Annotated in this window: 109 protein-coding genes, 1 tRNA gene, 1 pseudogene and 1 riboswitch (2 of these 112 running past the window's edge); of the genes and pseudogenes, 60 read left to right on the forward strand and 51 right to left on the reverse strand. The window is 63.9% G+C overall.

Features of this window, described 5'->3' with window-relative positions:
• Both LB577_RS09690 and LB577_RS09695 read left to right on the forward strand, forming a co-directional pair.
• On the forward strand, positions 1-649 hold the 3' portion of the coding sequence (locus LB577_RS09690) for an alpha/beta hydrolase (RefSeq protein WP_224686539.1). The gene continues 158 nt to the left of window position 1, outside the view; the window shows 649 of its 807 coding nt (coding positions 159-807); the start codon falls outside the window, past its left edge; the stop codon is at positions 647-649.
• Between the two features lie 120 nt (positions 650-769).
• Positions 770-2323, forward strand: a complete 1554-nt coding sequence (locus LB577_RS09695) for an acetolactate synthase large subunit (protein WP_224686540.1) — start codon at positions 770-772, stop codon at positions 2321-2323.
• 23 nt (positions 2324-2346) lie between these two features.
• On the opposite strand, the gene LB577_RS09700 is transcribed toward LB577_RS09695, so the two are convergent.
• On the reverse strand, positions 2347-2649 hold the full coding sequence (locus tag LB577_RS09700; protein WP_224686541.1) for a BolA family protein: 303 nt from the start codon (positions 2647-2649) through the stop codon (positions 2347-2349).
• Between the two features lie 181 nt (positions 2650-2830).
• Between LB577_RS09700 and LB577_RS09705 the strand changes: the two genes are divergently transcribed.
• The 4 genes from LB577_RS09705 (at position 2831) to LB577_RS09720 (ending at position 7505) form a co-directional block, all read left to right on the forward strand.
• Positions 2831-3460 (forward strand): J domain-containing protein, encoded by a 630-nt coding sequence (locus LB577_RS09705; protein WP_032927598.1) that lies wholly within the window; start codon positions 2831-2833, stop codon positions 3458-3460.
• A gap of 123 nt (positions 3461-3583) precedes the next feature.
• Positions 3584-4570, forward strand: a complete 987-nt coding sequence (cobS, locus tag LB577_RS09710) for a cobaltochelatase subunit CobS (protein WP_023763848.1) — start codon at positions 3584-3586, stop codon at positions 4568-4570.
• Between the two features lie 11 nt (positions 4571-4581).
• Entirely contained in the window at positions 4582-6480 is a 1899-nt protein-coding gene (gene cobT, locus LB577_RS09715; RefSeq protein ID WP_224686542.1) for a cobaltochelatase subunit CobT, read from the forward strand.
• Entirely contained in the window at positions 6477-7505 is a 1029-nt protein-coding gene (locus LB577_RS09720; protein WP_224686543.1) for an esterase-like activity of phytase family protein, read from the forward strand. The genes cobT and LB577_RS09720 overlap by 4 nt, the downstream gene beginning before the upstream one ends.
• 152 nt (positions 7506-7657) lie before the next feature.
• On the opposite strand, the gene LB577_RS09725 is transcribed toward LB577_RS09720, so the two are convergent.
• From LB577_RS09725 to rpmB, 3 genes are all read right to left on the reverse strand, one after another.
• Positions 7658-8338 (reverse strand): spermidine synthase, encoded by a 681-nt coding sequence (locus LB577_RS09725; protein WP_224686544.1) that lies wholly within the window; start codon positions 8336-8338, stop codon positions 7658-7660.
• A 59-nt stretch (positions 8339-8397) separates the two neighbouring features.
• Positions 8398-9078, reverse strand: a complete 681-nt coding sequence (locus LB577_RS09730) for a queuosine precursor transporter (protein ID WP_224686545.1) — start codon at positions 9076-9078, stop codon at positions 8398-8400.
• A 190-nt stretch (positions 9079-9268) separates the two neighbouring features.
• The gene (rpmB, locus tag LB577_RS09735; RefSeq protein WP_010911765.1) at positions 9269-9565 is read right to left on the reverse strand and encodes a 50S ribosomal protein L28; all 297 of its coding nucleotides are present in this window, start codon (positions 9563-9565) and stop codon (positions 9269-9271) included.
• A 259-nt stretch (positions 9566-9824) separates the two neighbouring features.
• On the opposite strand from rpmB, the gene LB577_RS09740 reads away from it, so the two are divergent.
• Genes LB577_RS09740 through LB577_RS09750 form a run of 3 tightly spaced genes read left to right on the forward strand, consistent with a single transcriptional unit; the run spans position 9825 to position 12268 of the window.
• Positions 9825-10613: a DUF3108 domain-containing protein gene (locus LB577_RS09740; RefSeq protein WP_224686546.1), complete on the forward strand. Its 789-nt coding sequence runs from the start codon at positions 9825-9827 to the stop codon at positions 10611-10613.
• A gap of 48 nt (positions 10614-10661) precedes the next feature.
• Positions 10662-11597 (forward strand): DMT family transporter, encoded by a 936-nt coding sequence (locus LB577_RS09745; RefSeq protein ID WP_224686547.1) that lies wholly within the window; start codon positions 10662-10664, stop codon positions 11595-11597.
• Entirely contained in the window at positions 11594-12268 is a 675-nt protein-coding gene (locus LB577_RS09750; RefSeq protein ID WP_224686548.1) for a lysoplasmalogenase, read from the forward strand. The genes LB577_RS09745 and LB577_RS09750 overlap by 4 nt, the downstream gene beginning before the upstream one ends.
• A 633-nt stretch (positions 12269-12901) precedes the next feature.
• Here LB577_RS09750 and LB577_RS09755 read toward each other — a convergent pair.
• The 3 genes from LB577_RS09755 to gloB all read right to left on the reverse strand — a co-directional run bounded on the left by LB577_RS09755 (position 12902) and on the right by gloB (position 15139).
• Entirely contained in the window at positions 12902-13822 is a 921-nt protein-coding gene (locus LB577_RS09755; RefSeq protein WP_224686549.1) for a hypothetical protein, read from the reverse strand.
• Positions 13823-13926: 104 nt separating this feature from the next.
• A complete protein-coding gene (locus tag LB577_RS09760; RefSeq protein WP_224686550.1) occupies positions 13927-14358 on the reverse strand; it encodes a cupin domain-containing protein in 432 nt (143 codons plus the stop codon).
• Positions 14359-14371: 13 nt separating this feature from the next.
• Positions 14372-15139 (reverse strand): hydroxyacylglutathione hydrolase, encoded by a 768-nt coding sequence (gene gloB, locus LB577_RS09765; protein WP_224686551.1) that lies wholly within the window; start codon positions 15137-15139, stop codon positions 14372-14374.
• Between the two features lie 186 nt (positions 15140-15325).
• Between gloB and LB577_RS09770 the strand changes: the two genes are divergently transcribed.
• The 3 genes from LB577_RS09770 (at position 15326) to LB577_RS09780 (ending at position 18952) form a co-directional block, all read left to right on the forward strand.
• Positions 15326-16105 (forward strand): class I SAM-dependent methyltransferase, encoded by a 780-nt coding sequence (locus tag LB577_RS09770; RefSeq protein WP_224686636.1) that lies wholly within the window; start codon positions 15326-15328, stop codon positions 16103-16105.
• A gap of 137 nt (positions 16106-16242) precedes the next feature.
• Positions 16243-18063 carry an ABC transporter ATP-binding protein/permease gene (locus LB577_RS09775; protein WP_224686552.1) on the forward strand — a complete coding sequence of 607 codons (1821 nt, stop codon included), beginning with the start codon at positions 16243-16245 and terminating at the stop codon, positions 18061-18063.
• An 85-nt stretch (positions 18064-18148) separates the two neighbouring features.
• Positions 18149-18952, forward strand: coding sequence for a DUF1194 domain-containing protein (locus LB577_RS09780; RefSeq protein WP_224686637.1), 804 nt, complete (start codon positions 18149-18151; stop codon positions 18950-18952).
• Between the two features lie 29 nt (positions 18953-18981).
• Here LB577_RS09780 and LB577_RS09785 read toward each other — a convergent pair whose 3' ends face one another.
• On the reverse strand, positions 18982-19896 hold the full coding sequence (locus LB577_RS09785) for a glycosyltransferase family 2 protein (RefSeq protein WP_224686553.1): 915 nt from the start codon (positions 19894-19896) through the stop codon (positions 18982-18984).
• Positions 19897-20323: 427 nt separating this feature from the next.
• On the opposite strand from LB577_RS09785, the gene LB577_RS09790 reads away from it, so the two are divergent.
• Positions 20324-20644, forward strand: coding sequence for a DUF1330 domain-containing protein (locus LB577_RS09790; protein ID WP_224686554.1), 321 nt, complete (start codon positions 20324-20326; stop codon positions 20642-20644).
• 12 nt (positions 20645-20656) lie between these two features.
• Here LB577_RS09790 and metW read toward each other — a convergent pair whose 3' ends face one another.
• Both metW and metX read right to left on the reverse strand, forming a co-directional pair.
• A complete protein-coding gene (gene metW / locus LB577_RS09795; RefSeq protein WP_084018396.1) occupies positions 20657-21271 on the reverse strand; it encodes a methionine biosynthesis protein MetW in 615 nt (204 codons plus the stop codon).
• A gap of 115 nt (positions 21272-21386) precedes the next feature.
• Positions 21387-22556 (reverse strand): homoserine O-acetyltransferase MetX, encoded by a 1170-nt coding sequence (gene metX / locus LB577_RS09800; RefSeq protein ID WP_224686555.1) that lies wholly within the window; start codon positions 22554-22556, stop codon positions 21387-21389.
• A 120-nt stretch (positions 22557-22676) separates the two neighbouring features.
• Positions 22677-22754: riboswitch (SAM riboswitch) on the reverse strand.
• Positions 22755-22928: 174 nt separating this feature from the next.
• Here metX and hisC point away from each other — a divergent pair.
• Both hisC and LB577_RS09810 read left to right on the forward strand, forming a co-directional pair.
• A complete protein-coding gene (gene hisC / locus LB577_RS09805; protein ID WP_224686556.1) occupies positions 22929-24038 on the forward strand; it encodes a histidinol-phosphate transaminase in 1110 nt (369 codons plus the stop codon).
• Positions 24039-24077: 39 nt separating this feature from the next.
• Positions 24078-25013: a prephenate/arogenate dehydrogenase family protein gene (locus tag LB577_RS09810; protein ID WP_224686557.1), complete on the forward strand. Its 936-nt coding sequence runs from the start codon at positions 24078-24080 to the stop codon at positions 25011-25013.
• Here LB577_RS09810 and LB577_RS09815 read toward each other — a convergent pair.
• Together LB577_RS09815 and LB577_RS09820 are read right to left on the reverse strand one after the other, a co-directional pair.
• Positions 25010-25939 (reverse strand): sugar kinase, encoded by a 930-nt coding sequence (locus LB577_RS09815; RefSeq protein WP_224686558.1) that lies wholly within the window; start codon positions 25937-25939, stop codon positions 25010-25012. The genes LB577_RS09810 and LB577_RS09815 overlap by 4 nt on opposite strands.
• A gap of 10 nt (positions 25940-25949) precedes the next feature.
• Positions 25950-26948 (reverse strand): DUF2125 domain-containing protein, encoded by a 999-nt coding sequence (locus LB577_RS09820; protein ID WP_224686559.1) that lies wholly within the window; start codon positions 26946-26948, stop codon positions 25950-25952.
• Between the two features lie 155 nt (positions 26949-27103).
• On the opposite strand from LB577_RS09820, the gene LB577_RS09825 reads away from it, so the two are divergent.
• The 3 genes from LB577_RS09825 to LB577_RS09835 all read left to right on the forward strand — a co-directional run bounded on the left by LB577_RS09825 (position 27104) and on the right by LB577_RS09835 (position 29407).
• Entirely contained in the window at positions 27104-27625 is a 522-nt protein-coding gene (locus LB577_RS09825) for a gamma-glutamylcyclotransferase (protein ID WP_224686560.1), read from the forward strand.
• A gap of 117 nt (positions 27626-27742) precedes the next feature.
• A complete protein-coding gene (locus LB577_RS09830) occupies positions 27743-28690 on the forward strand; it encodes an aldo/keto reductase (RefSeq protein WP_224686561.1) in 948 nt (315 codons plus the stop codon).
• A 90-nt stretch (positions 28691-28780) separates the two neighbouring features.
• Positions 28781-29407, forward strand: coding sequence for a LysE family translocator (locus LB577_RS09835; RefSeq protein WP_224686562.1), 627 nt, complete (start codon positions 28781-28783; stop codon positions 29405-29407).
• A gap of 19 nt (positions 29408-29426) precedes the next feature.
• Here the strand turns inward: LB577_RS09835 and LB577_RS09840 are convergent, their stop codons facing one another.
• Both LB577_RS09840 and LB577_RS09845 read right to left on the reverse strand, forming a co-directional pair.
• Entirely contained in the window at positions 29427-30215 is a 789-nt protein-coding gene (locus LB577_RS09840) for a lysophospholipid acyltransferase family protein (RefSeq protein WP_224686563.1), read from the reverse strand.
• A gap of 77 nt (positions 30216-30292) precedes the next feature.
• Positions 30293-31198: a LysR family transcriptional regulator gene (locus LB577_RS09845; RefSeq protein WP_224686564.1), complete on the reverse strand. Its 906-nt coding sequence runs from the start codon at positions 31196-31198 to the stop codon at positions 30293-30295.
• A gap of 99 nt (positions 31199-31297) precedes the next feature.
• Here LB577_RS09845 and LB577_RS09850 point away from each other — a divergent pair, with 99 nt between their 5' ends.
• From LB577_RS09850 to LB577_RS09860, 3 genes are read left to right on the forward strand one after another with little or no spacing between them, the layout of a single operon-like run.
• Positions 31298-31849 (forward strand): carboxymuconolactone decarboxylase family protein, encoded by a 552-nt coding sequence (locus LB577_RS09850; protein WP_224686565.1) that lies wholly within the window; start codon positions 31298-31300, stop codon positions 31847-31849.
• 58 nt (positions 31850-31907) lie between these two features.
• Complete coding sequence (locus LB577_RS09855; RefSeq protein WP_023763874.1) at positions 31908-32378, forward strand: DUF1348 family protein; 471 nt, start codon at positions 31908-31910, stop codon at positions 32376-32378.
• A 45-nt stretch (positions 32379-32423) separates the two neighbouring features.
• On the forward strand, positions 32424-33056 hold the full coding sequence (locus LB577_RS09860; RefSeq protein ID WP_023763875.1) for a pyridoxamine 5'-phosphate oxidase family protein: 633 nt from the start codon (positions 32424-32426) through the stop codon (positions 33054-33056).
• Positions 33057-33063: 7 nt separating this feature from the next.
• On the opposite strand, the gene LB577_RS09865 is transcribed toward LB577_RS09860, so the two are convergent.
• From LB577_RS09865 to ftsE, 3 genes are all read right to left on the reverse strand, one after another.
• On the reverse strand, positions 33064-33789 hold the full coding sequence (locus tag LB577_RS09865; protein WP_023763876.1) for a YdcF family protein: 726 nt from the start codon (positions 33787-33789) through the stop codon (positions 33064-33066).
• Between the two features lie 121 nt (positions 33790-33910).
• Positions 33911-34927 carry a cell division protein FtsX gene (locus LB577_RS09870; protein ID WP_224686566.1) on the reverse strand — a complete coding sequence of 339 codons (1017 nt, stop codon included), beginning with the start codon at positions 34925-34927 and terminating at the stop codon, positions 33911-33913.
• On the reverse strand, positions 34920-35579 hold the full coding sequence (gene ftsE / locus LB577_RS09875) for a cell division ATP-binding protein FtsE (RefSeq protein WP_010911739.1): 660 nt from the start codon (positions 35577-35579) through the stop codon (positions 34920-34922). Before ftsE ends, LB577_RS09870 begins: the two co-directional genes overlap by 8 nt.
• Before the next feature lie 192 nt (positions 35580-35771).
• Between ftsE and LB577_RS09880 the strand changes: the two genes are divergently transcribed.
• The 3 genes from LB577_RS09880 to LB577_RS09890 all read left to right on the forward strand — a co-directional run bounded on the left by LB577_RS09880 (position 35772) and on the right by LB577_RS09890 (position 37466).
• Positions 35772-36410, forward strand: a complete 639-nt coding sequence (locus tag LB577_RS09880) for a hypothetical protein (RefSeq protein WP_224686567.1) — start codon at positions 35772-35774, stop codon at positions 36408-36410.
• 23 nt (positions 36411-36433) lie between these two features.
• A complete protein-coding gene (gene hpt / locus LB577_RS09885; protein ID WP_023776768.1) occupies positions 36434-36976 on the forward strand; it encodes a hypoxanthine phosphoribosyltransferase in 543 nt (180 codons plus the stop codon).
• Between the two features lie 118 nt (positions 36977-37094).
• On the forward strand, positions 37095-37466 hold the full coding sequence (locus LB577_RS09890; RefSeq protein ID WP_023763880.1) for a response regulator: 372 nt from the start codon (positions 37095-37097) through the stop codon (positions 37464-37466).
• Here LB577_RS09890 and LB577_RS09895 read toward each other — a convergent pair whose 3' ends face one another.
• Complete coding sequence (locus tag LB577_RS09895; RefSeq protein ID WP_224686568.1) at positions 37467-38414, reverse strand: DMT family transporter; 948 nt, start codon at positions 38412-38414, stop codon at positions 37467-37469.
• A gap of 222 nt (positions 38415-38636) precedes the next feature.
• On the opposite strand from LB577_RS09895, the gene LB577_RS09900 reads away from it, so the two are divergent.
• Positions 38637-39515 carry a LysR family transcriptional regulator gene (locus tag LB577_RS09900; RefSeq protein WP_224686569.1) on the forward strand — a complete coding sequence of 293 codons (879 nt, stop codon included), beginning with the start codon at positions 38637-38639 and terminating at the stop codon, positions 39513-39515.
• Positions 39516-39538: 23 nt separating this feature from the next.
• Here the strand turns inward: LB577_RS09900 and LB577_RS09905 are convergent, their stop codons facing one another.
• Positions 39539-42142: a TIGR02302 family protein gene (locus LB577_RS09905; RefSeq protein ID WP_224686570.1), complete on the reverse strand. Its 2604-nt coding sequence runs from the start codon at positions 42140-42142 to the stop codon at positions 39539-39541.
• Between the two features lie 116 nt (positions 42143-42258).
• Positions 42259-43200 (reverse strand): threonine/serine dehydratase, encoded by a 942-nt coding sequence (locus LB577_RS09910; protein WP_224686571.1) that lies wholly within the window; start codon positions 43198-43200, stop codon positions 42259-42261.
• A gap of 50 nt (positions 43201-43250) precedes the next feature.
• On the opposite strand from LB577_RS09910, the gene LB577_RS09915 reads away from it, so the two are divergent.
• Complete coding sequence (locus LB577_RS09915) at positions 43251-43553, forward strand: ArsR/SmtB family transcription factor (protein ID WP_224686572.1); 303 nt, start codon at positions 43251-43253, stop codon at positions 43551-43553.
• 121 nt (positions 43554-43674) lie between these two features.
• Here the strand turns inward: LB577_RS09915 and lysA are convergent, their stop codons facing one another.
• The 3 genes from lysA to argH form a co-directional block, all read right to left on the reverse strand.
• Positions 43675-44943, reverse strand: coding sequence for a diaminopimelate decarboxylase (gene lysA, locus LB577_RS09920; protein ID WP_224686573.1), 1269 nt, complete (start codon positions 44941-44943; stop codon positions 43675-43677).
• A 70-nt stretch (positions 44944-45013) separates the two neighbouring features.
• On the reverse strand, positions 45014-45220 hold the full coding sequence (locus LB577_RS09925) for a hypothetical protein (RefSeq protein ID WP_013892818.1): 207 nt from the start codon (positions 45218-45220) through the stop codon (positions 45014-45016).
• Positions 45221-45360: 140 nt separating this feature from the next.
• Positions 45361-46761: an argininosuccinate lyase gene (gene argH / locus LB577_RS09930; RefSeq protein WP_224686574.1), complete on the reverse strand. Its 1401-nt coding sequence runs from the start codon at positions 46759-46761 to the stop codon at positions 45361-45363.
• A 37-nt stretch (positions 46762-46798) separates the two neighbouring features.
• Here argH and tlpA point away from each other — a divergent pair, with 37 nt between their 5' ends.
• Entirely contained in the window at positions 46799-47479 is a 681-nt protein-coding gene (tlpA, locus tag LB577_RS09935) for a thiol:disulfide interchange protein TlpA (protein WP_224686575.1), read from the forward strand.
• A 31-nt stretch (positions 47480-47510) separates the two neighbouring features.
• Here the strand turns inward: tlpA and LB577_RS09940 are convergent, their stop codons facing one another.
• Positions 47511-49961: an EAL domain-containing protein gene (locus tag LB577_RS09940; RefSeq protein WP_224686576.1), complete on the reverse strand. Its 2451-nt coding sequence runs from the start codon at positions 49959-49961 to the stop codon at positions 47511-47513.
• Positions 49962-50460: 499 nt separating this feature from the next.
• Here LB577_RS09940 and LB577_RS09945 point away from each other — a divergent pair, with 499 nt between their 5' ends.
• The 5 genes from LB577_RS09945 to LB577_RS09965 all read left to right on the forward strand — a co-directional run bounded on the left by LB577_RS09945 (position 50461) and on the right by LB577_RS09965 (position 55767).
• Positions 50461-51813 (forward strand): extracellular solute-binding protein, encoded by a 1353-nt coding sequence (locus LB577_RS09945; RefSeq protein ID WP_224686577.1) that lies wholly within the window; start codon positions 50461-50463, stop codon positions 51811-51813.
• 141 nt (positions 51814-51954) lie between these two features.
• A complete protein-coding gene (locus LB577_RS09950; RefSeq protein WP_224686578.1) occupies positions 51955-52839 on the forward strand; it encodes a carbohydrate ABC transporter permease in 885 nt (294 codons plus the stop codon).
• A 7-nt stretch (positions 52840-52846) separates the two neighbouring features.
• On the forward strand, positions 52847-53761 hold the full coding sequence (locus LB577_RS09955; protein ID WP_224686579.1) for an ABC transporter permease subunit: 915 nt from the start codon (positions 52847-52849) through the stop codon (positions 53759-53761).
• 10 nt (positions 53762-53771) lie between these two features.
• Positions 53772-54872, forward strand: coding sequence for a sn-glycerol-3-phosphate import ATP-binding protein UgpC (locus tag LB577_RS09960; RefSeq protein ID WP_224686580.1), 1101 nt, complete (start codon positions 53772-53774; stop codon positions 54870-54872).
• Positions 54873-54936: 64 nt separating this feature from the next.
• Positions 54937-55767 carry a phosphodiesterase gene (locus LB577_RS09965; RefSeq protein WP_224686581.1) on the forward strand — a complete coding sequence of 277 codons (831 nt, stop codon included), beginning with the start codon at positions 54937-54939 and terminating at the stop codon, positions 55765-55767.
• A gap of 29 nt (positions 55768-55796) precedes the next feature.
• Here the strand turns inward: LB577_RS09965 and LB577_RS09970 are convergent, their stop codons facing one another.
• The 3 genes from LB577_RS09970 to LB577_RS09980 all read right to left on the reverse strand — a co-directional run bounded on the left by LB577_RS09970 (position 55797) and on the right by LB577_RS09980 (position 59633).
• Positions 55797-56879, reverse strand: a complete 1083-nt coding sequence (locus LB577_RS09970; protein ID WP_023763897.1) for an ABC transporter ATP-binding protein — start codon at positions 56877-56879, stop codon at positions 55797-55799.
• Positions 56876-58456 carry an ABC transporter permease gene (locus LB577_RS09975; RefSeq protein WP_224686582.1) on the reverse strand — a complete coding sequence of 527 codons (1581 nt, stop codon included), beginning with the start codon at positions 58454-58456 and terminating at the stop codon, positions 56876-56878. Before LB577_RS09975 ends, LB577_RS09970 begins: the two co-directional genes overlap by 4 nt.
• A gap of 172 nt (positions 58457-58628) precedes the next feature.
• Positions 58629-59633 carry an iron ABC transporter substrate-binding protein gene (locus LB577_RS09980; protein ID WP_224686638.1) on the reverse strand — a complete coding sequence of 335 codons (1005 nt, stop codon included), beginning with the start codon at positions 59631-59633 and terminating at the stop codon, positions 58629-58631.
• Positions 59634-59934: 301 nt separating this feature from the next.
• On the opposite strand from LB577_RS09980, the gene LB577_RS09985 reads away from it, so the two are divergent.
• The 3 genes from LB577_RS09985 to LB577_RS09995 all read left to right on the forward strand — a co-directional run bounded on the left by LB577_RS09985 (position 59935) and on the right by LB577_RS09995 (position 63271).
• Positions 59935-60486, forward strand: a complete 552-nt coding sequence (locus LB577_RS09985) for a sigma-70 family RNA polymerase sigma factor (protein ID WP_013892831.1) — start codon at positions 59935-59937, stop codon at positions 60484-60486.
• Between the two features lies 1 nt (position 60487).
• Complete coding sequence (locus tag LB577_RS09990) at positions 60488-61126, forward strand: NrsF family protein (protein ID WP_224686583.1); 639 nt, start codon at positions 60488-60490, stop codon at positions 61124-61126.
• Positions 61127-61288: 162 nt separating this feature from the next.
• Complete coding sequence (locus LB577_RS09995; protein ID WP_224686584.1) at positions 61289-63271, forward strand: PAS domain S-box protein; 1983 nt, start codon at positions 61289-61291, stop codon at positions 63269-63271.
• 35 nt (positions 63272-63306) lie between these two features.
• Here the strand turns inward: LB577_RS09995 and LB577_RS10000 are convergent, their stop codons facing one another.
• The 7 genes from LB577_RS10000 to LB577_RS10030 all read right to left on the reverse strand — a co-directional run bounded on the left by LB577_RS10000 (position 63307) and on the right by LB577_RS10030 (position 68844).
• Positions 63307-64185: a 3-hydroxybutyryl-CoA dehydrogenase gene (locus tag LB577_RS10000; RefSeq protein WP_224686585.1), complete on the reverse strand. Its 879-nt coding sequence runs from the start codon at positions 64183-64185 to the stop codon at positions 63307-63309.
• 210 nt (positions 64186-64395) lie between these two features.
• Positions 64396-65325 carry an electron transfer flavoprotein subunit alpha/FixB family protein gene (locus LB577_RS10005; protein ID WP_224686586.1) on the reverse strand — a complete coding sequence of 310 codons (930 nt, stop codon included), beginning with the start codon at positions 65323-65325 and terminating at the stop codon, positions 64396-64398.
• Positions 65326-65345: 20 nt separating this feature from the next.
• Positions 65346-66095 (reverse strand): electron transfer flavoprotein subunit beta/FixA family protein, encoded by a 750-nt coding sequence (locus LB577_RS10010; RefSeq protein ID WP_224686587.1) that lies wholly within the window; start codon positions 66093-66095, stop codon positions 65346-65348.
• 234 nt (positions 66096-66329) lie between these two features.
• A complete protein-coding gene (locus LB577_RS10015; RefSeq protein ID WP_224686588.1) occupies positions 66330-67130 on the reverse strand; it encodes a rhomboid family intramembrane serine protease in 801 nt (266 codons plus the stop codon).
• Between the two features lie 33 nt (positions 67131-67163).
• The gene (locus LB577_RS10020; protein WP_013892838.1) at positions 67164-67745 is read right to left on the reverse strand and encodes a cob(I)yrinic acid a,c-diamide adenosyltransferase; all 582 of its coding nucleotides are present in this window, start codon (positions 67743-67745) and stop codon (positions 67164-67166) included.
• Between the two features lie 18 nt (positions 67746-67763).
• Positions 67764-67955, reverse strand: coding sequence for a twin transmembrane helix small protein (locus LB577_RS10025; RefSeq protein WP_013892839.1), 192 nt, complete (start codon positions 67953-67955; stop codon positions 67764-67766).
• Positions 67956-67977: 22 nt separating this feature from the next.
• Positions 67978-68844, reverse strand: coding sequence for an SDR family oxidoreductase (locus LB577_RS10030; RefSeq protein WP_224686589.1), 867 nt, complete (start codon positions 68842-68844; stop codon positions 67978-67980).
• 58 nt (positions 68845-68902) lie between these two features.
• On the opposite strand from LB577_RS10030, the gene LB577_RS10035 reads away from it, so the two are divergent.
• Entirely contained in the window at positions 68903-69754 is an 852-nt protein-coding gene (locus tag LB577_RS10035; protein WP_224686590.1) for a YihY/virulence factor BrkB family protein, read from the forward strand.
• Positions 69755-69832: 78 nt separating this feature from the next.
• Here the strand turns inward: LB577_RS10035 and LB577_RS10040 are convergent, their stop codons facing one another.
• Positions 69833-70729: a DMT family transporter gene (locus LB577_RS10040; protein ID WP_224686591.1), complete on the reverse strand. Its 897-nt coding sequence runs from the start codon at positions 70727-70729 to the stop codon at positions 69833-69835.
• Between the two features lie 140 nt (positions 70730-70869).
• Entirely contained in the window at positions 70870-71745 is an 876-nt protein-coding gene (gene gluQRS / locus LB577_RS10045) for a tRNA glutamyl-Q(34) synthetase GluQRS (protein WP_224686592.1), read from the reverse strand.
• A 75-nt stretch (positions 71746-71820) separates the two neighbouring features.
• On the opposite strand from gluQRS, the gene LB577_RS10050 reads away from it, so the two are divergent.
• Entirely contained in the window at positions 71821-72462 is a 642-nt protein-coding gene (locus tag LB577_RS10050; protein ID WP_224686593.1) for a DNA-3-methyladenine glycosylase family protein, read from the forward strand.
• Positions 72463-72590: 128 nt separating this feature from the next.
• Entirely contained in the window at positions 72591-73148 is a 558-nt protein-coding gene (locus tag LB577_RS10055; protein ID WP_224686594.1) for an HNH endonuclease, read from the forward strand.
• A gap of 302 nt (positions 73149-73450) precedes the next feature.
• Here LB577_RS10055 and LB577_RS10060 read toward each other — a convergent pair whose 3' ends face one another.
• Together LB577_RS10060 and LB577_RS10065 are read right to left on the reverse strand one after the other, a co-directional pair.
• The gene (locus tag LB577_RS10060) at positions 73451-73969 is read right to left on the reverse strand and encodes a disulfide bond formation protein B (RefSeq protein ID WP_013892846.1); all 519 of its coding nucleotides are present in this window, start codon (positions 73967-73969) and stop codon (positions 73451-73453) included.
• Positions 73970-74056: 87 nt separating this feature from the next.
• Positions 74057-74641, reverse strand: a complete 585-nt coding sequence (locus LB577_RS10065; protein WP_224686595.1) for a YqaA family protein — start codon at positions 74639-74641, stop codon at positions 74057-74059.
• 268 nt (positions 74642-74909) lie between these two features.
• Here LB577_RS10065 and LB577_RS10070 point away from each other — a divergent pair.
• Positions 74910-74994, forward strand: a tRNA-Leu gene (locus tag LB577_RS10070).
• Positions 74995-75097: 103 nt separating this feature from the next.
• On the opposite strand, the gene LB577_RS10075 is transcribed toward LB577_RS10070, so the two are convergent.
• From LB577_RS10075 to secA, 4 genes and pseudogenes are all read right to left on the reverse strand, one after another.
• A complete protein-coding gene (locus LB577_RS10075) occupies positions 75098-76378 on the reverse strand; it encodes a GNAT family N-acetyltransferase (RefSeq protein ID WP_224686596.1) in 1281 nt (426 codons plus the stop codon).
• On the reverse strand, positions 76378-77778 hold the full coding sequence (locus LB577_RS10080) for a lipopolysaccharide biosynthesis protein (protein ID WP_013892849.1): 1401 nt from the start codon (positions 77776-77778) through the stop codon (positions 76378-76380). The genes LB577_RS10075 and LB577_RS10080 overlap by 1 nt, the downstream gene beginning before the upstream one ends.
• Before the next feature lie 137 nt (positions 77779-77915).
• A pseudogene (locus LB577_RS10085) lies at positions 77916-78854 on the reverse strand (IS110 family transposase).
• Between the two features lie 369 nt (positions 78855-79223).
• Positions 79224-81956, reverse strand: coding sequence for a preprotein translocase subunit SecA (secA, locus tag LB577_RS10090; RefSeq protein ID WP_224686597.1), 2733 nt, complete (start codon positions 81954-81956; stop codon positions 79224-79226).
• Positions 81957-82218: 262 nt separating this feature from the next.
• On the opposite strand from secA, the gene LB577_RS10095 reads away from it, so the two are divergent.
• Complete coding sequence (locus LB577_RS10095; protein WP_224686598.1) at positions 82219-83148, forward strand: peptidylprolyl isomerase; 930 nt, start codon at positions 82219-82221, stop codon at positions 83146-83148.
• A gap of 70 nt (positions 83149-83218) precedes the next feature.
• Here LB577_RS10095 and LB577_RS10100 read toward each other — a convergent pair whose 3' ends face one another.
• The 3 genes from LB577_RS10100 to LB577_RS10110 all read right to left on the reverse strand — a co-directional run bounded on the left by LB577_RS10100 (position 83219) and on the right by LB577_RS10110 (position 85299).
• Positions 83219-83818, reverse strand: a complete 600-nt coding sequence (locus LB577_RS10100) for a TetR/AcrR family transcriptional regulator (RefSeq protein ID WP_224686599.1) — start codon at positions 83816-83818, stop codon at positions 83219-83221.
• Positions 83819-83939: 121 nt separating this feature from the next.
• Complete coding sequence (locus LB577_RS10105) at positions 83940-84923, reverse strand: caspase domain-containing protein (protein WP_224686600.1); 984 nt, start codon at positions 84921-84923, stop codon at positions 83940-83942.
• Between the two features lie 52 nt (positions 84924-84975).
• Positions 84976-85299, reverse strand: a complete 324-nt coding sequence (locus tag LB577_RS10110) for a caspase family protein (RefSeq protein WP_224686601.1) — start codon at positions 85297-85299, stop codon at positions 84976-84978.
• Between the two features lie 39 nt (positions 85300-85338).
• Between LB577_RS10110 and argJ the strand changes: the two genes are divergently transcribed.
• From argJ to LB577_RS10135, 5 genes are all read left to right on the forward strand, one after another.
• Positions 85339-86580, forward strand: a complete 1242-nt coding sequence (gene argJ / locus LB577_RS10115; protein WP_224686602.1) for a bifunctional glutamate N-acetyltransferase/amino-acid acetyltransferase ArgJ — start codon at positions 85339-85341, stop codon at positions 86578-86580.
• A 29-nt stretch (positions 86581-86609) separates the two neighbouring features.
• Entirely contained in the window at positions 86610-87362 is a 753-nt protein-coding gene (locus LB577_RS10120; protein WP_224686639.1) for a GNAT family N-acetyltransferase, read from the forward strand.
• A gap of 28 nt (positions 87363-87390) precedes the next feature.
• Positions 87391-87813: a (deoxy)nucleoside triphosphate pyrophosphohydrolase gene (locus tag LB577_RS10125; RefSeq protein WP_224686603.1), complete on the forward strand. Its 423-nt coding sequence runs from the start codon at positions 87391-87393 to the stop codon at positions 87811-87813.
• Between the two features lie 153 nt (positions 87814-87966).
• Positions 87967-88284, forward strand: a complete 318-nt coding sequence (locus tag LB577_RS10130; protein ID WP_224686604.1) for a hypothetical protein — start codon at positions 87967-87969, stop codon at positions 88282-88284.
• A 110-nt stretch (positions 88285-88394) separates the two neighbouring features.
• Positions 88395-88574, forward strand: coding sequence for a Flp family type IVb pilin (locus LB577_RS10135; RefSeq protein WP_023780278.1), 180 nt, complete (start codon positions 88395-88397; stop codon positions 88572-88574).
• Positions 88575-88649: 75 nt separating this feature from the next.
• Here LB577_RS10135 and LB577_RS10140 read toward each other — a convergent pair whose 3' ends face one another.
• Positions 88650-89522 carry a methyltransferase domain-containing protein gene (locus LB577_RS10140; protein WP_224686605.1) on the reverse strand — a complete coding sequence of 291 codons (873 nt, stop codon included), beginning with the start codon at positions 89520-89522 and terminating at the stop codon, positions 88650-88652.
• Between the two features lie 65 nt (positions 89523-89587).
• Here LB577_RS10140 and LB577_RS10145 point away from each other — a divergent pair, with 65 nt between their 5' ends.
• Genes LB577_RS10145 through LB577_RS10160 form a run of 4 tightly spaced genes read left to right on the forward strand, consistent with a single transcriptional unit; the run spans position 89588 to position 92002 of the window.
• Positions 89588-90388 carry a ComF family protein gene (locus tag LB577_RS10145; protein ID WP_224686606.1) on the forward strand — a complete coding sequence of 267 codons (801 nt, stop codon included), beginning with the start codon at positions 89588-89590 and terminating at the stop codon, positions 90386-90388.
• A gap of 45 nt (positions 90389-90433) precedes the next feature.
• Entirely contained in the window at positions 90434-90703 is a 270-nt protein-coding gene (grxC, locus tag LB577_RS10150) for a glutaredoxin 3 (protein ID WP_224686607.1), read from the forward strand.
• Positions 90704-90713: 10 nt separating this feature from the next.
• On the forward strand, positions 90714-91580 hold the full coding sequence (locus LB577_RS10155; RefSeq protein ID WP_023780275.1) for a carbon-nitrogen hydrolase family protein: 867 nt from the start codon (positions 90714-90716) through the stop codon (positions 91578-91580).
• Positions 91577-92002: a DUF1178 family protein gene (locus tag LB577_RS10160; RefSeq protein ID WP_023780274.1), complete on the forward strand. Its 426-nt coding sequence runs from the start codon at positions 91577-91579 to the stop codon at positions 92000-92002. Before LB577_RS10155 ends, LB577_RS10160 begins: the two co-directional genes overlap by 4 nt.
• Before the next feature lie 4 nt (positions 92003-92006).
• On the opposite strand, the gene LB577_RS10165 is transcribed toward LB577_RS10160, so the two are convergent.
• On the reverse strand, positions 92007-92492 hold the full coding sequence (locus LB577_RS10165; RefSeq protein ID WP_224686608.1) for a MarR family winged helix-turn-helix transcriptional regulator: 486 nt from the start codon (positions 92490-92492) through the stop codon (positions 92007-92009).
• 96 nt (positions 92493-92588) lie between these two features.
• On the opposite strand from LB577_RS10165, the gene LB577_RS10170 reads away from it, so the two are divergent.
• Positions 92589-93479 carry a DMT family transporter gene (locus tag LB577_RS10170; protein ID WP_224686609.1) on the forward strand — a complete coding sequence of 297 codons (891 nt, stop codon included), beginning with the start codon at positions 92589-92591 and terminating at the stop codon, positions 93477-93479.
• Between the two features lie 78 nt (positions 93480-93557).
• On the opposite strand, the gene ubiG is transcribed toward LB577_RS10170, so the two are convergent.
• Positions 93558-94307 (reverse strand): bifunctional 2-polyprenyl-6-hydroxyphenol methylase/3-demethylubiquinol 3-O-methyltransferase UbiG, encoded by a 750-nt coding sequence (gene ubiG, locus LB577_RS10175; RefSeq protein WP_224686610.1) that lies wholly within the window; start codon positions 94305-94307, stop codon positions 93558-93560.
• Positions 94308-94625: 318 nt separating this feature from the next.
• Here ubiG and LB577_RS10180 point away from each other — a divergent pair, with 318 nt between their 5' ends.
• Positions 94626-95195 carry a putative glycolipid-binding domain-containing protein gene (locus LB577_RS10180; protein WP_224686611.1) on the forward strand — a complete coding sequence of 190 codons (570 nt, stop codon included), beginning with the start codon at positions 94626-94628 and terminating at the stop codon, positions 95193-95195.
• A 29-nt stretch (positions 95196-95224) separates the two neighbouring features.
• Here the strand turns inward: LB577_RS10180 and LB577_RS10185 are convergent, their stop codons facing one another.
• Entirely contained in the window at positions 95225-97060 is a 1836-nt protein-coding gene (locus LB577_RS10185; RefSeq protein ID WP_411969233.1) for a CHASE3 domain-containing protein, read from the reverse strand.
• 247 nt (positions 97061-97307) lie between these two features.
• Here LB577_RS10185 and LB577_RS10190 point away from each other — a divergent pair, with 247 nt between their 5' ends.
• The 8 genes from LB577_RS10190 (at position 97308) to LB577_RS10225 (ending at position 109108) form a co-directional block, all read left to right on the forward strand.
• Positions 97308-98561 (forward strand): aspartate kinase, encoded by a 1254-nt coding sequence (locus LB577_RS10190; RefSeq protein WP_224686613.1) that lies wholly within the window; start codon positions 97308-97310, stop codon positions 98559-98561.
• An 81-nt stretch (positions 98562-98642) separates the two neighbouring features.
• The gene (gene ptsP / locus LB577_RS10195; protein ID WP_023763932.1) at positions 98643-100913 is read left to right on the forward strand and encodes a phosphoenolpyruvate--protein phosphotransferase; all 2271 of its coding nucleotides are present in this window, start codon (positions 98643-98645) and stop codon (positions 100911-100913) included.
• A gap of 10 nt (positions 100914-100923) precedes the next feature.
• Positions 100924-102003 (forward strand): peptide chain release factor 1, encoded by a 1080-nt coding sequence (prfA, locus tag LB577_RS10200; RefSeq protein WP_013892871.1) that lies wholly within the window; start codon positions 100924-100926, stop codon positions 102001-102003.
• Positions 101996-102874 (forward strand): peptide chain release factor N(5)-glutamine methyltransferase, encoded by an 879-nt coding sequence (prmC, locus tag LB577_RS10205; RefSeq protein ID WP_224686614.1) that lies wholly within the window; start codon positions 101996-101998, stop codon positions 102872-102874. The genes prfA and prmC overlap by 8 nt, the downstream gene beginning before the upstream one ends.
• Positions 102875-103176: 302 nt before the next feature.
• Positions 103177-104130 (forward strand): DUF4167 domain-containing protein, encoded by a 954-nt coding sequence (locus LB577_RS10210; protein ID WP_224686615.1) that lies wholly within the window; start codon positions 103177-103179, stop codon positions 104128-104130.
• A 220-nt stretch (positions 104131-104350) separates the two neighbouring features.
• A complete protein-coding gene (gene clpB / locus LB577_RS10215) occupies positions 104351-106957 on the forward strand; it encodes an ATP-dependent chaperone ClpB (protein ID WP_224686616.1) in 2607 nt (868 codons plus the stop codon).
• A 72-nt stretch (positions 106958-107029) separates the two neighbouring features.
• On the forward strand, positions 107030-107395 hold the full coding sequence (locus LB577_RS10220) for an MmcQ/YjbR family DNA-binding protein (protein WP_023780265.1): 366 nt from the start codon (positions 107030-107032) through the stop codon (positions 107393-107395).
• Between the two features lie 201 nt (positions 107396-107596).
• The gene (locus LB577_RS10225) at positions 107597-109108 is read left to right on the forward strand and encodes a L,D-transpeptidase family protein (RefSeq protein ID WP_224686617.1); all 1512 of its coding nucleotides are present in this window, start codon (positions 107597-107599) and stop codon (positions 109106-109108) included.
• Here the strand turns inward: LB577_RS10225 and LB577_RS10230 are convergent.
• Complete coding sequence (locus tag LB577_RS10230) at positions 109082-109714, reverse strand: TMEM175 family protein (protein WP_023763938.1); 633 nt, start codon at positions 109712-109714, stop codon at positions 109082-109084. The two genes, LB577_RS10225 and LB577_RS10230, sit on opposite strands and share 27 nt — an antisense overlap.
• A 153-nt stretch (positions 109715-109867) precedes the next feature.
• On the opposite strand from LB577_RS10230, the gene LB577_RS10235 reads away from it, so the two are divergent.
• Positions 109868-111445, forward strand: a complete 1578-nt coding sequence (locus tag LB577_RS10235; protein ID WP_224686618.1) for an MFS transporter — start codon at positions 109868-109870, stop codon at positions 111443-111445.
• An 11-nt stretch (positions 111446-111456) separates the two neighbouring features.
• Here the strand turns inward: LB577_RS10235 and LB577_RS10240 are convergent, their stop codons facing one another.
• Positions 111457-112631, reverse strand: the 3' portion of a protein-coding gene (locus tag LB577_RS10240; RefSeq protein WP_023780263.1) for a M23 family metallopeptidase. It continues 796 nt past the right edge of the window; only the last 1175 of its 1971 coding nucleotides appear in the window; its start codon lies off the right edge, out of view; it ends in the stop codon at positions 111457-111459.

Genomic DNA, 112631 nt, shown 5'->3' on the forward strand with positions numbered 1-112631 from the left:
GGTGGTGTTTTTCGTCCATGGCGGGGCCTGGCAGTTCGGCAAACGCAGCCAGGTAGGTGCAAAGCCGGCTTTCCTGCTCGCCAATGGGTTCTGTTTCGTTTCCATCGATTATCGCATGCTGCCGCAGGCGGATGTCGCCACCCAGGCCAGCGATGTCGAAAAGGCCTATGCCTATGTCAGGGCCAGCATTGCCGGGCATGGCGGCGATCCCAGGCGCATCGTCGGCATGGGGCATTCGGCCGGCTGCCATCTGATTGCGCTGACGGGAATGCGCGGCGGGCTGCCAGGCGTCGCCGGGCTGCTTCTCGACGATACCAGGGCCTATGATCTCGCCAGGCTTGAGAAAAATGGCGGCATGGTGCGGGCCTATGCCCGGGTGTTTTCCGATCCATCGCAATGGGCGGCACTGTCGCCGGCCAACTATGTCGAGGGCCGCAACCATCCGCCGACCTTCATCGCCTATTCTCGTGCCCAAGGTCGCGGCGAGGAGTCGAAAGCCTTTGCCGAGCGCTTGCGCGCCACCGGTACCAAGGTCACGCTGTTCGACGGCAGCGCCTATACGCATACGTCGATCAATCGCGATTTCGGCGAGAACGGCGACGCGCTGACTGTCGCCGCGCTGGCATTCCTGAAGTCGACGGTCGGCTGATCTCACCTTAACGAAGGGCAGGCGTCAGCTGCACTGGATCAGACCAAAAGCGACGGCGGGATATTGCCGTGCGGCCATCGGCGAGTGCTATTTGTGTTCGTGAATGGGGAGAAAAATTGCATGAATGGCGCCGATGTCCTGTGCGATGTGCTTTTGGCCAATGACGTGACGGTCTGTTTCGCCAATCCCGGCACATCCGAAATGCATTTCGTCGCCGCGCTTGACCGCAAACCGCGGATGCGTTGCGTGCTCGGCCTGTTCGAAGGCGTGGTGACCGGTGCCGCCGACGGCTATGCGCGCATGACCGACCGTCCTGCCGCGACTTTGCTGCACACTGGGCCCGGTCTGGCCAATGGGCTGGCCAACATGCACAATGCCCGGCGTGCGCTGAGCCCGATGATCAACATCGTCGGCGACCATGCCTCCTACCATTTGCCGCTTGATGCGCCGCTGACCAGCGACATCGAGGGCCTCGCGGCACCGATGTCCAATTGGGTCCGCCGCATCTCGGGACCAGCCGATGTACAACCCGCCACGGAGGCGGCGTTCCGCGCTTCGCTCACGCCGCCCGGCGTCACCACGCTGATCCTGCCGGCCGATGCCGCTTGGGGTGGTGCCAACCCGGCCGCGCCAGGCAAAGTTGTTCTCTCGCCACCACCACCCGTCGACAAGGACGCCGTGCGCGCGGTGGCGGCAGCGGTCCGGGCCAAACCGGGCCGCGTCGGCATGATCGTGCGCGGGCGCGCCGCGCGCGCCGATGCACTCGACATCGCCGGCCAGATATCCGCCGCAGGCGGTGTCCGTCTGTTCAGCGAGGTCCTGATCGCGCGGCTGCAGCGCGGACGCGGACGCGTGGCGCCGACCCGCATCCCCTATCCTGTCGATGCGGCGACGGCGCTGCTCAAGGACATCGACGTCCTGGTGCTGGTCGGCGGCAAGGAGCCGGTCGCGTTCTTCGCCTATCCGGGAAAACCCGGACGGCTGGTCCGCGAAGACTGTCAGGTGCTGACGCTCGCAGCCCATGGCCAGGATCTGCACGCGGCTCTGGAGGCGCTTCGCGAGGAACTCGGCATCAAGCCATCGCAGCAGACGATATCGGCGACGGCTTTCCCGGACGAAGCAACGCCGAACGGCGGACTGACGGACGATGCCATCGCGCTGTCGGTGGCGCGCAAGCTGCCCGACAATGCGATCGTCTGCGATGAAGCGGTCACCTCGGCGCGGCGTTTCTTCGCGCTGTCGGCCTTTGCCGCACCGCACGACTACATGATGGGCACAGGCGGGGCGATCGGCGGCGGCATTCCGATGGCGACCGGGGCGGCGATCGCCTGTCCCGACCGCAAGGTGATCAATCTGGAGGCCGATGGCAGCGGCATGTACACGGTGCAAGGGCTGTGGACGCAGGCCCGGGAAAATCTCGATGTGGTGACGATCGTCTTTTCCAACCGCACCTACGCCATCCTGCATGGCGAGATGAAGAATGTCGGCGTCGGGGCGATCGGCGAAAACGCCAGGCGCATGCTCGACCTCGACCATCCGTCGCTGGACTGGGTGTCGCTCGCCAGGGGCATGGGCGTGGAGGCCGCGCGCGCCGAGACCTGCGAACAGTTTGATGCGCTGCTGGATGGGGCCTTGTCGCGACGCGGGCCGTTCCTCATCGAAGCGGTGCTCTGAGCGCCCGTTACAGGGCTGCTGACCTACCAGCGCGTCTTTTCGCCGGGAGCCGCCGGTTCGATCGCCAGCGCGTGCACGCCGGCCCTCAACTCGTCGGCGAGCAGTTCGTTGACGGCGCGGTGGCGGTCGATGCGGTTCATGCCGGCAAAGGCGGACGAGACGACACGGACGCGAAAATGCGTCTCGCCGGTGCCGTCGTAGGTGCCGTGATGGTCGGAGCCGTGATGATGGTGGCCGGCATGGAGATGGCTTTCGTTGATGATCACCAGCCGCTCCGGCGAAAATGCCTTGTTGAGCTTGTCTTCCATGGTCGCCTGTATGGACATAGTCGTCTCCGTTCACCACATATGGCCGGCACGCCAGCGTGAAAACCGCAAACCGGTTCATACGGGGGTCGCTACCGCGCAACAAAATCCGCCATTCGCCTGCTTTATGCCGCGATTCAGCGGTTAGGGCGATGATCGCGAAAATGTCAATTCTTGTTTCGCATCTGCGAACGCCCCATAAATGGGTAAGATGAAGCCGTATCCCAAATATTTCGAGAAGATTCGCGTCCGCCCCGACAAGGACGCGGAGCTGAAGTCGCATTCGCCGATTTGCCAGTGGGACGGCTGCAAGGAGGCGGGCACTCATCGCGCGCCGGTCGGGCGCATGAAGGAGGGCGAGTATTTCCGCTTCTGCTTTGACCATGTGCGCGAGTACAACAAGGGCTTCAACTACTTCTCCGGCGTGCCGGACACCGAGGTGGCGCGCTTCCAGAAGGAAGCCATGACCGGCCACCGGCCGACCTGGAAGATGGGCGTCAACGGCGCCTCGACACGGTCGTCGCCCGACATGGCGCAGATGCGCTCCGGCCGCGCTGGCTATTACAACCGCATGCGCGACCCGTTCGACCTGTTCAAGGGGCCGAAGGATCCGCGCGAGGCGCGCGAGCGCAAGGCCAAGCCGCTTGAGGCCAAGGCGCTGGAAACGCTTGGCCTTGATACAAAGGCGACTGGCAAGGATATCAAGGCGCGCTATAAGGAACTGGTGAAGCGTCACCATCCGGATGCGAATGGCGGCGACAGAGGTTCGGAAGACCGGTTCCGCGATGTGCTGCAGGCCTATCGCGTGCTCAAACAGGCGGGCCTGTGCTGAGCGACCCTACGGTTTGTGTCGTTTTCCAACTTTCATAAGGGTGGAAAAGGCTTTAAGACCGCCCCCGAACAAAATCGATTGCCGGCGAAACGGGACGTTTCGCCCGTGGAGACGTTGAGAGATATGAACAAGGTCGATCGCGACATCGCCAACCTGCCCGACACGACGGTCTCGGTGAAGGACAAGTTCGGCTTCGACTCCAAGATGGTGGTGCCGGCCTATTCGGTAACCAGCGAACATGTGCCGGATATCGATCCGGACTATCTGTTCGACAAGGCGACCACTTTGGCTATCCTTGCCGGCTTCGCCTACAACCGCCGCGTCATGGTCTCGGGCTATCACGGCACCGGCAAGTCGACCCATATCGAACAGGTCGCCGCCCGGCTCAACTGGCCCTGCGTGCGCGTCAACCTCGACAGCCATGTCAGCCGTATCGACCTGGTCGGCAAGGACGCCATCGTCGTCAAGGACGGGTTGCAGATCACCGAATTCCGCGACGGCATCCTGCCATGGGCCTACCAGCACAATGTCGCGCTCTGCTTCGACGAATATGACGCCGGCCGTCCGGACGTGATGTTCGTCATCCAGCGCGTCCTGGAATCGTCGGGCCGCCTGACGCTGCTCGACCAGAGCCGGGTCATCCGTCCGCATCCGGCATTCCGGCTGTTTTCGACCGCCAACACCGTGGGTCTCGGCGACACCACCGGCCTCTATCACGGCACGCAGCAGATCAACCAGGCGCAGATGGACCGCTGGTCGATCGTCACCACGCTGAACTATCTGCCGCACGACAATGAAGTGAACATCGTGCTGGCCAAGGCCAAGCACTATCGCGACGGCAAGGGCAAGGACATCGTCAACAAGATGGTGCGCGTCGCCGACATGACGCGCTCTGCCTTCATCAACGGCGACCTGTCGACCGTGATGAGCCCGCGTACCGTCATCACCTGGGCCGAGAATGCCGAGATCTTCGGCAATATCGGCATGGCGTTCCGGCTGACCTTCCTCAACAAGTGCGACGAACTGGAGCGTTCGGTGGTGGCCGAGTTCTACCAGCGCGCCTTCGGCGAGGATCTGCCGGAGAGCGCCGCCAACGTGGTGCTGGGCTAAGCAGAGTCTCGATGGCGGGTCCGGGCGACAACACGCGCAACAAGTCGAAGACGGGTTCTGAAGCCGACAGCTTCAAGCGCGCCGTCACCGTCTGCATGCGCGCCATTGCCGGCGACAAGGAAATGGAAGTCGGCTTCGCCAAGGACAGGCCGGCGCTCGCCGGCAGCCGCGCGAGACTGCCCGAACTGCCGAAGAAGGCGTCGAAGACCGACATTGCGATTACCCGCGGCCTCGGCGATTCCATGGCGCTGAAGCGCGCCTGCCACGATCAGCGCATCCACACCAAGCTGGCGCCGGAGGGCAAGGCGGCCCGCGCCATCTATGACGCGGTCGAGCAGGCCCGCGTCGAGGCGATCGGCAGCCGCGCCATGCAAGGCGTCGCCGACAATATCGGCTCGATGCTGGAGGACAAATACGCCAAGGCCAACCTCATCGACGTCAAGGACAAGGCCGACGCACCGATCGAGGAAGCGCTGGCGCTGATGGTGCGCGAGAAGCTGACCGGCCGGTCGATCCCGAAGAGCGGCGAGCGGCTGGTCGAGCTCTGGCGCCCCTGGGTCGAGGAAAAGGCCAAAGCCGATCTCGACGGGCTTTCGGCCAAGCTCGACGACCAGCAGGCCTTCGCCCGGGTCGTGCGCGAGATGCTCGCCTCCATGGAGATGGCCGAGGAACTCGGCGACGACCAGGAGACGGAAGACTCCGAGGACAATGACGACAACCAGCCGCAAGGCGAGGAGCAGAGCGAGGAGGGCGGCGAAGAGGATTCCGGCTCCGAGCAGTCGCAGTCCGAGGATGCCGAGGCTTCGGCAGACGATGAGCAGTCGTCGGAGACGGAAGCGTCCGACGCCACCGCCGACGATCTCTCCGACGACGACGATGCCGATGCCGAGACGCCCGGCGAGGCGCGCCGCAACGACAATCCCTTCACCAACCTGCCGAAGGAAATCGACTACAAGGTCTTCACCACCGCTTTCGACGAGACGGTCGGCGCCGAGGAGCTTTGCGAAGAGGAAGAACTCGACCGGCTGCGCGCCTTCCTCGACAAGCAGCTTGCCAATCTGTCCGGCGTCGTCGGGCGGCTCGCCAACCGGCTGCAGCGCCGGCTGATGGCGCAGCAGAACCGGTCCTGGGATTTCGACCTGGAAGAGGGCTACCTCGACCCGGCCCGCCTGGTGCGCGTTGTCATCGACCCGATGCAGCCGCTGTCCTTCAAGCAGGAGCGCGACACCAAATTCCGCGACACGGTGGTGACGCTGGTGCTCGACAATTCCGGCTCGATGCGCGGCCGGCCGATCACGGTCGCCGCCACCTGCGCCGACATCCTGGCGCGCACGCTGGAACGCTGCGGCGTCTCGGTCGAGATCCTCGGCTTCACCACGCGGGCGTGGAAGGGCGGGCAGGCGCGCGAGAAGTGGCTGAAGGACGGCAAGCCGCCGAACCCCGGACGTCTCAACGATTTGCGCCACATCATCTACAAATCCGCCGACCATCCGTGGCGGCGGGCACGGCGCAATCTCGGCCTGATGATGCGCGAAGGCCTGCTCAAGGAAAACATCGACGGCGAGGCGCTGCTGTGGGCACACAACCGCCTGATCGCCCGGCCAGAGCAGCGCAAGATCCTGATGATGATCTCGGACGGCGCGCCGGTCGACGATTCGACGCTGTCGGTCAATCCGGGCAACTATCTGGAACGCCATCTGCGCGCCGTCATCGAACTGATCGAGACGCGCTCGCCGGTCGAACTCTTGGCCATCGGCATCGGCCATGACGTCACGCGCTATTATCGGCGCGCCGTCACCATCGTCGATGCCGAGGAACTGGCCGGCGCCATGACCGAGCAATTGGCCTCGCTGTTTGCCGAGGAAAGCGCGCGCGACACGCGGCGTGGCGGCATGCGGCGCGCCGGATGATCCTTTCGCGGGGCGGTTTTCGACGGACGCTTTTCGCTGCCATCGCCCTGTTCGCCGGCATCGATTCGGCGCCCGCCGGTCCGGCCCGCTCCAGCTCCGTCGAGCCGGTCGAGATCTCGGCCCGCCCGATCACCCGGTTTCATATCGGTCGCGCCGACAAGCAGTTCGGCCCGCTCGAATTCGTCGGCGGCCTGGAGATGACCTCGCCGACGCGCGATTTCGGTGCGTTGTCGGCCTTCCGCTTCGTGAAGGCGGGCGGCGATTTCATAGGGGTGGCCGACACGGGCTTCTGGTTCTTCGGCACGGTGGTTCGCGACGCCGACAAGCGGCCGTCCGGCATCCAGAATTTCCGCATGCAGCAGATGGTCGATGAAAACGGCCAGCCGATCGACGAGAAATGGATGGTCGACGCCGAAGGGCTCGACGTCAAGGACGGCATCGCCACGGTCGGCTTCGAACGCAACCATCGCATCGCCCAGTTCAAGATCGACCCGAGTGACATGAAGGCGCCGTTCAAGCAGCTGGATTTCCTCATACCAGCCTGGGAGTTGCGCCAGAATCGCGGTTTCGAGACCGTCACCCATGCCAATGCCAATGGCCAGCATGAGGGCGGGCTGGTGGTGGTGTCGGAGAAGAGCCTCGACAAATCAGGCAATATCTATGCCGCCATCATCGAAGGGCCGCACAAGGGCGTGTTCACCGTCAAGCGCAACGGTGATTTCGACATCACCGACGGTGCGTTCCTGCCGGATGGCGACCTGCTGCTCCTGGAGCGCAGCTTCTCGATGGCAGGCGGCCTCAAGATGCGGCTGCGGCGTATCTATGGCGAAAGCGTCGAAAAGGGCGCCATCGCCGACGGGCCGGTGCTGCTGGAAGCCGACATGGGCTACCAGATCGACAATATGGAAGGGCTCGACGTCTGGACCCGCGACGACGGCGCGCTGATGGTGTCGCTGATCTCCGACGACAACCACTCGATCCTGCAGCGCAACCTCTATCTGGAATTTATTCTCCACGAGGATTGACGTTGACGGTTTCAACGGCGGGTTCGATCTTCGGTGGAATTCGATTTGGTCGGGCGCCTTCCCCCACGTCGGGCGCCTTCCCCCACTCCGTCGAGCGAAGCTCGACTGAGTGGGGGTCGACTGTTCATCAACAGAGTTACGACGGCGTCCGATCAGGATCGCGAGCCGTTGGTGGCGATCCAGATGACGTGACGCGCGCCGCGCTTGCCGTTGGCGCGCGTGGCGACCTCTTCGACGACGAAGCCAGCCTGCTTCAGCCGCCGCGTGAAGCCGCTGTCCGGACCTTGCGACCACACCGCCAGCACGCCGCCAGGCTTCAGCGCCGTGCGTGCGGCCTTGAGGCCTGTCAGGCTGTAGAGCGCATCGTTGCGCTTGTGGACGATGCCTTCGGGGCCATTGTCGACATCGAGCAGGATGGCGTCCCAGCGGGAGGGCTCGGACCGTATCGGATCTCCGACATCGGTCTCCTGGACCGTGACCCGGGGATCGTCGAGACAGCCGCCAAACACTTCCGCCATCGGGCCACGTGCCCAGGCGACCACCGCCGGCACCAGTTCCGCGACGACGATACCGGCGTCACTGCCCAATTCGGCGAGAGCGGCGCGCAGGGTAAAACCCATGCCAAGCCCGCCAATGAGGACCCTCGGTTGGCGATGGCGGGCAATCTTCCGGCAGGAAAGCCTGGCCAGCGCTTCCTCGGAGCCGCTGAGGCGGCTGTTCATCAGCTCGTTGGTGCCGAGCATGATCGAGAATTCGGAACCGCGCCGCTTGAGGCGAAGCTCCTGCGCGCCATCCCCGGTCTTTGCCGAATCGAGCTGGACCCAGGGGATCATGGGCCTTGTCTGACCACGATCTTTTCGGAAAACCGGAGGCCACTTTTCGGGATCATGGTTTAAGCCGCGACCGCCGGCTGGCTCCAGCGGGCAGCGAGCAGCCGGTAGGGGATGAGTGCCACCACGGCAATGATCAGCTTCACCGAGAGGTCGCCCAGCGCCCAGGAAACCCAGCGCATCGCGTCGACATGGAAAACACCCAACAGCGGCGCCGTTTCGAGGGCAAAACCGTCATTGGGGCCAGCGAAGGCGAAAGCGGCGGAGAATGCGACGGTGAAGAAGACCATGGTGTCGAACACGGAGCCGACCAGCGTGCCGACGATCGGCGCCCGCCACCAGCTCTGCCGACGCAAACGGTTGAACACGGTGACGTCGAGCAATTGCGCGGAGAGGAATGCCGCCCCGGAAGCCGCCGCGATGCGCACCAGCCGGTCGGCGGCGGTCTCGAATTCGATCAGGCCATGACGGAACAGGAAGGGCGGAACGACGATCGAGCAGACCACCGCTGTCATGAAGCCGACAAAGACGATCCGACGCGCCACGGCGGGGCCATAGCGGCGGTTGGCGAGGTCGGTGACCAGGAAGGAGAAGGGGTAGGTGAAAGCGCCCCAGGTCAAAAGGTCGGCCAGCGACAGGCTGCCGATCTGGCCCTGCATCGGGAACTGCACGAGAATGTTCGATGCCACGACGACAAGCGCCATGGCGGCCACGAAGGGCAAATACCGCGAAAATGAAGTCATTTTTTTATCCTGGGTAATGGAACCAGCGGAGCATTATGCTCGCTCGTATTCGAGCATCGGATTGTCAAACCTTGCGGCTTCTATCCGATGCCCCAGAGGCCAAAAAGGGGTTGGCCAGAGACCAACAAGATGTTGACCGGAGACCAACAAGAGGTTGGTCAGGGCGGTTGTCCCCCGCCTTTAAACGATGTCAGGCAGCGACCTGCTCGGCCAGCTTCTTGGCGATCTGCTTCTTCAGCAGGCGCGCACGCTGCGACAGTTCCTTGACGTCGGCCTTGGCGAGGAAAGCATCGAGACCACCGCGATGTTCGACCGAACGCAGCGCGTTGGCCGAGATGCGCAGGCGCACGTTCTGGTTCAGCGCTTCCGAGATCAGCGTCACATTGACGAGGTTCGGCAGGAAGCGACGCTTGGTCTTGTTGTTGGCGTGGCTCACATTGTTGCCGGTCTGGACTGCCTTGGCAGTGAGTTCGCAGGTGCGGGACATGGTTCTAACCTTCAGTTCTCTCGGGACCTGCCAAACCTTTGTGCCCACGCCGGGTGGCGCGCGGTTCTGGTCAGGCGGCCTTATGGAAAAAGTTGGCGTTCCATAGTTGCATTTCACCGGGGCGTCAAGCTCCGGCTTCCCCACGGAAGCGCCCGGCATTTCATATTAAGGCCGGAATTCACCCTATAAGCGGTCTCATAGGGACATGCCAGACCGGAGTTGCCCGCCTCCGGCCGAAAATCAAGGATCCGATCCCGCCATGCCTCGTTCGTCTCGTGCATTTGTTGCCGTGCTTGCCATCGCCTTGCCCTCCGCCGCATCGGCGGCCTCGCCGCAGTCCTTCAAGGGCGAGTACACCGTGTCGTTCCTTGGTCTCTCGATCGCGAGATCAACCTTCGCGAGCCACTACGAGAATGGCGCCTACGCGATCGAAGGCAGCGTTTCGGCCGCTGGCCTGGCCAAACTGTTCGACGATACGCGCGGCACGATCTCGTCCAAGGGCACGATTTCGGGCCAGAAGATGGTGCCGGAGGCGTTCCGCGCCGACTACACTTCGGGCAAGAAGGCATCGGCGATCGACATTCGCTTCGCCAATGGCAACGTGACCTCGACGCAGGTCGTCCCGGCGCCTGGCAAGCGCGACCCGAAGGCCTGGGTGCCGATCGGCGCCGGCGACCTGGCGTCGGTGCTCGATCCGATGGCGGCGACCGTCATCCATGCCGAAAGTCTCGACCAGGTCTGCGGCCGCAAGGTCAAGTTCTACGATGGCGAGATGCGTGCCGACTTGACGCTGACCTACGATTCGAAAGGCACGATATCGGTGCCGGGCTACAAGGGCGACACCGTCACTTGCCGGATGGGCTTCGAGCCGGTGGCGGGCTATCGCAAGGGCCGCAAGGCACTCAATTATCTCAAGAACAAAAGCCGCATGATGGTGACGTTTGCGCCGCTCGGCCAAACCGGGGTATATGCGCCGATCCATGCCACGGTCGGCACGCAGATCGGCACCTTGACCATCAGCGCCGGACGTTTCGAAGCAGTGCAATAGACCAGGCCCGCCACTGGCGACAGAATGAGGCGCGCCACTGGAGACGGAATGGGGCGCGCAACACTGATCGGCTTTTCGGCGGTCGCCATGTGGGCGCTTTTGGCGTTGCTCACGGACTCGTCCGGAAAGGTGCCGCCGTTCCTGTTGTCGGCGATCACCTTCTCGATCGGCACTGGGGTTGGGCTTGTCGCGCGCCTTTTCATGCCGGCCTCGGATAAAAGCCAGAAAATACCACCACAGGTCTGGCTGATCGGCATTGCCGGCCTGTTCGGCTACCATTTCTTCTACTTCACCGCGCTGCGCAACGCGCCTGCCGTCGAGGCGAGCCTGATCGCCTATCTCTGGCCACTGCTGATCGTGCTCGGTTCGGCGCTGATGCCGGGCGAAAAACTGGCGTGGAACCATGTCGTCGGCGCGCTGCTTGGCCTTGCCGGTACGGTGCTGATCGTCACCAAGGGCGGCGGGCTGGCCTTCGACGCGCGCTACGCCTTCGGCTACGCCATGGCCGCCGTCTGCGCCTTCTTGTGGTCGTCCTATTCGCTGCTGTCGCGGCGCTTTCCTTCAGTGCCGACCTCGATCGTCACCTGGTTCTGCGCGGCAACGGCTGTGTTGTCGCTCGCCTGCCATCTGCTGCTGGAACAAACGGTGCTGCCTGACGGTGCCGGCCAGTGGCTCGCCGTGCTCGGGCTTGGCCTGATGCCGGTAGGCGCCGCCTTCTACGCCTGGGACATTGGCGTCAAGCGCGGCAACATCCAGGTGCTGGGCGCCGCGAGCTATGCGGCGCCGCTGCTGTCGACGCTGGTGCTGATCGCGGCCGGCGTCGCCGAACCGTCGCTGCGCATCCTGGCCGCTTGCATGCTCATCACCGGCGGGGCAGCACTGGCGGCAAAATCGCTGTTCCTGCGCAAGCCGGCAGCAGGCCAAAGCGAGGCCGGGGCATCCGAAACCGGAGCCCGCGCATCCGAAACCGGAGCCCGGGCATGACGATGCCGTTTGCCGGCGGCATCGACGCCAATGCCAATGCGACGCTGATCTTCTCGCTGGTGGCGGCGGTCATCTACGCTTTCACGCTCGGCATGCCGCTAAGCCTTGCCCGCTCGGCGGCAAAGACGCTCGCCGTGGCGATGCTCGCCGTGCTTTCGGTGTTGCAAGGCGGCCCGCTGTTGCTGGTGGCCGCCCTTGCGCTCAGCGCCGTCGGCGACGCCTTCCTGTCGCGCGACGGCGAGAAGGCGTTTCTGGGCGGGCTGGCGAGCTTTCTCATCGCCCACATCGTCTATGTCGCGTTGTTCCTGCGCAGTGGCGACGGATTGGGCGTTCTCGGCGCCGAATCCTGGCGCGGCGCGATCGCGCTGGCGATGGCGGTGTTCGTGATCATCACGTTTGCCGCGCTCTGGCGCCGGGTCGGCCCAGGCCTGCGCATTCCGATCGCTATCTATGTCGTGGCGATCCTGGCGATGGGCATGTCGGCGCTGACGACGAGCAGCGCCTGGGTAATCGGCGGCGCCGTGCTGTTCATGGCATCGGATGCTCTGCTCGCCACGGAAAAGTTCCTGGTCGCCGCGATCTCGCCGCATCGCGCCTGGATGCGCTTGGCGGTGTGGGTGCTGTATTACGCCGCCCAGCTCGCAATTACGCTGGGTTTCCTGCTGGGGTAGAGCTGAACCCAATCGCTCCAAACGAACGAGCTCAGCTGATTGCCGACCCCTACTTTGGTTCAGGCCACTCTGAACCCACGGTAGCTTCCGAACGCACGGACTCCAGAATGTGAACGATATTTTTTGCCTCGGCCTTACCGACGAGCCTGCGCTCGAATGGTGGCTCTGCTACGTCGTTCCCGTAAGAGAAAATTGTTATGCCTGTCTCTTTGGTTCTCAGGAGAGTCACGCAAGGTCGCTCCAAAACTGTAACTCTGTGTATTATTCCTGATTGAAGGAAGTAGCTATTTCCTCCGCTAGTTTCGAACATGCAAATAGAATCAAGAATTCCCTTACGACCTGTCGACGAAAGTACAGAGTTTCCATTCTTATAGCTGACGCGGAATTCGTGTTCGTTCCCATCTTGCCTCTCCACGAAGCTAAAGATTTCGCTGCGGATACGACCGGCGTACACGGTAGAATTGATATCGAACGAGTGCTGGTGGCGGTCATTTCCCGGCTTACTAGCGCTCCCGGCTGGCCATACATGAATTCGGCGTGCAACCCCATCCTGCTGTTTGTCGAGTAGGTAAAAGAAGCCTAATGGATGGATTCTGAACTCCTCTATTCTGGCAATGGCAGAGATGATGTCTCTCATTTGTACCTGTGCGGCCGTTTAGTGATCATTGTGGCAACTTCCTGCTGAAGATTGTCGACGTCATCTAGCTTGATGCCGAACGCGTTGAGGGTCTGCTTGTCGCAGGATTTTTCGACGAGACCCAATCCCTCGAACAAAGATTCGTCCCACTTCACCTCTGTCGATACTGCCATTTCGTTTCTTACCGTGGTGCGAAACATCTCGTGAAATTCTGACTTTGCCTCAAAAAACAAGGCAGACTTGCCCGGATCATCCTGTGTCAGAATTGCTCCGTTTTCGGACATATCCACCCGAAAGGCAGGCAAGAACTTAGAGTAGAAGACTCTAATTCGAATGTACTTGTTATTGGCGCTAATGATTGCACACGCCATACTGGTCGCCAGCACGTTGGCTAGAAGTGGATTGCCCTCAGGGTTTTCGCCGAGAGAGAGTAAGATTTCTCGGTAAGATTTTATCAGCCGTGCATCCATGGGATCTGGAAGGACAACGTCCACGTCCGTTATCAGTTTGTCTTTGCGCGCCTGCTCATCCAATTTCAAAAGAGGTGCTGACCTGAAGTACGACCCCGACCTCCCCCAAAATGCATAGTAACGAGTCCCAACGGGGAGTGCCTCAATTCGTTCTCGAATGTCCCGCGGTCGTGTAGCAATAACTTCTCGTGAGCCGGCATTAGGCCCAATAAAATGCATATATAGGACATAGAATCCAAGAATGATCAGGACAGAGGCCAAAATGTTGGTCGCAAGAGCGTCGATAACTTCTCTAAAGCCGCCCTCAGGGAGGTACGTCCGGACAAGTACGATTACAGCTATGCAGAGAGCTGCGAAGAAGACGAAACCCCAGAAAAAGCGTTTCCTCGCGTAAGGAGAAGCTAGATCGTCGAAAAAATCCACAGTTGTAATCTTTGAGGCCTTCATGCCGTGCCCTACGCAAACATTTGTGGAGAACCTACCGACATCTTAAAAGAACGCAATGCGCGTTGTGCTGGCCGATATCGAGCAAGCAGGGGCTAGTTGGATTCTTACCTGGCCGGTTTCGGCCGCCAGCCCGGCTCCGCCAGCTCAAAAGCTGCGAAATCGAACCCCGGTGCCACGGTACAGCCGACCAGCGTCCATTCGCCCAGGCTGCGTGCCGATTGCCAGCAGCCCGCCGGCACGACGATCTGCGGCCGCTCGCCCGCCGTGAGTTCGATGCCGAGCACCTGCTCGATGACGGCACTGCCTTCTTCCCACATCGACAAAGCCAGCGGTGCGCCGGCATGGAAATGCCAGACCTCTGCGGCGTCCTTGACCCGGTGCCATGCCGAGACCTGGTGCTGTTCCAGCAGGAAATAGATGGCGGTCGAATGGCCGCGCGCACCGCCGGCGGCGTCGCGAAAGGTCTCGGCGTACCAGCCGCCTTCCGGATGCGGTTTCAGGCCGAGCGTTGCGATGATTTCCGCGGAGCCGGTCATGCTGACGCGGCGCTCAGAAGTTGTCCTTGCGCTTGCGGATCTCGGCGAACACCTCGGCATCGCCGGCCTTTTCCATGCCGAGATGCTTGCGGATTGCCGGATCGTGCCAGCGCAGGAAGGGATTGGTCGACAGTTCCTCGCCGATCGTCGTCGGCAGCGTCGGCTTGTTGTCGGCCCGCAGCGCCTCGATCCTGGCGGCGCGCTCCTTCAGCGCCGAGTTGGTCGGATCGACGGTCAGCGCGAAACGGGCGTTGGCGAGCGTATATTCGTGGCCGCAATAGATGACCGTGGCGGCCGGAAGTGCCGCAAGCTTCGTCAGCGATTCATACATCACTGGCGGCTTGCACTCGAACAGCCGCCCGCAGCCGAGCGCGAACAGCGTGTCGGCGGTGAACGCAACCTTCGATGCCGGCAGGTGATAGGAGACATGGCCGGCGGTGTGGCCGGGGGTTGCGATCACCTCGATGCGCTCCTCGCCGAGATGCAGGACCGAGCCCTCTTCGACGGTTTCGTCGATGCCGGGGATCTTGGCCTTTTCCGCCTCCGGGCCGACGATGCGCAGCTTGAAGCGTTCCTTCAACGCCAGATTGGCCTCGACATGATCCATGTGGTGATGCGTGGTCAGGATCATCGTCGGCGTCCAGCCGGTGCGCTTGATCGCCGCCAGGATAGGCGCCTCCTCGGGCGCGTCGATGATCGCGGTCTGGCCGCTTTTGCGGTCATGCACCAGCACGCCGAAATTGTCGCTGCGGCACATGAACTGTTCGATTTCGACCGGCATTGCATCTCTCCATCTGTCGCCGCAGACATAGGGCGCCGGCGTGCGGATGTCATCCCGGAGATGACAAGTGTCACTCCCGGAGATGACGAGTGCCACTCCCGGAGATGGCAAGTGTCACTCCAGGGATATGGCGGCCGCCTCGGAGCCTTTGTTGAATCCGGCCGATATCACGGCTACATCCCTGACATGCATTCCGACATCGTCGATCTTCGCTCCTTCTATTCGACAACGCTCGGCCGGTTCGCCGAGCACTCGATCACCATGGCGCTGTCGTCGATATGGGCCACTGTCCCGAATGAGCGGCTGGTCGGCCTCGGCTACACATTGCCCTGGCTGGAGCGGTTCGGCTCCGATGCCGAGCGGGTCTTTGCCTTCATGCCGGCGACGCAGGGCGCCGTCGTCTGGCCGACGACAGGACCGACGGCGACGGCCCTGGTTTTCGACGAGGAACTGCCGCTGGTCGATTCCTGCATCGACCGCATGCTGCTCGTCCATTCGCTCGAACATGTCGAGAATCCGCGCGAAACGCTGAATGAGATCTGGCGGGTGTTGTCGCCCGCCGGGCGCGTCGTCATCGTCGTGCCGAACCGGCGCGGTGTCTGGGCGCGTTTCGAGCATACGCCGTTCGGCAATGGGCGACCGTTCTCGCGCGGGCAGCTCACGGAACTGCTGCGCGAGGCGAATTTCACGCCGGCGGCCTGGTCGGATGCGCTGTTCTTCCCGCCATCGCGGCGGCGCTTCATGATGCGCTTCCACAATGTGCTGGAGCGCGCCGGCCGGCGGCTGTGGCCGATCTTTTCCGGCGTCATCGTCGTCGAGGCGCAGAAACGGCTCTATCAAGGCGTGCCGGTGGCGCAGCGCGCGTCTCGCCGCGTCTTCGTGCCGGTGCTGTCGCCGCATGGCGCGACGCGGCTCGGCCGCCGGGCCGAGGGCACTGCATCGGCCCGCCAGGTGAAACCTTCGTGATCACGGCGGAAATTTGCATCGTGCGACATTTCCCAACCTATCTGTCGTCGTGAATTCGCAGCCAGATTGATATGCGAATGCCGCTTGTTGTCTTCATCCGGTTTCAGCATCGCTTCTGAACGTTAAGGACCTCCGATATGGCTGATCAACCGGAAAAGGGCGCCGCGGTCCAGCCCGTTGCCGTCGAAGCCAGCAGCCTGCGCGACCAGGTGGCGACTATCAGAAAGGCGCTGGTGGCGTCGCCGGTTCGCAAATGGTTGCTGTGGACGTCGGTCGGCATCATGGCCGTCATCATCGCGACGTCGATCGGCCAGGTCCTGCTCAACCGCTGGAACCAGCCCTTCTACGACGCGCTCGCGCGCCGCGACATGGCGGCCTTCGTGCATCAGCTCGTCGTCTTTGCGATGATCGCCGGCGGGCTTCTGGTGCTCAATATCGGCCAGACCTGGCTCAACCAGATGATCCGGCTGAAGTTGCGCGAGGCGCTGACGCTGGACCTGATCGACCAATGGATGCGGCCGGCGCGCGCCTTCAGGCTTGCCAATGCCGGTGCCATCGGCGTCAACCCCGACCAGCGCATGCAGCAGGATGCCGCGCATCTCTCGGACCTGTCGACCGATCTCGGCGTCGGTCTCTTACAGTCGCTCATCCTTTTGGTGTCCTTCGTCGGCGTGCTGTGGCAACTGTCGTCGGGCTTCGTCTTCCACGTTAACGGCTGGTCGCTGGCCATACCGGGCTACATGGTCTGGGCGGCTTTCCTCTATGCCGGCACGGCTTCCTGGCTGAGCTGGCTGGTCGGACGGCCGCTGATCCGCCTCAACAGCGACCGTTACACACGGGAGGCGGAGCTGCGCTCCTCGATGGTGCGCGTCAACGAGAATGTCGATGCCATCGCGCTTTACCACGGCGAAGCCGATGCCAGGCGACGGCTCGAACTCGACCTCGGTACGGTGCTGGGCGCCATGCGGCGCATCTATACCGCCCAGATCAACCTCTCCTGGGTGACCGACACCTATGGCTGGATCACGGTGGTGGCGCCGATCCTGGTTGCCTCGCCGGTCTATTTCTCGGGGGATATCAGCTTTGGCGGGCTGATGATGGCGGTCGGCGCCTTCAACCAGGTCCACTCTTCGTTGCGATGGTTCATCAACAATATCGGCAGCATCGCCGACTGGCGCGCCACGCTGATGCGCGTCGCCGACTTCCGCATCGCGCTCTATGAAACCGATGTGCTGCACGACACCGAAAAGCGTATCAGCTTCGATCAAAATACCAATGGCAGCCTGACGTTCGAGAAGCTCCAAGTGGCCTCGCCCGAAGGCTGCACCAAACTCTCCGACCAGCATGTCGAAATCCGCCCCGGCGAGCGCGTCATGATCACCGGCGAACCGGGGGCGGGCAAGACGCTGTTCTTCCGCGCCATTGCCGGGCTTTGGCCCTGGGGCAGCGGAAAGATCGGCCTGCCGGCTGGAGAAACCCTCATCTTCGTGCCGCGTGTCCCGTACTTGCCGGCCGGCACGTTGCGCGAGGTGCTCAACCACGCGAACGGGCATGCGCCGGCGAGTGATGCCGAGATTTCGGCTGTATTGGCCGAGGTCGGCCTTGAACGGCTGTCGGGGTCGCTCGACCGTGTCGGGCGCTGGGACCATGAGCTGGGCGATGACGAACAGCGCTTGCTGGGCGTCGCCAGGCTCGCCTTACGGCAGCCGAAATGGGTGATCATCGACGAAGCGATGGACGCGTTCGACGGCCCGTCGCTGCTGCGTGTGCTGGCAATGCTGGAAAAGCACCTGAAGGGAGCCGCAATCATCAACATCGGGCGCGGCCAGCACAACAACCAATTCTTTCCGCGCGGCCTGACGATCGTGAAGGATCCCGACGCGCCGGCGCTGAAGCCGGTCCGAGTCAGGGCCGGCGCGATCGAACCGCCGCCGGTAGCGGCTCGGCGCAAAAAATAGGCTGTTTCCCTGGTTGCGGGCGCAAAACCTTATTTTGCCGCGATCACAATGGAAGATTTCCCGGAGAAACAACCTGGCATTGGCCATGCTTGATGCGCTGCGCCTGCTTGCTTGCCTTGCCTGCGCCCAGGCAACTCCCGTCGGCTCGCCACCGGAGGCATTGGCCGTCGACGTCGAGCTGGTGCTGGCGGTCGACATCTCCTTGTCGATGGACGAGACGGAGTTCGCCCTGCAACGCGCCGGCTATGTCGAAGCGCTGCGGCACCCCGACTTCATCCAGGCTGTCCGTTCCGGCAATACAGGCCGTATCGCGATTGCCTATTTCGAATGGGCCGGCACGGTGCGCGATGACGCGGTCATCAGCTGGCAGGTCATCGACAGCGCCGAGAGCGCCAACCGCTTTGCCGACAAGGTCGCGGCGCGCCCGTTCCGGAGTTTTCGCGGCACCTCGATTTCGACCGCGCTTGCCTTCGGCGCCGGGCTGTTCGACAGGACGGATTTCGTCGGCGAACGCAGCGTCATCGACATATCGGGCGACGGTCCCAACAATATCGGGCCGCCGGTCACCGCCACGCGCGATGCGGCCATTGCCAAGGGCATAATCATCAACGGTCTGCCGATCCTGATCAAGCCGTCGCCGACCTTCAGCCATCTCGACCAGTATTATGCGCAGTGCGTGACCGGCGGGCCCGGTTCCTTCGTGCTGCCGATTTATGCGTCCGCGGAGTTCTCGACGGCGATCCGGCGCAAGCTGATCCTCGAAGTGAGCGGCATTCAGGACAAGGCCAAGGTCACCCCCATCGAGACGGATGCGCCGATCGACTGCCTGCAAGGCGAGCGGGACAGGCGGTCCCTGTCTGATCCATATTTCCCGGAACTCGACCGGTAAATCGTCGGCCGCGCCGGCGCTGCGGCAAACTAGTCGCGAACTTCATCGTAGAGATCGCGACGCCAACGCCGGCCATGGACGTAGCCATTGATCAGTTCCGGCAATGAATAGCCAAGCGCTTCCGACGAGCGGTTGGCCATGTAGCCTGCGAAGGCCTCAGGTATCCGGCCTTTGAGTAGATCGGCGATGATCTGCCGCGTGATCATGAATGGCGGGACGTGAGGGTAGCAGCGGGCGATATGCGGGTGTTTGCCCATCAGGTCCGCATAGGCTTCGACGTAACCCGCCCTGCGGCCAGAAATCGAATTCTGCGAACTGTGTTTCGTCCAGTCGATATCCCTGGACAATTGCGCGCCGAAGCGTCTTGCCAGGCGCAGCAACAATTCCCGATCCTGCATCCGGGTGATGTCGCTGTCGTAGCCGCCGATCGCCAGCAAGGCGTCGCGACGGGCCGTTATCGCGGAGCCGGCGACGAAGGCCGTCTGTGCCACCACCGCTCGCTCCAGCATTGACGGGGTCAGAAATGCAGTCCGGTTGACGCTGTTGGTGGCTCGGTTTCCCTTCATTGAAACGTATGAAGAGAGCAGCACCTGAAGCGCCGGATTGTCATCAAACCATTTCAAGGTTCGTTCGACCCGATGCGGCAAGTAGACGTCGTCCGAATCAAGGAAGGTCACCACCGGCGCCCGCGCCCGCTCGATGCCGGCATTCCTGGCGGCGTTGGCGCCCCGCCATTTCGCGCCGACATAGATCAGCCGCGGATCGCGAATACGGGCCAGCGCCGCCTCCGTACCGTCGGTGGAGCCGTCGTCGACGACGATATGCTCTAGCCTCGGCATGCTCTGGGAAAGCACGCTTTCGACGGCGCGCAACACCTTGCCGCGTCGGTTGTGGGTCGGCGTGATGACCGTGATGAGGGGAGAGCGTTCCGTTTTCGCGGTCATGGCGCGTCAGCCGCTTCCAGCGCAAATGTGCCCTTCCTGTCCGGTCTATCGATCTTCAGGATGGTCGAATGAATCGGACTTCCCCCTCCGTGCTCCTCGGTGGTGTTCGGCGTGAAGTTATAAAAAACAGCCACTCCTGTCACGCGTCGTGCAACGGTTCAATCCCGCGCGAGACGACGAATTGGTGCAGCGCGCGGTTCAAATGCGACACCGTCGCCCCCAGTCTTCCCGGGAATCAATCTTGCGAAGATGGCCAAACCCGAAGCGGAATTGCATGCATTCCTTTGCGTCAGACGTAATCGCATCGCCGCCGGAGCTTGGGCAGATTGTCCTAGAAACGGAGCATGAGCCGAAAACCGCTTCACACTTTTCGGCATCATGCTCTAGCGAGGCCGCTGATCGGCTTCGATCCGAAGGGAGCAAGATCATGACCGCCTACGCCGTTGCCCATATGCGCCAAGCTACAATGGGTCCGCAGATTGTCGAATATCTTCACAAGATCGATGCCACGCTGGAGCCCTTCGGCGGCCGGTTCCTGATCCATGGTGGCGATGTCGAGGTGATCGAGAACGACTGGCAAGGCCACCTCATCGTCATCGAATTCCCCGACAGGGAGCATGTGCGCGGTTGGTACAATTCGCCGGCCTATCAGGCGATCCTTGCCCTGCGGACCGACAATTCGCAATCCGACGTCGTCTTCGTCGATGGTGTCGAACATCCGCACAAGGCCATCGATGTCCTGGACTAGATGCGTGGTGCCTTATCGTTTCAGCAGGAACACTGCCTGCTGGCCGAAGAAGTTCCAAAACCACCAGGGCATCGACAGGGCGATCTTCTGACCGTTGGCGTCGAGCGCGGTTGCCTTTTCCACCGTAGCGCCAAGCTCCTCGCACAGATTGACGAAGTCGCGGATAGTGCAGAAGTGGATGTTGGGCGTGTCGTACCAGGAATAGGGCAGGTCCGAGGTCACCGGCATGCGACCCTTGACGAACAGCGACAGCCGCACCCGCCAGTGGCCGAAATTGGGGAAGGACACGATCGCCCGGTTGCCGATCCGGAGCAATTCGTCGAGCACCAGCTTCGGGTTGCGGGTGGCCTGCAAGGTCTGCGACAGGACGACGAAGTCAAAACCCTTGTCGGGATAGAATTCGAGATCCTTGTCGGCATCGCCCTGGATGACCGAGAGGCCGCGTGCCACGCATTCGTTGACGCCACGCTGCGACAACTCAAGACCGCGGCCGTCGACCTGCTTGGTGTCTTGCAGCAATTCGAGCAGCGAGCCGTCGCCCGAACCGACGTCGAGCACCCGCGATTGCGGCGGGATCAGGTTGGCGACGACCTCGAGGTCGACGCGCTGGTTGCCGTTGACGCTCATGATGTCGCCCCTTGCCTGGCGCATGATCCCGATCCGAAAAGTCTGCAACTTTTCGGGGTCATGCGCTGACGCCTGGCGCATGATCCTGATCCGAAAAGCCTGCAACTGTTCGGGGTCATGCGCTGAGCCCTCTCGCCCTTGCCGCCGAGCCGATGAAGCCGTTGATGGCGGCGAACAGTTCCGGTTCGTCGAGCAGGAAGGCGTCGTGGCCGCGATCGGTCTCGATCTCGACGAAGGATACCGAAGCGCCGGCGGCGTTGAGCGCATGCACGATCGAGCGGCTCTCCTCGGTCGGAAACAGCCAGTCGCTGGTGAAGGACACCAGGCAGAACCGGGTCTTGGTGCCGGCAAAGGCGTCCGCCAACCGGCCGCCATGGTCGGCGGCGAGGTCGAAATAGTCCATCGACCGCGTCATGTAGAGGTAGGAATTGGCATCGAAGCGGTCGACGAAGGTCATGCCCTGGTGGCGCAGATAGCTCTCGATCTGGAAGTCGGCGTCGAAGCCGAAGGTCAGCGCTTCGCGATCCTGCAGGTTGCGGCCGAATTTCCGGTGCAGGGCGGCTTCCGACAGATAAGTGATGTGGGCGGCCATGCGCGCCACCGCCAGGCCCTTTTCCGGGCGCTTGCCGTGCTCGAAATATTTGCCGCCATGCCAGTCCGGGTCGGCCATGACGGCTTGCCGGCCGACCTCGTGGAAGGCGATGTTCTGCGAGGAATGGCGCGCGCCAGTGGCGATCGGCAGCGCCGAGAAGACGCGCTCGGGATAGCTCGATGCCCATTCCAGCACCTGCATGCCGCCCATCGAGCCGCCGAGCACGCAGAACAGCTTCTCGATGCCGAAATGGTCGATCAGCATCTGCTGCGCGCGCACCATGTCGCGGATGGTGATGATCGGCAGGTCGAGCCCGTAGGGCTTGCCGGTGGCTGGGTTGGTCGATGCCGGGCCGGTCGAACCCAGGCAGCCGCCGATGACGTTGGAGCAGATGACGAAGAAACGGTTCGTGTCGATGATCCGGCCCGGGCCGATCAGAACCTCCCACCATCCAGGCTTGCCGGTCACCGGATTGGTGCTGGCGACATGCTGGTCGCCGGTCAGCGCATGGCAGACGAGGATGGCGTTGGAGCGAGCATCATTCAGCGTGCCATAGGTCTGGTAAGCGATCTGGAACGGCGACAGCAGCGTGCCGGCGTCGAGCTTGAGCGGCTTGTCGGACCCGAAACGCAACACCGGGCTCGACGGCGTGTCGAACTCGTTGTTAGTCTTTCCTGCGCGCAGAGCGGCCATCAATTCTCTCTTGTTGCACCGTGCTTTTCTCGGAAATCGCTGCCGATCTCCGCGTCGCCGATGCGTTCGTCCGGCCGGCAGCGGACAACAAAAAACCGGCATTGCCTTCGCAAAGCCGGTTACGTCACGCAAACGGCCCTTTAGCGAATTGTTTAACGTGGCTGCAAGCCGACCGGCCAAATCACCACGGAACTGTCGCTGTCCTTCTAGAACTCGCCTGGCTCGCCGTCAATGCCGGTCCACTGGGCCGGTCACTGGGCCGGGTGCTGGGCCGGCCGCTGGTCGCGCCGCCACCTCTCGACATTGCGGGCCATGGCTTGTATTTCCGCAGCGGCCTCCGGGTGGAGGCGGTTTCGACGGATTTTGCAAAAAATGAACCATACACCGGATCGGGCACGTCCAACGCCGCGCGCGGGCATCATGGACATAGATGCCTACGTGCCCGGCAAGAGCACGGCGCCGGCCGGGGTCGCCAAGGTCTACAAGCTGTCGTCGAACGAGAACCCGCTCGGTCCGTCGCCGAAGGCGATCGAGGCCGCGCGGGAGGTTGCGGGAAAGCTCGACGTCTACCCCGATGGCACGGCGAGGCGGCTGCGCGAGGCGATCGCCGAGGTGCATGGCCTCAACCCGCAGAACATCATCTGCTCCAACGGCTCCGACGAGATCCTTGGCCTGCTGGCGCAGACCTACCTCGCGCCGGGCGACGAGGCCGTGTTCACCGAACACGCCTTCATGGTCTACAAGATCTACATCCAGTCGGCAGGTGGCGCGCCGATCGCGGTCAAGGAGACCGACGAGCGCGCCGACATCGATGCGATACTGGCCGCAATTACGCCGCGCACGAAGATCGTGTTCCTCGCCAATCCGAACAATCCGACCGGCACCTATGTGCCGTTCCAGGAGGTGCGCCGGCTGCATGCCGGCCTGCCCCGCAACGTGCTTCTGGTGCTCGACGCGGCCTATGCCGAATATGTCCGGCGCAACGACTACGAGGCGGGCATCGAGCTGGTCGGCAGCACCGAGAACGTGGTGATGACGCGCACCTTCTCCAAGATCGGCCTCGGCGGGGCGCGGCTCGGCTGGATGTACGGGCCGATGCACATCGTCGATGCGATCAACCGCGTGCGCGGCCCTTTCAACGTCAATGCGACGGCGATCGAGGCCGGCATCGCGGCGATCCGAGACCGCGCCCATGTCGAGCGCAGCGTGGCGCATAACGAGACCTGGCTCGCCTGGCTGAGCCAGGAGATGACCGGACTTGGGCTGCGGGTGACGCCCAGCGTCGGCAATTTCATCCTCATCCATTTTCCCGACGACCAGAAGCATTCCGCGGCGGCGGCCGACGACTACCTGACGGCGCGCGGCTATATATTGCGGCGCGTTTCCGGCTACGGCTTTCCCAACGCGCTGCGTATGACGGTCGGCACCGAAGAGGCCAATCGCGGCGTTGTCGCCGCGCTCACGACATTCCTGAAAAGCTAGAACGCCTGAAAAGCTGGAACGCCCAGAGCTGGAAACAACATGACATCACCGATGTTTGAAAAGATCGCGCTGGTCGGCATCGGCCTGATCGGCTCGTCGCTGGCCCGCGTCATTCGCCGCGAGGGTCTTGCCAGCCATGTCGCCATCTCGACCCGCAGCGCCGCGACACTGGCGCGGGCGCAAGAGCTTGGGCTGGGCGATTCTTACACGACACAAGCCAACGAAGCGGTTCGCGACGCCGATCTGGTCATCGTCTCGGTACCCGTCGGCTCGTCGGGCGCGGTCGCCGAGGAAATCGCGCCGGCGCTGAAAAAGGGCGCGATTCTCACCGATGTCGGCTCGACCAAGGCCTCTGTCATCGCACAGATGCAGCCGCATGTGCCTGATGGCGTCCACTTCATTCCCGGCCACCCGCTGGCCGGCACCGAAAAATCGGGACCGGACGCCGGGTTTGCCGACCTGTTCGACAATCGCTGGTGCATCTTCACGCCGCTGCCGGACACTGATCCGGACGCAATGGAGAAGCTATCGGAATTCTGGCGCCGCTGCGGCGCCAACATCGACACCATGGACCCCCAGCATCACGATATGACGCTGGCCATCGTCTCGCATTTGCCGCACATCATCGCCTACAACATCGTTGGTACCGCCGACGATCTGGAATCGGTGACCAAGACGGAAGTGATCAAATATTCCGCTTCCGGTTTTCGCGACTTCACGCGCCTCGCCGCCTCCGACCCGACAATGTGGCGGGACGTCTGCCTGCACAACAAGGACGCCATCCTCGAAATGCTGGCGCGGTTCTCGGAAGATTTGGCGTTCCTGCAGCGGGCGATCCGCTGGGGCGACGGCGACAAGCTCTTCGACCTGTTCACCCGGACGCGCGCCGTGCGCCGGTCGATCATCGAGGCCGGCCAGGATATCGACGCGCCCGATTTCGGCCGCCAGGCCGTCGAGCATCCCGCAAAAAGCTAAGCCTGTTCAGGCCAGGCCGCGGCGACCATCGCCAGTGTCTCGGCCCGGTTTGGCGCGCCGAGCCTGCCGCCGAAGCGCAGGCATTTGAGCGCGGCGGCGGCGCTGGCAAAGCGCAAGGCCTGCTCGACCGGCATGGCTTCCGCCAGCCCGACGGCAAAGGCGCCGTGAAAGACATCGCCGGCGGCCAGCGTGTCGACCGCCTTTATTCTCGGCGCCTCGACATGGCGGATGCCTCTGCCCGCACGATCGGACCACCATGTTCCGGACGCGCCGGCGGTCACCGCGACAAAGGCATCGGTGCGGGAGGCAAGGTCGGCGCAAGCGGTCTCCAGATCCAGCGCCTGGCCGCATATGATGCGGACCGCCGGCTCGGAGGCGACGATGTGCGAGGCCAGCGGCAGCAACTGCTCCAGCACCGCCAGCGGCGCTGTATCGGCATCGAGGATGGCCGGACGGCCGGCGGCGCGGGCGGCCTTCAGGGCAAGTGCCGCCGCGCCCGGCCAGCGCACGTCTGCCAGCACGGCATCGAAGGCGGAGAGGTCGGCGACCGGCAGCGCTTCGGGGTCGGCCTGGGCCTTGCTGTCGTAGAACGGCACGATGATGCGCTCACCATGCGCGTCGACCAGGATCGAAGCCAGCGCCGAACGGGCGCCGCTGACGCGGCGGACATGGGTGCAATCGACGCCCTCCGCCTCGATCCCGGCAATCAGCTGATCGCCGACCGGATCATCGCCGGCGCTCGCCCATAGCGACACTTCCGCGCCGAGGCGATGCGCGGCACAGGCAGCGCTCGTGGCCATGCCGGAGGCGATCTGGACGCCGTCGGAGGCGATGAATTTTCCCTGATGCGCGGGGAGGGTGTCGACCCGAAGAATGGTATCGAGCGTCAGTGCGCCTACGCTCAGAAGCTTTGCCGGTCTGTCCATGCCGGAATGCTTAATTGACAGGCTTGAGCTTGCCCAGCGGAATGAAGCCGAGCGAGGCCTTGCCCTTAACGACCTTCAGCGGCATCGACGGTTCGCTGCCAAGCATGGCGAGTGCTGCAAAACCCTGTTCGATCGCGTTCTTCTGCTCGGGTATGGCGCCGGCCAGAATGGCTGCCACGGCCTTGGGATCCTTGATCCTGATCATCAGATCGGCATTGACCAGGCCTTCGGCATCGACCGACAGCGGCCCGGAAAGGGTGACGCGCGCTGTCCCCGACGACAAATCGAGGTTGCGGATCTCGACGCTCTGGCCGCGCAGGCTTTTTACCTGTGTGCCGACCAGCGCAACGCCGTTGTTCAGCGTGATGTCGCCGCTTGCATCGAGCGCCGGCAGCACTCGACCACCGATCGCGTCGGCGTCGATCTCGAGATCGCCAAAGCTGCCGGCATAGTCGAGATTCCCGCCATTCGGCTGCAATTGGCCCGATGCCTTGCCGGCGCTGAACAGTTCGACAGGGTCGGTGTCGTCGGCCGGATCGGTCTGGCCCGACAGGCCTTCGGCCTGCAGCGATATGCGGTGCGGCAGCGGATACCACAATTTGACATTGGCCTGCAGGTTGTCCCAGTCGATCCACAGCGGCATCATGCCCGGGACGGAAGTCCTGAGCGGACCGCGCAGACTGGCGACCGGCGACAAGGGCTGGACGATCTGGGCGACGGCATTGAAGCTGCCGGCAGACGCCGCAATGTTCTTGGCATCGTCCTCGTAGGCGAGATTGTCGCAGGAGACCGTGAAGTTCAGGGGATAGCCGCTGACCTGGAGATTGGCGCAACCGGCCTCGATGCCGCTCTTGTTGAGCGTGGCAACCGCCTTGTCGGCCTCGGTCCTGACCCTGTTGGCCAGATAGAACCAGCCGGCGCTGTAGATGGCGAACAGCACAACGATAAACGCCACAAGCCAGAACAGGCCGCGGCGGGATTTTGGTTGGCGTTCGTCACTTGACGTCATGCTTTGGCTCTCATTAACGCAATGGGTATCGTGGACGGACCTTCGATTCCGACAACACCAGGTAGATATTGACGAACAGGTAGACGGGGACGGACGGAAAAAACACCGGTTTCCGGTGCGGCATTGTCATTCTTTTTGCAATCAGGCGCGGCGATATGGGCGATTTTTGGGTGTTTGGCTATGGTTCGCTGATCTGGCGGCCCGGTTTCGCGCATGTCGAGACACGACGTGCCCGCCTGCACGGCTACCGGCGCTCGCTTTGTGTCTATTCTTTCGTGCATCGCGGCACGCGCCGGCGGCCCGGACTGGTGCTCGGCCTCGACCATGGCGGTTCCTGCGTCGGCCTGGCGTTCCGCGTCCCCGGCGAACTGCGCGACGAGGTCATTGCCTATCTGCGCGAGCGGGAGCTCGTCACCAGCGTCTATCTCGAGCGGACGCTGAAGGTTCGCCTCGATGGTGGCGGGACAGTCGGAGCGGTGGCCTACATCGTCGATCGCAAGCATGAGCAATATGCCGGCGCGCTCGACGCGGCGGATGCGGCAGCGGTGGTGCGGGGCGCGGCCGGCCAGTCCGGCGACAACGAGGATTATGTTCTCAGCACGCTGAAGCACCTGGAAGCACTCGGCATTCGCGATCACTGGCTGGAAGAGGTGGCGCGGGAGATAGCGCCTTTGTGAAGCGCTGGCTCTGCGGAAAAGGCGGCCAGGCCTTTGACCTCGAAGCCGCGAGACCTAGGTTAGGCTCCGAACCCAGCCAACGGGCGGCCTCCGCCCTGCCAATCACGGAGATCCGTCTTGCAGAAACGCCGTCTCGGTCGCACCGATCTTTCCATCGCGCCCCTGGTTCTGGGTGGCAATGTCTTCGGCTGGACCGCGGATGAGAAGACTTCGTTCGACCTGCTCGACCGCTTCGTCGGCGCTGGCCTGAACGCGGTCGATACGGCGGACGCCTATTCGCGCTGGGTGCCCGGCCACAAGGGCGGCGAATCGGAAACCATCATCGGCAAATGGATGAAAGACCGCGGCAATCGCGACAAGGTCGTCGTGGTGACCAAGGTCGGCTCCGACATGGGGCAGGGCCACAAGGACCTTTCCGCCGCCTATATCGAGAAGGCCGTCGATGCGTCGCTGAAGCGACTGCAGACCGAAGTCATCGACCTCTATCTGTCGCACTGGCCAGATCCGGCCACGCCCTATGAGGAAACGCTGGGCGCCTACGAAAAGCTGCTCGCCAAGGGCAAGGTCCGCCATGTCGGGTGCTCGAACCTCGACGCCGGCCAGTTGCGCGCCGCGCTCGACGTGGCGAGCCTGCGCAGCCTGCCGCGCTACGAGGTGCTGCAGCCGGAATACAATCTCTACGATCGCTCGTCCTTCGACGGCCCGCTGCACGATCTCTGCGTTGCCGAGGATATCGGCGTCATCACCTATTTCAGCCTGGCCAAGGGTTTCCTGAGCGGCAAATACCGCAGCGAGGAGGATCTTGGCCAAAGCGAGCGCGGCGAAGATGTCGGCAGCTATTTGAATGCGCGCGGCATGCGCATCCTTGCGGCACTCGACGCGGTGTCATCAAGGCATTCCGCCAAACAAGCTGAAGTGGCGCTTGCCTGGGTGATCGCGCGGCCCGGTGTCACCGCACCGATCGCCAGTGCGACCAAGCCTGACCAGATGGATAGCCTGATCAGGGCAGTATCGCTGAAACTGACGGCGGACGACATGGCCGAACTCGACAAAGCGAGCGGCTGACGCTTCCTGCAACCACCGGCGCACGAACGTCCAAGACGATCCGCATCGCCTGCCATACCGTCCTTCGCACGGGGCAGGATAGAGGATCAGATGGCCGGACCGCTTGTTTCGCAGCCGGAGCTTTGGCGCCAGCTGCTCGCGCTGGTGCTTGCCGCCACTGTCGTCATGGGCAGTCCAGGGCCGGCGACGATAAGCGTCACCGCCGTCGGCGCGGCCTTCGGCCTGCGCCAATCGCTGCGCTACACCTGCGGGATCGTGCTTGGCACCGTCGCCGTGCTGCTGGTCGTGGCGACCGGGGTCATGGCGGCGCTCACCTCGATGCCGAAGCTGGCACCGGCGCTGGCTGTCGCGTCCGCCGCCTATATCCTCTATCTTGCCTTCAGGATCGCCAGCGCTCCGCCGCTGGCGGCGCATGCCGCCGAGACGTCGCGCCCGACATGGCTGGCCGGGTTCCTCCTGGCGATAGCCAATCCAAAAGCCTATGTGGCGATCGCCGCCGTGTTCGCCGGCGCTGCTCCTAAGCAAGGCGCCGCCGAGCTTGGCCTACCTTTGAAGCTGACGGTCCTGGCGGCGATGATCGTTGTCATCCATGCCGTGTGGCTGCTCGCGGGTGCCGCGTTCGCGCGCTTTCTGCGCCGGCCGGTGGCATCCCGGATCATCAATCTGGTCTTTGCCGCGACGCTGGTGCTGACCACGGTTCTTGCTGTGTTCGGCTGACTTTTCTGGCAGCAAAGCCTCAGGCTTTCGCGCCGAGCTCCCGCAGGCGCTTGACCGCCGTTGGCGGCAAGGCCGGCGGATTCGGCGCTTGGGACGCTTCGACGAGGAGCTGGTCGCAGGCGGCTTCCGTGTCGCCGATCAGTCGCGCCATGAATTCGTCCTTGCCCAGGCCCGGCGGGATCGGTGGCAGGAAACGCGCCTTGATGGTGCCGGGATAGCGCAGGAACTTGCGGCGCGGCCAGTACAGGCCGGCGACATGGGCAACCGGCACCACCGGAACGCCAAGCTGCGCATAGATTTCGACGATGCCGTATTTGTAGGCCGGCTCGTCGCCCGGCGCGCGGCGCGTGCCTTCGGGATAGATGATCAGCTGGCGCGGGTTGCGCGCCAGTTCCTCCCTGGTCGCCGCGACAACCGCCTTCAGGGCCTTGGAACGGCTGCCGCGATCGACCGGGATCATGCGCATCTTCATGATGTACCAGCCGAAGAACGGGATCCAGGTTAGCTCGCGCTTGAGGATGTAGAGCGGATCCTGGAGGAATGGGAAGAAGGCGATCGCGTCCCAGAACGACTGGTGCTTGGGCGCCAGGATGAAGGAACCCTCGGGCAGGTTTTCCAGGCCGGTGATGTCGTTCTTCGTTCCGGCGATCTTGTCGTAGAGCCACATGCAGGTGCGCGACCAGAATTTCGGCACGAACCAGGCGCGGTGACGGGGCGACAGGAAATAGTAGGGGGTCCAGAGGATCATCTGGACGATCAGATTGACGTAGAAGACGAAATTGAACGCCAGCGATCTGACATAGAGCATGGGGGAGGTCCGGTGAGGAAGTGTGCGTTGGTTACACCAAGCAGGCGCAAAAAGGAAACGGTACAATACGGCTCATTCTACCAGGTCGCCTGCGCCAGACGTTCCCTGAGGCGCGGGCCGGCAAAGTCCAGGAAGGCGCGCAGTTTCACCGGCAGCCGGCCCTGGCCGGCGTGCACCAGGTTTACCGGCCACGGCTCAGGTTCGAAATCCTCGAGCACGGGCTGCAGTGCCCCTGAGCGTACAGCGGCGACGATCTGGTAGGAGAGCACGCGCGTCATCCCGATCCCGGCAGTCGCCGCATCGATCGCCGCCTCTGCGGTGTTGACCCGGAGCCTGGAACGGACAGGGACAGGAAAATCAGACTTGTCCGCCGCGAAGGTCCATGTGGCGAGCGAGCCTAGACCCTCGAAGGTGATGCAGCTATGGGTCTCAAGGTCTTTCGGCGTTTTCGGCGTTCCGTGCCCGGCCAGATATGCTGGACTTGCGCAGACGACATGCCGGATCGAACCGACCCTGGTCGCGACCATGCGCGAGTCCGGCAATCTGCCGATGCGGATGGCGAGGTCGATATGGTCCTCGGCCAATTGGACTATCCTGTCGCCGAGCGTCAGGCGGATATCCACCTGGGGGTAAGCGGCCAGGAACGCCGTGACGACCGGCAGTACATGGAGGCGGCCGAAAACGATCGGCGCGGTGACGATCAGTTCACCTGTCGGTGTGCTGTACTCGCCACCAGCGGTACGCTCGGCGTCTCCGACGTCTTCCAGGATACGACGGCAGGCGGCAAGATAGGCATGGCCAGCATCGGTCAGCGTCAGCCGCCGTGTCGACCGGTTCAACAAGCGTGTCTTGAGATGCCGTTCCAGCTCGGAGACCTTGCGGCTGACAGTCGCCAGAGGAGTGCCCAGACGACGCGCGGCAGCGGAAAGGCTGCCGGACTCCGCCGCTGCGACGAAAAGGGACATGGCTTCGAGGCGATCCATGGTTTTTCCCATAAATTGGAAGGATGGATTGCAATTATGGCACCTACATCCGCAAGATGGAAGGATGCATATAGGAGGGGCAAATCCAGAGGAATTCCCATGCCCCGCATCGCCACGCTTTCGTCCATCGCCACCGCTCCCGTAGCCGCGCAGCCCATGCTGCGGGCAGTGGAAAAACAGCTCGGTGTCGTGCCGAACCTGTTTCGGATGGTCGCCAACAGTCCAGCCGCGCTTGAAGGCTATCTCGGCATGTCGGGTGCGCTGGCCAAGGGCCGGCTGCCGGCGCCGACGCGCGAGCGCATCGCGCTGGCAATCGCCGAGATCAATGGCTGCAGTTATTGTCTTTCCGCGCACAGCTACCTTGGCAAGAACCTCGCCAAGCTCGACGACGCCGAGATGATCGCCAACCGCCATGGCAGTTCCACGGATCCCAAGGCGGCCGCGGCGGTGCGTTTTGCCGCCAAGGTTGCGCAAAGCCGCGGGCATGTCGGCGATGAGGATGTCGCCGCTGTAAGGCTGGCGGGCTACGATGACGGGCAGATCATCGAGATCGTCCGGCATGTCGCCCTGAACGTCTGGACCAACTATATCAATGAGGTAGCCCGCACCGCGATCGATTTTCCGGTTGTTTCCGCCCGCGATGCTGCCTGAATGCGGCAGGGCCGGCGGTGTCAGCCGGTCCCAGTCCTTCATGACGCAGAGGAATCCCATGTCTGAAAGCCGCCCGCCGCTTCCGCCCTTCACCGCCGAGACCGCAGCGCAGAAAGCGCGCATGGCCGAGGATGCATGGAATTCCCACGATCCAGCACGGGTCGCGCTCGCCTACACGACCGACAGCCGCTGGCGCAACCGTGCCGAATTCCTGCAGGGCCGCGATGCCATCCAGGCTTTCCTGACCCGCAAATGGAGCCGCGAACTCGACTACCGGCTGATCAAGGAGGTCTGGGCCTTCCACGGCAATCGCATCGCCGTGCGCTTCGCCTATGAATGGCACGATGACTCAGGTTCGTGGTTCCGCAGCTACGGCAACGAGAATTGGGAGTTCGACGAACACGGGCTGATGCGCCTGCGCATCGCCAGCATCAACGACCTGCCGATCGGCGAGGCCGACCGCAAATATCACTGGCCGCTCGGCCGCCGTCCGGACGATCACCCGACATTGTCGGAGCTCGGGCTCTAGCATCGTCTCTCAAGTGTTTGGACCGGAGACATCAAGGAGGTTTCGATGAACGCGCATGCTTTCACCAGCGACGTCGCCTTCACACCGACCGTCAAGGCGATCCAGGCCCGCAAGGGCTCGCGCCAGTCCTATGCGCGGGTCGAGGAGCGTGGCGGCTGGCAGGGCGTCATCACGCCTGAGCTTGCTGCTTTCCTCTCGATGCAGACCAGCGTCTTCCTGTCGACGGCCAATGGCGACGGCCAGCCTTACATCCAGCACCGGGGTGGGCCGGCCGGCTTTCTCAAGGTGCTCGACGAAAAGACGATCGGCTTCGCGGATTTTGCCGGCAACAGGCAATTCATCACCCAGGGCAATCTGGCCGACAATCCGAGGGCCTTCCTTTTCCTGATCGACTATATGCTGCGCCAGCGCATCAAGATCTGGGGCACGGCGCGCGTCGTCGAAAACGACGCCGAGCTGATGGCGAGGCTGATGCCGCAGGACTACAAGGCGCGGCCGGAGCAAGTCATCCTGTTCACGGTTTCGGCCTGGGATGCCAATTGCCCGCAGCACATTCCGCAGCGTTTCGAGGCGGCCGATGTCGCGGCAGCGCTTGGTGAGCGGGACCGGCGCATTCAACAGCTCGAACAGGAGATCGCGCGTCTCAAGGGAATTTCAGAGACTGCGGCCGAGGGCTGATACCGGTTCAGCCGCCAGCCGCGGTTTCGGCCAGCGCTATGCCGTCTGGGGTCGGCTTCACCGGCACGATGCCGCGCGCCAGCGCCAGCAGATATTTGGTGTATTCGGTAAACAGCACCCGCAACGCCCGCGGCTTGGTCAGCCAGCCGCCATTGTCGAGATTGGAATTGACCACCGGATAGGGCTCGAGCCTTGCGCCATGCAGCAGCCGGCCCATTTCCAGCAGGCTGCGCGGCATGTGATAGTTGTTGGTGACCAGGATCACCGTGCCATAGGCATGGTTTGTCACCCATTTGGCGCTTTGCTCGGCGTTGCCGATCGTGTCGAGCGCCGCGCGGTCGATGTCGACGCAGCAGGAAAACAGCTTCTTGTCGCCGCCGGTCGCGGCCTGGAGCTGGCGTCGGCTGGCGGAAGGGTGCACACCGCTGATCAGCAGTCGCTCGCCCTTGCCGGATGCCAGCAATTCCATCGCGGCGTCGAGGCGCGACTGGCCGCCGGTCAGCACGATGATGGCATCGGCCTTGGTCGGATTGGTAGGCGTGGTCAGATGGCTGACCTTGTTGGCGAACCAGCCGAAGCCGCCGGCGAACAAGGTTGCGAGGACGAGGAGCGAGAGTGCGGAGATCCGAATTGCCGTCTTTAAACGGCTAACCTTGTCGTGGTCGCGCGAACGAGCAACCACCACTGGCATCTGCCCAGCCGTCCCGGTCGAATCCCGCACGTCCATGGCCATATCGTTAATCCCGAAATGCGGCCTTTGATAGGTAAAAGACGCACTTTGCGTTACGCTGTTTCTCCATCCGTGATCCGTCTCGTTTCCACCCGCGCCCTCGACCCACAGACACGCTCCCTTTTCATGCGTCGGGTTGGCGGACGTCGATGTCGCTGAGATAGGCGACGACGGTGGCATGGGAGGTTGCCGCCGTCAGTGCGCCGATCACCAGCACCATCAGCACGACGCCGAAATAGCCGGCCGAGCCGATGGCGAAATTGCCGAACAAGGCAGTGGCCTGGTCGGCCTGCGGCGTCGCCATGTTGCGTGACGACCACCAGGAAAAGACGATGAAGACGAGCACCGCGGCCGCCCCCCCGGCGGCCGCGCCCCCCCCCCCGCGGGGGGCCGCGCCCTTCATGCCGGTGACCAGGAAATGCCGACGGAACTCGCGCGCGATGAAAGCCGCCTCGGCGCCGACGAAATGCAGCACCTCGATGATATGGCCGTTGCCAGCCATGGCGCCGCGGGTCGCGAACACGACCGTCAGAACGGTCGCCGCCAGCATCAGCGCCAAAACGGCGATACCGATGGTCACCGTGGTGCGGGCCATGGCCACCAGCCGGTCGACCCAGGTGCGGTGATCGTCGAGCGAGGCGCTCGGCAGCTTCGGCGTGATCGCGGCGCGCATGGCGGCGAAATCGGGCGGACTGTTCTCGTCGATGGTGACGATGATCAGGCGCGGCACCGGAAGGTCGTCGATGTTGAGGCCCGAACCAAGCCACGGTTCCAGCAACCTGGCGGTCGCCTCGCGGTCGATGATCCGCGTCGACTTCACGCCGGGGAACTCGCCGGCGATCTGCGAAGCCTGGGTGAGCGCTGCCTCCATGTCGAGGCCGTCGGCCGGCTTGACCTGGATCGTCGCCTCACGCGAAATCTGGTTCTCCCAGACCGAGGCCGTATCACGCACCAGCGTCACCGCGCCGAAGGTCAGGCAGGACAGGAAGGTCATGATGGCGATGACCAGCACCAGGGCGCGGCCGGCGATGTTCTGCGCCGGCACGATCGGCGCCATCTTGCGCTGGGCGCGTGGCCTTGCCTCGGCCGTGTCGGCTTCCTGTTCGTGCTCGTGGAGATGTTCGACGGACAAATCAGTCATAGATGTCCAGCCTTCCGCCGGCCAGGATCATGCGGCGTGCATCGACCTGTTCCATCAGGCCGAGATCGTGGGTCGCAATCACCACGGCGGTGCCGAGACGATTGAGTTCGATGAACAGTCGTAGCAGCCGCCGCGCCAGCGGCGGATCGACATTGCCGGTCGGCTCGTCGGCGAGCAGGATCTCCGGTTGCTCGATCAGCGCGCGCGCAATCGCGGCGCGCTGCTTCTCGCCGCCCGACAGGACCGGCGGCAGCACATGCATGCGCTCGCCCAGCCCCACCCATTTCAACAGCTCGGTGACATCGGTGCGGTAGCTTGCTTCCTCGCGCCCGCGCACGCGCAGCGGCAGCGCGACGTTCTCGTAGGTGGTCATGTGGTCGAGCAGGCGAAAATCCTGGAAAACCACGCCGATGCGGCGCCGCAAATGCGGCAGTTCGGTGCGCGAGATGCGCGAGCGGTCCTTGCCGAAGATAGTTATCAGCCCGCGCGTCGGCTTCAGCGACATGAACAGAAGGCGCAGCAAGGTCGTCTTCCCGGCGCCCGACGGCCCGCTCAGGAACTGGAACGAGCGCTCCGGTATATGCAGGGAAATGTCGCGGAGGATTTCCGGACCCATGCCATAGCGGAGGCCGACATTTTCGAAGCGAATCAATTTCGACGACCTGAATTTCGTGGCAGGGTATAACCTGCCTGTTCTGCGAAAAGACCATCGGCCGGCATGGTTAACCGGCGGTTAATTCCTGGGTTCTTTCGGCTCGTCACAAGGGCTCCGGTGGGGAAGCGTTAACCATTTTTGTTTACGCAAAAGAAACGAAAAGCGAACACGTGCTGCAACGCTGGGGCCATGATGGCTGACGAACGAACCGCGCGCCCGGTTTCCGGCGAAATCATGACCGATCCCCCGGCAATCGCCGCGATGGACCGGTTCATACGCGGTCCAGCGGCCGACGTCGTCGATGCCGATTATGTGGTGATGTCGCGGCTCCCGGCCGAAAGCGTTCCACCGCCGCCGCGCGCGATCGTCACGCCGCCCATCGAGGGCATGGATATGCTGCGCAAGCCCGAGGCGCCGGTGGAGCGGCCGCCAGCCTCGCGCGGCGGGCCGATCTTCTGGATCGCCGGCATTGCCGCTGCCCTTGCCGCCTTCTGGGTCTCCGGCGGGCACGCGCTGGTGCGCCAGGCACCGTTTCTCTCCGGTGGGCAAACATCGGCGCTGACGATTTCGGGCGTCACCTCTCGCGTCGACGCCTCCGGGGCCAATCCCGTGCTGTTCGTCGATGGCGAGGCCGCCAATGACGGCGCGAAGCCGGCACAGTTGCCGCCGCTCGAGATCCGGGTGACCGGCAATGATGGGCGCACGACCCGCTATACGTTGGGGACATCCGGCCATTCGCTGGCGTCGGGAGAAAGATTTGGCTTTGCCAGCCGGCTCGACGTGCCTAAGAACGGCGTAAGGACCGTTTTGGTCACTTTTGCGCAGTAGGCGATCACCGGGGAAGACGAGCAATGCCCATCGTACGCGACAAGGACATCGAGGTCCTATTTTCGGCGTCGGCGATTGCACGGCGCAATCTTGAGCTGGCCAAGGAGATCGCCGAGCATGACTATCACGATCTCCTGGTGATTTCGGTGCTGAAGGGGTCGTTCATCTTCGCCGCCGATCTGATCCGCGCCATGCACGACGTCGGCCTGTCGCCCGAGGTCGAGTTCATCTTCATCTCCAGCTATGGCGCCGGCACCAGCAGCGGCGAGGTGAGGGTGCTGCGGGACATCGACAATGAGGTCGCCGGCCGCGACGTGCTGTTGATCGATGACATCCTCGAATCAGGCAAGACGCTGAGCTTCACCCGTGACCTGATGCTGTCGCGTGGCGCGAAAAGCTGTTCCATCGCCGTGCTGCTCGACAAGCGCATGCGCCGCCAGACCGCGCTCAACGCCGACTATGTCGGCTTCGACTGCCCGGATTATTTCGTCGTCGGCTATGGCATGGACGTAGCACATGCTTTCCGCGAATTGCCGTTCGTGGGTGTTGTGAAAGGCGATGCGTAAGGCCTTTGCCTCGCTTTGGCGATTCTGAAAAAGGCCTTAGCGGCGTCCAAGAAAATTAGCCCGCCGGCCAGTCGGGGCTTCAGGAAAAGTCAACGTTTGGCCGCCAAATATGCCGGCCATGGCAAAGCTTCTGATCGTCGAGGACGATGAGTCCGTCCGCACCCTCGCCGCCCGCGCGCTCGAACGCGCCGGCCACACAATCGATATCGCCGCCGATGGCGCGCAAGGGCTTTCGCTGATCCGCGCCGCGAATGGCGGTTACGACCTCGTCGTCTCCGATATCCGCATGCCGGAGATGGACGGCATCGAGATGGCGATCGCGGCGGCCGCGCTTTTCCCGGCGATGAAGATCCTGCTGATGACCGGTTATGCCGACCAGCGCGAGCGCGCCGAGGAGTTGAACGGCATCATCCTCGATGTCGTGCAAAAGCCCTTCACGCTGGCTGAAATCCGCTCGCGGGTCGAACGGGCGCTGATCTGCTTCGCCTGATCAGGCTGGGTCGGTGGCAGCCAAAGCCGCTGCCGGGCTCTTGCGCAACCCGCTGTTGAGCGCCAGCAGGCCGGCACCAATGATCAGGGCCGCACCGATGACGGTCGTCGACCGCGGCACTTCGGCGAAGAACAGAAAACCCCACAGCGGCGACCACAGGATGCCGGTGTATTCGAAGGTGGCGACGCGGTTGGCCGGCGCCAGCCGGTAGCCCTGCGACAACAGGATCATGCCGGCCGAAGCGACGAAGCCGCAGGCCGCCATCTTGAGGAAATCCGGCAGCGTCGGCCATATCCACGGCCGCACCAGGAATTCCAGGCTCGGGTGGACGGCATGGGTGATGCCGGCAGAGTGGAACGAGCCGGCGACCATGGCAGCACCGATGAGATAGGCGCCGTTCTGATAGAAGGCCATGACGGTGGACGATTCGGTATCGCCGATCTTGCGGGCCATCAACTGCGAGAAGCCGTAGAGCGCCGCCGAGCCCAGCGACAGCAGGGCCGCCCAGTCGAACAGGCCGGCGCCCGGACGCACCATCACGACGACGCCAAGCAGCCCGATCAGCACGGTCGCCAGCGTGCGCCAGGAGACGCGCTCGCCAAGATACGGTCCGGCCAGCGCCATGATGAACAACGGCGCCATGAAGTAGAGCGCCACGGCATCGGCCAGCGGCAGGGCGGCGATGGCCAAATAGTACATCGTATAGGAGGTGAACTGGATGAAGGCGCGTATCGTCAGCAGGCCGAACCGCCGCGACAGGATTGCCGGCAGGCCGACATCGGCGTGGACAAGAAGGATCAGGATCGGCAAGGCGACGATCGAGCGGATCGCCATCACCTGGGTCACCGGATAGCCGCTCGACACCGCCTTGACGAGCGGATCCTGCAGCGAGAAGACCAGCACGCCGAGGCACAGGCTCAGGATGCCGCGCACCATCCTATTTTGCATCCGCGTTCAGGCTCCCGCGCGTATGACCGGAGGCCCCCGCCTGCAGATCAAAAAGAACCCGCCACCGTTTCGGGCAGCGGGCACGAGTGAGGACTCTCGATTGGTCCGCAGCCGATTCGGCAGCCGCATATCCAATGGGTGAGGCGACTATCGTCCGACGTTTGACATGTTGCAAACGAATTGGAATGATACCAGCAATCAAATTTTCTTATGGCGGATTCCATGCGGCCGACCCTCGACAGCGATCTCCTGCGCACCTTCGTGGCCATTGCCGATGCCGGCAATTTCACCAAGGCGGCCGAACTGGCCGGCCGCACGCAGTCGGCCGTGTCGATGCAGATGAAGAGGCTCGAAAGCCTGGTCGGCGACAGCCTGTTCGAGCGCGGTTCGCGCGGCGTCGCACTGACGCGGCGCGGCGGCGAACTCATCGGCAACGCCCGCCGCATCGTCGCGCTGCTCGAGGAAACGGCGGCGTCGATGACGGCCGCGCCGCTCGGCGGGCCGGTGCGCATCGGCATTCCGGAGGAGTATGGCCACGCCATCCTGTCGCGGGCGCTCGGCGCGTTTTCGAAGCGCCACGCACAGGTCGAGGTCACCGTGCGCTATGCCCATTCCTGGGCGCAGATGGCGTCACTCGCCGCGGGCGAACTCGATCTGTGCGTGGTGTTCGAATGGCAGGATGCTTCCGGCGGCGAAGTGCTGATGCACGATCCGACCGTGTGGGTGACATCGACCCTGCATCACATGCATGAGGAGCGTCCGGTGCCTATCGCGCTCTACAACCGAGCCGGCTGGTGCAAGGATTTCGCCATCAAATCGCTGGAGCAGCGCGGCCTTGCCTATCGCGTCGCCTATACCAGCGACACCAATGGCGGCCTGAAGCTTGCCGTCACCTCGGGGCTGGCGATCGCGCCGATTTCGCGCAGCAACATTCCGGAAGGCTGCCGTGAGCTGACGTCGGCCGACGGGTTCGGCGACATCGATTCCTCGAATGTGGTGATGCATCGCAACCCGAATGCGTCAGGCGAGGCGATCGACGGCATGCAAGAGGCGATCCGGGAAGCGTTCGTCAACAGGCAAGCCCAGCCTGCCGTTGCATAAAGCAGCCGGTTGCTCCGGCTGTCCTATTTCAACTCCAGCAGCCGTTCGAGATAGCTGCGCTCGACATCGGGGCTGAGCGCATTGCCGAGCCGTTTGCGGATCGCTTCCAGTATCTGGCGCGCGCGCTGGACGTCGATCTCGTCGGGCACCTTCACCGAATCGCCGAAATCCGGCCCCTTGCCGGCGCGTGGCCGGCCAAGCGGGTCCCGGTCGGCATTCTGCTGGCGGCCGCCTTGCTCGCTGCCGCCCTGGTCGCCCTGCATGGCCTGCATCTGTTTCATCATGTCCTTGGCACCCTTGCGCAGCGCCTCCAGCGCCCGGCCCTGATGGCCGACGGCTTCGTCGCCCTGGCCCTCGCCGAGCGCCTGCTCGGCGCTGCCCATGGACTTGCCGGCCTCACCAAATCCTTCATTGGGCTCCATGCCCATGCCTTCGAGGCCCTTCTTCAGCTTGTCGAGATCGCTTTTCAGCTGGCCCTGGCCTTCCTGCAGCTGCTTCAGCGCATCTGCGAATTCCTGTGGCGTCATCGGCTTCTGCCTGGCGAGCGGGTCGCGATCCTGGCCAACGCCCGGCTTGTCCTGGTCCTCGCCGCTGCCCTGGCCAAGCTGCTCGTCGCGGTTCTGTCCGCGCTGGCGTTCGCCGCGCTGCATCTGGTCCATGCGGAAGGTGTCGTTCATCATCTCTTGCTGGCGCCGCAGGATTTCACCCAGCTTGTCCATTTGCTGGCGCATCTCGCTGTCCTGCTGGCCGCCCTGCTGCTGACGTCCGGCCTGGAGGTTGTTCATCATGTCCTGCAGCTGCGACAGCAATTGCTGCGCCTTGTCGCGATCGCCCGACTTCGCCAGGTTCTCGATCTGGTCCATCATGCGGTCGATGTCGCTCTGGCGCAGTTCCTGGCCATTCTGCTGCATCTGCGGCGCGTTCGGGTTCTGCTTGGCGCGTTCGGCGAATTCCTGCAGGAACTGGTTCATCGCCTCGCGCAGCTCCTTCATCGCTTTTTCGATTTCCTGGTCGCTGGCGCCGTTCTTGATGGCGTCCTGCAGCGCCTGCTGCGCCTGGCGCAGCCGCTTTTCGGCGGCAGAGAGGTTGCCCTCCTCGATGCCGAGCGCGATTTCCCAGAGATAAGCGACCTCGCTGCGCAGCTGATCGTCGCTTTCGGCCAGCTTCAGCCGGCTGCGCGCGCTCATGATGGCGAGGTAGTGGGACATATTGTCGAACGTGTCTTCCGGCCGCAGCGTGATGGCGTCCATCAGGTCGAGCACACGCGGCTTGGCATTGGCGTCGAGCGCTAGCAGGCGGCGCTGTTCGATCACCGCCCGGGCCAGCGGGTTGGAGAACGGCCGTTCGGGCATCACCAGGGTCTTGGTCTCGCTCGACGCGGTGTGCCCGGCGTCGTCGGTGGCGACGAGCGTCAGCTTGATGCTGTTGCCGGCCCAGACGTGCTCTGTCAGGTCCTTCGAGGTCTTGGCCGCATTCGACTTGCCGCCGCGGCGCGGCAGCGTCAGCGGCATCTCGGGCGGGCCGTAGAGCGGGCGTGCACCCGGCGCCTGCGGGTCGCCCAGCGCGAACACCGCCTTGGCGTTGGCAGCACCGTAGTCGTCGTCGATCTGGTAGTTGAGCTCGAAGGCGCCGTTGGCGGCGCGTTTGGGCTCGCCGACGAAGCGGATCTGCGGCGGCTTGTCGGGCACGACGGCGAAGGCCCAGCGGCCGAGCTGATCCTCACCCGACTTCAGCGTCAGCGTGCCGTCGCCGGTCAGCTTGCCGATGAACTGGCGTATCTTCGACGGCGAGGAGGATGGCGCTGGGCCCGCTGCCGGCTTGGCGGAGGCAGCCTGCTGGCTGGCCGGGTCGATGGCGCGGGCGTTGCCGTCCTTGTCGGCATAGGCCAACGTTTCCTCGCCCGAGCCCCCGGTGACGCGCAAGGAGACCTCGCTGCCTTCGGGGACATGAAACGTCGGCATAGCCTGGTTGGCGTCGGCGGTCAGGAAGATCGGCGGCTTGCCGGTATAGGCCGGCGGCGTCACCCAGGCATCGATGCGCGGCGGCACGATGTCGTATGTGCCATGGGCCATGAACCCATCGCTTAGCCGGCCGCCCGTCGGCCCGAAGGAGAAGGCAAAGGCGGTGACGAGCAGAAGTGCCGCCACGGCGCGCAGCCCCCAGGGATCGCGCTCCGGCACGCGCGTGCGCGGCAAATCGGCGCCGAGGCTGTCAAGCTTTGCGGCCATGCGCTTCTGATGCTCGCGCCAGAGCGCCTGGGAGAAGCTGCTTTCCCTGCCGCTTGGCCGGTCGGTCTGCGTCAGCACGGGGCTGTGCAGCAGGCTGTTGGCGGCCTCGATGCGGCGATCGATCTCGGCAGCACCTGGCACGCGGAAGAAGCGCAGCGGATAGAGGGCGGCGAGCCCGGCGACGCCGAAGGCGGCGACAAGGCCGATGCGCAGCATATCCGGCAGCCGGGAGAAAATGCCGAACCAGGAGGCGCTGAGGAACAGGGTGGCGAGGATGACGAGCGGGAGCAGCAGCGGCCAGCCACGCTCGACCACCATCGAGACCCGTGTCGCCAGCCGGCTCAAGGCGAGGCGCCCGGCCAGGCCGCGGTCGTTGCTGAAGGTGGGTCGTTGCGTCATCGGCCCTTCCATGGGAGGGGCAAAATAGCCCAAGCCTCACGACTCGAAGAATACCAGCAAACACGGCAAAGGCGAGGCAGTTTGAAAAAACGTGAAGCCGGCCGAAATGGTTGCAATCAAAAATTGGCGGGGTTTGCGTTGGCGCCGCAGACCAGCACGGCGACGCGTTCTCCCGATGCCGGCGCGTAGCGGCCGGACAGGATCGCGGCGAAGGCGGCGGCACCTCCCGGCTCGGAGATGATGCGCACGCTGCTCCACAGCGCTTTCTGCGCCGCGATGATGTCGTCGTCGCTGACCAGGATGGAGCGTTCAACGAAGGCTTCGGCGATCGGGAACATCATTTCGCCGACGCGCTTTGGCGCCAGCGAATCGGCGGCGATGCCTTCCGCCGGCGCGTCGACGGGGTGACCCGCCTCGAAGGCGCGGTGAAGTGTCGGCGCGCCTTCCGGCTCGACGGCGACGATGCGGATGCGGCCTGCATACCAGGCGGCGATGCCGCCGATCAGGCCACCGCCGCCGACCGCGACCAGCAGCGTGTCGATCTCGGGCAGGTCGCTCTCGATCTCCAGCCCGAGCGTGCCCTGGCCGACCAGCGTCTCTTCCTGATTGAAGGCGTGGATCTGCAGAGCGCCGGTTTCCTCGGCGAAACGTTCGCTGGCGGCCAGCGCTTCGGCATAGCGGGCGCCGCCAACGACCAGTTCGGCGCCATAGGAGCGAATACGCTCCAGCTTGGCCTGTGGGCTGACTTCGGGAACGAAGATGGTCGCCTTGTGCCCAAGCCGCATGGCGGCGTAGGCGACGGCGGCGCCGTGATTGCCGCCCGACGCGGCGACGACGCCAGCCTCGGGAACCTGGCGTTCGAGAAGATTGGTGAAGGCGCCGCGCGCCTTGAACGAGCCGGAATGCTGCAGGCATTCGAGCTTGAGGTCGACCGCCAGCGGCGGCCGGTCGAAGTCGGCCATGTCGACGCGCAGCACCGGCGTGCGCCTGATATAAGGGCGAATGCGCGGCTCCATCGCGGCAATGCGTTCGCGTGTGACGGTGTTGCCTTGCGGCATGGCGATCTCCTCGGGATTGACTGTAATTAGTAACTTGGCAAAATAGCTAAATGCAAGAGGTTGATGTCTTCAAGGCGATTGCCAACGAGCGCAGGCTGCAAATCCTCGACTGGTTGAAGGATCCGCGCGCGCATTTCCCGACCCAGGCGGACGGCGATCTTGTCGAGGACGGCGTTTGCGCGCTGCTGATCGCGGAGAAGCTCGGCATTACGCAAGCGACGCTCTCCGAGCATATGCGCGTGCTTACCCATGCCGGCCTGCTGCGCACCAAGCGCATCAAGCAATGGACGTTTTACCGCCGTGACGAGGACAGGATCGCCGACACAAGGGCGCTCATCCAGAACCGGCTATAGCTCGACAGGCGGTGCGGCTTCTAGAGCAATTCCAGGAAAAGTGTGCGCGGTTTTCCGTACGGAATTGCGTCAAAACAAGGAGACAGAGCGGCTCGCCGTTTCGGTGAAACGGTGAAACGCTCTATGCCAGCCAATCGGGCACCGAATCCAGCCCGATCAGGTCGTCATAGGTCAGACGCGGACGCACGACGTGGAAACGGTCGCCATCGACCAGCACCTCAGGCACCAGAAGACGCGTGTTGTAGGTGCCGGCCTGCACCGCGCCATAGGCGCCGGCCGTGGAAACCGCTACCAGATCGCCGGCCTTCAGCCTGGGCAGGTCGCGGTCGAGGCCGATATAATCGCCGGTCTCGCAGACCGGCCCGACCACATCGACCATCATGCGTGGCGTGTCGGCCGGCGGCTGGACGACCGGCCTGATGTCGTGGAAGGCATCGTAGAGCGTCGGCCGGATCAGGTCGTTCATGGCGGCATCGACGACCAGAAAATTCTTGGCGTCGCCTTCCTTCACGAAGATCACCTCCGAGACGAGGACGCCGGCATTCCCGACGATCAGCCGGCCCGGTTCGAACATCACCTTGAGTCCAAGCTTGGTGACATGCTTCCTGACGATCTGGGCATAGGCATCGGGCAGCGGAGGCGGGTTGTTGTCGACACGGTAGGGAATGCCGAGGCCGCCACCGACATCGATATGCTCGATGGCGTGGCCGTCGGCGCGCAGTGCCCCGACCAGATCGACAAGCAGCGCGAAAGCGTCGTCGAAGGGCTGCAATTCGGTGATCTGGCTGCCGATGTGGGTGTCGATGCCGGTGACCTTGATGCCCGGCAATTCGGCAGCGCGGGCATAGACCTGACGCGCCCGCTGCCACGGAATGCCGAACTTGTTCTCCGCCTTGCCGGTGGAGATCTTCTTGTGGGTCCTGGCGTCGACATCAGGATTGATGCGCAACGAGATCGGCGCCACCTTGCCGAGAGCCACGGCGCGGGAGGACAGGAGTTCGAGTTCCGGCTCGGATTCGACATTGAAGCAAAGGATGCCGGCGGTGAGCGCAAAATCCATTTCACGCGCCGTCTTGCCGACGCCTGAGAACAGGATCTTGCCGGCCGGGATGCCGGCGGCCAGTGCCCGGCGCAACTCGCCTTCCGACACCACGTCGGCGCCGGCGCCGAGCCTCGCCAGCGTCCGCAGCACCGCCTGGTTGGAATTCGCCTTCATGGCATAGCAGACCAGCGCGTCGAGCCCGGCAAAGGCCTGGGCGAATACGCGGTAGTGCCTGGTCAGCGTGGCCGTCGAATAGCAATAGAACGGCGTGCCGACCTCCGAGGCGATATCTGGTATCGCCACGTCCTCGGCATGCAGCACGCCGTCGCGGTAATCGAAATGGTTCACGAGAGTGTTTTCCGGAAAGTTGGGGCACTGTGAGATCAGGTTTGGAAGACCAAACCCGCTCTCATCGGCTCTAGATCAGTGGGTCGAGGAAGAACTTCTTGTCCTTGACCGGTTTTTCCGGCTCCGGCGGCACGGGCTGCTTGGCCTTCTCGGCATCCTTGCGGGCCTGCACGGCCGCCTCGTAGGGCGTATCGAGACCGGCCCTGCGGCCGCAGGCCGTCACCGCGGCGACCGCCACCAGAAGCGTCAGCGTCACCAAAATCCTGCTTCCGGTCATCGATCCATCCGTCCGAAACGTTTGCCAGCCGCCGCTTTTAGCCGAGTTCTCGGCGCATTGCACCCCGGATATTGTTGTTCGCAATATCCTGATATTGCCGATCGCAATGTCGGCATATTGCTGGTCGCAATATCCGGGTATTACGCCTTTGCGATGCGCTTTTTCCAGGCGCGGATCTGCTTCCTCACCTCCGATGGCGCCGTGCCGCCGAAACTGGTGCGGCTCTTGATCGAGTTCTGCACCGCCAGCACCGAAAAAATATCCGAAGTGATGCCGGGGTTGATCGACTGCAGATCCTCCAGCGAAAGCTTCTCCAGCCCGACCTTCCTCTCCTCTGCCAGTGCCACCGCGCGGCCGGTGACGTGATGCGCCTCGCGGAACGGCAGTCCGAGCGTGCGCACCAGCCAGTCGGCAAGATCGGTGGCGGTGGCGTGCCCGGAACCGGCGGCTTTCTTCATCGCCACGGCGTTGACTGTCATGTCCGAGACCATGCCGGTCATCGCGGCGAGCATCAGGTCGAGCGTCTCGGCGGCATCGAAAACCGATTCCTTGTCTTCCTGCATGTCCTTGCCATAGGTCAAAGGCATGCCTTTCATTACCGTCAGCAGGCCGACCAGATGGCCGTTGACGCGGCCCGTCTTGCCGCGCACCAGTTCGGCGGCGTCGGGGTTCTTCTTCTGCGGCATGATCGAGGAGCCGGTGGAAAACGAGTCCGACAGCCTGACGAAGCCGAACTGCGGCGTTGACCAGATGATGATCTCCTCGGCGAGCCGCGACAGATGCGTGGCGCAGATCGCCGCCATCGCCAGGAACTCCAGCGCGAAATCGCGGTCCGAAACGCTGTCCAGCGAATTGCGCATCGGCTCGCGGAAGCCGAGCGCCTTCGCGGTCTGATGGCGGTCGATCGGGAAGCTGGTGCCGGCAAGGGCGGCAGCACCCAGCGGGCTCTCGTCCATTCGTTCGATGGCGTCGCGCACGCGCGACAGATCGCGCCCGAACATCTCGACATAGGCCATGCAGTGGTGACCGAAGGTCACCGGCTGCGCTGCCTGCATATGGGTAAAGCCCGGCATCACGGTCGCCGCGTGTTCCTCGGCGCGTTCCAGCAGCGCCCGGATCAGGCCCTTCAATGCTTCGGCGACGCGAAAGCACTCGTCCTTGACCCAGAGCCGCAGGTCGACCGCCACCTGGTCGTTGCGCGAGCGGGCGGTGTGCAGCCGGCCAGCCGCCGGACCGATGAGGTCGGCGAGGCGAGCCTCGATGTTCATGTGGATGTCTTCCAACCGGGTCGAAAACTCGAAGCTGCCGGCCTCGATCTCTTTCAGAATCGTGTTCAGGCCGTGAGCGATTTTTTCTTGATCGGCCGCCGAAATAATGCCCGTTTGCGCCAGCATCTCGCTATGGGCGATCGAGCCTCTGATGTCCTGCGCATAGAGTTTGCGGTCGAACGAGATCGATGCGTTGATCGCTTCCATGATCGCGGCCGGACCCGAGGCAAATCGTCCGCCCCACATCTGATTGCTGGTCTTCTTGTCGCTCATCGCTATAAAACCCGTGCTTCGGAGCAGTTTTGAGAAAATGGCAGACGGAAACAGATTTTTCCCGGCCCCGCGCCTGATCCTCGCCGCCCTGGTGGCGGGAGTGCTGGCCGGCGCGGTCGCGGTATATGTCAGCGAGAGCCGGTCTGGCAACAACGCCGCGCCGCAAGCGGCCGTCAACGACGGCAAGGACGACGTCGCCTGCGCCGCCAAGAGCGACCGTGCCAAGAAGGTCGCCGCCGCTGCCACCGGCGAGGTTGCGGCGCTGTTGCCGGCCGATCCGCCGCGATCCATGAAGCGCCTCGCCTTCAACGGGCCGGACGGCAAGCCGATGACGATCGCCGACCATGCCGGCCAGACGGTGCTGCTCAATCTGTGGGCGACATGGTGCGCGCCTTGCCGTGCCGAAATGCCGGCGCTCGATGCCCTGCAGAAGGAGAAAGGCAGCGATGCCTTTCAGGTGGTCGCCGTCAATGTCGATACCGGCGACGATGTGAAGCCGAAGAAATTCCTCAAGGATACCGGTGTCGAGACGCTCGGCTACTACCGCGATTCGACGATGGCGCTGTTCAACGACCTCAAGACGCGCGGCCTGGCGCTCGGCCTTCCCGTCACCATGCTGATCGATGGCGAAGGCTGCCTGATCGCCCATATGAACGGGCCGGCCGAGTGGTCGGGTCCTGATGCCAAACGGCTGATCGAGACGGCACTCGGATCGTGACCCAAGCCGGATTCGGCGTCGGGCGACCGTTTTACGCCGAACGTACGTTTGGCCTAGGCAATAGGAGGCTGCCACCCTGGCGGTCGGCGCGCAGCGACGCGCGCTTGCCGAGGCCGGTCAGGTCGTCGAACGCCTCGATCGGCGCCGGTTTGCCGAGATAATAGCCCTGGCCGATCTCACAGGCCTCGGCGTCCAGGAACTTCAACTCGCCAAGCGTCTCGACGCCCTCCGCCAGGACCGGCAGGCCAAGGCCGCGCCCCAGCCCCAGCACGGCGCGCACGATCGCCGCGACCTGGCCGTTGGTGTCCACCGCCTTGATGAAGGAAGAATCGATCTTGATCTTGTCGAAGGGGAAGGCGCGCAGGTTGGAGAGGGAGGAGTAGCCGGTTCCGAAATCGTCCATGGCCACGCGCACGCCAAGCGCCTTGACCTGCCGCAGGGTTGCCAGGGCGCGCGGCATGTCCTTCACCAGCGCGGTTTCGGTGATCTCGAGTTCCAGCCTTGTCGCTGCAAGGCCTGTCTTCAGCAAGGTCTCGTGCACCTTGCGGCTGAAATTGGGATTGTGGAGCTGTACGGCGGAGACGTTGACGGCGACCATGAGCGGGTTTTCCCAGCGGACGGCCTCCTCGCAGGCAGCCTCGAGTACCCAGTCGCCGATCTGCCCGATGGCGCCGCTGTCCTCGGCCACCGGGATGAATATGGCGGGTGAGACCTCGCCACGCTCGGGATGGCGCCAGCGGATCAGGGCTTCGAAGCCAACCATCCTGCCGCTGCTGATCTCCTTCTGCGGCTGATAGACGAGATAGAATTCGCCACGCGCCACGGCCTGGCGCAATTCGTGCTCCATCACACGCTTGTCGCGGGCCTCGGCACCCATCGACGCCTCGAAATAGCGATAGGTGTCCCTGCCTTCGGTCTTGGCGCGATAGAGTGCCGTGTCGGCATGGCTGATCAGGCTGGTCTGGTCATCGGCATCGAGCGGATAGATCGCTATGCCGATGCTGGCCGAGACCAGACCGCCGCCGACGGCTGCCCGGTTTTCCTCGCGCATGGCGGCGAGCACTGCGCCCGCGATGCGGCCCGCCGCCTGCGGGTCGGGCAGGTTGGGGGCGATGATGGCGAATTCGTCGCCGCCGAGGCGCGCCAGCATTTGCCCGGGACGCAGAACGCCGGCAGCGCAGCTTGCCACCCTCTGCAGCATCGCATCTCCGGCGCCGTGTCCATAGAGGTCGTTCACCTCCTTGAAGCGGTCGAGGTCGAGCAGCAGGAGTGCAAGATGCCTGCCCTTGACGTCTGCGCCGGTGTTCCCGATGCGGTTCATGGACGCGATTTCCGCGTCGAGACGGACGGAAAAGGAGCGGCGATTGGCAAGTCCCGTCAAGGGGTCGAAATGGGCGAGGCGAAGGATCTCCTGCTCCGCCTTCTTGCGTTCGCGGATGTCGCGGACGGCAATGACATTGTGGGGCTTGCCGCAATAATCGATGCTTCGGGCGATCAGCTCGACGGGAATTCGCGTTCCGTCGCGGTTTTTCAACTCCGCCTCTCGCGGCTGGCCCTCCAGGCTGGCCGTGCCGGATACGGCGTGTTCGTCGAAGAGACCGTCCAGCTCCGTGCCGTTCAGCATTGCGGCCACCGTGCCGGTCAGCTTGCCCATGCTGTCATTGGCGCTGACGATGCGGTTGCCGTCGCAGACGATCAGGCCCTCCACGGCGGCGTTGGCCAGGCCGTGCATGCGGTCTACCTCGAGCTTCTGGCGGCGAAAGCGCAGATCGATCCACAGCGCCGATGCCGACAACACCAGGATCACCAGCGTGGCGGCAGCGGCCGCGAAAGCCTGCGAGGTCGGCTCGATGGTGTATTCGGATATGACGATCGAGGAATCAGGAAAGATCGAGACCGCGCCCATGCCGATGAAATGCAAAATGCAGATCGCCAGCGTCAGCAGCAGCGCGCCGACCGATGTCGCCGACAGAGAGGGGCGGCGCAGAACGGTGCGCAGCGCCAGCGCCGCGAGCGCCACGCCGGAGAGCAGGGAAGCGGCGACAAGCAGCAGGTTCCATTCGATCCGGCCCTGGACCTCGAATGCCGCCATGCCGATGTAATGCATGGCGGCGATACCGCCGCCCAGGATGGCGCCGCCGACGAGATGATGGTCGAACTCGTCCCGCAAGGTGGCGATCCACATGCCGGCCGCCGTCAGTGCGACCGAGGCAGCGAGCGAGAGCACGGAGAGCTCCGGATCGTAGGCGCTCGGTATGCCCGGCGTGAAGGCAAGCATGGCGATGAAATGCGTTGCCCAGATGCCGAAGCCGGTCGAGGTCGCCGCGATCATCAGCCAGACCAGACGGTTCCGGTCGGTCGAGCGACTGATGTGGTGAAGCAGGTTGACGGCGGAGAAACAGGAAATACCGCAGATCAGCGCGGCGAGTGCGACCAGTCTCAGATCGTGCTGGTTCACGATACAATTATAGACCGTCAACATCTTATTTCCCCCAACCCCTTGGAAATAAAACCGGAGATATGACTGATTAATGCTTGGCCGTTGAAGGATCTATGAAGACGCCTGCAACCACAGCGTGCTCCACGGACGTAGCCGCGCCGCGGCAACGGGATATTCCGGCCGAAGCCAGCTATTTCAGGCGAACGGTCACTGCCAGGGCTTCATGCACATGGCCTGCCTGTCGCACATGGCCTGCCTGTTGGCGACGGGTACATGCGTCAGCTTCCGCACCAGCATTTCATCATCCCTTTAGCCGGTTAATCATGACGGCTTTGATGGTCTTTACGTCCTCGACAGCCGCCCTAGCTACCTAGGGCGCCGGTGTGACGTTTTCATGCCGGGGCAACCGCCGAGGGGGAGGAAAGACTGGCTGTCCACAGGCCCGAGAGGCCACAACAGAACTGTCACATACCTTCTCTAAGAGAGCGGGCAAGGATTTGCGCAAGACCCCTGTCAACAGCCATTCAAGAGGGAAAAAATCATGACCATCTTCAAGCGGGGCCTCGCTGCCCTTGCCGCTGGCGCGCTCGGCAGCGCGCTGGCGGTTCCTGCCTTCGCGGAGCCGGTGAAATTCGACTTCTGGTTCGGCCTTTCGGGCGACCTCGCCCGCGTCGTCGACACGATGTGCAAGAACTTCAACGAATCGCAGAAGGACTATGAAGTCGTCTGCACCAGCCAGGGCAATTACGACGCCACGCTTCAGAACACCATCGCCGCCTTCCGGGCCGGCAAACAGCCCACCGTCGTCCAGGTTTATGACGTCGGCACCGCCACCATGATGCTGTCGGGCGCCTACAAGCCCGCCGACAAGTTGATGGAAGAGAATGGCTACAAGATCGACTACTCGGACTATTTCCCCGGCATTGCGCGCTACTACGCGACGTCGAAAGGCGAGATGCTGTCCTTCCCGTTCAATTCCTCGACCGCGCTGATGTACTGGAACAAGGACGCCTTCGCCAAGATCGGCAAGACCGAAGCGCCGAAGACCTGGGAAGACGTCGGCGCCGACCTTCAGGCCATGAAGGACGCCGGCTATGAATGCCCGATGGCGATCAACATCTCGGCCAACGAAAGCTGGCAGTTGATGGAGCAGTTCTCGGCGATCCACAACCAGCCGATCGCCACCAAGAATAACGGCTATGACGGCCTCGACGCCCGTCTCGAAGTCAACAAGACCAAGTTCGTCCAATACGTCACCGATCTCAAGAAGTGGTATGATTCCGGCCTGATCAAGATCAAGTCCAAGGATCTTGGGCAGGACATGGTCCAGGCCTTCGCTTCCGGCACCTGCCAGGTGATCCTGACCTCGGTCGGCGACCACGGCACCGTCGGCAGGACCCAGAAGGAAGGCATGAACTGGGATGTCGCCGAATTGCCGGTCTATGCCGGCACCGAGCGCAAGAATTCACTCGTCGGCGGCGCTTCGCTGTGGGTTCTCTCGGGCAAGTCGGATGCGGAATACAAGGGCGCGGCGGCGTTCCTCAACTTCATCCACGATCCGAAGACGGCGCTGTTCTGGTCGACCAACACCGGCTACATCCCGGTGACCAAGTCGGGCTTCGATTACATGAAGGGCCAGGGGTTCTACGACAAGGCGCCCTATAAGGGGCGTGAGGTCGCGATCGCCAGTTTGACCGCGTCCGAGCCGACCGAGATCACCCGCGGTATCCGCCTGGGCAATTTCACCCAGATCCGAGCCGAGTTCGGCACGCAGATGCAGGCGATCTTCGCCAACAAGGTCAGTGTCCAGGAAGGTCTCGACACGCTGGTCAAGAATGGCGACGCCATTCTCGACCGCTTCCAGCAGACCTATCCGGGCAAGACCTTGCCCTGATCGCGACAAACTCATGGCCGCTCGCGGACGCTCCCAAGCATGACCTTCCGTTTCGGGATCATACCTGGGTCGACGGGCGGCCATTTCGTTATTAATCTCACTTTTGCTTTGAGCTAGCTGTCTAGCGGCGCCGGCGGACCGATGGAAAAACGCGTTACTTTCAGCAGATGGACGATCGGCATCCTCTTCGCGGTGCCGCAGTTGCTGCTGATCTTCACGTTCTTCTACTGGCCGGCAGGCCAGGCCGTATACTGGTCGCTGACGCTGCAGCAGCCCTGGGGCGGTGGCAATATCTGGGTCGGGCTCGATAATTTCCGCTCGATCCTGTCCAATGCCGACTATTGGAACTCGATCACCGCCAGCCTGGTCTTTGCCGGGATCAGCACCGGCCTGGCGATGTTCATCGCGCTCGTGCTGGCTGCGCTGACCGATCGGCAACTCACCGGCTCGCGCTTCTATCGCGTGGTGCTGATCTGGCCGTACGGCATCGCCGCGCCGGCACTGGCGCTGGCATTCCGCTTCATTCTGGCGCCGGAGGCGGGGTTCCTTTCCGTCATCAACCGGATGTGGCCGGGGATCTGGGATCCGGGTCTCGATGGCGCGGATGCCATGGCGTCGATCATCGTCGCCTTCTCCTGGAAATATGTCGGCTATAACTTCATTTTCTTCCTGGCCGCGTTCCAGGCCATCCCGCGTTCGCTGATCGAGGCGGCGGCGATGGACGGCTCCGGTGTCATCAGGCGGTTCTGGGATATTCAGTTCCCGCTGATCACGCCGACGATCTTCTTCCTGCTGGTCATCAACATCACCGAAAGCTTCCAGGATTCGTTCGGCATCGTCGATATCATGACCGCCGGCGGCCCGGCGAACGCGACCAACCTGATGGTCTACAAGATCTATTCCGACGGCTTCAAAGGCCTCGATTATTCAGGCGCGGCCGCGCAGAGCATCATCCTGATGCTGCTCATCATCGTGCTCACCATCTTCCAGTTCCGCTTCATCGAGCGGCGCGTACACTACCGGTGAGGGTGACATGGTCGAGCGCACCCCATTCCTCAATTTCTTCACACATCTGATCCTGTTCATAGGCTTTGTCTTCTGCGTCGCGCCGTTCTTGATCGTCGCTATCGCCGCATCGCACAATCTGAAAGACGTCAACGACGTGCCGATGTCGCTGCTGCCGGGCAGCGACTTCTGGGTCAACATCAAGACAGCGTGGGTGACGGCGGATCTCGGCCCCAAGCTACTGAACAGCTTCATCGTCGCCGGCGGCGTCGCGGCGGGCAAAGTGATCATTTCAGCGCTCACCGCCTTCTCGATCGTCTATTTCCGCTTTCCCGGCCGGATGTTCATCTTCTGGCTGATCTTCGTGACGCTGATGCTGCCGCTGGAAGTGCGCATCGTGCCGACCTACGCGGTCGTCGCCAACGTGCTGTCGCCCTATCAGACCATCCTCGACGTGACAGGCTTGAGCTGGCTGATCGAGAAGGTGTCGGGCGTGCAGGTCTCGCTCAGCCTTGGGTTGCTCAATTCCTACTCCGGACTGATCCTGCCGCTGGTCGCCACCGCCACCGGCACGTTCCTCTATCGGCAGTTCTTCCTGACCGTGCCGGACGAGCTGACCGAGGCCGCGCGCATGGACGGCGCCGGGCCGCTACGCTTCTTCATCGATGTCCTTCTACCGCTGTCGCGCAACAACATGGCGGCACTCGGCACCATCATGTTCCTGTGGGCCTGGAACCAGTATCTGTGGCCGCTGCTCATCACAACCGACCAGTCGCATGCGATGGCAGTGACCGAGTTGAAGCAACTCATTCCCAATGTCGGCGGCACTCCGGAATGGCACATCGCCATGGCCGGCACGCTGATCATCATGCTGCCGCCGCTGGCCGTCGTGGTGCTCATGCAACGTTGGATCGTGCGCGGCCTGATCGCCACCGAAAAATAAGGAGACAAACATGGCCTCCGTAACAATACGCGGCGTCAAGAAGAACTACGCCAAGACGCAGGTCGTGCACGGCGTCGACCTCGATATCGCGTCGGGCGAATTCGTCGTCATCCTTGGTCCGTCGGGCTGCGGCAAGTCCACTCTGCTGCGCATGATCGCCGGGCTGGAGGATATCTCGGGTGGCGAGATCGCGATCGACGGCACGGTGGTCAACAGACTGGAGCCGCGCGAGCGCGGCTGCGCCATGGTGTTCCAGAACTACGCACTCTATCCGCATATGAGCGTGGCGCAGAACATCGGCTATTCGCTCAAGGTCGCCGGCGTTCCCGCCGCCGAGCGTACCCAGCGCATCCAGGCGGTCGCGCGCACGCTGGAACTCGAACAGCTGCTCGACCGCAAGCCGATGGCGCTTTCCGGCGGCCAGCGGCAGCGCGTCGCCATGGGGCGCGCCATGATCCGCGAACCGAAAGTGTTCCTGTTCGACGAACCGTTGTCCAATCTCGATGCCAAGCTGCGCGTGCAGATGCGGTCGGAAATCCGCAAGCTGCACCGCCGGCTGAATGCCACCTCCGTTTTCGTTACCCATGACCAGGTCGAGGCGATGACGCTCGCCGATCGGCTGGTGGTGATGAATGGCGGACGGGTCGAGCAGGTCGGCACGCCTGGCGAGATCTATACCCGTCCGGCCAGCCGCTTCGTCGCCACCTTCGTCGGCGCGCCGGCGATGAACATGCTCGAAGGCACGGTCGAACTCGACGGGTTGTCGCTGCTCGACGGCAGCCGGCGCCTGACCATGGCCCGCGCCGGCCTGCCGGTCGGCACCAAGGTGGCGATGGGCATCCGGCCGGAAGCCGTCCGGCTGGTGGCGCCGGGCACGACGGGCTCCCTCAAGGCCTCAGTCGACCTGGTCGAGGAACTGGGCGCCGGGCGTGTCATCTATGTCGATCTCGACGGGGCGCCGTTTTCGGTGATGACGTCGGAGGCCGTGCACCCCGAGCCCGGCAGTACCGTCGGCCTGATGCTTTCGCCCAATGACATGCATTTCTTCTCGTCGGAGACCGGAACCCGCCTTGATGTCTTCAAGGCTTCCGTTCCCGAACCGGCGCTCTGATCCCGAAGCCTCTATCATCGCCCGGAGACAGACCTTCGGCCTTCGGCACCTCCAGGAAAGCATCATGAAAATCATTCAGGTCACGGATGTGCATCTTGGCCGGCAAGGCGAGCGCCGCTTCGGCGCGGACCTGCATCAGCGGCTGGCCTCATGCATCGCGCACATCAATGCGCATCACGCCGATGCGGCACTTTGCGTCTTCACCGGCGACCTGACCGAGACCGGCGCGCCGGAGAGCTATGCCGCTCTCAGGACCGCTCTGGGCACGCTGCCGATGCCCTGGCGGCTGCTGCCGGGCAACCATGACAGAAGGGCCAATCTCGTCGCGGCGTTTCCGGAAATTCCGGTCGACGAGAGCGGCTTCGTGCAGTCGGTCCATGACAGCGGGGATGAAGTCTTGCTGTTCCTCGACTGCCTGGCCGAAGGGCGCGTCGAAGGCGAACTGTGCGGAACGCGGCTTGCCTGGCTGGAAGCCCGGCTTGAACAATCGGCCGCCAGACCCGCCTACATTTTCCTGCACCATCCGCCGGTCGCGCTCGGCCTGCCGCAGCTCGACCCGCTGGCGCTCGAACAACCCGAGCGGCTGCTGGGACTGCTGCGGGACCATGGCAATGTCCGCCACATCTTCTTCGGCCATGTCCATCGCGACATCGCCGGCACGGTCGCCGGCATTCCGTTCTCGGCGCAGCGCGGCCTGCACGCCCGGTTCGAGCTTGCGCTTGGCCGATCGAGCGAGACCGTCGAGCAGGCGCCGCCCTCCTATGCGGTCATCCTCATCGACAGCGCCAACCAGCGCGTGGTCGTGCATGGCTGCGATTTTCTCGAGCGGTGGCCGACCTATTCAGCCGAGACCGGCGCGCTCGTCTTGCCGGGCATCGCACCGGAGATAGGCTGAGGCCGCATCTTGATCCGCATTGGAGCCGTTCAGGCGAAGACGTGCGCCTTGCCTGACACGGTGAGCCGCACGATCTCGCCGACCGCCGGTGCGTCCATGCCGGATTTGCGCAGGATCAGTGGCGTGTTGCCAATGGCGGCGGCGTCCGGCGGATCGAAATTGTTGAGGAGCCGCACCGCAATCGTGCATGTCGAGCCGGCGAATTCGGATTCCGTCACTTCGCCGAACAGCATGTCAGGGGTGCCCGACATGCCTTCGCGCGATGTCCGTTTCAGCGCGATCTGCTCCGGCCGCAGCATGATGCGGGCGACATCGCGGCTGTCCGGGGAATCGACCGCGATGCGGCCCAGCGGCGAGCTGGCGAAGCCGCCCGATATCCTGGCCGGCAGGATGATGGCATCGCCGAGGAACTCGGCGATCATCCTGTCCTTCGGCCGGAGATAGAGCTCGCGCGGCGTGCCGACCTGCGAGAATTTTCCGTCGCGCATGACCGCCACCTGGGCTGCAAAGGACAGCGCCTCGGCCTGGTCGTGCGTCACCAGGATGGTGGTGATGCCGGCGGCCTCCAGCAGTTCGGCCACCGCCTTGCGCATCGAGGCGCGCAGGCCGGTGTCGAGCGCCGAGAACGGCTCGTCGAGCAGCATCAGCCTGGGCTTCATCGCCATGGCGCGGGCGAGCGCCACACGCTGCTGCTGGCCGCCGGAAAGCTCGTGCGGACGGCGCTTGAGGATCGCCTTGTCCAGCCCGACAATATAGGCGAGCTCGACGATGCGTTCGGCGCGCCTGTCCTCGCTGCGGCTCATGCCGAAACCGATATTGTCCGATATGGTCAGATGCGGGAACAGGGCGCCGTCCTGCGCCACCACGCCAATGCCGCGGCGATGTGCCGGAACGGCAACGCCGCCATTGGCCAGCACCTCGCCGTCGAGCACGATGCGGCCCTGGTCCGGCGCCTCGAAGCCGGCGATCAGCCGCAGCAAGGTCGTCTTGCCGCAGCCGGATGGACCGACGATCGCCGTGCGGCTGCCGCTGGCGATGCTGAGGTCGACGCCGGCCAGTGCGGCGACCGGGCCGTAATGCTTGTGCAGATCGCGGAGTTCAAGAAAGCTCATCGTCCGGCCATCCGTTTCGACTGGACATAGAGCAGCCAGGTCAGCGGCAGCGACATCGCCACCATGATGAAGGCGTAAGGGGCGGCCGAGGCGTAATCGATCTCGCCGCTGTAGGACCAGAACGCCATCGCCAGCGTGCGGGTGCCATTCGGCGCCAGCATCTGGGTCGCGGTCAGCTCGTTCATGATGCCGAGCGCCACGAGGGCCATGCCGGCCGCCGCACCCGGCGCCGACAGTCGGATCGTCGTCGACCACAGGGCGTTGAGCGGACGCCGGCCGAGGCTGGACGCGGCGCGCTCGAGCTCGACCGGTGCCTGGGCGATCGACGCCCGCAGGCTGACCAGGGCACGCGGCAGGAACATGAGCGCATAAGCGACCAGGATGGTGAACAGCGTCTGATAGAGCGGCAGGGCGATACGCACGGTGATGGTGACCAGAGCCAATGCAATGACCACACCCGGTAGCGAGCCGACGATGTAGTTGCAACCTTCGAGAAGGCGCTGCAATGGCCCCGGCGCGCGGATCGAGATCCAGGCCATCGGCATGGCGGCGACGGTGGCGAGCAAAGCGCCGGCAAGCGACAGGAACAGCGTCTGGCCGAGCGCCAGGCCGATCTCGTCGAGCCGCCAGACATCGGCGCCGCCGGCGAGCAGCCAGCGGCCGATGGTCACGAACGGCACGCCAAGCGCCAGCAGCGTGACGACGGCAAGCAAGGCCAGGCTGGGGATGGTGGCATGGCCAAGGCGCGCCCGTTGCTGATGCCGCGCCGCGCCGGAGCCGACACGGGCATAGCGTTCCTCACCACGCACCAGCACTTCCAGGCCCAGAAGCACGAAGCAGCAGGTCACCAGGACGCCGGCCAGCATGTTGGCGGCCGGTCCATTGAAGGTCGACTGGAACTGGTCGATGATCGCGGTGGTGAAGGTATCGAAGCGGATGAAGACATAAAGGCCATATTCGGCCAGCAGATGCAGCCCAACCAGCAGCGAACCACCGCAGATCGCGAGCCTGAGCTGCGGCAACACCACGCGCCGGAAGACCCGCCAGGGTCCAAGGCCAAGTGCCGCAGCCGCGTCCTCGAGGGCGGGATCGAGCCGGCGCAGCGCCGCCGACACCGGCAGATAGAGGAACGGGAAGTAGGCGATCACGGAGACAAGCACGCCGGCCCACAGGCCGTGCAGCCCGGGCACCATGGTGATCCAGGCGTAGCTGTGCACGAAAGCGGGGATGGCGAGCGGCGCCACGCACAGCCAGGCCCAGAACCGGGCGCCGGGCAGGTCGCTGCGCTCGGTCAGCCAGGCGAGCGCCACCGACAGGACGATGGCGATCGGCACGGCCAACAGCACCAGCAGGCCGGTGTTGACTAGCAGCTCGCCGACCCGCGGCCGGAAGACCAGCGCAGAGACGGTCTCCCAGCCCGTTTGCACCGCTGTCCATACGATGAAGGCGAGCGGCAGCAGCGCCAGCAGGGCGACGAAGATTGCGGCGACGACGAGCCAGCGTGCCGCGCGTCGCCGCGCCTTTCGGCGCACCTTCGGCGGCAGGCCCGGGCGCGCGAGATCGACCGCCGACTGCATCGGCTCAGGCGCCGATCGGTTGCGGCGCGGCGGCGGCAATCATGGGACCACGGTCGCGGTCAGGAACGCAGCGTGTCGTCATGGACGAATGCATCTCGAAAACAAAACGCTCCCGCGGAAGGCAAAGTCCCGCGGGAGCACGGTCGGTTGCCCTTATTAGGACGAACGACAACTAAAGCAAGCCGGCTGCCGTCATCAGGTCGGTGACCTTCTTGGAGTTCAGCGTCGCGGCGTCGACCTTCGGCGCCTGCAGGTCGACCAGCGGCACCAGCTTGGGATTGGACTCCGCGCCCTTGCCGACCGCGTATTCGAAGGAGGTTCCGTTCTTCAGCACGTCCTGGCCGCCCTTGCCGGTCACCCATTTCAGGAATGCCTGGGCTTCCTTCGGGTGCTTGCTCGAGGCAAGCACGCCGCCACCCGAGACCGAGACGAAAGCGCCCGGATCCTGGTTCTTGAAATAGTGCAGCGCGACGTTCTTGCTGTTTTCGCCGGTCTTGGCCTGATCGCCGAAATAGTAATAGTGGTAGATCACGCCGCCTTCGATCTCGCCGGCGTTGACCGCCTTCATCACGGTGCTGTTGCCCTTATAGGCGGTGAAGTTCGCCTTCATCCCCTTCAGCCAGTCCGCCGTTGCGGCCTCGCCCTTGAGCTGCAGCAATGCGCTGACGATGGCTTGGAAATCGGCGCCCGAGGGCGACGCGGCCCAACGGCCCTTCCAGCTCGGGTCGGCGAGATCGAGCAGTGACTTAGGCAACTGGTCGGCCTTGAGCTTGGTGTTGTAGGCAAAAACGGTGCTGCGCGCGGCCACACCCACCCATTTGCCGCTGGCCGCCTGATAGTCCTGCGGGACCTGGGCCAGCGTGTCGGCGTCGACCGGCGCGAACAGGCCGGCGTTCTCGACCAGCACCATGGCCGGCGAATTCTCCGTCAGGAACACGTCGGCGGGCGAGGCGGTGCCTTCGGCGACGATCTGATTGGAGAAATCGCTGTCGCCGCCATTGCGCAAGGTGACCTTGATGCCGGTTTCCTTAGTGAACCCTTCAGCCCATTCCTTGGCCAGGCTTTCGTGCTGGGCGTTGTAGACGATGATGCCGGCATCTTCGGCCATGGCCGGACCGGCGGCCAGGCCGATTGCAAGCGCGGTGGCACCGGCAAGGGCGCAAAGGGTGTATTTCATGACGTCATCCTCGATCTCGTTGGTCTTGGCACGCTGCACCTATCTATACCTGACACCGGTAGTCAACATTGTCGATCTGCTTCAGTCGGTCGCTGAGCTACGAGAGGGACAATTCCACGTGATGGAAGGCCGGATCGGCGGCTTCTTCGCCAAGCGTACTCGCAACGCCTGTAAGGCGGTGGGCGGCCGGGCTTCAGGACCCGCAAACTTTCGTGACTTGCCCGTAGTTTGGCTTGGACATTATTTCGCCGGCCACGTAACAAATCAGCACCGAGGCGCGAAAATCGGGGAGTGAACTCTTGTGAGCGGCAAGGACGAGGCCGAGCTTTCCCGACTGTTGCGGGCCGCGATCGCGGGAGATGAAAGGGCCTACGCCGACTTTCTGCATCGGATCGCCGCGCTGGTGCGCGGTTTTGTCAGGCGCAAGATCGTGCAGGGCGGGGTCGATCCCGAGGATGTCGTGCAGGAAACCTTGCTGGCCATTCATGTGAAACGGCATACCTGGCGCCAGGACGCGCCGGTATTGCCCTGGGTCTATGCGATCGCCCGCTTCAAGCTTATCGATGCATTCCGGCGGCGCGGACGGCGCATCGAGATCGACGTCGACGACATCGCCGAGACGTTCGCCGAGCCGGAAACCGAGACCGTCAGCGAACGCGACATAAACCGGGCCTTGGGCGGACTACCGCCGGCACAGCGTTCCGTGGTCTCGGCCATATCCGTGGAAGGCCGCTCGATCGGCGAGACGGCGGCGAAGTTCGGCATCAGCGAGACGGCGGTGCGCGTGTCGCTGCATCGAGGGCTTGCCGCGATAGCCAAGAGATTTGGGCAGGGTCGGTTCGGGCGGGAATGACATGAGGACTGACGATCTCATCAAGGCGCTGGACGCCGATGCAGGCAGCAAGGCGATGCCGTTGCGCTCAGCGTGGTGGCTGGCCGCCGGTGCGGCCATTGTCATCGCGGCAGTCGTTTTCCTGCTCACGATCGGTCCGCGTCCCGACTTCATGGCGGCCGCGCACACGATGCGCTTTTTGTCCAAATTCGTTTTCACCATCGTGCTGACCATCAGCGCCTTTGCCCTGATCCGCGCCCTGTCGACGCCAGGTGCCGCGACAGGCCGGGCCGTGGCCGGGATGATTGCCGCGCCGCTGCTGGTGGCCGTGGCGGTGGGCCTGGAGCTCTTCATGGTGCCGGAGGCGCTGTGGGGCACGCGCATGGTCGGCTCCAACATGATGATCTGCATGGGCTTCATCCCGCTGATCGGGATCGGCCCGCTGGCGATCTTCCTGTGGATGCTGCGTTACGGCGCGCCGACGCGGCCCGTGCTTGCCGGCACGGTCGCGGGCCTGCTCGCCGGGGGGCTGGCCGCGACCTTCTATGCCGCGCACTGTTTCGACGATTCGCCGCTTTTCGTTGCCACCTGGTATACGATCGCGATCGCGGCGCTCGCCTTGCTTGGCGCGCTCGGCGGACGGTTTTTCGTGCGCTGGTAGCACGATACCGCGTCCCGGCCGATGCATACCGATCCTTAATCATGCCGGCAATTGTTTGCCGGTTTCCCATGCCGCCAGTACCCCAGACGCAACCTTTCCTTAAAATCGATCCTTCAAGGTTTTCACGGGAAGAAGCGATTGCCCACGGGGGTGGCACGGATCGTGACATTGCGAGGAACCATCGGGCCAGGATTTTACAGGCAGGCAGCGCTGGCGCTGCTTGCGGCCTGCGTTGCCATGGTGGCGGCCTCGATCCTGCTCGCGAGGCTGAGCCTCGATGCCAAGGCGCTCAAGCTCTCCCTGCAAGTGTCGGTCGCGGTGGCGGTCGGCGCGCTGTTCCTCGCCGGCCTGTTCATTCGCCGCATCTCCGACGACCGGCGGCAGATCGCGGAGAGCGAGCAGCGGTTCCGCCGGGCCATGGAGGATTCGGCGATCGGCATCGCGGTCGTCGGGTTGGACGGGCGCATCATCGAGGCCAATCCGGCCTTCGCGGCCATGCTTGGCTACAGCCGCGAGGAGATCGAGGCACTGACCTTCTTCCAGATCACACATCCCGACGACCTGCAGATCGGGCGCGAAACGATGGACGGCCTGAAGGCGGGCACCGTCCACGCCTTCCAGTTCGAGAAGCGCTACCTCAAGAAGGACGGCACACCCATCTGGGCTCATCTTGCCGGCTCCGTCATTCGTGACGAGACAAGCGGGCGGCCGCTCTATCTTGTGTCGCAGATCGAGGACATCGACGCGCGCAAGCAGGCCGAGGTGCGTATTGCCGAGGCCGAAACGCGCTGGAATTTCGCGCTGGCCGGCGCCGGTCAAGGTGTCTGGGACCTCGACATGCGCAAGGGCGGCACGACCTACTCCTCGACCTGGGTCAAGATGCTCGGCTATGCCGACGGCGAACTCGATGGCGACCCCGACCATTGGCTGACGATGATCCATCCCGACGATCGCGAGGCTGTTGCCAGGGCGGATCGGGCGCATCTCGACGGCAACACGGAATTCTTCGAGGCCGAGTTCAGGATGCGTCATAAGGACGGCCACTGGGTGTGGATCCTCGACCGCGGCAAAGCCATCGAACGCGACGCGGCCGGGCGTTTGACCAGGGCCATCGGCAGCTTGACCGACATCACCCGGCGCAAGGAGGCCGAAGAGCGCCTGACGGTCTCAGCGGCAATGCTGGCCGACGAGAAGGAACGGCTCAGGGTGACGCTGCAGTCCATCGGTGATGCGGTCATCTGCACCGATGCCGCAAATCGCGTCACCTTCATGAACCCGGTCGCCGAGAAGCTGACCGGCGTTTCCGGCGACGAGGCGCTCGGCAAGACGCTCGGCCATGTCTATTGGGCGGTCGACGAGGAGACGGGGCAGAGGATCGGCGTGGCACGGCCGGCGATCGGAGCGGCGGCGCCCTCCGACCAGAACAGCCGAGCCGTGCTCATCCGGCGCGACGACACGCGCTGCAGCATCCGCCAGGTGGTGTCGCCGATCATCAACGAGCGCAACGAATTCTGCGGGCTGGTCATCGTCTTCCAGGATTTCACGGATGCGCGCGCCCTGCAGCGGCAGCTTGCCCATGCCGCCGCGCACGACGCGCTGACCGGCCTTGCCAATCGTTCGAGCTTCATCCGCACCATGGAGGAACTGGTCGATCAGGCCCGTAAGGACGCCGCGGCGGCTGGAGGCGGCAGGCATCAGTTCATGTTCATCGACCTCGACCACTTCAAACTGGTCAACGACACCGGCGGTCACGCTGCCGGAGACGCTTTGCTGAAGCGGGTCGCCGAGGCTGTTCGCGGCGTGCTCGACCCTGAAGATATCGTGGCGCGGCTGGGTGGCGACGAATTCGCAGTCATCCTGAAATCGGCTTCGACCGCTAGCGCCGGGATCGCGGCACGCTCGATCATCGATGCGATAGCCGGCCTGGATTTCACCTGGGATAATCGGCCGCACGCGATCGGCGCGAGCATCGGGCTTACCGCGATCTGCGCCGATTGCGGCGAAGTCGACGAGATCATCGCAAGGGCCGACGCCGCTTGCTATGCGGCCAAGGCGGCCGGCCGCGGATGCGTTTCCGTGGCGCTGGACGATAAGATCACCGACGACAGGTCGGAACCACCCAAGCCGCTCGCCGCGGCATCCTGAACGGCCGACGCGTCACACTTTTTCCTGGAATTGCGTCAGCGCGTCGGAACGGGGTGCTCGCCGCGATAGTCATAGAAGCCGCGTCCGGTCTTGCGGCCGAGCCAGCCGGCCTCGACATATTTGACCAGCAGCGGGCAGGGGCGATATTTCGAGTCCGACAGGCCGTCATGCAGCACCTGCATGATCGACAGGCAGGTATCGAGACCAATGAAATCGGCCAGTTGCAGCGGTCCCATCGGGTGGTTGGCGCCGAGCCGCATGGCGGTGTCGATGGCATCGACCGAGCCGACACCTTCATAGAGGGTGTAAATGGCCTCGTTGATCATCGGTAGCAGGATGCGGTTGACGATGAAGGCCGGGAAATCCTCCGAGACCGTGATCGTCTTGTCGAGCTGCTTCACATAGGTCTTTGCCGCCTCGAAGGTCTGGTCCTCGGTGGCGATGCCGCGCACCAGTTCGACCAGCTTCATCAGCGGGACGGGATTCATGAAATGTATGCCGATGAAGCGTTCCGGCCTGTCGGTCTGCGCGGCGAGCCGCGTGATCGAGATCGACGAGGTGTTGGTCGCCAGAATGGCTTCAGGATTGAGCTGCGGGCAGAGCTGGGCGTAGATCTTGCGCTTGACCGTCTCGTCCTCGGTGGCTGCCTCGATCACCAGGTCGGCGCCGGCCAGATCGGCCATCGCCGGTGCGGACGTAATGCGCGCCATCGCCTGGTTGCGCAGTTTCTCGTCGAGCTTGCCGGACCCCACCTGGCGGGCCATGTTGCCGCTGATGGTGGCGATGCCCTTCTCGATGCGGTCGGGCGAAATATCGTAGATCAGCACCTTATAGCCCGATAGCGCGGAGACATGGGCGATGCCGCCGCCCATCTGGCCTGCGCCGATGATGCCGATCGTCTCGATCTTGCTCATTACACCGATCCCGTCCGGAGCCCTTCCGCCTGAACCGCGAAAGCGCTCCACCTCTTTGTCTTACCGCAATTCCGGACGCAAAACCGCTGCGCACTTTTGCTGGAATTGCTTTTAGCCTTTGCGGCCTGCTTTTTGTGCGGTGCAAACTAAAAGGGCGGGGCGACTTCGTCTACCCCACCCCTGGTATTTAATACGCTTTGCCAGAGAGCGTCAAAGCGCCTTCTGCAACTCCGGCAGGACGACGAAGAGATCGCCGACGAGGCCGTAGTCGGCAACCTGGAAGATCGGCGCCTCCTCGTCCTTGTTGATGGCGACGATGACCTTGGAATCCTTCATGCCGGCAAGGTGCTGGATGGCGCCGGAAATGCCGACCGCGATGTAGAGATCGGGGGCGACGACCTTGCCGGTCTGGCCGACCTGCCAGTCGTTCGGCGCATAGCCGGCGTCGACGGCGGCGCGGGACGCACCGACGGCGGCACCGAGCTTGTCGGCGACCGGCAGGATGACCTCCTGGAACTTCTCCGAGGAGCCGAGCGCACGGCCACCCGAGATGATGATCTTGGCCGAGGTCAGTTCCGGACGGTCGGTCTCCGACAGCTTGTTTTCGACAAAGGAGGACAGGCCGGGGTTGGCCGCGGCCTTCACCGTCTCGACCGCTGCCGAGCCGCCCTCGGGCGCCGCCTGGAAGGAGGCGGTGCGCACGGTGATGACCTTCTTGGCGTCGGTCGACTGCACGGTCTGGATGGCGTTGCCGGCGTAGATCGGGCGCTTGAAGGTATCAGGCGAAACGACTTCGATGATCTCGGACACTTGCGCGACATCGAGCAGGGCCGCCACGCGCGGCGTGACGTTCTTGCCCGACGAGGTCGCCGGCGCGATGATGGTGTCGTAGCCGCCAGCCAGCGACACGACGAGTGCCGCGGTCGGCTCGGCGAGGTGCTCGGCGAGTTCGTCGGCCTCGGCGAGCAGCACCTTGCTCACGCCCTTGAGCTTGGCGGCGGCGTCAGCGGCGCCCTTGGCGCTCTTGCCGGCCACCAGCACATGCACGTCCGAGCCGATCTGCAGGGCCGCCGAAAGCGCCTTGGCGGTCTGGTCGGAAAGGGTGGCGTTGTCGTGTTCGGCGATGAGGAGAATGGTCATGTTATCTGTTCCTTCCGATCTCAGAGCACGCCGGCTTCGTTTTTCAGCTTGTCGACCAGTTCGGCGACGCTCTTGACCTTGACGCCCGCCTTGCGGCCGCTCGGCTCCTCGGTCTTGATGACCTTGAGGCGCGGCTTGACGTCGGCGCCGTAATCGGCCGGGCTCTTCTCGTCGAGCGGCTTCTTCTTGGCCTTCATGATGTTGGGCAGCGAGGCGTAGCGCGGCTGGTTGAGGCGAAGATCGGCGGTGACGATCGCCGGCATCTTCAGTTCCACCGTCTGGAGGCCACCGTCGACTTCGCGGGTCACCTTGGCCTTGTCGCCTTCGAGCACGACCTTGGAGGCGAATGTCCCTTGAGCCCAGCCCAGAAGTGCGGCCAGCATCTGGCCGGTCTGATTGCTGTCGTCGTCGATCGCCTGCTTGCCGAGGATGACGAGCCTGGGCTGCTCGGCCTCGACCACGCCCTTCAGCACCTTGGCGACACCGAGCGGCTCGGTCTGTTCGTCGGTCTTGACCAGGATGGCGCGGTCGGCGCCCATGGCGAGCGCGGTGCGCAAGGTTTCCTGCGCCTGCTGCGGTCCAACAGAAACGACGATGATCTCTTCGGCCTTGCCGGCTTCCTTCAGCCGGATCGCCTCTTCGACCGCGATCTCGTCGAACGGGTTCATCGCCATCTTGACGTTGGCGAGTTCAACCGACGAACCATCAGCTTTCACGCGAACCTTCACATTCGCATCCACAACCCGCTTCACGGGCACAAGGATCTTCATTTGCCTGTCACCTCTTCACGCTAGTTGGGCGCGCTATAACAGCCTGCGCCCCTTCTGAGTTGTCGAAAGCCGACATTCCTGACTGAATTCCGGCCAGACGGAATTCTGGCCGGATGGAAATTCTGGTCTTTGCCCGCCCTAGGCTGCTCCTTAACCACCTTGGGCTGCGGCGGAGACGTTTCCGTAGTTGCGGCAATCCTTGACGTCAATACGCCGCTAGCGGCTCAAATCGGTTCAGTTCGGGCCGGAAGGGTTTCCCCGGCCCCAGCGCGTCGTCGCGGCGGACGGCTCGGGCGTTGCCGGCCGGGCCGCGAGCGGCGGCGGCTCGGGAGCGGCGGCCGGGATATCCTCGTCGGCGCCTGCAAACAGCGGCACGCCACGGCTGCGCAGGACAAGCACCAGCACGGCTCCGGCGATGATGCCGCCGATGTGGCAGGCCCAGGAAATCTGGTCCTCGCCACCGGCGGCGAACATGACGATCTGGAACAGCACCCACAGGACAAGCGGGATGAAGGCTGGAATACGCAAGGGAATACGGGCAAAGGCCAGCACCCAGACCTTCACCCTGGGATAAAGGATGAGATAGGCGACGACCACGCCGGCGATGGCGCCGGACGCGCCGATCAGCGGCACTTGGGAGTCCCATGCGACCAGCCCCTGGAAAGCGGCCCCGGCGACGGCGCACAGGAGATAGAAGATCAGGTAGCGGATATGGCCGAGCGCGTCCTCGACATTGTCGCCGAACACCCACAGGAACAGCATGTTGCCGCCGAGGTGGAAGATGTCGGCGTGCAGGAAGGAGTAAGTGAGGTAGCTCAGGCTTTCCGGGATGACGATGAAGCGCGGGTCGAGTTCCGCCGTGTCGTGGACGACGGACGGGATGAAGCCGAGGCCGAGCACGGCGGCATTGGTGAAGTTCTCGCCGCCGAGTGCGGTGGCGCAATAGACCAGCGCGTTGGCCACGATCAGGCCGATCGTCACATATTGCAGCCGGATATGGCGAAGCCTGTTGGTGTCGTAAAGCGGGATGAACATGCGTGTCTGGTTCCCTTCCGCTTTTCGATCCGTTCAGCGGTTCTTGCCGGGAACCCATAGCACGTCGGCATTTCCGTTGTCATTGACCGCGCGGGCGGCGACAAACAGGAAATCCGAGACGCGATTGATGTATTTCAGCCCGTCGCCATTGACGTGTTCCGCCGGATCCTGGGCGAGCGCCACCATCAGCCGCTCGGCCCGCCGCGCCACCGTGCGGGCGAGATGCAGGGCCGCCGCCGCCGGCGTGCCGCCGTTCAGCACGAAGGATTTGAGCGGCTGTAGGTCCTTGTTGAGGAGGTCGATATCCTTCTCGACACGGTCGGTCTGTGCGGCGGTGATCCGCAAGGGCTCATAGCCGAGCGGCTTGCCGTCGTCGGGCACCGCAAGGTCGGCGCCGAGGTCGAAGAAGTCATTCTGGATGCGCGAAAGCATGGCATCGATCGCCGGGTGGGTCCGCGCCGTGTGCACGCGCGCCATGCCAATGCAGGCATTGGCTTCGTCGACCGTGCCGTAGGCATCCACCCGCAGATCGGATTTCAGCCGCCTTTCGCCGGTGCCGAGGCCCGTTGTGCCGTCATCGCCGGTGCGGGTGTAGATCTTGTTGAGCTTGACCACATCGCCTCCCGAACGACGTCATTTGCGGGTGAAATACACCGCCAGCAGGATCAGCAACAGCGCCACGGCCTGCAGCATGACGCGCGCCTGCATCAGCTTGTTCGACGTGACGCCGGAACCGCCGCGCATCATGTTGATGAGGCCGCGAACCAGCACGATTGCCACGGCGACCATGACCAGAATGGCGAGGATGTTGAAGACGGTTGCCATATTGCGTTCCAGTTGTTTCGGGTTAGGCGCGTTTGGCCATCAGGCGGTAGAGCATCGATGCCGGCAGCAAGCGCTTGAGCGCCGCGCCGATCCTGGCCGGCACTGTTACCACATAGTGCGGGCGCGGGCGCCGCGACAGAAGTGCATGGCGTAGAACCTTGTAGACCACTTCCGGCCCGGGTTTCAGCGCCGACTGGCTGCCGCCGGCGCGCAGCCGCTCCAACTGTGCCGCGTAGTCCACGCGATGCACGGAATTCTCGAGGTCGATGTTTTTCAGGAACCAGGGCAGGCCGTTGCTGGCGATCTTCGATTTCACCGGCCCCGGCTCGATCAGCGAAACATGGACGCCGCTGCCTTCCAGTTCCTGGCGCTGGCAGAGCATCAGGGCCTCGAGCGCATGCTTCGATGCCGAATAGGCGCCGCGAAAGCGCACCGGCACCAGGCCAAGGATCGACGAGCAATGGACGATGCGGCCGTGGCCCTGGCGGCGCATCACCGGTACCAGACGGCGGGTCAGATCATGCCAGCCGAAGAAATTGACCTCGAACTGCTGCTTGAGGGCCGCCACCGACAGATCCTCGACGGCGCCGGCCTGCGCGTAGGCGCCGTTGTTGAACAGCGCGTCCAGCCTTCCGCCGGAGCGTTCGAGCACTGAAGTCACCAGGGCGGCGATCGAGTCCGGTTCGCTGTAGTCGAGATGGAAGGCCTCGATGCCGTCGGTTTCGAGAGCGGCGATGTCTTCGGGTTTTCGTGCCGTCGCGAACACCCGCCAGCCCTCGGTCTTCAATGCGCGTGCGCAATAAGCGCCTATGCCGGAGGACGCACCGGTGACGATGATGGTGCGCAACTCTGTTGCGGGCGAATTCGTGGTTTGACGAAGGGTTGCCATTTGCCGCATTCACTTCCCATATTCGCGGCGTCGAGACAATCGAAGGGAGCGCGCGTTCTTGCTGCGGAATATTGTCGCCCTGCGCCGCGTGCTCTACGACGCGATCGGCCATTTCAACACCGATGACGGCTGGGCGATGGCCAGCCATCTGGCGATCACCTCGCTGATGGCGCTGTTTCCGTTCCTGATCTTCGCCACCACGCTGGGCAGCTTCCTCGGCGCCCAGGCCTTTGCCGACACGGCCGTGCATCTGGTCTTCGACACCTGGCCGGATCAGATCGCCAAGCCGATCGCGCATGAGGTGCTGAACGTGCTGACCGTCAGGCGCACCGACCTGTTGACCTACGGCGTGCTGCTGGCGGCCTATTTCGCCTCGAACGGCATCGAGGCGCTGCGCACGTCGCTCAACCGGGCTTACCGCGTCACGGAGACGCGCGGCATCATCTATCGCCGGGTGCAGAGCATCTTCTTCGTGCTGATCGCCACCGCCGGATTCCTAGCGATCAGCGTGCTCCTGGTGTTCGCACCGCTGCTGGCGCGGCTGGCGGAAGCCCATTTCGAGTGGATCAAGCCCTATACCGGCACGATCACGCTGTGGCGCTACGTCATCGCCTCAGCCGTCATCATCGGCGGCTTGTTTGCCGTCCACTACTGGCTGCCGGCCGGCCAGCGCCGTTTCGTCTCGCTGGTGCCCGGCATCGTCTTCACACTTGCGGCATGGCTGATCGGCTCGACGATCTTTGCCACCTATCTGGATCATTTCTCGTCCTATGTGACGACCTATGCTGGTCTCGCCTCGATCATGATCGCGGTGGTTTTCCTCTACATCGTCTCGGCGATCTTCATCCTCGGCGGCGAGCTCAATGCCGCGATCAGCCGCTATCTGGAGGCACGTGCGCGGGTGGGATGACGGCTGAGGAACTGAGGAATTTAAGAATTGGAGAATTGAAGAAAAAGCGGGCCATATCTGGCGCTGTATGCTTCTTCCTCAATTCCTGAATTCCACAGTTCTTCCCTTCGCCTGCCGAGCCGTTGCCAGGCCGACGCCGAAGGTCGTGATCGCCATGCCGACGATCTGCAGGGTGTTGAGCTGCTCGTCGAAGAGTGCCCAGGCGATGATCGCCGTCACCGCCGGCACCAGGTAGAACAGCGAGGCGACTTTCGACATCTCTCCGTCGCGGATCATCACCATCAGCAGGAAAATGGCGCCGAGCGACAGCACCAGCACCAGCCAGGCCATGGCGAAGATCAGTTCGCCGTTGATGATGACGGTGTGGGTTTCGAAAGCGAGCGCGGCCAGGGTCATCAGGCAGGCGCCGCCGACATATTGCCACATGGTCGCCGCGACGAGGTCGCCGCCGGAAGCGAAGCGCTTCTGCCAGATGGTGCCGGCGCTCATGCCGAGCACCGAGACCAGCGAGGCGATCAATGTCGCCGCCGTCACCCCGCCGCCGAGCGCGCCGAGCTTGGGCCACAGCACGATGACGATGCCGATCAGGCCGATGCCAAGGCCAAGCCAGTGGCGCGGCAGGATGGCCTCGCCGAGGAACTTGCCGGCAAGCACGGCCGTGATCAGCGGCTGCAGGCCGACGATCAAGGCTGAAAAGCCGGCCGGCATGCCCCTGTGGATGGCCCAGAAGACGGCGCCGAGATAGACGCCATGCATCAGCACGCCGGCGCCGGTGGCGTGCAATGCCTGCTTGCCGGTGGCTCGTTTCGAGCCCAGTACGAGCGTCAGGACGGCCAGCAGGATCGCGGCTATCACGAACCGTGCGGCAAGGAAGGTGAACGGTTCCGCCCATGGCATGGCGTAGCGGGCGCCGATGAAGCCGGTCGCCCACAAAACGACGAAGGTGGCAGGGATGAACCGCTTGATGCTGTGCATTTTTCCGGAGACCGCCACGCTGGTGAGAATTGACCGTGGCGCTGCTCTAGTCCCGTTCAAGCCGGCGCGCAAAACGAAACGATTGATCCATGCATCACGGGAATTCAACCGGTGGTGCGATTTTTCGGACCAGCCAGAGGTCAAAGCCCCACCATTCGCCTGATATCATCAGGTGATGCGCCGGCATCGCGCAGCTTGGCAAGGCCAGTGTCGCCGAGGCTCTTCGACAGTTTTCGCCCATCCGGCCCGAGGATGAGCCGGTGGTGGAAATAGGTGGGCTGCGGTAGCCCAAGAAGCTCCTGGAGCAGGCGCTGCACGCCTGTCGCGGAAAACAGGTCCTGGCCGCGCACGACATGGCTGACGCCTTGCAGGGCATCGTCCATGACGACGGCAAGATGGTAGCTCGTCGGAATGTCGCGGCGCGCCACGATCACATCGCCCCAGTCCCGCGGGCGGGCGGCGACCGCGCGCGTCGCCGACAGCGTCTCGTCGGTGAATTCGGTCCATGCGAGATCCCTGCCGACACGCGCCATGGCCGCGTCGACATCCAGCCGCCAGGCGAAGGGCGCATTTTCGGCGATCCGCCGCTTGCGTTCCCTGGCCGGCAGCGCCTTGTCGGCCGGGGGGTAGAGCGGCACGCCGTCAGGGTCGCGCGGCCAGTCGCGCCCGCGCTTTTCGCTGTCGGTGATGAAGGCGCGGATCTCGCCACGGCTCATGAAAGCCGGATAGACGAGTTCCTCGCTTATCAGCCGATCGAGCACCGTCCCGTACTCGGCAAAATGCCCGGACTGGCGGCGCACCGGCTCCTCCCAGCCAAGACCCAGCCATTTTAGATCGGCCAGCACGCCCGCCTCGAATTGCGGCGTGCAGCGTGTCGTGTCGATATCCTCTATGCGCAGCAGCAGGCGACCGTCATTCGCCTTTGCCAGCTTCTGGTTGAGCAGCGCCGAATACGCATGACCAAGGTGCAGTTCGCCATTGGGGCTGGGCGCGAAGCGGAATGTCAGGAGCGTCATGTCTCAAGCGGCAATCGGGTTGTGCGGCGGTTTTGGCAGTTGCTACCTTGCGGCACATTCGCGGACAAGGATACCATGCAACGCATCGCCACACTCGACGACATCGCCCGCGGGCTCGATGCGCTTTGCGCGATCGACCCGCGCCTGTACAAGGTGCGCGGCATGGCGGGCGAGGTGCCGCTCAGGCTTTCCAAGCCTGGATTCAGGAGCCTGGCCTCGATCATCGTCTCGCAGCAGGTGTCGCGCGCCAGTGCAGACGCGATCTTCGGCCGGCTGACCAGGCTTGTCGACCCGCTGACGCCACAGGCGATCTTGGCCGCCGGCGAGGACATGTTTCGCGAGGCCGGCCTGTCACGGCCTAAGCAGCGCGGCCTGATCGCGGTTGCCCAGGCCGTGGCCGATGGCCTCGACCTCCATCACCTCTGTTCGCTCGACGCTGTCGAGGCCATCACGGCGATGACGGCGGTGCCCGGCATTGGTCCCTGGACGGCGGAAGTCTATCTGTTGTTTGCCGCGGGCCACCCCGATATCTTCCCCGCGCGTGACGTCGCGCTGCAAACGGCGGTCGGTCATGCGCTCGGCATCGACCCGCGTCCACCCGAGAAAGCACTGATCGCATTGGCCGAATCATGGAGCCCGTGGCGAGGTGTCGCATCGCGGCTTTTCTGGTCCTATTATCGCGAAACCAGGGGGCGGGACGCCGCGCCGCCGGCCTGAATCTGCAAAAAAGCATAAAAATCATGCGTTTTTGACGCTTCGGCGACGCGACAATCCGCTTCACATCCCTGTCATGTCAGGCTTACAGTATCCCCGCCGTTCGGGTCTAGAACCAAGGAGGTAAACACGTGACGGTTGCCGTATCTCCGGATAGGCTTCCAGCACTGGTGCTGAATGCGGATTACCGTCCGCTCAGCTATTACCCGTTGTCGCTCTGGTCCTGGCAGGACGCCATCAAGGCGGTGTTCCTCGACCGGGTGAACATCGTCGCCGAATATGAGCACGCGGTGTCGTCGCCGACCTTCTCGATGAAGCTGCCGAGCGTGGTCAGCCTGAAGGCCTATGTGAAGCCGTCCAGGCATCCGGCGTTCACGCGCTTCAACGTCTTCCTGCGCGACCGCTTCCAATGCCAATATTGCGGCACGCCCGACGACCTGACCTTCGACCACGTCATCCCGCGCCATCGCGGCGGGGCGACGACATGGGAGAATGTGGTCGCCGCCTGTTCGCCCTGCAATTTGAGGAAAGGCGGCATGATGCCGGCGCATGCCAAGATGTGGCCGCTGCAGAAGCCCTACCAGCCGACGGTGCACGATCTGCACAACAACGGCCGCCTGTTCCCGCCCAACCATCTGCATGAAAGCTGGATGGATTATCTCTACTGGGACGTCGAACTGGAACCCTGAGATCGTTCGAGAATTCGGGAGGCTGGCCGTCTCGCTTATCAGCGCCTTCGCGTTTAAGGACCGGCTTCCCCACTCCGTCGCTTCGCAGCGCCACCTCTCCCCCCCTCCGGAGGGAGAGGAAGGGAGCCTCCCGGCACAAAAGCTCGCGCCCTTCCTCTACCCCGTCGATCGGGGGAGAGGTGGCGCTGCGAAGCAGCGACGGAGTGGGGGTCGACCTGCTCGGACGTCGAAAGCCGAGCCATGCAATTCAGCCTGCTGAATCTTCGCTCTAACTCTGCGTCGCGCCACTCACGCGAATAGGCTCAGTCGCGGGAAAGTGCGCCGCGGAAGGCGACGGCTGCGAGGACAAGGCTGGCGATGGCGTTCCAGCCGGCCAGCGACAGGCCCAGGATGCGCAGCGCGGCCTTGTCGCAGGAGGGCGGCACGAATTTGTCGAGCGCGTCGAGCACGCCCTTGCCACCGGTGTCGACCGGCCCGGCGCCCGCCGTGCAATCGGTCGGGCCCGCCCACCACTGCCATTCGACGCCGGAGTGGTAGACGCCGAGATAGAGGCCGTAGAGCATCAGCAGGCCGCCGATGCCCAGCAGGCCGCGCGTCAGCCATGCGGGTGCGCGCAGCATCGATGCAATCACCGCCAACACCATCAACGGCACGCCGATATAGTAGGGGGTGCGCTGCTCCAGGCAGAGATGGCAGGGGATGTAGCCGCCGATGTACTGGAAGGCGAGCGCCGAGCCGACGGTGGCGGCCATGGCGACGGCGAGAAACAGGGCGGTTCGCGTCCGCTGGCGTCCGGTATCGGCATTCATGATGGCTGTCATTGGGTCTTTCGTCCGCTGAATTCGTCCGGCTATTTCCTTGTCCGTGTCATTGTCCCAAAGCCGCTACACAGTTTTGGGCGACATGGATCAGAACGCGTATTTGACCAATATATAGAGCAAAATCAGGGCAGCCGCGCCGGCGCCGACGATCAATCCCAGGCGCTTCTCGATGAACTCCCTGATCGGCTCGCCATAGCGGCGCAGCAGCCAGGCAAGCAGCAGGAAACGAGCGCCTCGCGCCAAGATCGCCGAGACGATGAAGACCACAAGATTGATGTGAAGCGCCCCGGCGAGAATAGTGACCACCTTGATCGGCGGCAGGTGCGCAACGCCGGACGTGACGAGCAGCACCAGCATCAGCCCGGTGCCGGACGACTGCCACTTCTCGAACGTGGCAATGCCGCCGAAGTGCTCCAGGATCGGCCGTGCTATCGTGTCGTAGGCATAGTAGCCGATCAGCCAGCCGGCAATACCGCCCAGCACGGACGCGGCAGTGGCGGTCAGCGCGTAGCGATAGGCGCGTTCTGGCCGCGCCAACGCCATGGGCAGGAACAGTACGTCCGCCGGGATGAAGAATACAGAACTTTCGACGAAGGCGATGAAGGCCAGCCACCATTCGGCGGATTTGCGGGAAGCCAGGGACAAGGTCCAGTCGTACAGTCCACGAAGCATAGGCACTCCTAATGCATGTCGCCCGCAAGCTATGTATCGGTTTCGGGACAGAACAAGGACCCAAAGCGCAGGGCATCCACCCGTGTTCAGATGGACATCGCTTTGACACGCCGCCTGTCTAGAAAGATTTTCCGCGCTGCACAATGGCAGCACCGCCACGAAATCGAAAGGCGCAGTTTGGTCGCATCCGGGCGATCCCGAGATTTGGCCAGTTGACGAACAGGCCTCCGACCGTATAGTCCGCGCCCATCCAGGCCGTCCGGCCTGAGCCCCTATGGCGGAATTGGTAGACGCGCTCGACTCAAAATCGAGTTCCGCAAGGAGTGCTGGTTCGATCCCGGCTAGGGGCACCACCCTTCGCTCTTCGAGCTTCGGGTGGCAAGCCATTCCAAGCTTTGTAAACGGCGTGTCCTCCGTAGCCTTGGCGAAGGAGGAAAAGCCTTGGCGAAGGGGGGATCATCGACGCCGCAGCAGGCTCTTCATGCGGTTGCGCAGCAGGCGGGCCATGTTGCGGGTCTCGCGGTAAAGATGCAGCTGTGAGGCGGCCTGGCGGGCCAGGCGGTCGGCGTCGGGCGTCAGTCCGATCACAAGCGTGCCGATCGGCTTGCGCTCGGTCCACAGCCGGCTCATCACCGGATGGTCGGGCACCGCGCAGGAATCGGTCATCATGATGTTGGGATCGTCGAGGTGCTGCTTCGTCACTTCGATCATCAACAGCGTGCCCGGCGAATAGGCGGCCAACGTCTCGTCATAGGCCGTCTTCCAGGTGTAGGCGACGCCGGCTTCGACGAACACGATCAGGCAGGCGATGGTGCGGCCGTCGAGCGTCAGCGAATGGATGCGGCACATGTCCTGTTCGGCGAGCCGATGCACGGCCTCCCGGGCGAAGGCGGCGCGGAAGCGGTCGATCGCCATGGCGGTGCGCTCGCGGCCCTTCCAGCCGGACGCTTCCAGCGTCAGGAAGCTTTCGATGGCGTGGCGGATCTCTTCGGGACCGCGCGCCACCCCATGCTCCAGCTTGCCGAGGTCACCGAGGCGCCGCTTCAGGCGGCGGAACTCGCGGTAGTGGTGCGCGCGCAGCGAGGCCTTCAAATAGTCGTCGCCGTCGAGTTCGCTCTCGAGGGCGGGGCGCTGGGTCTGGCCGGTGGTGACCAGCGTCAGGCCACGCGTCTCGGCCACAGTGCCGAGCAGGCTCGCCACCGGACCGTCGAGCCTGATGTCGGGCAGGACGAAGACCTTCGGCAGTTTCAGGTGCGGGCGCGACAGCATCGCGAAGAAATCCTCGACGACGCCGACCGGATCGTCGCGGTCGATCAGCGGCGTGCCGAGCGGGCCGAACGGGCTCGACCATGTGCGCATCACAGGCACGCCAAGCGGCACCACCGGGCGTTCCACCGAGAACGGCACCAGGAGGCGCAGCCGGTTGCGGTATTCGTCACCGTCGCGGATCACCGCCAGCCGTACCTCGCGATCCTCCAGCCGGGGCATGGCCGGGGCCAGGAAGCGCGGGTTGAAGAAGACGTTCGGCTCGATCGTGCGGGCGCAGAGATAATCCAGTTCCTCGACCAGGTCGAAGCCGGCCGATGCCGGATAGATGGCGAGCTTGCGCTCGGGCCGGTTGTTGGCGAGGATTTCGATATAGGCAGGGTCGGCGTCGCGCGCCAGCCCGGCAAGGCCGGATACCATGGCGCCGGCCGTACCGCCGCTGGTTTCCTCGAGCAGGGGGACTGCGGCCATCACGCGGCTCCTTTGACTGGCACGAAGATCGCCATGACGATCCCGAGCTTGCGCCAGACCGTGAAAGACAGCGCGCCGGCCTCGAAGATCATGGCGAAGGCGGTCGCCATCGCCGCGCCCCACAGGCCGAAGAGCGGGATGAGCACGACGTTGAGGCCGATGTTGAAGGCCAATGTCATGGCATAGACGGCGGCACAGATGTTCTGGTTGCCGCTCATGGTGAGCAAGCTCTCGCAAGGCCCGACGGCGGCGCGCGCCACCACGCCGAAGACGAGCAGGAACAAGAGCGGATAGCCCGATGTGAATTCGGGGCCGAACAGCACCAGCATCGGTTCGCCCAGCGCCAGCACCAGCAGCGCCATCAAAAGCGACGGCCAGAAGGTCCACGACACCGTCTCGCGGGCGAAGGCTGCAAGCTTTTCCGGCTCGCCATGGGTGAACTGCGCGTAGCGCTGGGCGACGCCGGCCTTGACCGCGAAATAGACGAAATGCACCAGCGCCAGCGTCTTGACCGTGGCGAAATAGACGGCGACGTCGTTGGGATCCATATAGGCGCCGACCATCAGCACATCGGCGTTGGTGAGCAGGAAGAAGAAGCTTTCGACCAGGAAGATCGGCAGCGAGACGACGAACCATTGCGCGAAATGCACCTTCATCGGTCCAGCGGGGATCTTCCGCTCCATGCGCTGGGTGACGCCGATGAGTTGCGCGAGCGTGGTGACATAGGTGGCGGCGATGGAGGCGAATATCGCTGTCTTGGCGTCGGGCGCGTAGCCGGCGAAAAGCATCAGCGCCATGAACAGCAGGATCAGCACGGGGCGTATCAGGTAGGTCGGCGACAGGGCGAACAGCGCCCATGAATTGGCCCGCGCCAGCCCTTGCAGCAGGTCCGACAGCGCGATCATCGGCAGGCAGATGACGCCCAGGACGAACGGTATCACGTAGTAGTTCTCGATCCATGGCGCGGCCAGCCAGACGCCAAGCGCGCCGAGCCCGGCGATGATCGTCGAGGCGATCAGCACGAACAGGCGGCTAGCGACGACGATGCCGCGCAGTTCATCCATCAGGCCGCGCTCGCGGTATTCGGGGATGAAGCGGATGACCGAGGTGTGGAAGCCGAGGCAGGCGAGGTTGCCGACGATGACCATCGTCACCCAGACGAGGACGAAGATGCCGTATTCGAACGAGCCCATCCAGCGCGCCATCAGCACCTGGCTGACGAAGGCGATGACGGCGCTGACGATGCGGATGGAGAAGGCGATGACCGACATGCGGCCGGCTTCGCCGCGCTCGTCGGCGGTGAACAGCACGGCGTCGATGCGGTCGAGCAACGGTCCCATGCGCAGCGCCAAGCGCTGCGGCAAGAATCGCCCGGCAGTCGTGGCCGCGGAAAAGCGCACCCCGATTTTTCTCCGTTTTCCGCCTCTTTTTCAGGGTTGGGTGTAGCGGAGACACATTAAGAAACGGTTGGGTGAGTTCCTTCGCCCCGTTCACGGGGAGAAGGTGCCGGCAGGCGGATGAGCGACTATCTGGGGTGTCAAGTTGCATTTGCGAAATCGATGCGCGCGTCGCGTGCTTTTGCGTTGAGGATGACAAGCAGCTTGCGGGCGAGCGCGATGCGGATGACCATTTTCTCCTTTCCCGCATCCTGCAACCTCTGATGGAACGCGCCGAGATGAGGATCGTATCTGGCGACAGTGCGAGCAACGAGGAAGAGGATGGAGCGGGGGCCTTCGCGGCCGCCGCGCACCGACCGGCGGCCACTGCGCTTGCCGCTGTCGTTGGCGATCGGCGCCAGGCCCGCGAGCTTGGCGATGGCCTTGTTGGAGAGGATGCCGATCTCGGGCAGTTCCGCCATCAGGCGGGCCACGGTGCGCGAGGCGACGCCCTTGAGGGAGCGGAAAGCCTGGTCGAGGCATGCCTACAAGGGATCGTCGTCGATCAGCGAGGCGATCTCGCCCTCGAGCCGGCGGCTCTGGCGCTTGAGCAGAGCAATGACCTCGTCGAGGCTTATGATGGTCTCGGCATCGCGAGCCGCGCTGCGGCGCTGCTTCTGGATGGTGAGGTCGCCGGTGACCTGGGAGAGCCGGGCGACCAGCGCCTTGAGCCGTTGCTGGGCCACGCTCGGCGGCGGCGTCGGCTGCAACCGCTTGACCTGCCCGTAACGGGCGATGACGGCGGCATCGATCCGGTCGGTCTTCTCCAGATACCCCATCGCCTCGGCGAAGTAGCGAACGCTCCTCGCATTGGCCATGCCGCAGGGCTGGCCCATCTCCCACAACAGCAGGAAGGCCAGGCGCTCGTAGCCGCCACTGGCTTCCATGACGACGAGATCGACGCCATGGCCCCGACAAAACGCGGCCAGATCGGCGATACCTGCCGCATCGTTGGCGAAGCGGTTTGCCGCTCCCATCGGCTCGATACGGGCATCGAGCCAGTCTTTCGAAATATCTATTCCACAGAGGGTCTTGTTCACGGTAACCTGCCTTGTGCGTGCGATTGGAGCCAAGCGACTATTCGGTCGTGCGTGACTAAGGCGAAGATCCCAGGCTCATCCACGGTTGTAGCCGCAGGGGTAACGGGCGACTTCGCCAAGCCTCGGGCCGGACGGCCATCCAGCCCGAGGCTCAGTCGCTTCCATCGCACAAAATCAACTCTGTGCAGATACAAGGGGCAGCGCTGGCTTTCGCGGAATCGGAGTGATGTGGGCAGGGCGAGGGAAACTATCCACGGACGAAATGGTTTCGCGGGGACTGCGTGTGACAATCGCAGAGATCAGCGTCGCCCCTCATCCGCCCTTCGGGCACCTTCTCCCCGTCCAACGGGGAGAAGGAAAGCGCGGCCCTTACGCAAACGCTCCATGACAATGCTTGTACTTCTTCCCCGAGCCGCAGGGGCAGGCTTCGTTGCGGCCGACCTTGCCCCAGGTGGCCTGGTTGTTCGGGTCACGATCCTCGGGGGCGACGATGGCGTTGCTTTCCTGACGCACCAGGAGGGCGGTCTCGCCGTCGCCGAAATCATTCTCGCCGGTGGTGCCGTCGATATGGCTGCCGAACATGTCGGGGGCTTCCGGAGGCGGCGCTTCGGCGGCCTGGCGGACCAGTTCGACGCGCATCAGCTGCGCGGTGACGGCCTGGCGCAGATTGCCCAGCATCGCCTGGAACAGCTCGAAGGCCTCGCTCTTGTATTCCTGCAGCGGATCGCGCTGGGCGTAGCCACGGAAGCCGACGACGGAGCGCAGATGGTCGAGGTTGACGATGTGCTCGCGCCACAGATGGTCGAGCGTCTGCAGCACGACCGAACGCTCGACATAGGTCATCACCTCGGGGCCGAAGCGCTCGGCGCGTTCCTTGGCGGCGGCCTCGGCGGCCTGCGTGATGCGCTCGCGGATGTCGTCCTCGGCGATGCCCTCTTCCTTGGCCCAGTCCTCGATCGGCAGGTCGAGATTGAGGAATTCGGCGACTTCGGCCTTCAGGCCGGCCACGTCCCATTGCTCGGCATAGGCGTTTTCGGGGATGGCCTTGGCGACGATCTCTTCGATGACGCCCTCGCGCATCTCGCCGATGGTCTCCGACAGGCCTTCGCCGTCCATCAGTTCGATGCGCTGCTCGAACACGACCTTGCGCTGGTCGTTGGAGACGTCGTCATATTTCAACAGGTTCTTGCGGATGTCGAAGTTGCGCGCCTCGACCTTCTTCTGCGCCTTTTCCAGCGCCTTGTTGATCCAGGGATGGATGATCGCCTCGTCTTCCTTGAGGCCGAGCTTCTGCAGCATGCCGTCCATGCGCTCGGAGCCGAAGATGCGCATCAGGTCGTCCTGCAGCGACAGGAAGAATTTCGAACGGCCGGGGTCGCCCTGGCGGCCTGAGCGGCCACGAAGCTGGTTGTCGATGCGGCGCGATTCATGGCGTTCGGTGGCCAGCACGTAGAGGCCGCCGGCGGCCAGCGCCTTCTCCTTCAGCCGCTCGACATCGGCGTTGATCTCTTTTTCCCGCGCCTCGCGCTCGGGGCCTTCAGGCATGTCGCCCAGTTCCTCGGCGATGCGCATCTCGGCATTGCCGCCGAGCTTGATGTCGGTGCCGCGGCCGGCCATGTTGGTGGCGATGGTGATGGCGCCGGGTTTGCCGGCCTGGGCGACGATGGCCGCCTCGCGCTCGTGGTGGCGGGCGTTCAGCACCTCGAAGTCCTTGAAGCCTTCCTTGCGCAGGCGCTCGGCCAGCTGCTCGGACTTCTCGATCGAGGTCGTGCCGACTAGCGTCGGCTGGCCCTTGGCGCTGGCCTCGCGGATCTCCTTGACGATCGCCTTGTACTTCTCCTCGACCGTCCGGTAGACCTCGTCGTCCTCGTCTATGCGGATGACCGGCAGGTTGGTCGGGATTTCGGTGACCTCGAGGCCGTAGATGTTGCCGAATTCCTCGGCCTCGGTCAGCGCCGTGCCGGTCATGCCGGAAAGCTTCTTGTAGAGGCGGAAGTAGTTCTGGAAGGTGACTGAGGCCAGCGTCTGGTTCTCCGGCTGGATCGCCACATGCTCCTTGGCTTCCAGCGCCTGGTGCAGGCCTTCCGAATAACGGCGGCCCGGCATCATGCGGCCGGTGAACTCGTCGATGATGACGATCTCGCCGTTGCGCACGATGTAGTCCTTGTCGCGCTGGAACAGGCGGTGCGCCTTCAGCGCGTTGTTGACGTGGTGGACGATGGCGACGTTCTCGACGTCGTAGAGCGACTCGCCCTTCAAAAGATCGGCATCGCGCAGCAGGTTTTCCAGCTTCTCGGTGCCTTCCTCGGTGAAGATCGAGGTCTTCTGCTTCTCGTCGATCTCATAATCCTGCGGCTGCAGCTGGATGATGAAGGTGTCGATGGTGTTGTACATTTCCGAACGGTCCTCGAGCGGACCGGAAATGATCAGCGGCGTGCGCGCCTCGTCGACCAGGATCGAATCGACTTCGTCGACGATCGCGTAATTGTGACCGCGCTGCACCATCTGGGCGCGCTCGTATTTCATGTTGTCGCGCAGATAGTCGAAGCCGAGTTCGTTGTTGGTGGCGTAGGTGACGTCGGACGCGTAGGCGACGCGGCGCTCTTCGTCCGACAGGCCGTGGACGATGACGCCGACCGAGAGGCCGAGGAATTTGTAGACCCGGCCCATCCATTCGGAGTCGCGGGTGGCGAGATAGTCGTTGACGGTGACGACATGGACGCCATTGCCAGCGAGTGCGTTGAGGTAGACCGGCAGCGTCGCGACCAGCGTCTTGCCTTCGCCGGTGCGCATTTCGGCGATGCCGCCATTGTGCAGCACCATGCCGCCGATCAGCTGGACGTCGAAGGGGCGCATGCCGAGCACGCGGCGCGCCGCCTCGCGGGCGGTGGCGAAGGCCGGGACCAGAAGGTCGTCAAGGCTGGCGCCATTGGCGATATCCTGGCGGAACTTTGCCGTGCGGCCGGCAAGCTCGGCGTCGGAAAGAGCCCGCATCTCGTTTTCCATGGCGTTGATCGCCTCGACGCGGGGCCGGGTCGATTTGACCCGACGGTCGTTGGAGGAACCGAAAACCTTACGGGCGAGACCGCCGAGACTGACCATCCAATGGTCCTTTCGATAGAATTCTCAATCTTGAGACAGGCGCCGGCCGGCCCCATCAAATCCGCGTGAACGCACCGCTTGAATGCGGGCAAACACAAAAAGCGCCCGGAAAACGGTTCTGGACGCCAAGTCGTTGGACAGATAAGAGGGGGCTCAACTGATGTCAACGCCGCGCTGGCCCTGCCGGTCGCGCCAAATTCCGCCACAATCTGGCTGATCTGGAAGCCGTCCCTCCTTACAATCCTCCACCGGAGTCATCCTTATGTCCTTGTTGTTCCGCCGTGCGTCGCTTGCCAGCCTTGGTCTGGCTTTCGGGCTGTCGGCTCTTAGCCTGTCGCCGCTGATGGCGCAGGAGACCGCTCCTGCTCCCGCGCCGGCCGATGCGGCGGCTCCAGCACCCGCGGCGGCGCCAGTCGACCCGAATGCCGTGGTCGCCACCGTCAACGGCCAGCCCTTGACCGAAGCCGACCTCACGCTTGCCGAAGGCGAGCTGTCGCAGCAGTTCGCGCAGCTGTCGCCCGAACAGCGCCGCGCCGCGGCACTTTCGGCGGCCATCGAGATCCGCGTCATGGCAGCCAAGGCCGTTACCGACGGTCTCGACAAGGATCCCGACTTCCAGCGACGCATGGCCTTCCTGCAGCAGCGCGCACTGCATGGCGAGATGGTCGAGAAGGGCGTCGTTGCCAAGGTCACCGATGCCGAAGTCCGCGCCCGCTACGACCAGGAGATCGCCAGCACGCCACCGGTCAACGAGGTGCATGCCCGTCACATCCTCGTGAAGACGAAGGAAGAGGCAGAGGCGATCATCAAGCAGCTCGATGGCGGCGGCGACTTCCAGAAGCTCGCCAACGAGCACACCAGCGATCCCTCGGGCAAGACCAGCGGCGGCGACCTCGGCTGGTTCGGACCTGGCCAGATGGTGCCGGAATTCGACAAGGCTGCCTTCGCGCTCGAGGTCGGCAAATACACCGAACAGCCGGTGCAGTCGCAGTTCGGCTGGCATGTCATCAAGCTCGAGGACAAGCGCACCAAGCAGCCGCCGGCCTTCGACGACGTCAAGGACCAGGCCAAGCAGGCGGTCATCCGGGACAAGTATTTTGCCCTGGTCAAGTCACTGCGCGCCGGAGCCAAGGTCGAGATCCCCGATGCCAAGCTGAAGCAGGCCGTCGATACGATGGAAGCCGGCAAGTAAGCCTGAACGACGTTTTTCAAAAAGGGCGCGGCAGCCAAGGGTTGCCGCGCCCTTTTTTTGTTGGCCGCCACTATCTGCCTGATGCCGCTATGCCTTGCAGGAGATAGTGGACCACCTTGCGTATCGTCGCCTCGGGCTCATCGAGCCGGTTGGTCAGGAGATGCCGCCAGGCATAGGAAGCGACGAGATCGGCGACCACGGCCGGATCGATATCGTTGGCGATCTCGCCCCTGGCCTTGGCGCGCTCGATGATCTGCCCGGTATGGGTGAGGCGTCCGCCGGCATAGCCGGCAAGGGCTGTCGCCGCGGTTTCGTCCGTCTGCGCCTCGGCGATCAGCGACCTGAACACGCTGCCCGACGATGTCTCGCGCCAATGCGCGAAGAGGTTCTCCAGGAAGCCGACGAGATCCTCCTCCAGTTTTCCGGTATCGGGCACGTCGACGCGTTTCTGGCGCTGGTAGACTTCGAGCAGCAATGCCGCCTTGCTCGGCCACCAGCGGTAGATGGTCGGCTTGCCGGCGCGGGCGCGGCGCGCCACTGCTTCGATCGAGAAGCCTGCGTAGCCGGCCTCGACCAGCACGGCTTCGGCGGCTTCCAGAATGGCTTCGGCGCTGTCGGGATTGCGCCTGGCGCCAATCGATTTGCGTGCCGGATCCGCGTCCTCGGCCATTCCCGTCGTCCTCGCCAACAGTTTCGCCGGCGATCATAGGTGAGCACGCGATGAAACGAAACGGGCCGTTTTTCGACGAATCAGACGAAGCCGCAGGGCGACAGCGCGGTCGTCCCGCCGGTCATTGCATCGCTTGCGAGGTTTCCGACTCGATGCGCCACCCGTCCTCGGCCTTGACCAGCCCGAGCGTGACGCGCGCCTTGCCGGTCAGCCGTGCCGCCGACATGTCCTTCGGCACATAGTCGTAGCGCATGGCGAAAGCGGCATCGGCGCGGTCCTCCCCATGCGGCGTGATCTCCAGGCTGCCGGGTTCCAGGCCAAGCGACCACGAAGCCCATTGCGCAAACCAGTCGGCCTTCATCTTGAGGATGGCGGCGGCGTCGTAGCGTGTGCCGAAAATGGAGGCGGACGAACCGTAGAGCCGCTGGACGGTGTCGGCCATCGCCATGGTGTCCGGCGCCAGATAGTCCTGGCGCAGGAATTTTTCGATCGAGGCTTTGTCGTCGCCCACGGAGCGCTCGAGTGCAGCGACCTGCGGGGCTGGCGCGGGCGCCGCCGCCACCTTGGGCGACAGCACCGGCTCGCCGCCCGGCACGAACTCGAAGCGTTCGAGCAGCGAACCCTGTTCCCATGGCCGCTGGGCCTCGCGCGTTTGCGAGACCACATCGCGGCGCACCGCGATCATCATGTCGTTGATGCTCTGGCCGGGCTCGGCGATGTGCCGCAGCAGGGCGGCGGCGAAGGGCGAATTGCGCCCGGTGCCGTCCATGGCGACCGCACCCGGCGCCGTCGAGAAGGCGATGAAGGAGCCGCGCGTCGAATCGAATTGCGCCAGCCCTGCCAGCGCGGTCGCCGAGCGGGTTGTGGCGCTGCGGCTCAGGCTGCGGGCAAACGGATTGTTGCGGCAGGCATCGAGAAACACCAGGCTGACCTTGGTCTGCTGTTCCATGATATCGAGGACTTCGTCGATCGGCACCGCTTCGAGCTGGAGCTTCACCGGCATGTCGAGCCTGGCGTCGACCGGCACGACATAATTGCGGCCGTCGACCTGCAGGCCATGGCCGGCATAGTAGAAAAAGCCCGGCGCCCGCGCCCTGCAAGGCATCCGAGAACTCGCCGATCTTGCGTTCGAGCTCGCGCTTGCCGAGATCGTTGCCTTAGATGACCTCGAAGCCGATCGAGCGCAGCTTGTCAGCGATATCGAGCGCGTCGTTCACCGGATTGGCCAGAGTGCCGGCTTCGGCATAGGTCCCGTTGCCGATGACGAGCGCGACGCGCCGTTGCGGCTCAGCGTCGGCGCCCAGCAGCAAAAGTCCCAGAAACGCCCACGCGAGGATCGCAAGCCTGCCCATGGGAAGCGATGATAGCGCCACAGCCCGCGGCGATGCCAACAGATTTGAAACGCAAGCTTGACCCGTGGTGATTTCACGCCCGGCAGGCGCGGCGAAAACGCCCTTGCGCACGGGCTTCGTATCGGGCAAACCGGCCTTCCCCTTGCGATTTTCCCGCCCGAGGTCCCCATGTCCACGACGATTTCGCCGCTCGCGCCGAAGAAGTACCCCAAGATGCCTGTTGTCGAAGGGGTGCGCATCGCCACCGCCGAAGCGGGGATAAAGTACAAGAACCGCACCGACCTCCTGGCCATGGTCTTCGACGCAGGCACCACGGTCGCCGGCGTGTTCACAAAGTCGAAATGCCCCTCGGCGCCGGTCGATTTCTGCCGGCAGAACCTCGGCCCCGGCAAGGCCCGGGTGCTGGTCGTCAATTCCGGCAACGCCAATGCCTTCACCGGCAAGAAGGGCCGCGAGTCCACCGCGCTGACAGGCGAGGCGGCGGCCAAGGCGGCCGGCTGCACGGCGGGAGAGGTTTTCCTGGCTTCGACCGGTGTCATCGGCGAACCGCTCGACACCACGAAATTCAGCCATCTGCTGGCCGGCCTGGTCAGCAACGGCAAGCCGGATCTGTGGACCGAGGCGGCCAAGGCCATCATGACCACGGACACCTATCCGAAAGTGGCGACGCAGACCGTCAAGCTCGGTGACACCGATGTCACCATCAACGGCATTTCCAAGGGCGCCGGCATGATCGCGCCGGATATGGCGACGATGCTGTCCTTCGTCGCCACCGATGCGCCGATCGCGGCTCCGGTGCTGCAGGATCTTTTGTCGCGCGGCACCGCCAAGACCTTCAACGCGGTCACCGTCGACAGCGACACCTCGACCAGCGACACGCTGCTGATCTTTGCCACCGGCAAGGCCGCCCAACGCGGCGCACCTGAAATCACCGATTCCAGGGATGCCCGTCTCGGCGCGTTCCGCCGGGCGCTCGGCAAGGTGCTGAAGTCGCTGGCGCTGCAAGTGGTGCGTGACGGCGAGGGCGCCCGCAAGCAGGTCGAAGTCACCGTCACCGGCGCGAAATCGGCGCGCTCGGCCAAGCGCATCGCGCTGTCAATCGCCAATTCGCCGCTGGTCAAGACGGCGGTTGCCGGCGAGGACGCCAATTGGGGCCGCGTCGTCATGGCCGTCGGCAAGGCCGGCGAACCAGCCGATCGCGACAGGCTGTCGATCTGGTTCGGCGACAACCGGCTGGCGCATGAGGGCGAACGCGATGCGGCCTATTCGGAAGAGAAGACTTCGGCCTACATGAAGCGCGACGACATCCGCATCCGCGCCGATATCGGCATCGGCCGCGGCAAGGCGACGGTGTGGACCTGCGATCTCACCAAGGAATATGTCGCCATCAACGGCGACTACAGGAGCTGATCGCCTTGGTTTCGCGCCATCCGGCAAGCATGCTCGCAACCGTGCGCCGCTACGAGGCGGCCGGCTTTCGCGCCTGGCCGGCGGCCGCGGTCCATTATGACGGTACCTGGGTGGTGCGGCTGACCGCCGGCCATCCGGCCAAGCGCCTGAATTCGGTCAATCCGCTCGATCCCGGCGACACGCAGCACATGGCCGACCGCATCGGCCGCGCCAGCCGCCGTTTCGACGCCTATGGCCGGCCGCTGACATTCCGCATGTCGCCGCTGTCTGGGCCTGATCTGGCCAGTCATCTCGACAAGGAGGGCTGGAACCGGTTCGACGAATCCCTGGTCATGCGGCTGCCGCTGGCGGCCGCGCAGCTCGACACCGCCATGGACCAGATACCGCTCAAGGACATCAGCCGCTTCATAGGCGCCTCGCTGAAGGTCAGCGGCTCGGATGTTTCGTTGCGGCCCGGCCTGTCGGAGATCATCGGCGCCATCCAACCCGAAGCCGGGCTGTTCGCGCTCGAAGACGGGGCAGAACCGCTGGCGACGCTGATCTGCGTGCATGACGGCGATCTTGCCGGGCTGTTCGAGGTGGCGACCGACAGGTCGGCGCGCAACAAGGGCCATGGCCGCAACCTGATCCTGTCGGCGCTGAAATGGGCACGGCTGCGCGGCGCGCGGGAGGCATGGCTGCAGGTCGCGGCCGGCAACGTGCCGGCGTTGGCACTCTACCATTCGCTCGGCTTCGAGGAAGTCTATCGCTACCACTACCGCCGGCCGCCCGGTCATGAGTGACGTCGGGCATGAATGAGCTGGTGAATACATGAATGATCTAGCAAGCACGGGCAAGCGCCTGCTGCTGGTCGCGGCCTGCGCGCTGGTCGATGCCGACGGCCGCGTGCTCTTGGCGCAGCGACCGCCAGGCAAGCAGCTTGCCGGCCTGTGGGAATTCCCCGGCGGCAAGGTCGAGCGCGGCGAGACGCCGGAACAATGCCTCATCCGCGAACTGCAGGAGGAGATCGGCATCGAGACCGAGATCCCATGTCTGGCGCCACTCACCTTCGCCAGCCATTCCTATGACGACTTCCATCTTCTGATGCCGCTGTTCATCTGCCGCCGTTTCCGCGGCATTGCCCAGCCCAGGGAAGGGCAGGCGCTGAAATGGGTGCGGCCCAAGCAGATGCGCGACTATCCGATGCCTCCGGCCGATGCTCCGCTGATCCCGTTCCTCATCGATCTTCTGTGAGCAGGGCAAGGCCACGTGCCGCCGGTGGCCGGTCCGGATCCACGGTACCGGGCCGTATCAGCCAGCGTTAATGGAAGATTTATCTCATCATGAAAAATTGATGCATGGCCGTGTTGTCGCGGCCGTGCCGCCGATTCGCTGGGGAGCGACAGCATGAGCCTAGACAGGGATTGGGACTCGATCCGGCCCGACCGCAGCTTTCGTGTCGCCGACGCCGGCATGGGGGTGCTGCGCATCACCCTGCTGTTCGGCTCGGCCGCGGTGGCACTGGCGCTGATCGCGACACCTTTCCTCGACAGCCGGACGCGCTCGCAATCGGTTCGTGACGATTTTTCCGGTGGGGTCGACATGACGGCCACGGGTTCGGTCAGTCATCGCAGCATCTATACGGTGCGTCGCAGCGTGCTGCAGGCTCAGCCAAGTTCAGTCTGCATCATCCGGTCCGACGGCAGGAGCAGCGGCGACTGTTGATATGGTTAAGAGATTTTCCAGAGGTCGGTGATTTCACCGCCCGTTAAGCCTTTGCCGTTAACCTTTCTTAACAGATCGGCGGTAGGGTTCCGGCAAGAGGGATCGAGGCGATGAAAACAGTGCTGCTGCGTTTTCTGACGGATGAGACCGGCGCCACTGCCGTCGAATACGCCTTGATTGTCTGCGTGCTGTCGCTGACCATCATTGGCGGCATCGGCCAAGTCTTCAACTCGATCACCTGGCTGTTCAGCGACAATGGCAGCAGGCTTGCCAACGCTTTTGCGCATTGATCCTGGCGCGCATTGACCCTGGCGCGCTTTGATCTTGGCGCGCATTGATCTTGGCTTGTCCGCGTCGCGGACAGCTCAATGCTTTTCAGGCCCCTCCAGAACAGTCTTCAGCGATACCTTTGCCGAACCTGGCTTCAGCGGTTTTTGCTGCGACGCATCGGGCGCCCAGCCGGACATCCAGACGATTGAGAAACTCGCCCTTATCCGGCCATCAGGGTCGGAAAACCGCTCGGCGTAGATTTCGGCGGCACGCGCGAACAGCTTGCGTGAGCCCGGTCGCCGGCTGCGGTCGGCAAGCGCACTGGTTTCGCCCATGGCGCGCAAATCGGCCATCAGGGCAAACAGGTTGGCATAGCGCACCGTCACGGTTTCGACATCGGCGACCGGCAGGGCGAGACCGGCCCGCTGCAAAAGCGCGCCGGCATCGCGCACGTCGGTGAACGGGATCACGCGCGGGCTGGCGCCGCCGTAAAGCTCGGTCTCGGCCGCAAGCAGGCTTTCGCGCAATTCACCGAGCGTGCCGGCGCCCGCGAAGGCGCCGAGGAAAAGCCCGTCCGGCCGCAGCACGCGGCGGATCTGGATCAGCATGCCTGGAATGTCGTTCATCGCCTGCAGCGACAGAAGCGACACCGCCAGATCGAGGCTTTCCGGCTCGAACGGCACGGTTTCCAGCGGTGCGATCATGCCTGCGGCACCGTCCAGGAAAGCCGCGTCCGTCTCGACGCGGACGATCTCCGTCACCTTGCCGCTCGCGGCGAGGACGTTGGCCGCGGCTGGCGTCTGGCAAAACAGCACCGCCGCCTTGCCGAACCTGCGCTCGACGGCACCCAGCCGGTCGGCAAGGTCCTCGGCGGTGCGGTTCATGAGGAAATCGGCACCGTCGACCGGAGCGTCTAGCGCGCGCCGCTTGTGCGCCAGCCACAGAGAGGTATCCATTATCGGCTGCAACGGGCGGATCCTTGTTTGTCCGCGCCCTGATATACCTGGTATAGCCGGTACGGAGAACCAACCACGTGGCCGATCCGAGGTCCAAGATCAAGTCCGTCGAGATCGGAAGCCTGGCCCGCTCGGCCCTCGGCTGGCCGGCGCGCATCCTGTTTCCGCCGGTTTGCGCCGGCTGCCGCCGGCATGTCTCGCAGCCCGGCGTGCTGTGCGGCGCCTGCTGGCCGAAGCTGCGGCTCCTGGAGCGGCCCTGGTGCCCGGTGATGGGCACGCCGTTCACGCACAACATGGGCGAAGGCTTTCTGTCGGCCGAGGCGATTGCCGATCCGCCGCCCTTCGACCGGGCGCGGGCGGCCGTTGCCTATTCCGGCGTTGCCCGCCAGATGGTGCAGGGGCTGAAATACCAGGATCGTACGGATCTTGCGCCATGGATGGCGCGCTGGATGGTGCGCGCCGGCGCCGACCTCATCGCCGAGGCCGATGTGGTGGTGCCGGTGCCGCTGCACTGGCGGCGTTTCTTCAGGCGGCGGTTCAACCAGTCGGCGGAACTGGCGCGCGCGGTCTGCGAACTCAGCGGCCTGTCTTTCGCACCCTCGGCGATGCAGCGCGTCAAGCTCACGCGGCAGCAGGTGGGGCTGGAGCGGCAGGAACGCGAGGACAATGTGCGCGCCGCTTTCCGGGTGCCGGTGGAAGCCGAGATCGAGATTGCCGGCCGCAGGGTGCTTCTGGTCGACGATGTCTACACCACCGGCGCCACCGTGCGTTCCGCTACCAAGGCGCTGAAAAAGGGAGGTGCTGCCGCAGTCGACGTGCTGACCTTTGCCCGTGTGTTGCCGGGGGACTTTCGGGCGGACGAGTCCGCGACTATATAAGTCGGCAATGGACGTATGAGCTTGGAAGAGACTACGGAATTCGTCATGGCCGATGTCACGATCTATACGCGCATGATGTGCGGCTACTGCACGGCAGCCAAGCGGCTGCTGGAGCGCAAGGGTGTCGCCTATACCGAGCATGATGCCTCGTTTTCGCCGGAACTGCGGCAAGAGATGATTTCGCGTGCTCACGGGCGCACGACCTTTCCGCAGATTTTCATCGGCGATACGCATATCGGTGGCTGCGACGAACTCCATGAGCTGGAGGCCGAAGGCCGGCTGGACAGGCTTCTCGCCAACGGCGCGACGATTTGAGGGTGTGACGATGGGTGTTTTCAAGGCTGCTGCGGTCCAGATGCGTTCAGGCGAGAGCCCCGAGCGCAATGCGGTCGATGTCGAACGGCTGGTGCGCGAGGCCGCGGCGCAAGGCGCGACCTACATCCAGACACCGGAAATGACCGGAGCGCTGATCCGCGACAAGGAAGCGCGTGCCGCTTCCTTCACCTCCGAAGACAACGACATCGTTGTCGCGACCGCTCGCAGGCTGGCGCGCGAACTCGGCGTCTTCCTGCATATCGGCTCGACCGCGATCCTGCGTGCCGACGGCAAGCTCGCCAACCGGGCGCTGCTGTTCGGACCCGATGGCGCCACGCTCGCCACCTACGACAAGATCCACATGTTCGACGTCGATCTCGACAATGGCGAGAGCTGGCGCGAATCCGCCGCTTACGAACCGGGCACCGAGGCCGTCGTGACCGAGATCGCGGGCGCCAGGCTTGGCTTCGCGGTCTGCTATGATCTGCGTTTCCCGCAACTGTTCCGAGCCGAGGCCATGTCCGGCGCGGATGTTTTGACCGTACCCGCCGCCTTCACCCGCCAGACGGGCGAGGCCCACTGGCATGTGCTGCTGAGGGCTCGCGCCATCGAGAATGGCGCCTATGTCGTTGCCGCAGCGCAAGGCGGCCTGCATGAGGATGGACGCGAGACTTTTGGCCATTCGCTGATCGTCGATCCGTGGGGCCGCATTGTCGCCGAGGCCGCGCATGACGAGCCCGGTGTGATCGTCGCCGAGATCGACCCGGCGCAGTCGGCTGCTGCGCGCAAGAAGATCCCCAACCTGAAAAATGCGCGGGATTTCACCGTCAATGCCGGTTCAGCGGAGGCGCCGCTTCTCAGGGGTGCTGCTTCTTGATCCGTTTTTCCCTGATCTGCGAAAACGAGCACGAGTTCGAGGGCTGGTTTCGCAGCAATGACGATTTCGACACCCAGAAGAAGCGCGGCTTTGTCGATTGCCCGAGCTGCGGCTCGCACAAGGTGCAGAAGGCGCTGATGGCGCCCGCCGTTTCCACCGCACGCAAGCAGGAAACCATAGCGCTCGCCATGGGCGAGGCGCAGAAGCAGGCCCTGGCGCAATTGAAGGCGATGGCCGAGAAGGTGCGCGAGAATGCCGACTATGTCGGCGACAAGTTCGCCGAGGAAGCCCGAAAAATCCACTTCGGCGAAACCGATCCGCGCGGCATCTATGGCGAGGCGACGCTGGACGAGGCCAAGAGCCTCGCCGAGGACGGCGTCGACTTCATGCCGATCCCGGTGTTCCCGGACGACCGCAACTGAGCGGTTAGCCCATACTGCCGATCAATTTCCCAAGCAGGCGCGACAGCGTTTCCCGTTCGGCCTGTGTCAGGCCCGCGAGGATCTCGTGTTCGTTGGCGACGTGCGCGGTGACAGCCTCGTCGATGAGCGCGAGGCCCTTTTCGGTCAGCCGCACCACAATGCCCCGCCGGTCGTTGGGGTGCGGTCCGCGCGAGATCAATCCGGATGTCTCGAGCCGGTCGAGCCGGTTGGTCATGGCCCCCGACGTCACCATCGTCGCTTCGTAAAGCGCGGTCGGCGTCAGTGCGTAGGGTGATCCGGAGCGGCGCAGCGTCGCCAGCACATCGAACTCCCCGGACTGCAAACCGTAATGGGCAAACAATGGCGCGAGGCGATCGCGGGCGATCAGGGACGATGCCTCGTTCAGCCGTCCGAGCACGCCCATCGGCGAGACATCCAGGTCCGGCCGCTCCCGTTTCCACTGCTCGATCGCTCGCGCTGCCCTGTCCACTGTCTCACCACTATATATCTTGACGTTAAGAATCTTTGCATTATCTTACCGCAAGATTCAATGCCGGCCAAGGGCCGCACGACAGGGCTCGATCAAATGAAATTTCTCTGGGATTCGGCGCTCGGCCTGCTCATCGTCACCGGTGGCTTGCTCGGCCTGACGCTGCCTTTCGGCAAGCTTGCAACGGCGGCTGGGGTGCCGGCCATGGTCTGGGCCTTCGTCATCTCGTTCGGGGCCGGCGGCGTGCTGCTGTGCGTGCTCTTGGCACGCGGCCAGCGCATCCGGCTCAGCGCCCACAAGCTGCGCTATTTCTTCGTCACCGCGGCGGTATCCTACGCCGTCCCCAATCTCTTGATGTTCTCGGCCATACCGCATCTGGGGGCCGGCTACACCGGCATCATGTTCACGCTGTCGCCCGTCATCACGCTGGTGTTTTCGATCCTGCTGCGCGTCCGGCGCCCCAACCTTCTCGGCATCATCGGTATCGCCGTCGGCTTCGTCGGCGCCGTCATGGTGGCGGTGACACGCGGCGAGGCCGGCCAGCCCGCCGATCTGTTCTGGGTGGTGATGGGCCTGCTGATCCCGGTCAGCCTTGCCGCCGGCAACATCTACCGCACCGTCGACTGGCCGCAGGATACCGGGCCGATCGAACTGGCCGTCGGCAGCCATCTGGCAGCGGCGACGCTGCTGCTCGCCGGCATACTTGTGTTGTTCGGCGTCAGGGCTTTCGCGCCGCTCGGCGGCGTGCCGCTGGTCGTCGTCGGGCAGGTTGCGTCGGCCGCGGCGATGTTCGCCTTCTTCTTCCGGCTGCAAGCGGTCGGCGGCCCGGTCTATCTCAGCCAGATCGGCTATGTGGCGGCCGCCATCGGGCTGTTTGCCGGCACGATTTTTCTTGGCGAGCACTATCGGCTGCTGACCTGGGCCGGTGCGGTCATCATCACCATTGGCGTTGTCACCACCACCAGGGCGCAAAGCCAGAAGGCGTAGCGATTCTGGATCTAGTCGGCACCTCCGCCGCCGGGCTCGGGCCTTGGATGCCGGTCATTTCTCCAGGGAGTGTGGTCGTCAGACCGATGCCTTTTCGGCCAGCACCATGTAGTTGACGTCCATGTCCTTCGACCGTGACCAACGATCGGCAAGCGGATTGTAGGTGACGCCGGTGCGATCGATGACGGTTAGGCCGGCGCCGCCGAGTGCCTTTTCCAGCTCTTCCGGGCGCACCAGCTTGCCGAATTGGTGGGTGCCGCGCGGCAGCCAGCGCAATACATATTCGGCGCCGATGATGGCGAGACCCAGTGCCTTCAGCGTGCGGTTGATGGTGGCCACGAACATGATGCCGCCGGGGCGGACCATCTGCCCGCATTTGGCGACGAACAGGTCGATGTCGGCGACATGCTCGACCACTTCCATGTTGAGGATGACGTCGAACGTCTCGCCGGCGTCGGCAAGGTCCTCGGCGGTCGTGGCGCGATAATCGACGCTCACATTGCCCTCGGCCGCGTGCAGCTTCGCCACTTCGATGTTGGTCGCCGAAGCGTCGGCGCCCACCACCTCGGCGCCAAGCCGGGCCATCGGCTCGCACAGGAGACCGCCGCCGCAGCCGATGTCGAGAATGCGCAGGCCTTCGAAAGGCCGCGCCGCGCGCGGGTCACGGCCGAAGCGCACCGCTATCTGGTCGCGGATGTAGGAAAGCCGGACCGGATTGAATTTGTGCAACGGACGAAACTTGCCGTTCGGGTTCCACCACTCCGCGGCAAGGGCGGAAAAGCGTTCCACCTCTCCGGCATCGATCGTCGATCGTCGGGGCTCGGGCATCGGTTGGTCTCCTCGGCACTTAAGCGCCGCATGTCCTTGGACGCGCAAAGGACGCTGTAGCACTTTGAATCTGCGCATGACCCCGAAATCGAGATCGATTTCGGGGTCATGCGCTAGGAAGTCGGGCGTGAGGCCGCGAATGTCAAGGCAGCATTTTTCCTCCACTGGCAGAGCAGCCCGCCCTGTCAGGACCAGCCCTATCAGGCCCCGCCTTGTCAGGCCCTGCCTTGTCAGGACATGTCACCTGCCGGGCATTGGGGCGAAACACGATCGGCCCGGCGGGCGAAGAGAGGATAGCTTTGAATAGAGGAGACGACGATGACACGGAAGACGGCTTCGATCCTGTGGCGCCGGCTGGATGTGGAAGGACACGACGCTTGCCTGCTTTCGCAAACCGACGACGGGTTCCGTATCAAGGGACAGGCCATCTTCGTCCAGGACGGCACGCCATGCTGCCTTGCCTATGAGGCGATTTGCGATGCCGGCTGGCGTACGCGTTCAGCACGGGTCGAGGGCGTTCTCGGCATGCGGAGCCTGCTCTGTGAGATCGAACGCGATTCCGACGGTCGGTGGATGCTGAACGGCGAACCGCAGCACGCTGCTACCGGCCCCGTCGACATCGATCTCGGTTTCACGCCGGCGTCGAACCTGGTGGCGATCCGCCGGTTCGCTCTCGGCATCGGCGAGGCGACGCCCGCTCCGGCTGCCTACCTGACCTTCCCGGCGCTGGAACTGGTACGCCTCGAACAGAGCTATCGTCGCCTTGACAAGACCCGCTATGCCTACGCGGCGCCGATGTTCGGTTACGAGGAGATCCTCGACGTTTCGCCGCACGGCTTCGTCGTCGACTATCCGGGCTTATGGACAGGCGTGGCCACGTCGGGCTGAAGCGGAGTTCTGGCGGCCAACATGCATTATTACGTGTCCAGCACCTCGCGCAGCTTCGCGGCCAGTTGCTCGATGGTGAACGGCTTGGCCAAGAAGTTCACGTCATGGTCGAGCACGCCGTTGTGGACGACGGCATTCCTGGTGAAACCAGTGGTGAAGATGACTTTCAGGCCGGGTTGGCGCGCCACCGCCTCCTCAGCGAGCTTGCGGCCGTTCATCACCGGCATGACGATGTCGGTGAAGAGAAGTGCAACGCCAGGTGCAGCGGCCAGCTTCTCAAGCGCCTCCTGACCGCTTCCAACGTGGATGACCTCATAGCCGAGTTCGCGCATGGCGTCCGTCGTGGCCGCCCGCACTTGGGCATCGTCCTCGACGACGAGGATCGTCTCGGTGACCTTGGCGGTGCTGTCGCCGCGCTCGGCCGGTATTGCCGGCTCCTCCGGTCCGAAAAAGCGCGGCAGGTAGATCCTGACCGTCGTGCCCTGGTCCCGTTCGGAGTAGATCTTGACGTGGCCCCCCGATTGCTTGACGAAGCCGAACACCTGGCTCAGCCCAAGTCCCGTGCCCTTGTTGACCGGCTTGGTCGTGAAAAAAGGCTCGAATGCCCTCGCCATCACATCCGCCGACATGCCCTCGCCGGTATCGCTGACGGCGATCATCACATATTGGCCGGGGATCACGTCGGCATGGGTGGCGGCGTAACCGTCGTCGAGATGGCTGTTGGCGGTCTCGATGGTCAGCTTGCCATCTTCGCTCATCGCGTCACGGGCATTGACGGCCAGGTTGAGGATCGCGTTTTCGATCTGGCTTGGGTCGGCGTGGGTTTTCCACAGGCCGCCCGCCAGCACCGTTTCGATGCGGATGCCTTCACCCAGGGCACGACGCAAAAGGTCGGACATGCCGGTCACCAGGCGGTTGGTGTCGACGACCTGCGGCGCGAGCGGCTGCTGGCGCGAGAAGGCAAGCAGACGCGAGGTCAGCTTGGCGGCGCGGCTGGCCGCGTCGGTCGCGGCCTCGATGAGCTTTTCCAAGTCGTGCTCGCCGCGCTTCAGCTTGCGCTGGGCAAGGTTCATGGCGCTGATGATCACCGCCAGCATGTTGTTGAAATCGTGAGCGATACCGCCTGTCAGTTGGCCGATCGCCTCCATCTTCTGCATCTGGCGTATCTGGGACTCGGCCTTTTCACGTGTCTGGATCTCGTTGCCGAGTTCGATGTTCTTGCGCATCAGCTCTTCCTGGCCGATGACAACGTCGCGGAAGCGGCGGCGGGATTCGCGGACGGTGTAGACGCCGAGCACGAAGATCGCCAGAAGGGCCGCCAGCGAACCGATGCGCAGCCAGGCTTCAACCCGGTCCGTTTGTTCGTCGCGTGCGGCGATGTCGGCGGCGCTGATGCGGCGGATCGTATCCATGCTGGCGCGGATTTCGTCCATGGCGGCCTTGCCCTGGCCGCTGCGGACCAGTTGCAGCGCCGCGGCGGCATCGCCCTTGTCATAGAGGGCAATCGTCCGGGCCTGTTCAGCCTGCTTTTGCGAAAGCGCGTCCTTGATATGATTGATCTGCTGGACGATTTGGTCGTCCGAAGCCGTCATTGCGCCGATGCGGGAGAGCTGTCCCGGAATGGCATCGACGGCCTTCCGGTAAGGTTCGAGATAGGATTTCTCACCGGTCAAGAGATAGCCGCGCTGGCCGCTCTCGGCGTCCTGCGCCATTGAAAGCAACCCCGACAGCAACTCTTGATACTCGATTGTCTCGCGAGCGGCGGCGCGATTGGCTCGTTGGTTTTCGACGAGCACGGCACGGGTGCCGACGATCATCGCCAACACGGCGAAGCCGGTGACGAGTGGTACCGACTGCCATCGCATGGCACGCCGAAGACGGGCAATCATCTATTTTGCCGAACCAAAAGGAATTTCTCGCGGGCAATATTTGGTAAGCGGCGCAAGCTTGGAAGGCAATATGCCGTCTTCTTGAAAGCGGCGATCAGCCGCCAGCCTTGCGAAACCGTCATCATTTGGCTAAGGAGGCCGCGCATTCAGCGGCCGGCGTCAGCCGGGCGCTTTCTCCCGCTTTCGGCTCCTGGCCGGTTTCAGTCAAAGGCATTTCGCTTCCATGGCGCGTATCGTGATGAAATTCGGCGGAACCTCCGTCGCCGACATCGCCCGCATCCGCAATGTGGCGCGTCACGTCAAACGCGAGGTCGACGCCGGTCATGAGGTGGCTGTCGTGGTATCGGCGATGGCCGGCAAGACCAATGAATTGGTGCAATGGACGCGCGAAGCCTCGCCGATGCATGACGCACGCGAATATGACGCGGTCGTCGCCTCGGGCGAACAGGTCACTGCGGGCCTGCTGGCGATCACCTTGCAGAACATGGGCGTGCATGCGCGCTCCTGGCAGGGCTGGCAGATCCCGATCAAGACCGACAACGCGCATGGCGCGGCGCGCATCCTCGACATCGACGGCGGCTTCCTGGTCAAGCGCTTCGGCGAAGGCCAGGTGGCGGTGATCGCCGGGTTCCAGGGCATTGGGCCCGACAATCGCATCGCTACGCTTGGCCGTGGCGGCTCCGACACCAGCGCGGTGGCCATCGCTGCCGCGGTCAAGGCCGACCGCTGCGACATCTACACCGACGTCGACGGGGTTTACACCACCGATCCGCGCATCGAGCCGAAGGCGCGGCGGCTGGCCAAGATTTCGTTCGAGGAAATGCTTGAAATGGCTTCGCTCGGCGCCAAGGTTCTGCAGGTGCGTTCGGTCGAGCTTGCCATGGTGCACAGGGTGCGTACCTTCGTGCGGTCGTCCTTCGACGATCCCGATGCGCCCGGAATGGGGGATTTGCTCACTCCTCCCGGAACGCTCATTTGCGACGAGGAAGAGATCGTGGAACAGCAGGTCGTCACCGGAATTGCCTACGCCAAGGACGAGGCCCAGATTTCGCTGCGCCGCGTCGGCGACCGGCCAGGCGTCGCCGCCGGCATCTTCGGGCCGCTGGCCGAGGCCAACATCAATGTCGACATGATCGTCCAGAACATCTCCGAGGACGGCAAGTTCACCGACATGACCTTTACCGTGCCGTCGGGCGACCTCGACAAGGCGCTTGCCGTGCTCGACCGGCTGAAAGCCGAGGTCGGCTACGACGTCGTGCAGTCTGAAGCCGGCATGTCGAAAGTTTCGGTCATCGGCATCGGCATGAGAAGCCATGCCGGCGTTGCCGCCACCGCGTTCAAGGCGCTGGCCGACCGTTCGATCAATATCCGCGCGATCACGACCTCCGAGATCAAGATTTCGATACTGATCGACGGTCCATACACTGAACTAGCGGTTCGTACTTTGCATTCCGTCTACGGTCTGGATAAGCAGTAGCAAGACTGAATCAGTTGTTGCGTGAGTGCCGGCCGCGGCGGAAACTGCGCCGGCAAGAAGCCCATTGGAGAACAAGCCGCGATGCGTGATCAGGCCAGTGGCCCGCGCGTTTTGCTCAAACGGCTCCGCGAGCTCATGCAGGAGCCGCTGGAGCCGCAGGAGCGGCTTGACCGGATCGTGCGCGACATCGCCTCCAACATGGTCGCCGAAGTGTGCTCGCTCTATGTGCTGCGCGCCGATTCGGTGCTCGAACTCTATGCCACCGAGGGCCTGAACCCGAACGCCGTCCACCTGGCGCAGCTCAGGCTGGGACAAGGCCTGGTCGGCACGATCGCGGCGAGCGCGCGGCCGCTCAACCTGTCCAACGCGCAGGAACACCCGGCCTTCGCCTACCTGCCGGAGACCGGGGAGGAGATCTACAATTCCTTCCTCGGCGTGCCGGTGCTGCGGGCAGGGCGCACGCTGGGCGTCCTGGTCGTCCAGAACAAGACCATGCGCCACTACCGTGACGACGAGGTCGAGGCGCTGGAAACCACCGCGATGGTGATCGCCGAGATGATCGCCACCGGCGATCTGGCGCGGCTGACCCGGCCGGGCCTCGAACTCGATTTACGCCGCCCGGTCAGCTTCACCGGCCTGTCGTTCAACGATGGTGTCGGACTTGGCCACGTCGTGCTGCACGAGCCGCGCATCGTCGTCACCAATCTGTTCAACGAGGACAGCGAGGAGGAGGTCCGGCGGCTCGAAGCCTCGCTCGGGTCGCTGCGGCTGTCGATCGACGACATGCTGGAACGCCGCGACGTCGCCTTTGAAGGCGAGCATCGCCAGGTGCTGGAAGCCTACCGCATGTTCGCCAATGACCGCGGCTGGGTGCGCCGGCTGGAAGAGGCGATCCGCAACGGCCTGACGGCCGAGGCGGCGGTCGAAAAGGTGCAGAGCGACATGCGTGCGCGCATGCTGCACATGACCGATCCTTATCTGCGCGAGCGGATGAGCGATTTCGACGACCTCGCCAACCGGCTGCTGCGCCAGCTTATGGGGCGCGGGCCGGAGGATGTCGCCGCCTCGCTGCCGAAGGATGCCATCATCGTCGCCCGTTCGATGGGAGCGGCCGAGCTGCTCGACTATCCCCGCGACAAATTGCGCGGGCTGGTGCTCGAGGATGGCGCGGCCACCAGTCATGTCGTCATCGTTGCGCGCGCCATGGGCATTCCGGTCGCCGGCCAGATGAAGGGCGCCGTCTCCATGGCGGAAAACGGCGATGCCATCATCGTCGACGGCGAGGAAGGCGCGATCCATCTGCGGCCGCAGTCCGATCTCGAAGCCGCCTATGCCGAAAAGGTGCGTTTCAGGGCACGCCGGCAAGAGGTCTATCGCGAGCTGCGCAAGAAGCCGTCGACGACCAAGGACGGTGTCCAGGTCGATCTCTTGATGAATGCCGGGCTGGCGGTCGACCTGCCGCAACTGGCCGAAGCCGGCGCGGCCGGCATCGGCCTGTTCCGCACCGAATTGCAGTTCATGGTCGCCTCGACCTTTCCCCGCGCCGAGGCCCAGGAGAAACTCTACCGCGACGTGCTCGAGGCGGCACGCGGCAAGCCTGTCACCTTCCGCACCATCGATATCGGCGGCGACAAGGTGCTGCCTTATTTCAAGGGCGCCATCCAGGAAGAGAACCCGGCGCTCGGCTGGCGAGCAATCCGCCTGACGCTCGACCGTCCCGGACTGTTGCGCACCCAGATCCGCGCCCTGCTGAAGGCCAGCGGCGGGCGCGAGCTCAAGCTGATGCTGCCGATGGTGACCGAGCTCGGCGAGATTGCCCAGGCGCGCGAGATCATCGACCGCGAGGTGCGGCATCTGTCGCGCTTCGCCCATCATCTGCCGACCAGCCTCAAGCTCGGCGCCATGCTGGAAGTGCCCTCGCTGCTGTTCCAACTCGACGAATTGATGAAGGCCGTCGACTTCGTCTCGGTCGGATCGAACGACCTCTTCCAGTTCGTCATGGCGGTCGACCGCGGCAACACGCAGCTGGCCAACCGCTTCGACACGCTGTCGGCGCCGTTCCTGCGCGTGCTCAAGCAGATCGCCGACGCCGGTGCCCGCAACCACACGCCGGTCACCCTGTGCGGCGAACTCGCCGGAAAACCCATTTCGGCGATGGCACTCATCGGCCTCGGTTTCCGCTCGATCTCGATGTCGCCGGCCTCGATCGGCCCGGTCAAGGCGATGCTGACGGAGCTGCCGCTGGAAGAATTGAAGGCGTTCTTCGACGACAATCTGATGGCGCCGGCGCAGGGGTTGCCCATGCGGGCGCTGCTGCAGGCCTTTGCCGACGACCGCTCGATCCCATTGTAGCTGCCTCATCATGGTCAACCTGCCACGCGATCGTATGGATCAAGTCGTCAAGCGTTTCGAGATGCTCGAGGCGCAGATGTCGGCCGGACCGGCGCCGGACGCCTATGTGAAGATGGCATCCGAATATGCCGAGCTGCAGGAGATGGTGGCCAAGGTTCGGGCGCTGCGCTCGGCCGAGCATGAGCAGGCCGATCTCGAGGCGATGCTCGCCGACAAGGGCACCGATGCCGAGATGCGGGCACTGGCCGAGGCGGATCTGCCTGGTGTCGAGGAGCGCATCGAGGCGCTGCAGAAGGATATCCAACTCCTGCTGCTGCCCAGGGATGCCGCCGACGACAAGAACGCCATCCTCGAAATTCGCGCCGGCACCGGCGGCGACGAGGCCGCGCTCTTCGCCGGCGATCTCTTTCGCATGTATGAGCGCTATGCCGCCGAACATGGCTGGCGCTTCGAGACGGTGTCGGCCAGCGACGGCGATGCCGGCGGCTTCAAGGAAATCATCGCCACCATTTCCGGCAGAGGCGTCTTTGCCCATCTGAAATTCGAATCCGGCGTGCATCGCGTGCAGCGCGTGCCGGCGACCGAAGCCAGCGGCCGCATCCACACCTCCGCCGCCACCGTAGCAGTGCTGCCGGAAGCCGAAGAGGTCGATATCGACATTCGCGCCGAAGATATCCGCATCGACACGATGCGGGCCTCCGGCTCGGGCGGCCAGCACGTCAACACCACCGATTCGGCGGTCCGCATCACCCATTTGCCGACCGGCATCATGGTGGTGCAGGCGGAAAAGTCGCAGCATCAGAACCGGGCGAAGGCCATGCAGATCCTGCGCGCCCGGCTCTACGACATGGAGCGCAGCAAGGCGGACGAGGAACGCTCGGAGGCGCGCAAGTCGCAGGTCGGCTCCGGCGACCGTTCGGAGCGCATCCGCACCTACAATTTCCCGCAAGGCCGCGTCACCGACCATCGCATCAACCTGACGCTCTACAAGCTCGACCGGGTGATGATGGGCGAGCTCGACGAAGTCATCGACGCGCTGATCGCCGATCACCAGTCGAAGCTGCTCGCCGATATCGGCCTTGATGGCTGACAGCCTGCCAGAGGCGCTGGGGCCGCTGCTGCGGGAAGCGCGGGCTCGGCTCGTGGCCGCCGCTGTCGATGATCCGACGCTCGACGCCAGGCTGATCGTCGAGCATTTTTCCGGTACCACGCGCACCCAAGCGATTGCCGATCCGGAGCTCAAGGTTCACGGGCGCGCCATCGAGGCGATCGACGCCGCCTTGAGACGAAGGGCCGGTGGCGAACCGGTGCATCGCATCCTCGGCTACCGGGAATTCTACGGTTTGCGCCTGTCGCTGTCGCCCGAAACCCTGGAGCCGCGGCCGGATACCGAAACGCTGGTCGAGGCGATCTTGCCCTTCGTCAAGGCAATCGCGGCGCGCGAGGGCGCATGCCGCATCCTCGATCTCGGCACGGGGACGGGCGCCATCGCCCTGGCGCTGCTCAGCGCCGAGCCGGCCGCGACCGCCACCGGTGTCGATATCGCCCCCGGTGCGCTGGCGACGGCGACCGGCAATGCCGGGCAACTCGGGCTCGGCGGCCGGTTCACGGCGCTGCAGTCGGACTGGTTCGAAAAAGTTTCAGGCCGATACCATGTAATTGCCGCAAACCCTCCCTATATAACTTCTCAAGACATTGGAAATCTGCAGGACGAAGTCCGCGATTTCGACCCGTGCCTGGCCCTCGATGGCGGCGTGGATGGGCTGAACCCCTACAGGATCATCGCCGCCGAGGCGGCAAGGTTTCTGGAAGCCGAAGGCAGGGTTGCGGTCGAGATCGGCCGCACGCAGCAGGACGAAGTTACGGATATATTCAGGTCTGCGAGTTATGGACTGGTCGGTGCTTTCCGCGACCTTGGTGGAAACGACAGGGTTCTTGTCTTTCAACGGGGAAAGCCTTGACGCAGTGCGAAAAAAGCGCTTGGCAATGCCGGGGAATGCGGCTAGGGTCGCGTTAACCGGATGAGACGAAGCAGGCAGTGCTCTTAGCGATTCGGTTTCCTTGGAAATAGCTGCCTTCTTGCGCAAACGACGCCCAAGCTTCGTGCGGGAATCGTCCGGCAAGTGATGTAACCGGAACAGGATGGCACGTGGCGCCAACGCAATTGATGCGGGCGAACGCCGGTGAAGAAACCGAACGGCTGGCTGCATGAGCGCCACCGTTCGTTACGAGTTTTCAAAAATTTCAAAATGAAGAGAGTCGAATGAGGCCACAACAGCAGAACAGGCGCATGCGCGGTCGCAACAACAATGGCGGCGGCGGCGGCAATAACAACAACAACAACAACAACCGCAAGGGGCCGAATCCCCTGACGCGCAATTACGAGAGCAACGGTCCGGACGTAAAGATCCGTGGATCGGCTCAGCAGATCGCCGAAAAATACGCCACCTTGGCACGTGACGCGCAAAGCTCCGGCGACCGGGTCATGGCGGAGAACTATCTCCAGCACGCAGAACATTACAATCGCATCATTGCCGCCGCCCAGGCGCAGATGCCGATCCAGAACGTCCAGCAGAATCGCGACGATTTCGATGATGACGGCGACGAGGATCGCGACGAGTTCGACAATGCCGGGTCCGGCAATGGGGCAGGAAACGGCGGCAACGTTGGTTCCGAACCGCAAGTTCCGGTGGTCAACCATGGCGCCGGGCCGCAACCGGTGATCGAGGGCATGCCGGCCGAGGTGGCACTGAACCGGGAAAGCGGCCGCGATAATCGTGATGGCGGCCGTGATAATAGCGGGCGCAACAATGGCGGCCGCGACAATGGCGGACGCCACCGTGATCGCCGCCCCAATGGCGGCTATGGCCAGAATGGCCAGCGCGATTATGCTTCCGCAGAGCAAGGCGGACAACAGCAGCGCAACGAGGCCCCGGTCCAGGCGGAAGGCGCCGTGTCGCCGGCCGAGAGCGTTGCCGCAGCCGAGCCAGCTCCATCATTCGAGAATTTTTCGCCCGCCGGTCTGGCGGCCCAGGCCGAACTCAACGAGGCAGCCGCCGAGAGCGGTGCCGCCCGCCGCCCGCGGCGTCCGCGCCGTCCTCGCACCAATGCCGACCAGGTCGACGCCGGTGGCGGCAACGCCGATACGGGTGAGATGACCACGGCCCCCGCCGACAGCGGCAATGCCGAGCCGGCCACCACCGACATCGACAACTGATCGGACAGTATTTCAAGACGTTGAACGGCGGAGAGAAATCTCCGCCGTTTTCGTTTGGGCTGACGTGGAATATTATGCATTGACCGATATCAAGGCGTCTTGAGACGGCATGGCCTATGCACCATATCTCGGCTGAACTGGATCCGGCTCGAATGGGCGGGTCCGTCACCGTAATCTGATCCGGTGCCGCAAAGCGGGCCGGTGACGGAAGGAGACAGATATGAACCTTGAGAAATATTCCGAGCGCGTGCGCGGCTTCATCCAGTCCGCGCAGACCATGGCGCTCTCACGCAATCACCAGCAATTCACCCCCGAACATATCCTGAAAGTCCTCGTTGACGACGACGAAGGCCTGGCCGCGTCGCTGATCGAGCGCGCCGGCGGCAATGTCCGCGACGTCAAGCTCGGCGTCGAGACGGCGCTCGAGGCGATGCCCAAGGTGGAAGGCGGCAACGGCCAGCTCTATCTGGCGCAGCCTCTGGCCAAGGTGTTCTCGACCGCCGAGGAACTGGCCAAGAAGGCTGGTGACAGCTTCGTCACCGTCGAGCGGCTGCTGCAGGCGCTCACCATGGAGAAATCGGCCAAGACCGCCGACATCCTGGCCAAGGCCGGCGTCACCGCGCAGGCGCTGAACCAGGTCATCAACGATGTCCGCAAGGGCCGCACCGCCGATTCGGCGAGTGCCGAACTGGGCTATGACGCGCTGAAGAAATACGCGCGCGACCTGACGGCGGATGCCCGCGCCGGCAAGCTTGACCCCGTGATTGGTCGTGACGACGAGATCCGCCGCACCATCCAGGTGCTGTCGCGCCGCACCAAGAACAACCCGGTGCTGATCGGCGAGCCGGGCGTCGGCAAGACCGCGATCGCCGAAGGCCTGGCGCTGCGCATCGTCAATGGCGACGTGCCGGAATCGCTGAAGGACAAGCAGCTGATGGCGCTCGACATGGGCGCGCTGATTGCCGGCGCCAAGTACCGCGGCGAGTTCGAGGAGCGGCTGAAGGCCGTGCTTTCAGAAGTCACCTCGGCCAACGGCAGCATCATCCTGTTCATCGACGAGATGCACACGCTGGTCGGCGCCGGCAAGGCGGACGGCGCCATGGATGCGTCGAACCTTCTGAAGCCGGCGCTGGCGCGCGGCGAACTGCACTGCGTCGGCGCGACCACGCTCGATGAATATCGCAAGCATGTCGAGAAGGATCCAGCCCTTGCCCGCCGCTTCCAGCCGGTCTTCGTCGATGAGCCCACGGTGGAGGACACCGTCTCGATCCTGCGCGGGCTGAAGGAGAAGTACGAGCAGCACCATAAGGTGCGCATCTCGGACTCGGCGCTGGTGGCGGCGGCGACGCTGTCCAACCGCTACATCGCCGACCGTTTCCTGCCCGACAAGGCGATCGATCTCGTCGATGAAGCCGCGTCGCGGCTCAGGATGCAGGTCGATTCGAAGCCCGAGGCGCTGGACGAGATCGATCGCCGCATCATGCAGCTCAAGATCGAGCGCGAGGCACTGAAGGTCGAGACGGACGATGCCTCGAAGGACCGGCTCGCCCGCCTGGAAAAGGAGCTGGTCGGCCTCGAGGAGGAATCGACCGAGATCACCGCCAAGTGGCAGGCCGAGAAGCAGAAGCTTGGCCTCGCCGCCGACCTGAAGAAGCAGCTCGACGAGGCACGCAACGATCTGGCCATTGCCCAGCGCAAGGGTGAATTCCAGCGCGCCGGCGAACTTGCCTATGGCAAGATCCCGGAGCTGGAAAAGAAGCTGAAGGAGGCCGAAGCCCAGGACGGCAAGGTGGGGATGGTCGAAGAGGTGGTCACCCCCGACCACGTCGCCCATATCGTCTCGCGCTGGACCGGCATTCCGGTCGACAAGATGCTGCAGGGCGAGCGCGACAAGCTGTTGCGTATGGAAGACGAGATCGGCAAGCGGGTCGTCGGCCAGGGCGAGGCGGTGCAGGCTGTTTCGAAAGCCGTGCGTCGGGCCCGTGCCGGCCTGCAGGATCCGAACCGGCCGATCGGTTCGTTCATCTTCCTCGGGCCGACGGGTGTCGGCAAGACCGAACTGACCAAGGCGCTGGCAAGCTTCCTGTTCGACGACGACAGCGCCATGGTGCGCATCGACATGTCGGAGTTCATGGAAAAGCACTCGGTCGCCCGGCTGATCGGCGCGCCTCCCGGCTATGTCGGCTATGAGGAGGGCGGTGCGCTGACCGAAGCCGTGCGGCGCCGGCCCTATCAGGTCGTGCTGTTCGACGAGATCGAGAAGGCGCATCCGGATGTCTTCAACGTCTTGCTGCAGGTTCTCGATGACGGCCGCCTGACCGATGGCCAGGGCCGCACCGTCGATTTCCGCAACACGCTGATCATCATGACGTCGAACCTCGGCGCCGAATATCTCGTCAATCTCGGCGAGGACCAGGATGTCGACGCGGTACGCGACGAGGTGATGGGCGTCGTCAGGGCATCGTTCCGGCCGGAGTTCCTCAATCGTGTCGACGAGGTGATCCTGTTCCACCGGTTGCGACGCAAGGACATGGATCGCATCGTCGAAATCCAGCTCAAGCGGCTGGAAAGCCTGCTTGTCGATCGCAAGATCACGCTGGCGCTGGATCACGAGGCGATCGAATGGCTGGCGGCCAAGGGTTACGACCCGGCCTATGGTGCGCGACCGCTGAAGCGGGTGATGCAGAAGGACCTGCAGGATCCGCTGGCGGAGAAGATCCTGCTCGGCGAAATCCTCGACGGTTCGACGGTCAAGGTGACGGCCGGATCCGACCGGTTGAACTTCCGCTCGAAGCCGTCGATCGTCGCGGCCGAGGCGGCGGCCTGATCCAATGCCGCGCATCCAGTCCCGGATGCGCGGCATTTTCTTCTAGGCATTCCTATTAACAGCGAGGCCCGGATGACGCTGGACGACTACAACAGCTTCTGCGCCTCGCTGCCGGCCACAAACCATGTCGTCCAGTGGGGCGGCGCCCATGTCTGGAAGGTCGCGACCAAGGTCTTCGCGATCGGCGGCTGGGACGACGGAAAGCAACTCTTCGTCACCTTCAAATGCTCCGACATCGCCTATGATGTGCTCAAGGAACAGCCTGGCTGTCGGCCCGCGCCCTATCTTGCATCGCGCGGCATGAAATGGATCCAGCGTCAGACAAGCCAGAGCGTGGATGATGCGGCGCTGAAGGACTACCTGCGCGAGAGCCATCGCCTGGTCGCCCTGAAACTGACGAAGCAGGCGCGCAAGCAACTGGGGCTTGGCGCAAGCTAGCCAATATTCCGAGAGACGCCGGAAGCCGCCATCTTCATGCCCGGTTCATGTTGGAACCATAAGGTGGTTAACTGGTTTGCTGGCGAGGGGGTTCGCCTACCGCATCGGCCCGAAAATCGTTTCGATTTCGGAAGGCATGATGTGGCATCCTAAAGAACAATGCCGGGCGGCGGCAATTTACGGACCGGAGAGTTGGCTACAATGTTCCGCACGATCTTTGCCCTTTCGGCGCTCGCCGCCGGGCTTGTGTCCTCCGGTGCGTTTGCCGCACCGACGCAGGACGATGCACCAAGGGTTGTCCGTGCTGCCGATGCCGGCGGCATCCTTGTCGCGCAGGACGGCAATCTCGATATCTACTACGACGCCAGGGGCAATCGCGTCATCGTCGATGCCGATACCGGCAAGGTCGTCGCCATCCAGCCACCGCAGTCACGGCTCGACCGGCGCGCGCTGCGCCGCGAGATGCGGCTGCGCGAGCTGGGCCGCGGCCCCGCCGACGATGACCGCTACTATCTCGACGATCCGGAAGACATGGCACGCTTCCGCCGCAAGCAGTTGGAAGAGGAAGGCCGGGTCATCCCGCCGCCCGCGGATGACGGCGACAATTCGGTGGAGGCCTACCCGCCGGCACCGCAGGACGACGGCAGCTACGACAACAATTACCCCGATGCGCCGCAGCCGGCAAAGCCGCATACCATCAAGCGCCAGCCGCTCGATGAAGCCTCGATAGATCCTCTCCAGCCGGCAGCGCCCGAGGATCAAGACGCGCCCGCCGATCAGGCGGCGCTGCCGCCGAATGCTGGCGGCAACACAGCGGTCGACCCGTCGCTGTCGCTGGGAGCGCGCCAGGATGTCGCCGCCCTGCAGGTGCTGCTCGACCGCGGCGGTGCTTCGCCCGGCGTCATAGACGGGCGCTTCGGCTCGAACGTCGACAAGGCGCTCGCCGCATACAACGAGATCACCGGCAGCAATTTGAAGTCGACCGATGCGGTCGGTATCCAGGCCGCTCTTGCGCAATCGGGCGGCGATGCCTTTGCCAACTACACCATCACGCCAGAGGATGCGGCCGGCCCCTACGTCGCCTCGATCCCGGAAGACTACAGCCAGAAGGCGCAGCTCGACCGCATGGGCTACACGTCGGTGCCCGAAGCGCTGGCGGAGCGCTTCCACATGGACGAAAACTATCTGAAGTCGATCAACAAGGGCCTCGACTTCAATCGCCCCGGGACGATCATCAAGGTTGCCAATTTCGGCAAGCTGGTGTCGACCCCGGTCGCGCGCATCGTCGCCGACAAGGGCAAGAAGGAAGTCTACGCCTACGATGCGGGCGGCAAGCTGGTCGCAGCCTATCCCGCGACCATCGGCTCGGCCGACACGCCGTCGCCCACCGGTATCCACACGGTGTCGCGCATCGCGCTCGACCCGAACTACACCTACAATCCCAACATCAATTTCAAGCAGGGCCAGAACGACAAGATCCTGACCATCCCGCCAGGTCCCAACGGGCCGGTTGGTTCGGTGTGGATCGCGCTGGACAAGCCGACCTACGGCATCCATGGCACGCCGGAGCCGTCGAAGATCGGCAAGACCGAAAGCCATGGCTGCGTGCGCCTGACCAACTGGGACGCGCGCGAGCTTGCCAAGCTGGTGTCGCCAGGCGTCACCGTGGAGTTCGTCGGTGGACCTTCAACCGATGACTTTGCGCAGCAATGAGCCGCGCAGCGCGGCGGCATAGACCAGCTGCACCACCAGAATGAAGCCGACGCTGAGCAGAGGGGTGACCAGGCAAAGTGCGGCGCCGATCGCCCATAGAATCTGTGCCTTGACGATGCGCAGATAGACCGTGCGTTTCGTTTGCGCGTCGACATCTTCCGCCACAAAGCCGTTCTTCTCGGCGTAGCGCCAGCTGGCGAACAGCGTGACGCCGAGCATCAGCAGATTGAGCCAATAGACAAGAACCGCGGTCCTGAATTCGAGGAAGTCGGCCAGAAGGTCCGTCGAGAATGGCAGCAGGGCGATGAAGGCGAGAAAGCAGAGGTTCAGCGTGGCGAGCCGCCGGTCGGATTTGGCGATCAGCCCATGTTGCGCCTGCTGGCCGAACCAGAAGATGGTCAGCGTCAGGAAACTCAAGGCGTAGGTCAGGAAGCGTGGCGCCAGTGCCGCGATGGCGGCAAGCAGATCGCGCTCGGAATGAACAGCCTCATGCGCCGGCACCCTGATCTCGAGCACGATCAGGGTCAGCGCGATGGCGAACACGCCGTCGGTGATGCCGACGATGCGGCCACGTCCCTCCGCCGATGCTTCAAGTGGGCGCTTCATCGATTTCTCCCCGCCTGTTGCTCGCGCCGGAACCTAGCATGACTGCGGCCGTTTGCATCCGATAGAGCGTCATCCTGGCCAACTGGCTGGTTTCAAGGACAGCAAGGTGCTGGCCGGTTGTTGCAAACACAATGGCGGTCTAAGCAGGGTTCCATGCATTCACCAAGCAAAGCAGCCGCCATCCCGCTGACCAGCCCGGTCACCACCGGAACCTTCTGTCCGCAATCGCAGCGGCGATACGTGTTGATCGCAGCGATCCTTGCTTCGGCGCTCGGCTTCATCGATGGCTCGATCCTGGCCATCGCCATGCCGGCGATCCGCGTCGATCTCGGCGCCAGCCTCGCCGAGGCGCAGTGGATTTCCAATGCCTATGCGCTGACGCTGTCGGCGCTGATCCTAGCCGGCGGTGCCGCCGGCGATCGGTTCGGGCTGCGCCGCGCCTTCGTGGCCGGCATTGCGCTTTTCGTCGCCACATCGCTCGCCTGTGCGCTGGCGCCGAACGCTGTCGTGCTGATCGCGTTTCGCGCCCTCCAGGGCATTGGTGCCGCGATCATGGTGCCCGGCAGCCTCGCCATCATCGCCAAGGCCTACCCGAAAAAGGAGCGCGGGCGAGCGATCGGCATCTGGGCGGCGGCCTCGGCCTTGACCACCGCGCTTGGTCCCGTGCTCGGCGGCCTGGTGCTTTCTGCTTTCGGCGACGGCATCTGGCGGGCGATCTTCGCCGTCAACCTGCCGCTCGGCCTGATCTCGATCTATCTGCTGCTCGTCAAGATCCCGGCCGATGCACCGACGGAGAAGCGCAGCCTCGATCTTGGTGGCGGCGCGCTCGCGACATTGGCTTTCGGCGCGCTCGCTTATGGACTGACCTCGATGAGCGCCAGCGGCGAGGGCCATATGGCTGGGCCCAGCATTGCCGCCGGTGCCGTGCTGCTGGTCGTCTTCATCCTGTTCGAGCAGCGGCAGCGTGAGCCGATGATCGACCTCAGCCTGTTTCGCATCGGCGCTTTCGCCGGCGCCAATGTGGCGACCTTCTTCCTCTATTTCGCGCTGTCGGCCAATCTTTTCTACCTACCCATGCTGCTGATCGCCGGCTGGCGGCTGAGCACGGCCGAAGTCGGCTTCATCTTCCTGCCGCTGTCGGCATTGATCGCGCTTCTGTCGGGACCGGTCGGCCAATTGTCGGACCGGATCGGACCGCGTTTCCCGATCGCCTGCGGCAGCCTGATCGTGGCGGTCGCCTTCGCCGGGCTTGCCCTGCTCGCCTATGTTGGCTTCCATCATTTCTGGACGGGGATATTTCCGCTGATGGCGCTGATGGGGCTTGGCATGGCGCTGGTCGTCTCACCTTTGTCGACCGCGATCATGACGGCGGTGGAAGACAAGGATACAGGCGCTGCCTCCGGCATCAACAATGCCGTCTCGCGCATCGGGGGACTGATCGCCGTGGCGGCGATGGGGTCGCTGGCCGCCTGGGTGTACGCCAACGCACTGGACGGGAGTGCGGCGCCGGGCGTGCCTGGCTTCGGCGAACCGGCGCCGGCCGAACTTGCGCCGGCGCTCGATGCGGCAAGGCTCGCGGCCAGCGATGCGGCGTTTGCCGCCGTCTCCTTGGTGACGGCGCTGCTATGCCTGCTTTCGACAGTGATTGCCTGGACGACCATTTCCGGGGAGCCATTGCCCTGGCAGCGGCAAGCCAAACCGTCGCCGCAAGCCAAAACCCGGCAGGACTGAAATTCGAAGGCTCAGCCTTCGATCTTGGCGCTGGCGACCTTCAGCGAATTGCCGTCTTCCTGCTTCAGGAGATCGTCGATGCGCTCGCGCTCGCGCTTGAAGGCGACGAGATCGTCGCCCTTCAGCACCTTGCCGACCGGCAGCCGGACGCGCATAGAATCAACCTTGGTGCCATTGACGATCAGTTCGTAGTGGAGGTGTGGACCGGTGGAGAGGCCGGTCTGGCCGAGGTAGCCGATGACCTGGCCTTGCCGGACACGAACGCCAGGCGCGATGCCTTTGGCGAAAGCGCTCTGGTGATTATAGGAGGTCTCGTACCCGTTGGCATGGCGCAAGATGATCTGCTTGCCATAGCCACCGGCCCAGCCCGCTTTCTCGACCACGCCGTTACCGGCGGCGATGATCGGCGATCCGATGGGAGCAGCCCAATCGGTGCCCGTGTGCATGCGGACATAGCCGAGAATAGGATGCTTGCGTGCACCAAACCCGGAGGTGAATCTCCCGTTTGGCAGTGGATTGCGCAGCAGGAACTGCTCGGCGCTCGATCCATTCTCGTCGAAATAGTCCGTGCTGCCGTCCTGCATCTGGAAGCGGTAGAAGTTGCGCGTCGTGCCGCCAAATGTTGCCGAGACATAGAGAAGGTCCGAATTGTCGGAAGTCTGATCGTCCCCGTCCGGCTGCGAGAACAGCACTTCCAGCCTGTCCGACGGATTGAGCCGCGACTGGAAGTCGACGCCAGGCGCAAGCAGCTTGATCAGCCGCTGGGTCATCGCCTTCGACATGCCGTAGGAATAGGCGGTGCGATAGATGCCGTCATAGACATTGGGAAGATTGCCGCGCACCACCACGGGCGCCGACGAATCGTCGAACGCGGTCAAAAGTTCGGGATTGGGCTCCGGTTCCTGCGCGGGCACATACTGGCCGCGGTCGTCGAGCGCGATGGTGACGATATGCGTAGTCTTGTCGTAGACGCTGGTGCGCACGACCTTTGCGGCATCGCCGCGAACCTCGAGGCCCACTCGCAGCACCGTTCCCGCCTTGAGTGCCGGGGCGTTCAAGAGCTTGGCGATTGCTTCGGCCATGCCGGTGGCGTCTTCGCCCGTGTAGCCCGAATCGGCGAAGGCCTCGGTAAGTTCGGTATCCCTGGTGAAGGGAATGATTTCCTCGGCGAAAGCCGGCGCCTGGT

Source organism: Mesorhizobium sp. B283B1A (genome assembly GCF_020165735.1).
Classification (GTDB): Bacteria; Pseudomonadota; Alphaproteobacteria; order Rhizobiales; family Rhizobiaceae; genus Mesorhizobium; species Mesorhizobium opportunistum.

Excerpts from the sequence above, each read along its gene's own strand:
- LB577_RS09695 (WP_224686540.1), top strand. The coding sequence starts at position 770 with ATGAATGGCGCCGATGTCCTGTGCGATGTGCTTTTGGCCAATGACGTG.
- LB577_RS09700 (WP_224686541.1), bottom strand. The coding sequence starts at position 2,649 with ATGTCCATACAGGCGACCATGGAAGACAAGCTCAACAAGGCATTTTCG.
- LB577_RS09705 (WP_032927598.1), top strand. The coding sequence starts at position 2,831 with ATGGGTAAGATGAAGCCGTATCCCAAATATTTCGAGAAGATTCGCGTC.
- cobS (WP_023763848.1), top strand. The coding sequence starts at position 3,584 with ATGAACAAGGTCGATCGCGACATCGCCAACCTGCCCGACACGACGGTC.
- cobT (WP_224686542.1), top strand. The coding sequence starts at position 4,582 with ATGGCGGGTCCGGGCGACAACACGCGCAACAAGTCGAAGACGGGTTCT.
- LB577_RS09720 (WP_224686543.1), top strand. The coding sequence starts at position 6,477 with ATGATCCTTTCGCGGGGCGGTTTTCGACGGACGCTTTTCGCTGCCATC.
- LB577_RS09725 (WP_224686544.1), bottom strand. The coding sequence starts at position 8,338 with ATGATCCCCTGGGTCCAGCTCGATTCGGCAAAGACCGGGGATGGCGCG.
- LB577_RS09730 (WP_224686545.1), bottom strand. The coding sequence starts at position 9,078 with ATGACTTCATTTTCGCGGTATTTGCCCTTCGTGGCCGCCATGGCGCTT.
- rpmB (WP_010911765.1), bottom strand. The coding sequence starts at position 9,565 with ATGTCCCGCACCTGCGAACTCACTGCCAAGGCAGTCCAGACCGGCAAC.
- LB577_RS09740 (WP_224686546.1), top strand. The coding sequence starts at position 9,825 with ATGCCTCGTTCGTCTCGTGCATTTGTTGCCGTGCTTGCCATCGCCTTG.
- LB577_RS09745 (WP_224686547.1), top strand. The coding sequence starts at position 10,662 with ATGGGGCGCGCAACACTGATCGGCTTTTCGGCGGTCGCCATGTGGGCG.
- LB577_RS09750 (WP_224686548.1), top strand. The coding sequence starts at position 11,594 with ATGACGATGCCGTTTGCCGGCGGCATCGACGCCAATGCCAATGCGACG.
- LB577_RS09755 (WP_224686549.1), bottom strand. The coding sequence starts at position 13,822 with ATGAAGGCCTCAAAGATTACAACTGTGGATTTTTTCGACGATCTAGCT.
- LB577_RS09760 (WP_224686550.1), bottom strand. The coding sequence starts at position 14,358 with ATGACCGGCTCCGCGGAAATCATCGCAACGCTCGGCCTGAAACCGCAT.
- gloB (WP_224686551.1), bottom strand. The coding sequence starts at position 15,139 with ATGCCGGTCGAAATCGAACAGTTCATGTGCCGCAGCGACAATTTCGGC.
- LB577_RS09770 (WP_224686636.1), top strand. The coding sequence starts at position 15,326 with ATGCATTCCGACATCGTCGATCTTCGCTCCTTCTATTCGACAACGCTC.
- LB577_RS09775 (WP_224686552.1), top strand. The coding sequence starts at position 16,243 with ATGGCTGATCAACCGGAAAAGGGCGCCGCGGTCCAGCCCGTTGCCGTC.
- LB577_RS09780 (WP_224686637.1), top strand. The coding sequence starts at position 18,149 with ATGCTTGATGCGCTGCGCCTGCTTGCTTGCCTTGCCTGCGCCCAGGCA.
- LB577_RS09785 (WP_224686553.1), bottom strand. The coding sequence starts at position 19,896 with ATGACCGCGAAAACGGAACGCTCTCCCCTCATCACGGTCATCACGCCG.
- LB577_RS09790 (WP_224686554.1), top strand. The coding sequence starts at position 20,324 with ATGACCGCCTACGCCGTTGCCCATATGCGCCAAGCTACAATGGGTCCG.
- metW (WP_084018396.1), bottom strand. The coding sequence starts at position 21,271 with ATGAGCGTCAACGGCAACCAGCGCGTCGACCTCGAGGTCGTCGCCAAC.
- metX (WP_224686555.1), bottom strand. The coding sequence starts at position 22,556 with ATGGCCGCTCTGCGCGCAGGAAAGACTAACAACGAGTTCGACACGCCG.
- hisC (WP_224686556.1), top strand. The coding sequence starts at position 22,929 with ATGAACCATACACCGGATCGGGCACGTCCAACGCCGCGCGCGGGCATC.
- LB577_RS09810 (WP_224686557.1), top strand. The coding sequence starts at position 24,078 with ATGACATCACCGATGTTTGAAAAGATCGCGCTGGTCGGCATCGGCCTG.
- LB577_RS09815 (WP_224686558.1), bottom strand. The coding sequence starts at position 25,939 with ATGGACAGACCGGCAAAGCTTCTGAGCGTAGGCGCACTGACGCTCGAT.
- LB577_RS09820 (WP_224686559.1), bottom strand. The coding sequence starts at position 26,948 with ATGACGTCAAGTGACGAACGCCAACCAAAATCCCGCCGCGGCCTGTTC.
- LB577_RS09825 (WP_224686560.1), top strand. The coding sequence starts at position 27,104 with ATGGGCGATTTTTGGGTGTTTGGCTATGGTTCGCTGATCTGGCGGCCC.
- LB577_RS09835 (WP_224686562.1), top strand. The coding sequence starts at position 28,781 with ATGGCCGGACCGCTTGTTTCGCAGCCGGAGCTTTGGCGCCAGCTGCTC.
- LB577_RS09840 (WP_224686563.1), bottom strand. The coding sequence starts at position 30,215 with ATGCTCTATGTCAGATCGCTGGCGTTCAATTTCGTCTTCTACGTCAAT.
- LB577_RS09845 (WP_224686564.1), bottom strand. The coding sequence starts at position 31,198 with ATGGATCGCCTCGAAGCCATGTCCCTTTTCGTCGCAGCGGCGGAGTCC.
- LB577_RS09850 (WP_224686565.1), top strand. The coding sequence starts at position 31,298 with ATGCCCCGCATCGCCACGCTTTCGTCCATCGCCACCGCTCCCGTAGCC.
- LB577_RS09855 (WP_023763874.1), top strand. The coding sequence starts at position 31,908 with ATGTCTGAAAGCCGCCCGCCGCTTCCGCCCTTCACCGCCGAGACCGCA.
- LB577_RS09860 (WP_023763875.1), top strand. The coding sequence starts at position 32,424 with ATGAACGCGCATGCTTTCACCAGCGACGTCGCCTTCACACCGACCGTC.
- LB577_RS09865 (WP_023763876.1), bottom strand. The coding sequence starts at position 33,789 with ATGGCCATGGACGTGCGGGATTCGACCGGGACGGCTGGGCAGATGCCA.
- LB577_RS09870 (WP_224686566.1), bottom strand. The coding sequence starts at position 34,927 with ATGACTGATTTGTCCGTCGAACATCTCCACGAGCACGAACAGGAAGCC.
- LB577_RS09880 (WP_224686567.1), top strand. The coding sequence starts at position 35,772 with ATGATGGCTGACGAACGAACCGCGCGCCCGGTTTCCGGCGAAATCATG.
- hpt (WP_023776768.1), top strand. The coding sequence starts at position 36,434 with ATGCCCATCGTACGCGACAAGGACATCGAGGTCCTATTTTCGGCGTCG.
- LB577_RS09890 (WP_023763880.1), top strand. The coding sequence starts at position 37,095 with ATGGCAAAGCTTCTGATCGTCGAGGACGATGAGTCCGTCCGCACCCTC.
- LB577_RS09895 (WP_224686568.1), bottom strand. The coding sequence starts at position 38,414 with ATGCAAAATAGGATGGTGCGCGGCATCCTGAGCCTGTGCCTCGGCGTG.
- LB577_RS09900 (WP_224686569.1), top strand. The coding sequence starts at position 38,637 with ATGCGGCCGACCCTCGACAGCGATCTCCTGCGCACCTTCGTGGCCATT.
- LB577_RS09905 (WP_224686570.1), bottom strand. The coding sequence starts at position 42,142 with ATGACGCAACGACCCACCTTCAGCAACGACCGCGGCCTGGCCGGGCGC.
- LB577_RS09910 (WP_224686571.1), bottom strand. The coding sequence starts at position 43,200 with ATGCCGCAAGGCAACACCGTCACACGCGAACGCATTGCCGCGATGGAG.
- LB577_RS09915 (WP_224686572.1), top strand. The coding sequence starts at position 43,251 with ATGCAAGAGGTTGATGTCTTCAAGGCGATTGCCAACGAGCGCAGGCTG.
- LB577_RS09925 (WP_013892818.1), bottom strand. The coding sequence starts at position 45,220 with ATGACCGGAAGCAGGATTTTGGTGACGCTGACGCTTCTGGTGGCGGTC.
- argH (WP_224686574.1), bottom strand. The coding sequence starts at position 46,761 with ATGAGCGACAAGAAGACCAGCAATCAGATGTGGGGCGGACGATTTGCC.
- tlpA (WP_224686575.1), top strand. The coding sequence starts at position 46,799 with ATGGCAGACGGAAACAGATTTTTCCCGGCCCCGCGCCTGATCCTCGCC.
- LB577_RS09940 (WP_224686576.1), bottom strand. The coding sequence starts at position 49,961 with ATGTTGACGGTCTATAATTGTATCGTGAACCAGCACGATCTGAGACTG.
- LB577_RS09945 (WP_224686577.1), top strand. The coding sequence starts at position 50,461 with ATGACCATCTTCAAGCGGGGCCTCGCTGCCCTTGCCGCTGGCGCGCTC.
- LB577_RS09950 (WP_224686578.1), top strand. The coding sequence starts at position 51,955 with ATGGAAAAACGCGTTACTTTCAGCAGATGGACGATCGGCATCCTCTTC.
- LB577_RS09955 (WP_224686579.1), top strand. The coding sequence starts at position 52,847 with ATGGTCGAGCGCACCCCATTCCTCAATTTCTTCACACATCTGATCCTG.
- LB577_RS09960 (WP_224686580.1), top strand. The coding sequence starts at position 53,772 with ATGGCCTCCGTAACAATACGCGGCGTCAAGAAGAACTACGCCAAGACG.
- LB577_RS09965 (WP_224686581.1), top strand. The coding sequence starts at position 54,937 with ATGAAAATCATTCAGGTCACGGATGTGCATCTTGGCCGGCAAGGCGAG.
- LB577_RS09970 (WP_023763897.1), bottom strand. The coding sequence starts at position 56,879 with ATGAGCTTTCTTGAACTCCGCGATCTGCACAAGCATTACGGCCCGGTC.
- LB577_RS09975 (WP_224686582.1), bottom strand. The coding sequence starts at position 58,456 with ATGCAGTCGGCGGTCGATCTCGCGCGCCCGGGCCTGCCGCCGAAGGTG.
- LB577_RS09980 (WP_224686638.1), bottom strand. The coding sequence starts at position 59,633 with ATGAAATACACCCTTTGCGCCCTTGCCGGTGCCACCGCGCTTGCAATC.
- LB577_RS09990 (WP_224686583.1), top strand. The coding sequence starts at position 60,488 with ATGAGGACTGACGATCTCATCAAGGCGCTGGACGCCGATGCAGGCAGC.
- LB577_RS10000 (WP_224686585.1), bottom strand. The coding sequence starts at position 64,185 with ATGAGCAAGATCGAGACGATCGGCATCATCGGCGCAGGCCAGATGGGC.
- LB577_RS10005 (WP_224686586.1), bottom strand. The coding sequence starts at position 65,325 with ATGACCATTCTCCTCATCGCCGAACACGACAACGCCACCCTTTCCGAC.
- LB577_RS10010 (WP_224686587.1), bottom strand. The coding sequence starts at position 66,095 with ATGAAGATCCTTGTGCCCGTGAAGCGGGTTGTGGATGCGAATGTGAAG.
- LB577_RS10015 (WP_224686588.1), bottom strand. The coding sequence starts at position 67,130 with ATGTTCATCCCGCTTTACGACACCAACAGGCTTCGCCATATCCGGCTG.
- LB577_RS10025 (WP_013892839.1), bottom strand. The coding sequence starts at position 67,955 with ATGGCAACCGTCTTCAACATCCTCGCCATTCTGGTCATGGTCGCCGTG.
- LB577_RS10030 (WP_224686589.1), bottom strand. The coding sequence starts at position 68,844 with ATGGCAACCCTTCGTCAAACCACGAATTCGCCCGCAACAGAGTTGCGC.
- LB577_RS10040 (WP_224686591.1), bottom strand. The coding sequence starts at position 70,729 with ATGCACAGCATCAAGCGGTTCATCCCTGCCACCTTCGTCGTTTTGTGG.
- gluQRS (WP_224686592.1), bottom strand. The coding sequence starts at position 71,745 with ATGACGCTCCTGACATTCCGCTTCGCGCCCAGCCCCAATGGCGAACTG.
- LB577_RS10050 (WP_224686593.1), top strand. The coding sequence starts at position 71,821 with ATGCAACGCATCGCCACACTCGACGACATCGCCCGCGGGCTCGATGCG.
- LB577_RS10060 (WP_013892846.1), bottom strand. The coding sequence starts at position 73,969 with ATGACAGCCATCATGAATGCCGATACCGGACGCCAGCGGACGCGAACC.
- LB577_RS10065 (WP_224686595.1), bottom strand. The coding sequence starts at position 74,641 with ATGCTTCGTGGACTGTACGACTGGACCTTGTCCCTGGCTTCCCGCAAA.
- LB577_RS10075 (WP_224686596.1), bottom strand. The coding sequence starts at position 76,378 with ATGGCCGCAGTCCCCCTGCTCGAGGAAACCAGCGGCGGTACGGCCGGC.
- secA (WP_224686597.1), bottom strand. The coding sequence starts at position 81,956 with ATGGTCAGTCTCGGCGGTCTCGCCCGTAAGGTTTTCGGTTCCTCCAAC.
- LB577_RS10095 (WP_224686598.1), top strand. The coding sequence starts at position 82,219 with ATGTCCTTGTTGTTCCGCCGTGCGTCGCTTGCCAGCCTTGGTCTGGCT.
- LB577_RS10100 (WP_224686599.1), bottom strand. The coding sequence starts at position 83,818 with ATGGCCGAGGACGCGGATCCGGCACGCAAATCGATTGGCGCCAGGCGC.
- LB577_RS10105 (WP_224686600.1), bottom strand. The coding sequence starts at position 84,923 with ATGCCTTGCAGGGCGCGGGCGCCGGGCTTTTTCTACTATGCCGGCCAT.
- argJ (WP_224686602.1), top strand. The coding sequence starts at position 85,339 with ATGTCCACGACGATTTCGCCGCTCGCGCCGAAGAAGTACCCCAAGATG.
- LB577_RS10120 (WP_224686639.1), top strand. The coding sequence starts at position 86,610 with ATGCTCGCAACCGTGCGCCGCTACGAGGCGGCCGGCTTTCGCGCCTGG.
- LB577_RS10125 (WP_224686603.1), top strand. The coding sequence starts at position 87,391 with ATGAATGATCTAGCAAGCACGGGCAAGCGCCTGCTGCTGGTCGCGGCC.
- LB577_RS10130 (WP_224686604.1), top strand. The coding sequence starts at position 87,967 with ATGAGCCTAGACAGGGATTGGGACTCGATCCGGCCCGACCGCAGCTTT.
- LB577_RS10135 (WP_023780278.1), top strand. The coding sequence starts at position 88,395 with ATGAAAACAGTGCTGCTGCGTTTTCTGACGGATGAGACCGGCGCCACT.
- grxC (WP_224686607.1), top strand. The coding sequence starts at position 90,434 with ATGGCCGATGTCACGATCTATACGCGCATGATGTGCGGCTACTGCACG.
- LB577_RS10155 (WP_023780275.1), top strand. The coding sequence starts at position 90,714 with ATGGGTGTTTTCAAGGCTGCTGCGGTCCAGATGCGTTCAGGCGAGAGC.
- LB577_RS10170 (WP_224686609.1), top strand. The coding sequence starts at position 92,589 with ATGAAATTTCTCTGGGATTCGGCGCTCGGCCTGCTCATCGTCACCGGT.
- ubiG (WP_224686610.1), bottom strand. The coding sequence starts at position 94,307 with ATGCCCGAGCCCCGACGATCGACGATCGATGCCGGAGAGGTGGAACGC.
- LB577_RS10180 (WP_224686611.1), top strand. The coding sequence starts at position 94,626 with ATGACACGGAAGACGGCTTCGATCCTGTGGCGCCGGCTGGATGTGGAA.
- LB577_RS10185 (WP_411969233.1), bottom strand. The coding sequence starts at position 97,060 with ATGCGATGGCAGTCGGTACCACTCGTCACCGGCTTCGCCGTGTTGGCG.
- LB577_RS10190 (WP_224686613.1), top strand. The coding sequence starts at position 97,308 with ATGGCGCGTATCGTGATGAAATTCGGCGGAACCTCCGTCGCCGACATC.
- ptsP (WP_023763932.1), top strand. The coding sequence starts at position 98,643 with ATGCGTGATCAGGCCAGTGGCCCGCGCGTTTTGCTCAAACGGCTCCGC.
- prfA (WP_013892871.1), top strand. The coding sequence starts at position 100,924 with ATGGTCAACCTGCCACGCGATCGTATGGATCAAGTCGTCAAGCGTTTC.
- prmC (WP_224686614.1), top strand. The coding sequence starts at position 101,996 with ATGGCTGACAGCCTGCCAGAGGCGCTGGGGCCGCTGCTGCGGGAAGCG.
- LB577_RS10210 (WP_224686615.1), top strand. The coding sequence starts at position 103,177 with ATGAGGCCACAACAGCAGAACAGGCGCATGCGCGGTCGCAACAACAAT.
- clpB (WP_224686616.1), top strand. The coding sequence starts at position 104,351 with ATGAACCTTGAGAAATATTCCGAGCGCGTGCGCGGCTTCATCCAGTCC.
- LB577_RS10220 (WP_023780265.1), top strand. The coding sequence starts at position 107,030 with ATGACGCTGGACGACTACAACAGCTTCTGCGCCTCGCTGCCGGCCACA.
- LB577_RS10225 (WP_224686617.1), top strand. The coding sequence starts at position 107,597 with ATGTTCCGCACGATCTTTGCCCTTTCGGCGCTCGCCGCCGGGCTTGTG.
- LB577_RS10230 (WP_023763938.1), bottom strand. The coding sequence starts at position 109,714 with ATGAAGCGCCCACTTGAAGCATCGGCGGAGGGACGTGGCCGCATCGTC.
- LB577_RS10235 (WP_224686618.1), top strand. The coding sequence starts at position 109,868 with ATGCATTCACCAAGCAAAGCAGCCGCCATCCCGCTGACCAGCCCGGTC.